Origin of the sequence: Roseovarius indicus (assembly GCF_008728195.1) — a bacterium.
In the GTDB taxonomy this organism is placed as follows: Bacteria; Pseudomonadota; Alphaproteobacteria; order Rhodobacterales; family Rhodobacteraceae; genus Roseovarius; species Roseovarius indicus.
In genome coordinates this window covers 226,868-341,535 of the sequence record NZ_CP031599.1, presented here as the reverse complement: position 1 = coordinate 341,535, position 114,668 = coordinate 226,868, and the positions used below count along the sequence as shown (strand labels likewise).

The 114,668-nt window shown below is 60.5% G+C and carries 98 protein-coding genes and 12 pseudogenes (2 of these 110 running past the window's edge); 57 read left to right on the top strand and 53 right to left on the bottom strand.

Going from position 1 to position 114,668, the window contains the following annotated elements:
• A protein-coding gene (locus tag RIdsm_RS27915; protein WP_007803482.1) for a hypothetical protein crosses the window boundary here: on the top strand, nt 1–531 show its 3' portion. It extends 312 nt beyond the left edge of the window; only the last 531 of its 843 coding nucleotides appear in the window; the start codon falls outside the window, past its left edge; the stop codon is at nt 529–531.
• A 240-nt stretch (nt 532–771) separates the two neighbouring features.
• Here RIdsm_RS27915 and RIdsm_RS27910 read toward each other — a convergent pair whose 3' ends face one another.
• Genes RIdsm_RS27910 through RIdsm_RS27900 form a run of 3 tightly spaced genes read right to left on the bottom strand, consistent with a single transcriptional unit; the run spans nt 772 to nt 9,782 of the window.
• Nucleotides 772–6,102, bottom strand: a complete 5,331-nt coding sequence (locus RIdsm_RS27910; RefSeq protein WP_057821027.1) for a sacsin N-terminal ATP-binding-like domain-containing protein — start codon at nt 6,100–6,102, stop codon at nt 772–774.
• Nucleotides 6,103–6,144: 42 nt separating this feature from the next.
• Complete coding sequence (locus RIdsm_RS30655) at nt 6,145–6,471, bottom strand: DUF4357 domain-containing protein (protein ID WP_057821029.1); 327 nt, start codon at nt 6,469–6,471, stop codon at nt 6,145–6,147.
• A gap of 17 nt (nt 6,472–6,488) precedes the next feature.
• Entirely contained in the window at nt 6,489–9,782 is a 3,294-nt protein-coding gene (locus RIdsm_RS27900; RefSeq protein WP_057821030.1) for a TM0106 family RecB-like putative nuclease, read from the bottom strand.
• A gap of 105 nt (nt 9,783–9,887) precedes the next feature.
• Between RIdsm_RS27900 and RIdsm_RS27895 the strand changes: the two genes are divergently transcribed.
• Both RIdsm_RS27895 and RIdsm_RS30285 read left to right on the top strand, forming a co-directional pair.
• Nucleotides 9,888–10,871, top strand: coding sequence for a helix-turn-helix transcriptional regulator (locus RIdsm_RS27895; protein WP_057821033.1), 984 nt, complete (start codon nt 9,888–9,890; stop codon nt 10,869–10,871).
• A 22-nt stretch (nt 10,872–10,893) separates the two neighbouring features.
• A complete protein-coding gene (locus RIdsm_RS30285; RefSeq protein WP_177228462.1) occupies nt 10,894–11,145 on the top strand; it encodes a hypothetical protein in 252 nt (83 codons plus the stop codon).
• On the opposite strand, the pseudogene RIdsm_RS27890 reads toward RIdsm_RS30285, so the two are convergent.
• Nucleotides 11,056–11,256 (bottom strand): annotated as a pseudogene (locus tag RIdsm_RS27890) (ISKra4 family transposase); the annotation flags it as partial. The gene RIdsm_RS30285 and the pseudogene RIdsm_RS27890 overlap by 90 nt on opposite strands.
• Nucleotides 11,257–11,370: 114 nt before the next feature.
• Between RIdsm_RS27890 and RIdsm_RS27885 the strand changes: the two are divergent.
• Nucleotides 11,371–12,726, top strand: coding sequence for an ISKra4 family transposase (locus RIdsm_RS27885; RefSeq protein WP_151175245.1), 1,356 nt, complete (start codon nt 11,371–11,373; stop codon nt 12,724–12,726).
• Nucleotides 12,727–12,752: 26 nt separating this feature from the next.
• Here the strand turns inward: RIdsm_RS27885 and RIdsm_RS27880 are convergent.
• Nucleotides 12,753–13,208 (bottom strand): annotated as a pseudogene (locus tag RIdsm_RS27880) (IS5 family transposase); the annotation flags it as partial.
• A 292-nt stretch (nt 13,209–13,500) separates the two neighbouring features.
• Between RIdsm_RS27880 and RIdsm_RS27875 the strand changes: the two are divergent.
• The 5 genes and pseudogenes from RIdsm_RS27875 to RIdsm_RS27855 all read left to right on the top strand — a co-directional run.
• A pseudogene (locus RIdsm_RS27875) lies at nt 13,501–13,653 on the top strand (integrase core domain-containing protein); the annotation flags it as partial.
• Nucleotides 13,654–13,828: 175 nt separating this feature from the next.
• The gene (gene tnpA / locus RIdsm_RS27870) at nt 13,829–14,236 is read left to right on the top strand and encodes an IS66-like element accessory protein TnpA (RefSeq protein WP_074940863.1); all 408 of its coding nucleotides are present in this window, start codon (nt 13,829–13,831) and stop codon (nt 14,234–14,236) included.
• 62 nt (nt 14,237–14,298) lie between these two features.
• Nucleotides 14,299–14,556 carry an IS66 family insertion sequence element accessory protein TnpB gene (gene tnpB, locus RIdsm_RS27865; RefSeq protein ID WP_338049635.1) on the top strand — a complete coding sequence of 86 codons (258 nt, stop codon included), beginning with the start codon at nt 14,299–14,301 and terminating at the stop codon, nt 14,554–14,556.
• A gap of 357 nt (nt 14,557–14,913) precedes the next feature.
• Entirely contained in the window at nt 14,914–17,001 is a 2,088-nt protein-coding gene (locus RIdsm_RS27860) for a recombinase family protein (RefSeq protein WP_201455621.1), read from the top strand.
• Between the two features lie 123 nt (nt 17,002–17,124).
• Nucleotides 17,125–17,805, top strand: a pseudogene (locus tag RIdsm_RS27855) (transposase domain-containing protein); the annotation flags it as partial.
• 100 nt (nt 17,806–17,905) lie between these two features.
• On the opposite strand, the gene istB reads toward RIdsm_RS27855, so the two are convergent.
• Both istB and istA read right to left on the bottom strand, forming a co-directional pair.
• Nucleotides 17,906–18,676: an IS21-like element helper ATPase IstB gene (gene istB, locus RIdsm_RS27850; protein ID WP_151175226.1), complete on the bottom strand. Its 771-nt coding sequence runs from the start codon at nt 18,674–18,676 to the stop codon at nt 17,906–17,908.
• A gap of 12 nt (nt 18,677–18,688) precedes the next feature.
• Nucleotides 18,689–20,219 (bottom strand): annotated as a pseudogene (gene istA / locus RIdsm_RS27845) (IS21 family transposase).
• A 166-nt stretch (nt 20,220–20,385) separates the two neighbouring features.
• Between istA and tnpC the strand changes: the two are divergent.
• Both tnpC and RIdsm_RS30950 read left to right on the top strand, forming a co-directional pair.
• Nucleotides 20,386–21,336: pseudogene (tnpC, locus tag RIdsm_RS27840) on the top strand (IS66 family transposase); the annotation flags it as partial.
• Nucleotides 21,333–21,743: a hypothetical protein gene (locus RIdsm_RS30950; RefSeq protein ID WP_236553420.1), complete on the top strand. Its 411-nt coding sequence runs from the start codon at nt 21,333–21,335 to the stop codon at nt 21,741–21,743. The pseudogene tnpC and the gene RIdsm_RS30950, both read left to right, overlap by 4 nt.
• On the opposite strand, the gene RIdsm_RS27830 is transcribed toward RIdsm_RS30950, so the two are convergent.
• From RIdsm_RS27830 to RIdsm_RS27790, 9 genes are all read right to left on the bottom strand, one after another.
• Nucleotides 21,679–22,845 (bottom strand): acyl-CoA dehydrogenase family protein, encoded by a 1,167-nt coding sequence (locus tag RIdsm_RS27830; protein ID WP_057821760.1) that lies wholly within the window; start codon nt 22,843–22,845, stop codon nt 21,679–21,681. The genes RIdsm_RS30950 and RIdsm_RS27830 overlap by 65 nt on opposite strands.
• Before the next feature lie 25 nt (nt 22,846–22,870).
• Complete coding sequence (locus RIdsm_RS27825) at nt 22,871–24,181, bottom strand: TRAP transporter large permease (RefSeq protein ID WP_057821762.1); 1,311 nt, start codon at nt 24,179–24,181, stop codon at nt 22,871–22,873.
• Between the two features lie 19 nt (nt 24,182–24,200).
• Nucleotides 24,201–24,761, bottom strand: a complete 561-nt coding sequence (locus RIdsm_RS27820; RefSeq protein WP_057821764.1) for a TRAP transporter small permease — start codon at nt 24,759–24,761, stop codon at nt 24,201–24,203.
• Entirely contained in the window at nt 24,758–26,767 is a 2,010-nt protein-coding gene (locus tag RIdsm_RS27815; RefSeq protein WP_236553421.1) for an acetate--CoA ligase family protein, read from the bottom strand. Before RIdsm_RS27815 ends, RIdsm_RS27820 begins: the two co-directional genes overlap by 4 nt.
• A gap of 134 nt (nt 26,768–26,901) precedes the next feature.
• Nucleotides 26,902–27,273: a MaoC family dehydratase gene (locus RIdsm_RS27810; RefSeq protein WP_057821767.1), complete on the bottom strand. Its 372-nt coding sequence runs from the start codon at nt 27,271–27,273 to the stop codon at nt 26,902–26,904.
• Between the two features lie 18 nt (nt 27,274–27,291).
• Nucleotides 27,292–27,675 carry a MaoC family dehydratase gene (locus RIdsm_RS27805; protein ID WP_143100582.1) on the bottom strand — a complete coding sequence of 128 codons (384 nt, stop codon included), beginning with the start codon at nt 27,673–27,675 and terminating at the stop codon, nt 27,292–27,294.
• A gap of 2 nt (nt 27,676–27,677) precedes the next feature.
• Complete coding sequence (locus RIdsm_RS27800) at nt 27,678–28,067, bottom strand: Zn-ribbon domain-containing OB-fold protein (RefSeq protein WP_057796945.1); 390 nt, start codon at nt 28,065–28,067, stop codon at nt 27,678–27,680.
• Nucleotides 28,068–28,070: 3 nt separating this feature from the next.
• Entirely contained in the window at nt 28,071–29,219 is a 1,149-nt protein-coding gene (locus tag RIdsm_RS27795; protein ID WP_057821772.1) for a thiolase family protein, read from the bottom strand.
• Nucleotides 29,216–30,067, bottom strand: coding sequence for an enoyl-CoA hydratase/isomerase family protein (locus tag RIdsm_RS27790; protein WP_082647572.1), 852 nt, complete (start codon nt 30,065–30,067; stop codon nt 29,216–29,218). The genes RIdsm_RS27795 and RIdsm_RS27790 overlap by 4 nt, the downstream gene beginning before the upstream one ends.
• Before the next feature lie 257 nt (nt 30,068–30,324).
• Here RIdsm_RS27790 and RIdsm_RS27785 point away from each other — a divergent pair, with 257 nt between their 5' ends.
• Nucleotides 30,325–31,968, top strand: coding sequence for an AMP-binding protein (locus RIdsm_RS27785; protein WP_057821774.1), 1,644 nt, complete (start codon nt 30,325–30,327; stop codon nt 31,966–31,968).
• A 24-nt stretch (nt 31,969–31,992) separates the two neighbouring features.
• Here the strand turns inward: RIdsm_RS27785 and RIdsm_RS27780 are convergent, their stop codons facing one another.
• The 4 genes from RIdsm_RS27780 to RIdsm_RS27765 all read right to left on the bottom strand — a co-directional run bounded on the left by RIdsm_RS27780 (nt 31,993) and on the right by RIdsm_RS27765 (nt 36,691).
• Entirely contained in the window at nt 31,993–32,682 is a 690-nt protein-coding gene (locus tag RIdsm_RS27780; RefSeq protein ID WP_057821776.1) for a TetR/AcrR family transcriptional regulator, read from the bottom strand.
• A 123-nt stretch (nt 32,683–32,805) separates the two neighbouring features.
• Nucleotides 32,806–33,960, bottom strand: a complete 1,155-nt coding sequence (locus RIdsm_RS27775) for an acyl-CoA dehydrogenase family protein (RefSeq protein WP_057821778.1) — start codon at nt 33,958–33,960, stop codon at nt 32,806–32,808.
• A 19-nt stretch (nt 33,961–33,979) separates the two neighbouring features.
• On the bottom strand, nt 33,980–35,479 hold the full coding sequence (locus RIdsm_RS27770) for an enoyl-CoA hydratase/isomerase family protein (protein WP_057821780.1): 1,500 nt from the start codon (nt 35,477–35,479) through the stop codon (nt 33,980–33,982).
• Nucleotides 35,480–35,545: 66 nt separating this feature from the next.
• Nucleotides 35,546–36,691, bottom strand: coding sequence for a C4-dicarboxylate TRAP transporter substrate-binding protein (locus RIdsm_RS27765; RefSeq protein WP_057821783.1), 1,146 nt, complete (start codon nt 36,689–36,691; stop codon nt 35,546–35,548).
• A 332-nt stretch (nt 36,692–37,023) separates the two neighbouring features.
• Between RIdsm_RS27765 and RIdsm_RS27760 the strand changes: the two genes are divergently transcribed.
• Nucleotides 37,024–38,706: a flavin-containing monooxygenase gene (locus RIdsm_RS27760; protein WP_236553422.1), complete on the top strand. Its 1,683-nt coding sequence runs from the start codon at nt 37,024–37,026 to the stop codon at nt 38,704–38,706.
• A 113-nt stretch (nt 38,707–38,819) separates the two neighbouring features.
• On the top strand, nt 38,820–39,644 hold the full coding sequence (locus tag RIdsm_RS27755; protein ID WP_151175218.1) for an IS5 family transposase: 825 nt from the start codon (nt 38,820–38,822) through the stop codon (nt 39,642–39,644).
• Between the two features lie 215 nt (nt 39,645–39,859).
• On the opposite strand, the gene RIdsm_RS27750 is transcribed toward RIdsm_RS27755, so the two are convergent.
• The 12 genes and pseudogenes from RIdsm_RS27750 to RIdsm_RS27695 all read right to left on the bottom strand — a co-directional run bounded on the left by RIdsm_RS27750 (nt 39,860) and on the right by RIdsm_RS27695 (nt 52,098).
• The gene (locus RIdsm_RS27750) at nt 39,860–40,582 is read right to left on the bottom strand and encodes an ABC transporter ATP-binding protein (protein ID WP_082647426.1); all 723 of its coding nucleotides are present in this window, start codon (nt 40,580–40,582) and stop codon (nt 39,860–39,862) included.
• Nucleotides 40,579–41,331, bottom strand: a complete 753-nt coding sequence (locus RIdsm_RS27745) for an ABC transporter ATP-binding protein (RefSeq protein WP_057795829.1) — start codon at nt 41,329–41,331, stop codon at nt 40,579–40,581. The genes RIdsm_RS27750 and RIdsm_RS27745 overlap by 4 nt, the downstream gene beginning before the upstream one ends.
• Nucleotides 41,328–42,257: a branched-chain amino acid ABC transporter permease gene (locus RIdsm_RS27740; protein ID WP_057795832.1), complete on the bottom strand. Its 930-nt coding sequence runs from the start codon at nt 42,255–42,257 to the stop codon at nt 41,328–41,330. The genes RIdsm_RS27745 and RIdsm_RS27740 overlap by 4 nt, the downstream gene beginning before the upstream one ends.
• Complete coding sequence (locus tag RIdsm_RS27735) at nt 42,247–43,128, bottom strand: branched-chain amino acid ABC transporter permease (RefSeq protein ID WP_057817273.1); 882 nt, start codon at nt 43,126–43,128, stop codon at nt 42,247–42,249. Before RIdsm_RS27735 ends, RIdsm_RS27740 begins: the two co-directional genes overlap by 11 nt.
• Before the next feature lie 55 nt (nt 43,129–43,183).
• A complete protein-coding gene (locus RIdsm_RS27730; protein WP_057817271.1) occupies nt 43,184–44,380 on the bottom strand; it encodes an ABC transporter substrate-binding protein in 1,197 nt (398 codons plus the stop codon).
• Nucleotides 44,381–44,431: 51 nt separating this feature from the next.
• On the bottom strand, nt 44,432–45,205 hold the full coding sequence (locus RIdsm_RS27725) for an SDR family NAD(P)-dependent oxidoreductase (protein WP_074940508.1): 774 nt from the start codon (nt 45,203–45,205) through the stop codon (nt 44,432–44,434).
• Nucleotides 45,202–46,743, bottom strand: a complete 1,542-nt coding sequence (locus RIdsm_RS27720) for a class I adenylate-forming enzyme family protein (protein ID WP_057817267.1) — start codon at nt 46,741–46,743, stop codon at nt 45,202–45,204. Before RIdsm_RS27720 ends, RIdsm_RS27725 begins: the two co-directional genes overlap by 4 nt.
• 1,036 nt (nt 46,744–47,779) lie before the next feature.
• Nucleotides 47,780–48,175, bottom strand: a pseudogene (locus RIdsm_RS27715) (IS66 family transposase); the annotation flags it as partial.
• A gap of 85 nt (nt 48,176–48,260) precedes the next feature.
• Nucleotides 48,261–48,656, bottom strand: a complete 396-nt coding sequence (locus tag RIdsm_RS27710; protein ID WP_074940510.1) for a transposase — start codon at nt 48,654–48,656, stop codon at nt 48,261–48,263.
• A gap of 293 nt (nt 48,657–48,949) precedes the next feature.
• Complete coding sequence (locus RIdsm_RS27705; RefSeq protein WP_236553336.1) at nt 48,950–50,431, bottom strand: DHA2 family efflux MFS transporter permease subunit; 1,482 nt, start codon at nt 50,429–50,431, stop codon at nt 48,950–48,952.
• 55 nt (nt 50,432–50,486) lie between these two features.
• The gene (locus RIdsm_RS27700) at nt 50,487–51,641 is read right to left on the bottom strand and encodes an HlyD family secretion protein (RefSeq protein ID WP_057817257.1); all 1,155 of its coding nucleotides are present in this window, start codon (nt 51,639–51,641) and stop codon (nt 50,487–50,489) included.
• Between the two features lies 1 nt (nt 51,642).
• Entirely contained in the window at nt 51,643–52,098 is a 456-nt protein-coding gene (locus RIdsm_RS27695) for a MarR family transcriptional regulator (protein WP_082647425.1), read from the bottom strand.
• Nucleotides 52,099–52,194: 96 nt separating this feature from the next.
• On the opposite strand from RIdsm_RS27695, the gene RIdsm_RS27690 reads away from it, so the two are divergent.
• Nucleotides 52,195–52,653 (top strand): universal stress protein, encoded by a 459-nt coding sequence (locus RIdsm_RS27690; RefSeq protein ID WP_057817255.1) that lies wholly within the window; start codon nt 52,195–52,197, stop codon nt 52,651–52,653.
• 31 nt (nt 52,654–52,684) lie between these two features.
• Here RIdsm_RS27690 and RIdsm_RS27685 read toward each other — a convergent pair whose 3' ends face one another.
• Nucleotides 52,685–53,788, bottom strand: coding sequence for an ABC transporter permease (locus tag RIdsm_RS27685; RefSeq protein WP_057817253.1), 1,104 nt, complete (start codon nt 53,786–53,788; stop codon nt 52,685–52,687).
• A 34-nt stretch (nt 53,789–53,822) separates the two neighbouring features.
• Between RIdsm_RS27685 and RIdsm_RS27680 the strand changes: the two are divergent.
• The 15 genes and pseudogenes from RIdsm_RS27680 to RIdsm_RS27605 form a co-directional block, all read left to right on the top strand.
• Nucleotides 53,823–54,188: pseudogene (locus RIdsm_RS27680) on the top strand (efflux RND transporter permease subunit); the annotation flags it as partial.
• Nucleotides 54,189–54,475: 287 nt separating this feature from the next.
• Nucleotides 54,476–55,600: an acyl-CoA dehydrogenase family protein gene (locus RIdsm_RS27670; protein ID WP_057817250.1), complete on the top strand. Its 1,125-nt coding sequence runs from the start codon at nt 54,476–54,478 to the stop codon at nt 55,598–55,600.
• Between the two features lie 105 nt (nt 55,601–55,705).
• Nucleotides 55,706–56,560, top strand: a complete 855-nt coding sequence (locus RIdsm_RS27665) for an SDR family oxidoreductase (protein WP_057817248.1) — start codon at nt 55,706–55,708, stop codon at nt 56,558–56,560.
• A gap of 37 nt (nt 56,561–56,597) precedes the next feature.
• Nucleotides 56,598–57,404 carry an ABC transporter ATP-binding protein gene (locus RIdsm_RS27660; RefSeq protein ID WP_057817246.1) on the top strand — a complete coding sequence of 269 codons (807 nt, stop codon included), beginning with the start codon at nt 56,598–56,600 and terminating at the stop codon, nt 57,402–57,404.
• Nucleotides 57,397–59,316, top strand: a complete 1,920-nt coding sequence (locus RIdsm_RS27655) for an AMP-dependent synthetase/ligase (RefSeq protein ID WP_057817244.1) — start codon at nt 57,397–57,399, stop codon at nt 59,314–59,316. The genes RIdsm_RS27660 and RIdsm_RS27655 overlap by 8 nt, the downstream gene beginning before the upstream one ends.
• A complete protein-coding gene (locus RIdsm_RS27650; RefSeq protein WP_057817242.1) occupies nt 59,317–60,204 on the top strand; it encodes a branched-chain amino acid ABC transporter permease in 888 nt (295 codons plus the stop codon).
• 3 nt (nt 60,205–60,207) lie between these two features.
• Nucleotides 60,208–61,281, top strand: coding sequence for a branched-chain amino acid ABC transporter permease (locus RIdsm_RS27645; RefSeq protein WP_057817240.1), 1,074 nt, complete (start codon nt 60,208–60,210; stop codon nt 61,279–61,281).
• A gap of 12 nt (nt 61,282–61,293) precedes the next feature.
• Nucleotides 61,294–62,106 (top strand): ABC transporter ATP-binding protein, encoded by an 813-nt coding sequence (locus tag RIdsm_RS27640; protein ID WP_057817300.1) that lies wholly within the window; start codon nt 61,294–61,296, stop codon nt 62,104–62,106.
• Between the two features lie 33 nt (nt 62,107–62,139).
• Nucleotides 62,140–63,378: an ABC transporter substrate-binding protein gene (locus RIdsm_RS27635; RefSeq protein ID WP_057817238.1), complete on the top strand. Its 1,239-nt coding sequence runs from the start codon at nt 62,140–62,142 to the stop codon at nt 63,376–63,378.
• Nucleotides 63,379–63,455: 77 nt separating this feature from the next.
• A complete protein-coding gene (locus RIdsm_RS27630; protein ID WP_057817236.1) occupies nt 63,456–64,706 on the top strand; it encodes an ABC transporter substrate-binding protein in 1,251 nt (416 codons plus the stop codon).
• An 89-nt stretch (nt 64,707–64,795) separates the two neighbouring features.
• A complete protein-coding gene (locus tag RIdsm_RS27625; RefSeq protein WP_057817234.1) occupies nt 64,796–65,572 on the top strand; it encodes an enoyl-CoA hydratase/isomerase family protein in 777 nt (258 codons plus the stop codon).
• Nucleotides 65,572–66,366 carry an enoyl-CoA hydratase/isomerase family protein gene (locus tag RIdsm_RS27620; RefSeq protein ID WP_244955863.1) on the top strand — a complete coding sequence of 265 codons (795 nt, stop codon included), beginning with the start codon at nt 65,572–65,574 and terminating at the stop codon, nt 66,364–66,366. The genes RIdsm_RS27625 and RIdsm_RS27620 overlap by 1 nt, the downstream gene beginning before the upstream one ends.
• A 41-nt stretch (nt 66,367–66,407) precedes the next feature.
• Nucleotides 66,408–67,166 (top strand): electron transfer flavoprotein subunit beta/FixA family protein, encoded by a 759-nt coding sequence (locus tag RIdsm_RS27615; RefSeq protein ID WP_057817231.1) that lies wholly within the window; start codon nt 66,408–66,410, stop codon nt 67,164–67,166.
• Complete coding sequence (locus tag RIdsm_RS27610; RefSeq protein ID WP_057817229.1) at nt 67,166–68,092, top strand: electron transfer flavoprotein subunit alpha/FixB family protein; 927 nt, start codon at nt 67,166–67,168, stop codon at nt 68,090–68,092. The genes RIdsm_RS27615 and RIdsm_RS27610 overlap by 1 nt, the downstream gene beginning before the upstream one ends.
• A 220-nt stretch (nt 68,093–68,312) precedes the next feature.
• The gene (locus RIdsm_RS27605; protein ID WP_082647424.1) at nt 68,313–69,470 is read left to right on the top strand and encodes an acyl-CoA dehydrogenase family protein; all 1,158 of its coding nucleotides are present in this window, start codon (nt 68,313–68,315) and stop codon (nt 69,468–69,470) included.
• A 21-nt stretch (nt 69,471–69,491) separates the two neighbouring features.
• Here RIdsm_RS27605 and RIdsm_RS27600 read toward each other — a convergent pair whose 3' ends face one another.
• Together RIdsm_RS27600 and RIdsm_RS27595 are read right to left on the bottom strand one after the other, a co-directional pair.
• Nucleotides 69,492–70,658 (bottom strand): CaiB/BaiF CoA transferase family protein, encoded by a 1,167-nt coding sequence (locus RIdsm_RS27600; RefSeq protein ID WP_057817227.1) that lies wholly within the window; start codon nt 70,656–70,658, stop codon nt 69,492–69,494.
• Between the two features lie 33 nt (nt 70,659–70,691).
• Nucleotides 70,692–71,837 (bottom strand): CaiB/BaiF CoA transferase family protein, encoded by a 1,146-nt coding sequence (locus RIdsm_RS27595; protein WP_057817225.1) that lies wholly within the window; start codon nt 71,835–71,837, stop codon nt 70,692–70,694.
• Nucleotides 71,838–71,940: 103 nt separating this feature from the next.
• Here RIdsm_RS27595 and RIdsm_RS27590 point away from each other — a divergent pair, with 103 nt between their 5' ends.
• The 10 genes from RIdsm_RS27590 to RIdsm_RS27545 all read left to right on the top strand — a co-directional run bounded on the left by RIdsm_RS27590 (nt 71,941) and on the right by RIdsm_RS27545 (nt 81,058).
• Nucleotides 71,941–72,318, top strand: coding sequence for a Zn-ribbon domain-containing OB-fold protein (locus tag RIdsm_RS27590; RefSeq protein WP_057817223.1), 378 nt, complete (start codon nt 71,941–71,943; stop codon nt 72,316–72,318).
• 3 nt (nt 72,319–72,321) lie between these two features.
• Complete coding sequence (locus RIdsm_RS27585; protein WP_057817220.1) at nt 72,322–73,473, top strand: thiolase; 1,152 nt, start codon at nt 72,322–72,324, stop codon at nt 73,471–73,473.
• Between the two features lie 23 nt (nt 73,474–73,496).
• The gene (locus RIdsm_RS27580) at nt 73,497–74,354 is read left to right on the top strand and encodes a MaoC/PaaZ C-terminal domain-containing protein (RefSeq protein WP_177228438.1); all 858 of its coding nucleotides are present in this window, start codon (nt 73,497–73,499) and stop codon (nt 74,352–74,354) included.
• A gap of 10 nt (nt 74,355–74,364) precedes the next feature.
• Nucleotides 74,365–75,501 carry a CaiB/BaiF CoA transferase family protein gene (locus RIdsm_RS27575; protein WP_057817217.1) on the top strand — a complete coding sequence of 379 codons (1,137 nt, stop codon included), beginning with the start codon at nt 74,365–74,367 and terminating at the stop codon, nt 75,499–75,501.
• A gap of 63 nt (nt 75,502–75,564) precedes the next feature.
• Nucleotides 75,565–76,284: a transglutaminase-like domain-containing protein gene (locus tag RIdsm_RS27570; RefSeq protein WP_057817215.1), complete on the top strand. Its 720-nt coding sequence runs from the start codon at nt 75,565–75,567 to the stop codon at nt 76,282–76,284.
• Complete coding sequence (locus RIdsm_RS27565; protein WP_057817214.1) at nt 76,281–76,730, top strand: MaoC family dehydratase; 450 nt, start codon at nt 76,281–76,283, stop codon at nt 76,728–76,730. Before RIdsm_RS27570 ends, RIdsm_RS27565 begins: the two co-directional genes overlap by 4 nt.
• Nucleotides 76,717–77,841 carry an acyl-CoA dehydrogenase family protein gene (locus RIdsm_RS27560; RefSeq protein ID WP_057817211.1) on the top strand — a complete coding sequence of 375 codons (1,125 nt, stop codon included), beginning with the start codon at nt 76,717–76,719 and terminating at the stop codon, nt 77,839–77,841. The genes RIdsm_RS27565 and RIdsm_RS27560 overlap by 14 nt, the downstream gene beginning before the upstream one ends.
• Nucleotides 77,838–78,989, top strand: coding sequence for an acyl-CoA dehydrogenase family protein (locus RIdsm_RS27555; RefSeq protein WP_057817209.1), 1,152 nt, complete (start codon nt 77,838–77,840; stop codon nt 78,987–78,989). Before RIdsm_RS27560 ends, RIdsm_RS27555 begins: the two co-directional genes overlap by 4 nt.
• 35 nt (nt 78,990–79,024) lie before the next feature.
• Nucleotides 79,025–79,834 (top strand): enoyl-CoA hydratase/isomerase family protein, encoded by an 810-nt coding sequence (locus RIdsm_RS27550; RefSeq protein WP_057817207.1) that lies wholly within the window; start codon nt 79,025–79,027, stop codon nt 79,832–79,834.
• A gap of 27 nt (nt 79,835–79,861) precedes the next feature.
• Complete coding sequence (locus tag RIdsm_RS27545; RefSeq protein WP_236553333.1) at nt 79,862–81,058, top strand: phenylacetate--CoA ligase family protein; 1,197 nt, start codon at nt 79,862–79,864, stop codon at nt 81,056–81,058.
• A gap of 71 nt (nt 81,059–81,129) precedes the next feature.
• Here RIdsm_RS27545 and RIdsm_RS27540 read toward each other — a convergent pair whose 3' ends face one another.
• On the bottom strand, nt 81,130–82,095 hold the full coding sequence (locus tag RIdsm_RS27540; RefSeq protein WP_057817202.1) for an NAD(P)H-dependent flavin oxidoreductase: 966 nt from the start codon (nt 82,093–82,095) through the stop codon (nt 81,130–81,132).
• Between the two features lie 255 nt (nt 82,096–82,350).
• On the opposite strand from RIdsm_RS27540, the pseudogene RIdsm_RS30650 reads away from it, so the two are divergent.
• From RIdsm_RS30650 to RIdsm_RS27500, 10 genes and pseudogenes are all read left to right on the top strand, one after another.
• Nucleotides 82,351–82,440 (top strand): annotated as a pseudogene (locus RIdsm_RS30650) (enoyl-CoA hydratase/isomerase family protein); the annotation flags it as partial.
• 97 nt (nt 82,441–82,537) lie between these two features.
• Complete coding sequence (locus tag RIdsm_RS27530; protein ID WP_082647423.1) at nt 82,538–83,422, top strand: CaiB/BaiF CoA transferase family protein; 885 nt, start codon at nt 82,538–82,540, stop codon at nt 83,420–83,422.
• Nucleotide 83,423: 1 nt separating this feature from the next.
• Complete coding sequence (locus RIdsm_RS30645) at nt 83,424–83,738, top strand: acyl-CoA dehydrogenase family protein (protein ID WP_236553325.1); 315 nt, start codon at nt 83,424–83,426, stop codon at nt 83,736–83,738.
• 21 nt (nt 83,739–83,759) lie between these two features.
• Entirely contained in the window at nt 83,760–84,602 is an 843-nt protein-coding gene (locus RIdsm_RS27525) for an acyl-CoA dehydrogenase family protein (protein WP_236553324.1), read from the top strand.
• Nucleotides 84,603–84,607: 5 nt separating this feature from the next.
• Nucleotides 84,608–85,197 (top strand): annotated as a pseudogene (locus tag RIdsm_RS30945) (acyl-CoA dehydrogenase family protein); the annotation flags it as partial.
• A gap of 12 nt (nt 85,198–85,209) precedes the next feature.
• The gene (locus RIdsm_RS30940) at nt 85,210–85,761 is read left to right on the top strand and encodes an acyl-CoA dehydrogenase family protein (RefSeq protein ID WP_420854143.1); all 552 of its coding nucleotides are present in this window, start codon (nt 85,210–85,212) and stop codon (nt 85,759–85,761) included.
• A gap of 28 nt (nt 85,762–85,789) precedes the next feature.
• Nucleotides 85,790–86,566 (top strand): enoyl-CoA hydratase/isomerase family protein, encoded by a 777-nt coding sequence (locus tag RIdsm_RS27515; RefSeq protein WP_057817196.1) that lies wholly within the window; start codon nt 85,790–85,792, stop codon nt 86,564–86,566.
• 72 nt (nt 86,567–86,638) lie between these two features.
• Nucleotides 86,639–87,130 (top strand): TRAP transporter small permease, encoded by a 492-nt coding sequence (locus RIdsm_RS27510; protein WP_236553322.1) that lies wholly within the window; start codon nt 86,639–86,641, stop codon nt 87,128–87,130.
• 10 nt (nt 87,131–87,140) lie between these two features.
• Nucleotides 87,141–88,452: pseudogene (locus RIdsm_RS27505) on the top strand (TRAP transporter large permease).
• 57 nt (nt 88,453–88,509) lie between these two features.
• Nucleotides 88,510–89,643, top strand: a pseudogene (locus RIdsm_RS27500) (C4-dicarboxylate TRAP transporter substrate-binding protein).
• 70 nt (nt 89,644–89,713) lie between these two features.
• Here the strand turns inward: RIdsm_RS27500 and RIdsm_RS27495 are convergent.
• The 8 genes from RIdsm_RS27495 to RIdsm_RS27460 form a co-directional block, all read right to left on the bottom strand.
• Entirely contained in the window at nt 89,714–90,859 is a 1,146-nt protein-coding gene (locus tag RIdsm_RS27495; RefSeq protein ID WP_057817194.1) for a thiolase, read from the bottom strand.
• The gene (locus RIdsm_RS27490; RefSeq protein ID WP_057817193.1) at nt 90,856–91,251 is read right to left on the bottom strand and encodes a Zn-ribbon domain-containing OB-fold protein; all 396 of its coding nucleotides are present in this window, start codon (nt 91,249–91,251) and stop codon (nt 90,856–90,858) included. The genes RIdsm_RS27495 and RIdsm_RS27490 overlap by 4 nt, the downstream gene beginning before the upstream one ends.
• Before the next feature lies 1 nt (nt 91,252).
• Nucleotides 91,253–92,029 (bottom strand): SDR family NAD(P)-dependent oxidoreductase, encoded by a 777-nt coding sequence (locus tag RIdsm_RS27485; protein WP_057817191.1) that lies wholly within the window; start codon nt 92,027–92,029, stop codon nt 91,253–91,255.
• A 33-nt stretch (nt 92,030–92,062) separates the two neighbouring features.
• Nucleotides 92,063–92,503 (bottom strand): PaaI family thioesterase, encoded by a 441-nt coding sequence (locus RIdsm_RS27480; protein WP_057817190.1) that lies wholly within the window; start codon nt 92,501–92,503, stop codon nt 92,063–92,065.
• Between the two features lies 1 nt (nt 92,504).
• A complete protein-coding gene (locus RIdsm_RS27475; protein ID WP_236553318.1) occupies nt 92,505–94,331 on the bottom strand; it encodes a TRAP transporter permease in 1,827 nt (608 codons plus the stop codon).
• Nucleotides 94,332–94,503: 172 nt separating this feature from the next.
• Nucleotides 94,504–95,652 carry a TAXI family TRAP transporter solute-binding subunit gene (locus tag RIdsm_RS27470; RefSeq protein ID WP_057817186.1) on the bottom strand — a complete coding sequence of 383 codons (1,149 nt, stop codon included), beginning with the start codon at nt 95,650–95,652 and terminating at the stop codon, nt 94,504–94,506.
• Nucleotides 95,653–95,698: 46 nt separating this feature from the next.
• On the bottom strand, nt 95,699–96,925 hold the full coding sequence (locus tag RIdsm_RS27465; RefSeq protein ID WP_057817184.1) for an acyl-CoA dehydrogenase family protein: 1,227 nt from the start codon (nt 96,923–96,925) through the stop codon (nt 95,699–95,701).
• A 28-nt stretch (nt 96,926–96,953) separates the two neighbouring features.
• Entirely contained in the window at nt 96,954–98,216 is a 1,263-nt protein-coding gene (locus tag RIdsm_RS27460) for an acyl-CoA dehydrogenase family protein (protein WP_236553316.1), read from the bottom strand.
• A gap of 173 nt (nt 98,217–98,389) precedes the next feature.
• Here RIdsm_RS27460 and RIdsm_RS27455 point away from each other — a divergent pair, with 173 nt between their 5' ends.
• Together RIdsm_RS27455 and RIdsm_RS27450 are read left to right on the top strand one after the other, a co-directional pair.
• Nucleotides 98,390–98,872 (top strand): MaoC family dehydratase, encoded by a 483-nt coding sequence (locus tag RIdsm_RS27455; RefSeq protein ID WP_057817180.1) that lies wholly within the window; start codon nt 98,390–98,392, stop codon nt 98,870–98,872.
• A gap of 99 nt (nt 98,873–98,971) precedes the next feature.
• Nucleotides 98,972–99,790, top strand: a complete 819-nt coding sequence (locus tag RIdsm_RS27450) for an IclR family transcriptional regulator (RefSeq protein ID WP_057817178.1) — start codon at nt 98,972–98,974, stop codon at nt 99,788–99,790.
• Between the two features lie 32 nt (nt 99,791–99,822).
• Here RIdsm_RS27450 and RIdsm_RS27445 read toward each other — a convergent pair whose 3' ends face one another.
• The 3 genes from RIdsm_RS27445 to RIdsm_RS27435 are packed head-to-tail and all read right to left on the bottom strand — an operon-like array spanning nt 99,823 to nt 103,534.
• Nucleotides 99,823–100,971 (bottom strand): acyl-CoA dehydrogenase family protein, encoded by a 1,149-nt coding sequence (locus tag RIdsm_RS27445; RefSeq protein ID WP_057817176.1) that lies wholly within the window; start codon nt 100,969–100,971, stop codon nt 99,823–99,825.
• On the bottom strand, nt 100,968–102,026 hold the full coding sequence (locus RIdsm_RS27440) for an acyl-CoA dehydrogenase family protein (protein ID WP_057817174.1): 1,059 nt from the start codon (nt 102,024–102,026) through the stop codon (nt 100,968–100,970). The genes RIdsm_RS27445 and RIdsm_RS27440 overlap by 4 nt, the downstream gene beginning before the upstream one ends.
• Nucleotides 102,026–103,534 (bottom strand): MmgE/PrpD family protein, encoded by a 1,509-nt coding sequence (locus tag RIdsm_RS27435; protein WP_236553307.1) that lies wholly within the window; start codon nt 103,532–103,534, stop codon nt 102,026–102,028. Before RIdsm_RS27435 ends, RIdsm_RS27440 begins: the two co-directional genes overlap by 1 nt.
• A gap of 484 nt (nt 103,535–104,018) precedes the next feature.
• On the opposite strand from RIdsm_RS27435, the gene RIdsm_RS27430 reads away from it, so the two are divergent.
• From RIdsm_RS27430 to RIdsm_RS27410, 5 genes are all read left to right on the top strand, one after another.
• Complete coding sequence (locus tag RIdsm_RS27430; RefSeq protein ID WP_236553301.1) at nt 104,019–105,383, top strand: hypothetical protein; 1,365 nt, start codon at nt 104,019–104,021, stop codon at nt 105,381–105,383.
• 164 nt (nt 105,384–105,547) lie between these two features.
• A complete protein-coding gene (locus tag RIdsm_RS27425) occupies nt 105,548–106,486 on the top strand; it encodes a CoA transferase subunit A (RefSeq protein WP_057817167.1) in 939 nt (312 codons plus the stop codon).
• A complete protein-coding gene (locus tag RIdsm_RS27420; RefSeq protein ID WP_057817165.1) occupies nt 106,483–107,250 on the top strand; it encodes a CoA-transferase in 768 nt (255 codons plus the stop codon). The genes RIdsm_RS27425 and RIdsm_RS27420 overlap by 4 nt, the downstream gene beginning before the upstream one ends.
• Before the next feature lie 45 nt (nt 107,251–107,295).
• Nucleotides 107,296–108,267, top strand: coding sequence for a TAXI family TRAP transporter solute-binding subunit (locus RIdsm_RS27415; protein WP_057817163.1), 972 nt, complete (start codon nt 107,296–107,298; stop codon nt 108,265–108,267).
• Nucleotides 108,268–108,356: 89 nt separating this feature from the next.
• Nucleotides 108,357–110,300, top strand: coding sequence for a TRAP transporter permease (locus RIdsm_RS27410; protein ID WP_236553295.1), 1,944 nt, complete (start codon nt 108,357–108,359; stop codon nt 110,298–110,300).
• Between the two features lie 83 nt (nt 110,301–110,383).
• Here RIdsm_RS27410 and RIdsm_RS27405 read toward each other — a convergent pair whose 3' ends face one another.
• The 6 genes in view from RIdsm_RS27405 to RIdsm_RS27380 are tightly spaced (at most 48 nt apart) and all read right to left on the bottom strand, a layout consistent with a single transcriptional unit that may run on beyond the window.
• Nucleotides 110,384–110,788: a Zn-ribbon domain-containing OB-fold protein gene (locus RIdsm_RS27405; RefSeq protein WP_057817159.1), complete on the bottom strand. Its 405-nt coding sequence runs from the start codon at nt 110,786–110,788 to the stop codon at nt 110,384–110,386.
• 4 nt (nt 110,789–110,792) lie between these two features.
• Nucleotides 110,793–111,965, bottom strand: coding sequence for an acetyl-CoA acetyltransferase (locus tag RIdsm_RS27400; RefSeq protein ID WP_057817157.1), 1,173 nt, complete (start codon nt 111,963–111,965; stop codon nt 110,793–110,795).
• 48 nt (nt 111,966–112,013) lie between these two features.
• Nucleotides 112,014–113,156, bottom strand: coding sequence for an acyl-CoA dehydrogenase family protein (locus RIdsm_RS27395; protein ID WP_057796800.1), 1,143 nt, complete (start codon nt 113,154–113,156; stop codon nt 112,014–112,016).
• Nucleotides 113,153–113,653 (bottom strand): MaoC/PaaZ C-terminal domain-containing protein, encoded by a 501-nt coding sequence (locus RIdsm_RS27390; protein ID WP_236553291.1) that lies wholly within the window; start codon nt 113,651–113,653, stop codon nt 113,153–113,155. The genes RIdsm_RS27395 and RIdsm_RS27390 overlap by 4 nt, the downstream gene beginning before the upstream one ends.
• On the bottom strand, nt 113,650–114,321 hold the full coding sequence (locus RIdsm_RS27385; RefSeq protein ID WP_057817155.1) for an acetate--CoA ligase family protein: 672 nt from the start codon (nt 114,319–114,321) through the stop codon (nt 113,650–113,652). The genes RIdsm_RS27390 and RIdsm_RS27385 overlap by 4 nt, the downstream gene beginning before the upstream one ends.
• Nucleotides 114,318–114,668, bottom strand: partial view of an acetate--CoA ligase family protein gene (locus RIdsm_RS27380; RefSeq protein ID WP_057817153.1) — the 3' end only. It continues 1,041 nt past the right edge of the window; the window shows 351 of its 1,392 coding nt (coding positions 1,042–1,392); its start codon lies beyond the right edge, outside the window; it ends in the stop codon at nt 114,318–114,320. Before RIdsm_RS27380 ends, RIdsm_RS27385 begins: the two co-directional genes overlap by 4 nt.

The window sequence follows — 114,668 nt, the reverse complement described above, 5'->3', positions numbered from 1 at the left end:
GATCTCGTGTCAGGTGAAGGTGACACATCACTATCTAGAGATAATAATAACAAAACTATCTTCGCAGGACTGATCGACATCACAGCGAGTTCGAATGTTTTTCAGACCAGTTGGGCAGAGCTCATCAAAGCAGCGAAGGCCACGTTGCCCTGCTGGAACGTCGACACCCAGGTCATTTGGGACCGCTTCCTCGCCTTCAATCGGTCCCGAGGCAACGGCAGGGTGCCGGCCGGCTTCCTGCTTGGCTTCATGCGCCGATGGCGGAATTCGTCGGGGACTCGGCCTCGTCCCGAGGTGAAACCATCGCAGAAGCGGGTAGCAGACCCCAAAGAGCGCGAATTGCTGAGACAGATGCAAGCCGCCCCGACTGCGAACCGCCAGTTCCACGCGTCCGACCTGTGTCGTTTGATCGGTCACGCTGCCTACGAAGCGCGCGTACTGGATGTAATCCGCAAGTTTGGGTGCCAGAGGTTTTCAGCAACCTTGGCGGTGCACGGACGAGCGGTGTTAGCAGGGGAAATTTCCAGGTAGGTTCGCTTGCCAAGCTTTGGAGCCGAGAAACACGGCGCGATTCAATATCCGATAGTGAAGTTTATGTTAAATAACATGCGATATCGACCTCTTCACACTATTTTCTCAGCCATACCTGCCGAGTAGCGGAAGCGTAAAACAAATCGCTGCGATCCTCCATCGAACTGAGGAAACGGTCCATATGCAACCAACTCCCTGAACGGACGGGACTGGCGCCGAACCTTCTCTGCTTCTAACAATTTACCGGCGCTCAAAGCGCAGTCTAAGCGAGCCGCGTCCAACTACGGAGAACTGAGCCTGTGTTTCCTTATCCATCGGGTTGGGCAGTTCGAAAACGCACCAGTTTTCGGGCGAGAAAACATGGGGAACATATAGGATGCGATATCGTCTGCGGCCGGTTCGGGAGGCGGAGCTAGCGACGCGGAGTTCGTTGGACGTCAGTTCGAATTCGCAGCCATCCTCCAAAGTGGACTTCACCTCAAACATCCAGTCGACCGACGGTGTCTGTACGAGAAAATCGTAACCGGCTGAATCGTCACCTTCGCCGCCGCCAAAGAACTTCGTTCTATTCTCCGATACCCACGAGCTTTCATCGACGGCGTCGGGAAACCGTTGCTTTAGGTACTGAAAGGCCAACCATTCACTGGCGACACCCATTGCGACCTTCTGCGTTTCTGTCAGTCGGGCGGTGCGCTGCCCTCGTTTGCCTCCCCCGCCGTTGTCGCAATCGGCGTCCGATCTCGACGCCCCATCAAATGGCACCAACCTGGTTCGCTGACGACTCCGTGCGAACCAGCTGTCGTCGTTTGCCATCGCGGCCTCGGCAATGTTCTGCATGGTTGCGGCAAATGAGGGATCGCCTGAATCAAGGTCTTGCCCGGCAAATTGGATGATCCGCTTTCGACGGTCACGTTCTTGTTGCTCTCTAACCTTCCGTTCTTGCTCTTCGCGTACAGCGCTTTCGTCCAGCCCGAGGCTTTCTGGATCAATACTTGCAGGCATTTCATCAGGCCAGATGCCGGCGCGCTCGCAGAGTGCTGCGACACGGTCCGAGTTGACCGCATCGAAGTCAAGCAGGCCTGCATTCTCGACCAAGCGCACGACCTCCTGTGCCTCTCCTCTTTCCCAGACCTCCGGAAGATCTCTATGGTTCTTGCGGCACCACGCCCCTATTACGGGTTTGGCTTCGCCCGCAAAGGCGCGAACCACTTTGCGGTTCTCGCTGATCGTCTTCTCGAAGGGCGGAAGTTCATATTGCGGCAGCATCCCCACCGCCGCGGCAAATGATGTCTCCACATGCTCGACGACCATCTGTCGGTCGAGCGTCTCAAAGTCGACGACCCAAGTTGGGTCAAACGGGATGAATTTCAGTTCGCGTCTTGAAAGGTAGGTCGAAAGGTCTTTACCGAGCCGATAGTCATCTAAATGCAGCCGCCGTAGTCGTTCCCTTAATATGGGCGCCATCTCACGCAAATAGGCTTCGAAGGTGGCTCGTAATTCCACGTCACTTGATAGGGCCTCCTCCCCGAGCGACAGGAGCACTCGGTTGAACTGTCCGTAGTTAAGGTCAAGCGCTGTCGCGATTGACCGCCGATCAGGATTATCCTCACACGCGGCGAGCAGGTCGGCGACAGCGGGAGACTTCGGTGAAAGATGTGCCTCCAACCAAACCCGAAGCTTAAATTCAGCGCCTTGATCCTTGGCGGCATCGGCAAGGTCCCGAGCAAGATCGACATTTTCAAAGTATGCGACGACCGGAATGACCAAGTGAAGAACGTGTGCTAAGTCAGTTCGCATCCCAGCACGCATGTCTTCGATTATCGTAACATCACATCCAAGCGCAGAAGCGAGTTCGATTTCGGTAGGTCGTTCAAGAGAGCCATCAGTGTGTCCCGGCGCAAGCCGAAGAAGGGCCAACTCGAGAGATCGAAGTCTAGCGTCGATAAGTTTGGAGAGCTCGGCCGCAAGGCCCTTTGCCAGTCGAGGCCAGTCAATCGTGATACCGTCCGTCAGAATGAGCGTCGGATTAGCTTCATCTCGATAGGCATACCACTGCATCTGGCTGCCGTTCGCCACTTCCTGGCCAGCCACTGTCAGAGAAATCGATCTGCACCTCCGAACTCTGATCGACCGAATTCGACTGTCGAGTGTCGTTTGGAGGATACCTCGCTCTAGATTCTCGCCGATCATTTCGTTGGCAATAACTGCAATTTCAGGAAGCCAATCCAGGCCCATTGACACGAGATACTCGTCTTCGACCGAGGGTACGAAAACCGAGCCGTCCACCAGCAATCGAACTGAGTCACGATCCAGTTTCTCCGCAGAGTAAGCCTCAATCTGCGCTAAGCTCTTTTCGATGACCCCAAGGTCTACTTCACCGAGCTCAAGTACCGACATGCCTGCAGCGGAAAGCGCCCGCGCCTCAAAGCCTTGCGCGTTTTCGACAAGGATCACTTTGATCTGGGCCCCTTCGTCGGCTTCGATCCGGATCAAGTTTCCATGACAATGAACCGCAAGCGGGAGATTGGGTGGCAATTCGGCGTGGCTTTCGGCGTGTTCTCCCCAAGCCCGACTGTATTGCCGTCGAAAAGTTGCGATATCTCCAGACTGAAGTTTCTCGCTGCAGTTTGCCAAGGCAACTAGGCGAAGCGCGGCTGTTTCGGGGCTGGCCCAATCGAGAAGCCCGAGTCCCTCGCCAAATGCAATCTTGGCGACTTCGTCCCGATCAACGAGCACCCTCGCGTCGTCCGAGAGACGCGGCATAAATGCTGGGACTCCCGGTCTCTTTGTTCTCGACGCCCAGCATTGGCCCGGTGACAAGAACATGCGCTCTCCGCGCATCTCTCCCTGCAGCCACTCCTCGGACCGCAAGAAGGCACCCAAAGGCGTAACGATGCGGCGCTCATCCCAATCACGTTCCGACCGACGATAGCGCCCGACCCTAGCGAAAAAGAATTTGCTGCGATGACGGGCGATATGGTGGACAAGCAATTCATAGAACGCCTCGCGCAGGTGGTCTGGAAACTGACCGTAGTCACTCTGTCCCGGCAGTCGCCAGAACTCGCCCTTAAGCGTATAGTCTTCAGTGTATGGATGATTAAAGGAGGTGTGCTGAGCTAAGTTTGCCCACTCTTTGGAAAGCCCTCGGTCGGCATCTCCGTTTCCCAGAAGATTGTCCCAGTGGTACGCGGGCGACCCTTTTTTCTTAACCCCGGACGCTAATTCTTTCAGACCATCGCTCACGCCCAAGAGATCCAGAAAAGTACCCCATTTTCGGTTGCCTTCTGCAATCGGCAAAACCCACTCTTTAGGTGGTTTGAGAAGCTGGTTTCTCGAGCGCCGGCAGTCCAGTGAGTACTCAGAAGCTTCGCTCAGGAAGGCTTCCAGGCGCTTTCCAATTTCAGTCCATGTACCTGAGAAAACGGCCTTATCAGCAGGCGCCCATCCCCCGATTGTAGGCACGTGCAAGTCGGCATCTTTAACTGCGGATTCCGCAGTCTTTCCCGCTGCATCCCAGACACGAAACGCCCAATCGAGAGCGTCCATCCGCCTATTTTCGCTAGGTGTCTTGCCCAGGGCTTTACCCAAACCGGAAAGCGCTTCTACCGGATCGAACGGCCGAACAAGTCCAGCATCAGATAGAGCTTTCAGGGTTTCGTCGGACAGAGGGACCTTCTCATCAAAAAAGCGATAGCCCCTGGTGAGGGAGGATGGCGGAAGAGGAACGTCCCCCTTCTTACGTTTGCCGATTTCACTCGCGCCGCGAACGTAGAGACCGCGCCGATCGCCCTCCTCATGCCCACCGGCCGAGCGCAGTTTCCCTGCCCGGTCGAGGAGAACCTCAGTACCATCGAGGCGATCTAGGTTCACACCAGAAGCCTCACAGAGCGCGACCAGATCCTTGTAGAATTTCGCCCACGTAAGCGGCTTTGCGGACCGCTCGATCAGAGATCTCGCATAGATTTCCGCCCAATCCGGGATCTCATCAGGCGACGGCAGGCGAGAATACTGCCAGCCATAGCGGCCCCAGCAGCGACCCGCCATTTCGCGAAGACGCTCAAGGCGCTCGCTATCCAAGTCGCTCGAAGTTAGGTTTATGCCGATATGCTTCACAATCTCGCGCGGTTTCAGCAACGCGAAATTGACCTCGGGCCAGATGGTAACGTCATTGATCGTTGACCACCTTTCGCCGTCCTTGGTCGGAATGATTGGAACAAGGCGAAGGTCCTTTAATTGCAAATCCGCAGCCCGGATCGCGCCATCCAGTTTCTTTGCGGCACTTCCGGTCCACGCGATCAGATCAAAGACACTCCGACCGGGAACATCTAGTTGCTCATGTACGGCGGCGAGAGCCCCGGAAAGGCAGGTCTCTGCAACAGCCTCCATTAGGATACTGTTAAGCGGAAGATCCAACTCGGTATTGCGTCGGTCGATGTCTGCAAAAAACGGGGCGTCAATGTGCCCCACGAGGGGCGATCCAGCTTCGCTTGCCATTGGTAAAAAGTTGTAAAGTTGTCCGTTCAAAACGGCTGCGGTGGATATCCCTACCGCAACCGAAACAGATGGTTGTCCCTTCCAGTCCAACCAACGCTTCAAAGCGGGGGCTCGGTCGATGCTTTCCCTAACGGCATCAAGGACCCGTTCCTTGTCGACCTCCTGCTGTACCAGGAGGAAGCGACGCCGCTCTCCAAAGTCAATCTCGGAGATCCTAGGGCTCCCTGGGCGCCCCCCCTCCCGCAGAGTTTTCTGGCGTCTGGTCAGGCGACGGCTACCTGTTCTTTTACCATCGATTTCAACGTCTATGCGGACTTCCGCGATACGATCGAGAAAAAGGAGAAGCGGATGTTCGAAGTTTGCGATCTCGTCAACTTGTTTTCCCACCAGAGCCACCGCTGACGAGGATCGCAGAGGAGCAACTACAACCGTCGCAAAACCGGCAGACGCGAAGCGTTCGACCTCGGGAGGGATTTCATCTAGCGGCTGCGGTACCAGGTATCGAGGGATTGTCTGCGAGATCCGATCCGCTTCATCTTCCCGAACCTCTTGATCGAGCAGCTCGGAAAGAATGATGTCACGTATCTCACCTGGTTGAGAAAATCGGAAACAGAACCCATCGAACGATTTAGTCGTCCGTTCCTGCGATCGTGAGTAGATACGTACATCGTCAGTGATCGCCTCAATACTGCGAAAGCCGAGTCCCTTGTTGCCAATCCCCTCGCCGATCTCTTTTCCGCTGGTCGCCAGGTTCATGATGGCATTCACATCACGCTCTTTGAAGCCACGCCCTCGGTTGGCAACATAAAGGTAACCTTCGGTTTCCGATATTTTGACGAACCTGATCGTGATCGCACCGTCTTCACCAATTTCGTGAGCATCGTGCGCATTCTGGATGAGTTCAAAAAGTACTCGGTCACCGTATTCAGTCCCAATGACTTCTCCGAGATTCTTCAGGCTTTCATAGGTCGAGAGCTCCTTCCGATGCGCATCGAGTGCATTCGAAAGAGCATTTCGGGCCTTGATCTTCAGAGCTTCGGAAAGGCTGTGGGACGCTACATCGGTGGATAGGTTCAATTAGTTGGCCTCATCTTTCAACGCAATGAATGGAAACATAATTCAGGGAAGTTCCTTGAGAGTTTTCCCGTCCTTGCTGCAGCGCCAAGTCTGAGGTCCGCTACAATTTCCGTCCTTGACCACGCCGCCAGCCATGCTCGCGCTTGGAAATAGGTGATCGCGTGAAAAGCGATACAAGTCTGGGTCACTGTCGGGGACGAGGATTCCCTGGCGAACCAGACGGTCACGCTCCTCGCGATCCCGTTTCACGCTAGCGGAGCCATCGCGCATCGCCGTCGAGTCTTTGCGGACAAGGAACCCGTCACCTTCGGGCCGACCATAAGCTTGAGCCTTCTGCGGACGCATTACAAACCAATCGTTCTCGCTCATGCATTTCCTCTTTCGTTCTATTTGATCAATGGCAGAGCACACAGCGTATTTACCAGCCGCATTTGCTCAACTGTGTTACACTTCGCCTCACGCAACCGCGGGGCTCCAAATGCCAATGCGAGTCCCTTGGCGCGTGACACCGCGACATTGATGCGGTTCAGCGAAAACAGAAACTCCATTCCGCGCGAGGTTTCTTCAGCGGAAGATGCGGTCATGGAAACCAGGCAAACCGGTGCTTCTTGTCCCTGAAACTTGTCCACGGTTCCAACGCGGACACCCAATGGAAGGGCATCCCTGAGAGCGTTTACCTGTGCGTTATACGGGGCGACAACGATGATGTCCGTCTCGCGCATTGACCGCGTGCTGCCGTCCTTCTCCGTCCAGCTTCCACCAAGTAACTCAGTGACGATTTTTTCGATTGCCGCGACTTCTTCCTGTGCGATCTGGGCATTTCCCTCGTGCAGGACAGGCACCCAGAAAGCTCCGGCTTCGGGGAGCGCAGTGCCTGTCACGCCCTGATTGGCCGTATCAGGATGACTGCTCAGTCGGCCTTCATACACCTGCTCCGAGACAAACCGGCAGACGTCAGGGTGCATTCGCCGGGATGTGGGAAGGAAGATGCCCCGGTCGGCTGGAACCGTCGCATGCTCCCCCAACATCCAGTCCAGGCACGACAGGTTCGCAGGCTCGGGATGTGCCCCCTGGATGACCTGCGGCAACTGGCGTGGGTCGCCCACAAGGACGATGTTTCGCGCGGCACGACCCATGGCGGCCATGTTTGCGAGTCCAACCTGGCCGGCCTCGTCGACGAAAAGCCAATCAAACGCCTGCACATTTTCGTCGCGCGAGAAGAACCACGCGGTGCCGCCCACGACATGGGCATCGGTCAGCGCAGGGTCGTCGTTTGACTGCGCGCGGGTGATCCCGAAAAATCCATCGGGATACCCATCCTCACCGCCGCCGACCTTGTGCGCCAGTTCGGCGTTTTCCAACGTGATGTCGGGATCGTCATCCTCGAGGGCAAGAAGACAGCCCATCAGAACATTGCGGATCGCCTCGTGACTGTTCGAAGCGACTCCGACTCGGAACCCTTGGCGGACAAGGGACAGGATCGCGCGGGCGCTCACGTAGGTCTTACCAGTACCGGGTGGTCCCTGGATCGGCAGGACCGTTCCATCCATGTCATTCACCACGGCAATAGTGCCTGCTACGGGATCTGCCCCGCCCAGAAGATCACCCGTTGCACCAGAACGCAGACGCGGTGCAGCGCGCGACAGCAGGTCATCTACGGCCGTATACCGGCGCGCGCCACACTGATCGGCGATCACGTCACGCAAAGCAGCGGCAATTACGCCCGTCTGGATCGGCCAGTCCGGATGCAGCGTCAGCCGGCCCGCCAGTAGGTCGGCCTTGCCCGGACCTGCTTTGACCGTGATCTCACGTGCCCGCCGATCCATGGACTCGATCCCGACCGTTGTCGGGGGACTGTCGAACACCGGAACCGTCGCCTTCTTACCGCTCCGCAGTTTCGTTTCCTGTTCAGGATAGGTGTATCGGCGCGCGAAGGATCGCTTGACGGGTTCGACAGGACCCAAAGCTTCAAGCCCGCCAAGTGCATCGAGATCATCGAGCAGATCATCTTCGTCCTTCGTAGCGCTATCGAATACGGCCCATTGCGCGGGCTTTACCTCGCGGCTGTGAAAGACGCCGAGGTTGAACAGCAGATCCTGCCGCGCCGCGGGCAAGCATGATGCTCCCAGCAGGTTGCGCAGAGCTTGCGTGTCGGCGTCCTCTTCGACTTCTTTATCGCCTGCATCCGGGGCGAGTGTCGGCCAAGGGCCGACAGGCCGGATGCCAACCAGCCAGTCGCGCAGTTCCTCAGTCGAGATACAGTCGACGCGGTTGTAATCCTCGATCTCGTCCAGAATCTGCTGGTCCTGCGTTTCGCGCCAGCGCTCATAGGCCACGACCGAGCCACCCGCTGTCTTGACCTCACCGTCGCGCTTGCGGTCGTAGAAAGCCTCCATCGATTTGATGGAATAGTTCGGTTCCGATCCGATCAGCCCGCCGCGCACGACGGCGAACAGATCCACAAAGCGGCGTTCCCTCAACAAACGGTCGAGAAAGGCCTCTCCGATCCCATATTTGGTGGTCAGGCGTTTCAGCGCTGTGATCTCGTAGGGCGCGTAGTGATAGATGCGCGCATTTGGATACGCCGCAATCCGCGTACGAAAGAACGCCAGCAAGTCGGACAATGCCCGCGCTTCGGCATCGTGGTCATGGGCCCAGAACGCCTTGAACTGTTCGTCGAACCAGATGCCATGCAGATATTCTAGGCCGCCCTCGTAGTGCGGATCGCCTTCAATGTCATAGAACAGGTCGCCCGGCTGTGGTTCCGGCAAGAGGTCGAAGCCCTTGCTGGGCTCGGGTGCCCGTAGTTCGAAATCGGGTTCCCCGGTTTTGCGGGCTTGCTGCAGGCGGGCCTGAGTGACCAAACGGGCCTGCGTGTTTTCGGCCATTCCGCGCACTGGGTGATCCAGCGTCGAGAGAGCCTCCAATGTGTCAACGCCCGCGGCTTCCAGTTTCTTTACCTGACCACGACTGATGTTGGCGACATTGAACAAGCTGTCTTCGGCGTGCCAGACGCTGTTGCAATGTTCGGCCCAGCGGCACAGACCGCAATCAGCACATGGCACCGGGCGTGTCGGCTGCGGATCGGCGACGAAAGCTTCCAGCCGTTCGCGCGCCATCCGTGCATAGGCCGCGTAGTCTGCCAGGCGCAGCGTCGCGCGGGTGCCGTCGCCCAATTCGACATGCGCAAACTCGGGCACCACCCCCTGAATTTCCGCCAACAGATCGGAATACAGAACCAGCTGAAGCACATGTTTGGGATCGGCCCGACGTTTCAGTTTGGTGTCGGCCACCTCGTAGCTGAACGGTCCGAGCGCTGAGGGGGTCTCAACACGCTCCAGGAAGTCGGACCAGCCGCCCCAGTTCCCCGACAGAAACGCGCCCTGAAACACCACATCCGGACCAGCGGCGAGCGCCGCGCGCGTGGCTTCGGCGTTTTCGCCAAGTTTGCCGCGCTCGATTTCCATGACCGTGCGCCCGGCCTCCTTGAGATGTGCAAGGTGCGCCGCCTCATGCGCATCGCCCTGCTTTTGCAACAGTGCTGCGTCCTCGGTGTCGTCTCCCGGCGCCGGGCCCGTTCCGCGCATATTTGCCAGATCAAGGGTGGTCGCATGTGCGCAGCCTGTGAAGCGCATGAGATCCGTTGCGGACAAGAATATGCGACCGTCGAGATCCCTCATGGCTACTCCATTACCTATGCAAATCAATCTCCAAGGGAATCACCTCGACAGACCGCTAGGTCATCAATACCGTGCGAGGGTGTCAATTTCTGGCATGGAGATCAAATGTCTTTTGCAAAAGCGCAGGATTTGCTTCGCCTTGCCCAGATGGCGGCTTCTCGCCGAGGTGGCGTCAGCCTCGAGGACATCTGCGCCGAGTTCGATGTGTCGCACCGCACCGCTCAACGGATGACTGAGGCTCTCGAAGCAACTTTCGTGAACGTTTCGACCGCAGACGATGCGGAAAGACGGCGTTACTGGCGGATGGACGCACCCTTGCCAGACCGACTGCAGCCCCGGCAGGAAACGGCGATCGAGGCGTTGGAAATCGCGGCACGTACCGCGCGCGATGAAGGGCGAATACGGCACTCACGCGCTCTGGAGGATCTCCGTGACGGGCTGCTGGCGCGATTGAATCCGAGGGACGCGCTTCGGTCAGAAGCCGATGCAGAGGCAGTGCTGGCTGGATTGGGACAAGTCACGCGCCCAGGCCCTACCGTCACACTGAAGCCTGCCGTGACGGATGCTGTCATCGAAGCGCTCCGCGGTCCCTTCAGGCTGCGCGTCTGCTATGGCGCTCAGGGCGCTGCACCGCGTGTGATCGAGCCACACGGTATACTGCTGGGGCACCGCAGCTATCTCGTCGCGCGCCAACCCTCGCGTGGAGAAGGCATTCTGAATTTCCGCATGGATCGGATTCATGAGGCGGAGGTTCTGAACGAGAGCTTTCAGCTGGCCTGGGGTTTCTCCTTAGTGACCTATGCCGCTCAGGCGTTTGGTGTCTATCAGGACCCCGAACAATATGGCGAAGTCGTGTGGCGCTTCACACCTGAAGCCGCAGAGCGTGCCGCCGAATTCCGTTTCCACCCGACGCAAGTTGTGGAACCTCAGGACGATGGCAGCCTGATCGTCAGGTTCACGGCAGCGGGTTGGCTGGAAATGGCATGGCACCTCTATCAATGGGGCGACAAGGTAGACGTATTGGCGCCAGCAGGATTGCGCGAATTGATTGCGGGCCACCAGAGGTCGGATTTCGACGCTCTACCATGACGATACCGAACAGGAATAAGCTATGAACAACGGTCTTGGTCATGCAGCCTTGAAAGCAAAGCAACGCGCCATTCGCGAAGGCTTCCCCGAAACCATGGGACTGCGCGCCCATCGCGCCATCAGTTGGATCGGTGTCGCGTTGCCCTTTAATCTGAGACGCGAGGGAGTGGGCAAAACTTGGGGGTCAGGCTGCTGCTCTGCGGTATGCGCCAGTCAATTGCCCATCAAGAACGGCGGCCCGCACGATGGCAACGTGATGCGCGCCCTTGGGTGACCATCTCATGCGTCGGCGTTTTCCCATGCGTGTGTTGCCGATGTCGTCCACGCAGCCTTCAGCACGGGACGAGGAGATCGGAAGATCATTGCGATATCGCCGCCCAAAGTTGGTGTCGCGTAGCCCTTTATTGTGAGATGAGAAATCCAACGAAATCAACGGCGGGAGTGGGCAAAACCTGGGGGTGTCTGTGTATGTTGGTGGTTCATTGAGAGGGGAACTGCCATGGACGTGCGGATTATAGTCGAGACGACCTTTGAGAACGGAACCACAAAGAGGCATCCTCTCGGCCGTTTGTCCCGCCCGTTTCGACGCACGCAGCCTGAGGGGTTCGGGTTGTTACTCGAAGATGCGAAGACGATCCTGGGGCAATTACAGAATGCGATCCTGCTCGACCAGATCGAGGAAGTTTCCGAAGCCAGCAGAATATGTCCTGACTGCGACGAGGTCCGAGCCATACATGATTATCGGCCTCGGGTGCTCGACACCCTCTTCGGCAGGTTCCAGGTCAAGGCGCCGCGCATTCGTCGCTGCGCCTGCGATACAAAATCCGACGACGTCCTGGGCGGACCGCTTTCGCCACTCGCTCATTTTTTTCCGGACCGGTCGACTCCGGAACTGCAACGCCTTCAGGCCGAACTTGGGGCACGGCATTCCTTCCGGGAAGCGGCACGAATCCTGGAAACCTTCCTGCCTTGCGCGAAGCAGGTGAATACATCGGTGCGCAATCGTCTGGGCAAAGTCTCCCGGGAGATCTGCGACAGCGAGCAGACTCAGCCTGTAATTCCTTCGGCCGCCGAAGAGGCGTCTGCGTTGACGGTTTTCCTGGACGGTGCGCATATCCGATGCCGACCGGAATACCAGAAGCGACACCTCGATGTTGTGGTTGGCAAGATCGAAAGCCACGACAAGTGCCGCCGCTTCGGCCTTGTTCAGCAGGCAGTCCTGTCACCTGCCAGCCAGCTTCGCCAGGACTTGAGGGCTCTCGGTTGGGATCACAAACAAACCGTCACGGTGATTTCGGACGGGGAACCCGCCCTGCCGAACCTCGTGCGCGTCGCCGTCGGTGGAAAGGTTCGCCACATTCTCGACTGGTGGCATATCTCGATGCGCATTCAGCACGTTGAGAACGCCGTAAAGGGCCTGCTGCAGAGCAGGGGCTTCTCCGGCATTCCAGTGCTGTTCAAACGTCCCGCCGAAACGCTGCGATGGTACCTTTGGCATGGAAAAGTTCTAACGGCCACGACCAGTCTCCAATGGTTGATGGTCGATTGCACGCGGCTGGCTACAGATGACCGCGTGGCGACTGATGCGGCCCGGCGAGTGCAAGCCCGGTGCCGCGATCTGTACTCATACCTTGCAAACAACATGGACAGCCTGACCGACTATGGTCGGCGGTACCGCGCGGGTCTTCCGATTTCTTCGTCCCGGGCAGAGGGCTGCGTGGACGACATCGGGAACACCCGCATGGGCAAGCGCCGCCGCATGAGATGGTCGCCCAAGGGAGCCCACCGCGTGGCCGTTGTCCGCGCCGCGGTTCTCGACGGTCGGCTAACCGGCGCGTACCAAAGAGCCGCGTGACCCCCAGGTTTTGCCCACTCCCGGTGGCCACAGGTGTCGGTCATGATGTGGCGCTTGCGGCCCTTGATCCGCTTACCGGCATCATAGCCGCTAACCCCGCCGTTTTCAGTGGTTTTCACGCTCTGGCTGTCGATCACACCGGCTGTAGGCGCGCTGGTCCGGCCTTCTGCCCGCCGCGCTGTCGCAACCAGCGTACGGTTGATTTCAGCAAGCAGACCGTTGTTACGCCAACCGTAGAAATAATAACGCACGGTCGAAACAGGCGGAAAATCCTTCGGTAAAAGCGACCATGCGCACCCCGATGCAGCAACATATTGGATTGCGTCCCAGACAAGGCGAAGTTCGACCTCCCGTGGCCTGCCAAGCGGGTTAGCGCCGGGCAGGAGTGGTGCAACAATCTCCCATTCCTCATCTGTTACATCACTTGCATATCGTGGTGCGGTGCGTTCATATCGGTTGCGGGTGAGTTCAGTCCAGGCCATTTCGAGCTCCGTTCAGTTGTGCAACCGAACAGAATCATAACCTGCTGAATTCACCCAACTCATTTCCGATCAGGCTCTTAGAGTTTTCGCGCGGAGTGTATTTATCAGGTCCGATTACTCAGCATCCGTCGCGCCAATTGGGCACGTGCCGTTCGTCCAAGACAAAGACTCTCACAGCCTCCGCGAGCGGGATGCCGAGCACAGTGTAGCCGTGCAGGACAGCTATGCGGGCCTAGAGCACGGCAACGTGGCGGTCGAAGTCTTTTGCCCTGAGCCGCTGGCCCCGCAGTTTGGCGAAATCTTCTACAGCCTGCGTGAGGCACAAATCCTGATCGAACAATGGAGGAAACACTACAACACGAAGCGACCACACAGTGCTCTGGGCTACCGCCCACCGGCCCCGGAAACCATCGTCCAGATGGACCAAAGGCCAATCATGCACTAACAATCAAATTGGACCACTCAGGCGGGGCTGATCAAAGGCACTCAGCATTGGGATGGAAAAGCCCGGTCGCCTTCGAACGAAAAGTGGCCTAAACGAGCACCTGGGGCGGCACGAAAGTAAGCCTCCGGCGGCGGCCGCCTGATATCGGGATAGATCCGATGGTAAGTCCGACCTTATGTCCGACTTTATCAACCGCCCTCAAATCGAAGTTCTTTCCGCTGCCGATGGTGATCGCCGCAGGTATTGGTCAGACGATGATAAACTGCGCATAGTGGAGGAAAGCTTTATCGGCCATCGCCAGGCGGCAGCCACTGCGCGGCGGCATGGCATTTGCCGGTCGCTGCTGACCACCTGGCGACGGCAGTATCGAAACGGTGAGCTTGGCTCTTCTCGCCCGGTATCGTTCGCGCCGGTGACCGTGACGAAGGGAGTTCCCGCATCTCAGGCAAATCCGGTTGATCCCTGTCCGCCTCCGGACTGTCAGGTTGAGATAACCCTGCCGAATGGGCGCCGGCTCATCGTGCCGGTGGGCGTGGAGCCCGAAGCGCTTGCCCGGATTCTGACCGTGGTGGACCGGCAATGATCGCGTTTCCGGCGGGGGTGAAGGTTTGGATTGCGGGCGGCGTCACTGATATGAGGCGGGGCATGAACACGCTGGCGCTACAGGTGCAGGAGGGTCTCGGGCGCGATCCGCATGCCGGGGAGATCTTCTGCTTCCGGGGCCGAAAGGGCGATCTGGTCAAGATCCTGTGGCATGATGGCGTGGGCATGTCGCTTTATCTGAAGCGCCTGGAGGCGGGCAAGTTCATCTGGCCGGTGAGCCGGTCTGGCGAGGCGGTGCAGATCTCGGCGGCGCAGTTGGGCTATCTTCACGAAGGTGTTTCTGGATACCCCCGTCGGTGATGCTGACGAATCTTTTCCCGAGAACGTTCAGGTTCTTGATCCGCGACACCCGCTCTATGGGCGCTCGTTCCAGGTTTTGGGCCGATCAAGCTTTCGCAGGGGGAGTTCTTCCCCCTTCTACGAGGTTGCATATCGCGACGGGGTTACACTGAATGTGCCCGTGGCGGCGACCGAGCCACTCGCCTTGCCGCGCGCTCCCACAAAATTGAGCGTTGAAGCTTTGTTTGATCTACTAAATGTGGTAGATATAGAGCATCATGAGCACGGCACCCGAAGATCTTTGGACGACACTGCCGGTGACGCTAAGGCGCCAGATCATCGGCGATATCGCCGTGGTTCTGGCGGAGGTCTTTCGTGATGTCCGAGTTGATTCAGCCGATACATCTGAAGCGCAAGGCAGTTGTCTACATCCGGCAGTCGACGCCCCATCAGGTCGTGAGCAACCAGGAAAGCCTGCGGCTCCAATACGCGCTACGTCAGCGCGCCCGCGACCTCGGATGGCATGAAGCCGATATTGACGTGATCGACGCCGATCTTGGTCTGAGCGGCGCGTCCGCAGCGCATCGCAGCGGGTTCCAAGAACTTGTCGGTCGGGTTGTGCTCAGCGAAGTGGGGATCATCCTGTCCATCGATGTCACACGCCTCGCGCGCAACTGCTCCGACTGGTATCCTCTTCTCGACATCTGCGGGCTGCGGGGGTGTTTGATCGCCGATCGCGATGGTGTCTATGATCCCGGCAGCGCCAACGGGCGCCTGCTGCTTGGCCTCAAGGGAACCATATCCGAACTGGAGCTGCATACGATCCGCAGCCGCCTGACGGCCGGCCTCATCGCCAAGGCGCAGCGCGGGGAACTCGCCCTCACTTTGCCGGTCGGCCTCGTGCGGGACCCCAGCGGCGTGGTGCTGAAAGACCCCGATACGGCTGTTCAGGGCCGGCTTGGCCTTGTGTTTGAGCTCTTCGTGAAGCTGCGCAGCATCGCCAAGGTCATGCGCACGCTGAATGCGCGTGGCCTCGATCTGCCACGCAGGGACCGGCACGGCGAGCTGCACTGGGCACGCGCGACGGTTTCCGCGGTCGCTGCGATCCTGAAGAATCCCGCTTACGCAGGTGCTTTCGTCTATGGCCGAACCCGCATGAGGGACCCGACCCCGGACGGTCGGGCTCCGGGAAAGGCGAAAGTGGCGAGACCTCTCGAAGAGTGGCGTATCGTCGTGAAGGACCGGTATCCGGCCTATATCGATTGGCCGACCTATGAGAAGATCCGCAGTATTGTAAGCGACAATCGGGCCGAATACATGCGCACTAAGACAAGAGGCATACCCCGCGACGGCGAGCTTCTATTGCAAGGCATAGCGTGGTGTGGGCGATGTGGGCACAAAATGTACGCCAGGTACAAGGGCGGCGGGGAATATGTCTGCAACCACTTGCGCACCCACTCCGGTTTGCCGACTTGCCAGCATATCCGCGCCAAAGCGGTGGACGCCGCTGTTGCGGACGCCTTCCTGTCCGCGCTGGCCCCTGCGGAACTCGATGCCCTATCGCGCGCCCGCCGGGCTCAGAGCCAAGTCGACAGCGCCTTGCGTGCTAACGCCGAACGCGAAGTTGAGCGCAAACGCTATGCAGCGGCCCTGACACAGCGACAGTACAATCGCGTCGATCCCGACAACCGTCTTGTCGCCGCCGAACTTGAGCGCCGCTGGGAAAGCGCGCTGATGGAGGTTCGAGCGGCGGAGGCGGCGCTGGCCGAGCAGTCCGAACAACAGCCGACCGCGCATATGGCAATGGGCAAGGCTTTCACTGGCAAGGTGGTGGCCCTGGCGGGTCGTCTGCCGAAAATCTGGGCGGATTCCGCCACCACGGACACGCATCGAAAGGCGCTACTGCGCTGCCTGGTGGACAAGGTGGTGCTCGACCGGACGCCCGAGAGCGCGCTGGTCCGCATCGTGTGGCGCGGCGGCGCGGTGACCGATCTTGATGTCAAGTTGCGGGTCACTGCGATCGCGAAACTCGCACGGGGCGCCGAAATGCGGGCGCGCCTGCTCGAACTGGCCAAGGCTGGCGTGCCCGACGAGGAAATTGCCCACATTCTCACCAGCGAGGGGCTCCGCTCGGCAAACTCTGCCGACAAGGTTCTACCCGTTACCGTGCAGCGCATCCGGCTGGCCGAAGGCATCAGGACGCCTCCTTCGTGCAGGCGGTGGAGCCACGATCCTGGCTACCTGAGCACAAAGGCTCTTGCGACCAAGCTGGAGATCCCGGTCAACTGGCTCTATGTGCAGATCAGGAAAAAGCGTTTGCTAATCGACCCTCAACCAACCGGTGCATATCTGTTTCCCGACACGTCACTCGTGCTGGACGGCGTGCGGAACCTTCGAAATCACATCGTCAATGAACTGGATTTGAGAATCTGTCAGCATGACGACAGGGGGTATCAACATGGATGATCGCTGGAGGGCATTGACTGGCGCAATCCGCGCTGGACACAACGCCCTGCAAAGGCTGGATAAATCGCGCTGGTCGGCCTGTTTTTATTGGTGTCTTACGTGCCTGAGTGGTAGACATCCGCCATGTCGAACGCCGCTTCTGAACTGGTTAGATTACGCGCTGCCCTGGCTGCCGCCGAGGCCCGTGCGGAGGTTGCAGAAAGCGAGTTGGCACAGACCCGGGCAGTCGTGTCCTGCTCGGAGGCGATGATCCAGGAGCTCAAGCTCGAGATCGCCAAACTGCGCCGTGACAAATACGGCATCTCGTCGGAGCGGCGCGCCCGGCTGATCGATCAGTTGGAATTGCAGCTTGAGGAGTTGGAGACGGCGGCAACCGAAGATGTCCTGACCGCCGGTGAGGCGGTTGAAAAGGCCAGCACGGTGCGCGCCTTCACGCGCCGCCATCCTGTGCGCAAACCCTTTCCCGATCACCTGCCGCGCGAGCGGGTTGTTGTCGAGGCCCCTACCGCCTGCACCTGCTGTGGCTCGGAAGATGTCACCGAGACGCTGGAGGTGATCCCGCGGCGCTGGAAGGTGATCCAGACCGTGCGTGAGAAGTTCACCTGCCGGGCCTGTGAAAAGATCAGCCAGCCGCCAGCCCCGTTCCATGCGATCCCGCGTGGATGGGCCGGGCCAAGCCTGATCGCCATGCTCGTCTTCGAGAAATATGGACAGCACCAGCCTTTGAACCGGCAGGCCGAACGCTTCGTCCGTGAAGGCGTTGATCTGAGCCTGTCGACCCTGGCAGACCTGGTCGGGTGCGCATTCCGGGCTTCGCGGACAGCCATTCCAACGGCACGCGGACAGTCATTCCGGGGTGCGCGGACAAAGTTCGCGCGGGATGCTGAGCGTTTGATTTGACATCTCAGGTGTCGGTTTGTTCGTCAACGGTTTTGGTCGCGGGGGCATCGCGGGTCTTGCGCATCGACGGGCCATCGAGAGGCAATCTGTGCGCATTGTGGATCAGGCGATCCAGGATAGCGTCCGCGAAAGTCGGTTCGTCGATGATGTTGTGCCAGGCATCGACCGGCAGCTGGCTTGTGACCAGCGTTGCGCCGGACCCGTATCGATCCTCGATGATTTCCATCATATCCCGGCGCTGTGGCGCGGTCATGCGTTCCGGCCCCCAGTCGTCGAGAATGAGCAAGTCCGCTTTGACAAGCTGGCGGAACATGCGTGGGAAGCGTCCATCGTCATGCGCCAGTTGCAGTTCCGAAAACAGCCTCGGCAGGCGCTTGTAGATCACGGTGGCGTTGTCGCGGCAGGCTCTTTGTCCCAAGGCGCAGGCCAACCAAGTTTTGCCGACCCCACAGGGGCCGGTGATCAGCAGGTTGCGCTTTTCCTTGATCCATCGGCCAGCGGCGAGCTGTTGGAACAAAGCCTTGTCGAGGCGGCGCGCGGCGCGGAAATCGACATCTTCGACGCAAGCGCCACCGTGACGAAGCTTGGCGGCGCGCAGCCGGGACTGGAACCGCTTGGTCGTGCGGTTCGCCACCTCCCGGTCGATCAGGAGGCCGAGCCATTCGGCATGGCCCATGTCGGCGGCGCTGTCCTGGGATTGCAGTTCGGTGAAAGCGTCCGCCATGCCGTCCAGCTTGAGCTGGCGCAGCAGGTCGTGGGTTGGATGATCAAGCATGTGTATCCTTTCTCAGTGGAAATAATCGGCGCCGCGAATGTTGGGGTGGGTGATCGCCGGTTCCTCTGCGGGCCGATCCGGGGCCCGGCGATATCTCTTGTTCTTCAGGATGGATTGCAGGGGAGCCGTAGGAATGGGCGCCGATGGTGAGCGCGTAATTTGCGGCCGCTTCAAACTCGGTTGCCGCGTATCCCTTGGACAACCGCAGGATGCCCAGGCAGGCGCGGAACCCCTGCACGGGGTGTTTGCGTTCGCGCATGATGACCTCGACGAGGGATGCCGTGTTGGGGCCGACCTTGGACGCCCACCGGCACAGGCGCTCCGGGGTCCAATCGGCATAGGCTCGGTGATTGGACGGCATGTGATCCATCACCGTAGTGTGCTTGCGGTTGCCCGATGTCCGGACATGCGAGGCAACGCGCTGATCTTTATGGAATATCTCGATAGTCCGACTGGTGATGCGCGCCCAGACCTCGGCCTTCAGCAGGGTGTGGGGCACCGAGTAATAATGCCGGTCGATCTCGACGTGGTAGTCGAGCCCCACCTTGCGGCAGCGCCATTCCGCGAACTCGTATGGCTCCAGCGGAAGCGGCTGGAGGGCGTGGCGTTCGATCTGTTCGAACAGCTCCCGGCGGCTGGCCCCGAGATGACGGGTGCGCCGGTTGTTGAAGCGCTCCAGAAGCTCCCGGATCGCCGCGTTCAACTCCGCCAACGAGGAAAAGCGCCGGTTCCGCAGCCGCGCATGGATCCACCTCTGCGCGAGCTGCACGGCCACCTCGACTGTGGCCTTGTCGCGAGGCTTGCGCGGGCGGGCCGGGATGATGGCGGTGTCGTAATGTGCCGCCATGTCGGCGTAGCTGCGATTGATTTGTGGATCGTGGAAGCAGGCCTTGGTGACCCCGGATTTGAGATTGTCCGAGACCACCGTCGTGGGCACGCCGCCCAAGAATGCGAAGGTTCGCGTGTGACTGCCGATCCAGTCGGACAGGCCTTGTGTCCAGGTGGCTTCGGCATAGGTCAGGTTCGACGCGCCGAGGGCTGCGACAAAGAACTCGGCCTGGCGCACCTCACCAGTCTCGGGGTCCACTATCTCGAAGGTTTGCCCGGCGTAGTCCACGTAAAGCGCTTCGCCCGCCACATGATGCTGGCGCATCACCGGGGCCAGCCTGCCCTCCCAGCGGCGGTAAAGCTCGCAAAAACGGCTGTAGCCATAGCCCTTGGGATGCGCCTCCCGGTATTCCTCCCAGAGCAGCGACAGGGTCACTCCGGGCCTGCGCAACTCGCTATGCACATGCGCCCAGTCCGGCTTCGGGTAGGTGGTAGCTGCATCTGGCGGTGGGACCGGGAACAACAACGCTTCCAGCGCAGCATCCGTCAGATCATCCGGCAGCGGCCAGGACAAACCCGCCCGCGCCGCCCGGCCGACATACTCGCTGACCGACGTACGGCCGACGCCGATGCTGTCGCCAACCTCCCGGGTCGTCAGGCCGCTTGCGCGCAGCCTCAAGGCTTCTCTGATCTTCCTCATCGGCAATCTCGCCATTGGGTCCCTCCCGCTCTCAAAAGAGCGAAAGGCTACCCGCCACGTGATTGCTCAGCACCCCGCCAAAGGGCTCCGCGATCTTGTCCGCGAACCCCGGAATCTTGTCCGCGCTAAATCGGAATGCTTGTCCGCGTCAGATTGGAATCCTTGTCCGCGCTACCCCGGTGCGCGCATGGTCGGGCACGCGACTGTCGCCTTGCAGCCGATCCATGCCCTGATCGAGACCCACGTGCGTGCCGCTCACCGCCTGCATGGCGACGATACGACCGTGCCGCTTCTGGCCCGGGGCGGTGCGAAGAAGGCCCGGCTCTGGACCTATGTGCGCGATGATCGGCCCTGGAATGGTGGCGCACCGCCGGCGGCCGTCTTCCACTTCTCCCGTGATCGTTCGGCAACCAATCCCAATCAGCACCTCGCCGGATGGCAAGGCGTGCTGCAAGCCGACGCCTATGGTGGATATAACGATCTCTATCGCGTCGACCGTGATGCAGGGCCCGTGACCAGCGCCCTGTGCTGGGCGCATGCGCGCCGGAAGTTCTTCGAACTGGCGGATATTGCCGGAAACGTCCGCAAGGGCAAACCCGCCCACCAGATCTCGCCGGTCGCTCTGGACGCGGTGAAACGGATCGACGCCATCTTCGACATCGAGCGCGAAATCAACGGGCTGGATGCCGAGGCCCGCCTTGTCGCCCGCCAGAATCTGTCACGGCCCTTGGTCGACAACCTCCATGACTGGCTGCAGGAAGAGCGCACGAAACTGTCCCGCCACAACAAGGTGGCCAAGGCGATCAACTACATGTTCGAGAAAGATGGGCGTTGGCAGGCCTTCACGGCCTTCCTCGATGATGGACGGATCTGCCTGACCAACAATGCGGCCGAACGCGCCCTGCGCGGCGTAGCCCTGGGCCGAAAGTCGTGGCTCTTTGCCGGATCCGAGCGCGGCGGTGAGCGTGCCGCCGCCATGTATACCCTGATCGTCACGGCCAAAATGAACGACATCGACCCACAGGCCTGGCTTGCCGATGCCCTCGCCCGACTGCCCGAAATGCCCGTCTCGCGCATCCATGAACTTCTACCGTGGAACTGGAAAACCCGGCCCCTTGCTGAGGCGGCATGATCATGCCGCTCAACAAGGTGCATTCCGTCAAGACCATCGACCGCGTTGCTGCTGAGCTCGAAGAAACCGTCGATCGGATCTTCGACCTCGCCGTTGATATGGAAACCGAAGATGGCGTGATCTGGGTCTACGGTCCCGGCGACGACACCGTCATCGCATTCACACCGTTCGGTATCGAAAACCTGCGAGAGCTTCATCGAAATGGACCGGCACAGCGCGCGCTGACCGCGTGCGGCCCACGCCGGATGCTTACGCACGAAAACGCGACACGTCCAATATTCCGGTCATTGGTAAAGGTGCCTCCCAGATGGATGCTTTTCCAACCTCGACATCGGTGGGGCTTCAGTACGACTTGGGCAGGCCCAACACGCGCTCGGCGATATAGCACATCACCAGTTCCCGGCTGACCGGTGCCAGGCGCGGGATCATGACCTCTCGCAGGTAGCGTTCGACGTCGAACTCCTTGGCATAGCCATAGCCGCCATGGGTCATGACAGCGCATTCGCAGGCCCGGTAACCGGCTTCTGCACCGAGGTACTTTGCGCTGTTGGCCTCGGCTCCACAAGACTCGCCCGCGTCATAAAGCGTTGCTGCCTTCAGCATCATCAGGTTCGCCGCTTCCAACTCCATCCAGCATTTCGCCAATGGGTGCTGGATACCCTGATTCTTGCCGATGGGACGGTCGAAGACGACCCGTTCCTTGGCATATTCGGTGGCCCTCGACAAAGAGATCCGACCAAGGCCCACTGCCTCTGCGGCCACCAGAATTCTCTCGGGGTTCAGCCCGTCGAGAAGATAGTAAAAGCCCTTACCTTCCTCGCCGATCCTGTCCTCTTCGGGGACTTTCAGTCCGTCGATGAATATCTGGCAGGACTCTACCGCGTTTCGACCCAGTTTCGGGATTTTCCGGGTTCTGACGTAATCGGGGTCCATGCGCGTGTAAAACAGGCTCAACCCGTCGATGGGCCGTTTGCAGTCTTCGATCGGCTTGGTCCGGGCGATAACCAGCATCCGTTGGGCCATGCTTGCTGCTGTGGGCCAGACCTTTTCGCCGGTCATCACATAATGGTCGCCATTGCGTACAGCGCGCGTCTGCAACCTGCTGGTATCCAGCCCGGAATTCGGTTCCGTAATTGCAAAGCAGGCTCTTTCCTCGCCCTTGATGAGCGGGGTCAGCATCCGCTTCTTCTGCTCTTCCGTGCCATGCACGACGATCGCATTCGGGGCGAACACATAGGAATGGATGGTCGAAGCCCCGGTAAAGCCCGCGCCGGATTCCACAATCGCCTGCATCACCAGCGCCGCTTCGGTGATGCCAAGCCCGGCACCGCCATACTCGGTCGGGAGGGTCAGTCCGACCCAGCCTCCGTTTACCATCTCGCGATAGAATTCTTCGGGATAGCGTTCGTTCGCGTCGCAGTCACGCCAATAGGCGAGATCGAATTTCGCGCAGACCTTGCCGATTGCGTCCCGCAGTTCCTTTTGTTCGGCATTCAATACGAAATCCATGTTCGCTCCTTCAAGTTCTGATTTGTCATTGCATGAGACCTGGCAGCCATAGCGTCAGCGCCGGAAAGGCGATCAACAGTGCAACCACCAGAACGTCGGTCGCTACAAACCATGCGATCCCTCGAAAGATGACATCGGTGGGAACCGCGCGGCCAACCACGCTCTTGATAACAAAGACGTTCAACCCGACGGGCGGCGTTATCAGCCCCATTTCCAGATATTTCGCCAGCAGGATCCCGACCCAGATAAGACTGATATCCATTGTCTCGAACAGCGGCAAAAGCACCGGCAGCGTGAGCAGCATGATGCCAAGAACCTCAAGAAACATGCCCAGCACCAGATACAAGAGAAAGACCACGATCATCAGCCCGACCGGGCCCAATTTCATATCCGCGACAATCTGCGAGATATGTGCAGGAAGCTGCGTCAGAGCGAGGAAACTGGCAAAGAAGGTGGCGCTCATCGCGATGATGAGAATGGCAGCCGAGCTCACGATCGTGTCGGCTATCGCGCGTTTCGCTACCGTCCAGGACAGGTTGCCTTTCGCGGCTGCGATCACAATTGACAGCAACGCCCCTACTGCGCCCGCCTCGGTGGCCGTGAAAATGCCACCAAAAAGGCCGCCGAAGACGCAGCCAATCAACAGAATGATCGGCCAGATGTCGCGCAGGCCTGTATTGCTGAGTTCGGCAAGTTCTTTCTCGGTGGGACGCGGTGCCAACTCCGGGTTCGCAGCTACCCGCAGCATCACCATCACTGCAAAGGCGATGGCTGTAAGCAGGCCAGGAATGATTGCTCCAATAAACAATGCCCCGATCGGCACCTGGGCGAATATCCCGAACAGAAGTAGGATCAAGCTGGGTGGGATCATCGACCCCAGCGTACCGGCTGCCGCGATCACCCCTGTGGCCAATCCGGGCTGGTACCCCGCCCGAAGCATCTCGGGCACCGCAATCCGACCCATGGCGGCGGCGCATGCCAGGCTCGATCCGGTGACGGCGGAAAACATGCTGGCACCGCCAATCGACGCAATGGCCAGCCCGCCTGGCAGCCGCATGAGTAAACTCGCCCGGGCGAAGTTGAACAGCTCCGTCGTCATCTGCGTGTAATACGCAACAAAGCCCATGAGCAGGAACATCGGGATCGGGCTGAGGCTGGAATGGGTGGAGAAATCGAAGGTAACAGCGGTCAGCGTCGCGGTGGCGATCTGATAGCCGTAGGCCATCCAGATACCGCCAAAGGACACGCTCAGCAGCGCGATCGCAATCGGCATTCGCAGCAGCACGAGAATCACAATGACTGCGAGGGACCCTCCGGCAATTTCCAAGTCGGTCATGAAGGGACTCCCAAGTTCATCAAGGCTTCACGCGACCGGAGAAATACCCCACCGCCCGTGCTGCCATCGCAAGAGCAAAAAGAAAGGTTCCGATGGGCATCAGAAACCTGCCCGGCCACGTATAGAACCGCGTTGCGCCCGAAAGGTATTCTCGGATTCGCATCTTCTCCAAGGCCAGTTCCCAGGACTGCCACGCCAGCAAAAGGAAGATCGCGGTGCCCAGGACCATGAAGACGCCCATCTTGATCTGCTGAACCCTGACCGGCAGGAATTGCGACACGACTTCAACCGAAATGTGCCGATCCAACGCCGCGATATACGCTAAGGGAAGAAAGATCGTGCCGCTGAGAAACCAGTGGCTGGTCATCAATTCGGCGTTCTTGATGGCACCATCAAAGAGCGTGCGGATGGTGACGTCACCTACTGTTACAAGCATCATAGCGATCAGCAGGATGGCCGCACCAACGGCAAGTATCCGTGCGGGCAGGATCAGTGCGTTGTCGAAGAGGTCGGACATGCCGGTGAGGGGAGGGGGCACCTCTTCCGCGGAGAGACCTATCAGATCTTTTTGTGGTGTCATGGCGCGTCTCCCACGCGGGTTTCCGGTGATCTTGAGACCAGCGCATCAAGCGCGACGAAGCGTCCTGTGCGGTCCGCGACAAGGGGGTTGATTTCAATTTCGCTGAGCGTTTCGTCGTGCATATAAAGATCGCACAATTCCTTGACGATGCGGGCCAGTCCGGCAATGTCGCAGGGCTGCGCACCTCGGAACCCTTCCAGCAAAGGTGCTGCGCGCAATGAACGGATCATATCCTCGATCTCTGAGGCGGTGAGCGGAAGGAAAGCGCGGGTAACATCGGGTTCCAGTTCGACCGTGACCCCGCCACGTCCAAGCACGAGCATCGGTCCAAAGACCGGATCACACCGCAGGCCGACAATGAACTCATGATCGAAGGAAATCATTTCCTCGACCAGCACGCCATCGACCGGGATTCCGCGGGCCGTTGCGAACTTGATCATGCCGCGCGCGGACTCGGCGGCTTCGTCGACGTTTTGGAGGCCAAGCGCGATGCCGCCGCTACCGCTCTTGTGGAGCATTGCCGGGCTTTGCAGTTTCACAACCAGAGGCCCGGACAACTCCCCCCCGACCTCCATCAGGTTGCCGGGGTCGGTCGCAAAGACGCCGACGGGCCGTTCGAGCGAGGTTGCACTGCACAGCAAATCCTTGCTGCGATGTTCCACCCCAAAGGGGCCTTCAGGCCGCCCGCCCTGAATGATCGGGGGTGCTTCGGCTGGCGTCGGGCCGTTCCAGCCAGCGCTCATACGGAACTGTGTGGCGAGCGCGCGGGCGGCATATCCGATTTCGCCGTAGACGGGGATGCCCCGTTCGCGCACCTGCCGCACAGTTTCTTCGGGGGCTGCCTGCCACGTCAGCGCGCAGGGCATGTCGCGCGGCAGTTCGCTGACCAGCGCATCGGCCAATTCCTCGGCAATCTGGCCGAGCCCGCCCATGAACAACAGCAGACCATCGTATCCCGTGTCATCGCTGATGATGCGAAGAACTTCGCGCAGCATCGTTTTGTGCATCACGATCTGTGCGGTCAGGTCGATCGGGTTCTGCGGCGTCGCAAAGCCGGGCAGTATCTTGGCCAGGCGTTCCTTAGTCTCTGGGCTGAAATCGGGAACGTCGAGCCCTTCGGCCACCGAAGCGTCTGTCATCAGCACACCGGCACCGCCAGATACCGAGATTACCGCCACTCGCTGTCCGGCCGAACGAGGCTGCGTCAGAAGTATCTCGGCCTGATTTGCCATGTCTGTCAGGCTGCCACTGCGCCAGATGTTATACTGCCTGAATACCGCATCGTAGGCTTCGTCCTCACCCGCCAGCGCGCCGGTGTGCGAAGCGGCGGCAGTGGCACCCTGACGGCTACTGCCGGACTTCAGCACCAGAACAGGCTTGCGCCGCTCAAAGGCCTTTCGTGCGGCGGCGCGAAATGCGGCTCCATCACGTATCCCTTCGATGTAGAGCCCGATCACTTCGGTTTCATCGTCTTCGGAAAAGTAGTCCAGGCAGGCGGCAAGGTCGACGTCTGCCTCATTTCCAGTGGAAATCCATGCACTTACGCCAAGGCCGGCCTTCATCGTCATATCGAGCCAGTACGTGCCCAATGCACCGCTCTGGGTGGCAAAGCCGTAATTGCCTCCGGGCAGGCGTCGACCGCCCATGACGACCGTCGAGGACGCCAGCATATTGTGGTTGCCGTTCATGATGCCCAGACAGTTCGGCCCGATCATCGGAACGCCAGCGTCCTGCACGATTTGGGAGATTTCGGCTTGTCTTTCCGTGCCTTCGGATCCGGTTTCGGAAAACCCCGAAGCGAAGACTATGAAACCCCCGACGCCGCAATCACACCCCATTCGTAACTGGTCTGGCACGTCTTCGGCTGGCACCGCCAGGATCACCAGATCAACCGTCTCTCCAATCGCATCGACAGATGGATGGCAGTCTAGACCTTGGATCTGTTCCCGGCCAGGATTCACCGGATAAATCTTACCGGGGAAATCGTTGTGAAGCAGCGCATTCACCACGCGGCCCCCTGGTTTTCGCAGGTCTTCAGAGGCCCCGACCACTGCCACGCTGCGCGCGTTCAGAACTCGGCGCAGCTTTTCTGAGGCCGACTGGTCTGCCGTGCGGCCCTCATCGGACCCGCCTTGGTACCTCATTGCGATACCGTGGCTGTTCCGGCGATGACCGGTTCGTCCTTTTGGTTCCGAACCCAGACGTCATAGGTCCCGGGCGCATCCTCGCGTTCGACCCCGCCTCCGGTCACAATGTCGTTTTCACGCACGGGGCGGACAAAGCGGACATCTATACGGGTCCCGGCAATGGCATCGTTTCCCAGCGTCTGGCGCAGTGATCGCCAGATCATGTTCAGCGACATCGTTCCATGGGCGATGATGCCCTTCATTTCGGTCTTTTCGGCGAATTCCCGATCCACATGAATGGGATTATAGTCGTTGGTAAGGTCAGCGTAGGCCATGATTGTCGGCATATCGACATTCAGGCTGACGAGTTCCAGCTGTTTTGGCATCTCGGTCCCTTTCTACGCTCAGGCTGCCACGAGGGTCGTCATGACGCCGGTGAAGACAACATCGCCTTCGTCGCCACGCGTGGTATAGGTCGTTTCGACCCACTTCCGCCCCTTGCGGATTTCTTTCTTGGTACACTCGACATCGGTGGTCAAAGTTTCGCTTACTTTTGGCATCCGGCGCAGATCGAACACCTGACTTCCGTGAACGTTGCCTTTCGGACGCGGCGTGATGCAGGCCATATAGCACTGGATCTGGATCATCGCGATCATGCCTGGCGGCATCAGGTCGCCGTTGTCATCGTCGGGATAGACGGAAAGCCATTTGTCGATCTGGTCGCGATCCACTGTAAAGCTATCGCTACCGTATTTTTTCCCAACCTCGAAGTGGTCGTAATTGAACATATTCACCCCCGGATTTCTACTTGCGGGATTGTCTGGTCGCCTCGTTTCTCGTACAAGACACGCACTTTTGTGCCGATCTCGGCCTCGCCGCCACGCACATTCGCCATGAAACGGAATCCTTCATCCATGTCGACGAGTGCGACCTGAAAAGGAGAGTCCTCCTTGAATGCCACGCTTGGCCCCCGATGGACGGTTGTTACGCTGTGAATGACGCCCTTACCGTCGGATACCTCCCAGCTGAGATCAGTGCTTTGGCAATTGGAGCAGACGGCGCGCGGATAGAACTGCGGTTTGCTGCAGCTGTTACAGCGCTGGAACCGGAATTCCTCTGCGGCGCAGCCCTCCCAAAAATGGGCGGAATCCGCATTCGGACGTGGTATTGGTTTCTCCATCTGTCAGGCCCTTCCCAAAACGATAGAACAGTGGGCGGACAGAATGCCGCCATCACCATGAACAAAGGCGAGTTCCGCCCCATCAACCTGCCGACCCTTGGCGCTCCCTCGCAACTGCTCGACCGCTTCGACAACATGGAACATGCCGCCTGCGGCGCCCGAGTGTCCGTAGGACAGAAGCCCGCCGTGGGTATTACAGGGCAGCTTGCCCCCGATCTTCAAATCGCCTGCGGCGGCAGCCGCGCCTGCTTCGCCCCGCTCAAAGAACCCCATGGATTCCAGTTCGGCGAGAAGCGTAATTGTAAAGCTGTCATAGATTTCAACCACATCGATGTCGGATTGCTTGAGACCAGCCCGGCCCAATGCATCCGCGGCGGAGTTCTTGCAGCCATAATCGGTCAGAGAGGGTGCAGCGACGATGTATTCATGCGTGTGGCCCTGCCCGGAACCAAGTACATCAATGCGGGGCTGTTTGAGATTAGCCGCTGCATCGGCGGCACTGACCACGACTGCGGCACCGCCATCTGATATCAGGCAGCAATCGAGCAGGTGCAATGGCGTGGCGATGAAACGTGAACTCATCACGTCGTCCACCGTGATCGGTGCCTTCATATGCGCCTTGGGATTGAGTGCGGCGTGTTCCCGCATGGTTACCGCAATCGCGGCGAGCTGTTCCGACGTGACACCGAATTCTGACATGTAGCGCTGCGCCACAAGGGCGTAGGCGGCTGGAATGGTCATCCCGTAGGGTTGTTCGTACTGCTGGTTGCCGACCTCGGCCAAAGCCTGAACAGCGTTGCCGCGCATCCCGCTCAGGCGGTTGTCGCCGGTTACAACCAGAACATGGCGGCAGTATCCTGCTTCGACCAGTGCCGCAGCCTGCATCACCAGCATACAGGCTGTGACACCGCCCATCGAAACAGCCGAAGCATAGGCCGGCTCCATGCCGACATATTCGGCAAACACCGAGGCCAGCATCAGATGCGGTTCAGTGAAGGAATAGGCGCAAAGCAACCCGTCGATGTCGGACACTACCAGCCCCGCGTCGTCCAGCGCGCCAAGCCCTGCTTCGGTATGGAGTGACATGCAGGTCGCACCTTCAAGCTGTCCGACTTTGGTGCTGTAGGACCCTGTAATAGCGGCTTTCTTCATGTCGTGGACTCTTCCTTGTTCATGCGTTCCCAGTCGAATAGGGCGGGCTTCTTGTCGAGGAATCGCTGGACCGCCTCCTTGTGGTAGGCGCTGTCCATGCACAGGGCCTGAGCCATCGCTTCAAGCTCAGCCATCGCGCGCTGATCCAGATTGAAGGATTGGTTCAAAACGTTCTTTGCCAATCCGATTGCCAGGGTCGAAGCGTTGCAAAACCGGCGGGCAAGTGAGAATGCCGCATCCTGAAGTTGGTCCGGCGCATGGATACTATGGACGATCCCCATTTCCTTGGCTTCGTCAGGGCGCAGTGTTCGACCGGAAAACACCAAATCCTTGGCGCGCTGCAAGCCCACAAGACGCGGCAGCAGAAACATGCCCGCAAGATCAGGAACCAGCCCGATACGGCCAAAAACCTGACAAAAACTTGCGGTGTCGCTGGCCAGGATAAAATCGGCCGTAAGTGCGAGATTCATCCCGCCTCCGAATGCCGGGCCATCCACCGCCGCTATTACGGGTTTTTCCATGTTCACCAGACTGGGGAGCCATAGGTGGAGGTCGGAAATACGTTTGTAGGATTGGGCCGAATTGCGTTTTTCCTTAAGCCCTTGCAGGTCCCCGCCCGCGCAGAAGACACCGCCCGCACCAGTCAGGATCATTGCCCGGACACGATCGTCATCGCGGATTTCGCCGACCACATCAGCGAGTTCCTCACGCATCCGGACATCCAGAGCATTGCGTGCACCGGGACGGTTCAAGGTGACGATGGCGACCTCTTCGCTCAACTCATACGTCAATGTGGTTAGGTCGCGCTGCAATTCGGTAGCGGCCCCTTTGGGGCTGTCCTTGCTCATGCGAATGTTCTCCTCCCAGCACGCAAATGCAATTCGCAGGTTTATACCCCGCAGTATATCTGCGGTCTAGTTAGTAGAAGCATTTTTTGCCTGTCAAGATAAAAACAGGAAAATGGCAAAAATCGCGGAGTTCTGGGGGGCCGTATTGCATTCTGTTGATGTGTATACTACCATTGGGTATTCTAAACCTACTAATATTTGCGCAGGCTGTGCACTTCTACGCTCACAGAACAGCCTGACGGGGAAGGAATAGCGCCATGCAGGATATTGCAAACCTTACATTGGGCGATCTTCTGCGCCGTACAGCAACCGAAATGCCCGAAGCTGAATTCCTGGTGACCGAGAGCGAGCGAATTACCTTCGCCCGCTTCGACCAGGAAGTTGATCGTGTTGCCGACGGCCTGCTTGCTGCCGGCCTTGAAAAGGGCGACCATGTCGCGCTTTGGCTGACGAACAGCCCCGATTGGGTCAGAATGCTCTTCGCGGCGGCCCGGATCGGGATGGTCGTGATCCCGATCAATACCAGATACAAGTCGGGCGAGCTGGAATATATCCTGCGCCAATCAGATGCCCGTGCGCTGTTGATGATGGACACTTGCTGGGGCATCGACTATCCGGCATTGCTGTCCACTTTGGTTCCCGATCTAGCGAGCCAGACACCCGGAGACATTCATGCCGAGGCCTTGCCGAATCTGCGGGTGATCTTCTCCATCGATGACACAGTGATTCCTGGAGCGATCTCGATGGCTTCGCTTTTGAACACCCCGGCAAACACCGAGCGTGTTCGCGCCGCTTCCGAGGCGGTTGTTCCCGAGGATACGGCTCTCATTTGCTACACATCAGGGACAACAGGGCGGCCCAAGGGCGCGATGCATTCTCACGTGGTCAGTCGCCAATCCATGAACGTTGCGCGTATCATGGGCATGAAAACTGGAGATGCGCTGCTTGCCCACATGCCATTCTATCATGTTGCAGGGCTGTTTATGGCTGTACTTCCTGCGGTTATCCACGGGATGAGCCTCATTGTGATGCGCGACTGGAGCGCTGATCGCGCGCTCAACCTCATCGAGGTTGAGAAGGTGGCGCACTTCGGCGGGATCCCGACGCACTATCTCGACTGCTTCGACGCGCAAACGAAACGACCGCGCGATCTGAGCACTGTGCGGGCGGCATGGATCGGTGGCGCCGCAGTCAGTCCCGAAGTGGTCCGCCGCGGTCGCGAGGTGTTTTCGACCCCGCATATCCTGGCGTCCTACGGAATGACGGAGAACACGATTTCAACCACTTTCACCCGCTACGACGACCCACCCGAAATCGCCGAGCAAAACACCGGCAGGCTGAGCGGTGACTACGAGGCAAGGATTGTTGACCCGGGCACCGGCGCAGAGCAGGGACCGGGCGAGATCGGCGAACTGCAGGTGCGTGGCCATATCGTCACCATGGGGTATTACAAGAACGACGAGGCAACCAGCGAGGCGATAACGTCTGACGGCTGGTTCCGCACCGGCGATTTGGGCACCTTCGACGAACGCGGCTTTCTGAAGATTACGGGGCGCATCAAGGAGATGTTCATCGTAGGGGGGTCGAACACCTACCCGGCCGAAATCGAGGCCCATCTCGAAACCCATCCCGCAATCCGTCAGGCGTTGGTGGTGGGTGTCTCCCACGCGCGGCTTGGGCAGGTGGGATATGCCTTCATTCGCAAAACGGACGTGGATAGCGGGCTTGACGAGGAGTCGGTGATCGCCCATTGCCTGGGCATCATCGCCGATTACAAGGTACCGAGGTATGTGTGCTTCGCGGATAATTTCCCACTGACGCAAAGCGGCAAAATTCAACGGCACGTACTTGTTGCGCAAGCGGAAAAGGATGTTGAGGCCAGATCCTCCGCCTCCGCTTGATCCTGCCCGATGCCGGACGCTTTGTTAAACAGCCTGGTCGGACCGACGCCGGGCATCGACCATATTCAGCGTAAGATCAGCGAAGAGCAGGGATATCTCCTCAAGGGTGAGCCGCCCCTCTGGCCGATACCAGTTGAATATCCAACAAACCATTCCGCTAATCGCAAGAACTGTTACCGGCACGTCGGCTATGCGGAAATCTCCGGTTTCCACACCTTTGCGCAAAAGCGCGCCAAGACGTTCGTCAAACTCCTTGCGTCGTTCGGTGACATAATCGCGCACATCTGGCGAAAGGTTCAGTTCCTCCCGAAAGAACACGGAAACGTAGTTCTGATTGGTGCTTTGAACCCATACGAAGCGCCGGACAAACTTGTAAAGTGTGTCTGCAGGAGAAAGATCTTCTGAAAAAACCTCGTCCATGACGACGTGCGGCAGGTCGATCGTAGCAATGCAGATCTGTTCCAGGATATCCTGCTTGTTCTTCATGTAATAGTATATGAAAGGCTTTGTCACGCCAATCATCTTGGCCAATTCGCTGACGGAAGCTCCGCTATACCCCTTCTGGCTAAAAAGTTCGGCCGCGACGCCCAGTATGCGTTCACGGCGATAGAGATGCAGTTCCTCGCGGACCGAACCTCTGCTGCTATTGCCCTTTGCATCAGGTCCAGATGGAAGCTTAGTGCGTTCGTCAAGGTCCGCTACCTTAAGCTTCATAATCGAAGGAATGTTTCGTCTCGGCTTTTGCACCCCTGCATTGCCTCCGTTGTGTCGACCTGTCGTCAATATCCTCTACATCTCTACATCTCGAAAGGTAACCCGAAAATTCTGGTTTGCGCTTCAGTCGCAGGGGAGACCGAGTTGCTTGGCGATCGCACGCAGCTGGATTTCGAAACTTCCGACCGTCACTGGCGCCACGAGCGCATCGAGCGCCATGCGCATGACGGGCAATTCCTCGGTAAGTCCCCATCCCCCGCCGATGTGCAATGCCGACTGGGTGACACGAACAACAGCTTGGGTCACAAACAGCTTTGCGCAGGACACCTGCTGGATCAAATCCGCGATGGGACAACCGCTGTCCCACCTGTCGGCAGCCTGGTAGGTAAGGAGCCGTGCCGCTTCGATATCGGTCTGGTTCTGCGCCAGCTTGAAGGCGATGGACTGGTTGGCACCAATCGGGCGTCCGAACTGGTGGCGCGTCTTGGCATAATCCAGCGCCCAATCTTGCGCGTGCTGCATGTGTCCCGACCAACGCGCGGAGACAAGGATGCGCTCGCGATTGAATCCCATCATGATCTGGCGGAATCCGGCCGGAACCCGCCGGGCCTCTGGCACGCGAACGTGGTCGAGGTGCACCCGGTAGGTGGGGGCGGGGCGGTTGGCATAAGTGGGGATGCGCGACACTTCCACGCCGGGGCTCCGACGGTCCACCGCAAAGAAACTCATGCCGTCGCGACCGCGCGCCGGATCGGTCTGCGCCAGCAACACCAGAACGTCGGATTCGCCGGCCAATGTGATGAACGACTTGATTCCGTCCAGCTTCCAATCATCTCCGTCCCGTCGCGCTGCGGTCTTTACATTCTGGACATCGTTGCCAGCATCCGGTTCGGTCACTGCAATGGCCAAAATCTTGTCGCCCTCAATCGAGGCGCGTGCCAGTTCCTTCTGTTCGGCTGTGCCAAAGTCATGCAGGATTCCGCCAGCAACTCCCTGAATGATCAAAGCATTCGGAAGGCCCGGATTAATGCGCGCACATTCCTCGATGCAAATCGCCTCCTCGTGCACCCCAAGGCCCGCGCCGCCCACTTCCGCCGGCGCAGCGATTCCGATGAGACCGGCGTTTGCGGCAGCGGTGAAGAATGCGCGGGAAAACTGGCTTTCACGGTCTGCCTCCTCCCAGATAGGCGCAATCTCCCTTTCGGCGAAACGTCGGCATGTGTCGCGGAACATCACGCGGTCCACTGTTTCGGCAGGGCGGCGGCGCTTTTCTGTCATCTGCTCTTCCTCGTTCTACTCAATTCTGTTTGGCTTTGGATGAGAGGCGCGCCCTATGGTGCTCGATCGCCTCGTCCACACCGGGGGCAGCAAAGTTGTGGTGCATCATGCTGCCGGCGAGTTTCATCTGTTCCCCGAATGGAAGGGCACCGGCCTTTTCTGTGAATTCGCGTCCCAGCGCGAGTGAGGCGCGAATGTCAATGTACTCGCCCAGCCTTTCCTCGGCCATTTCCCGGAATCCATCCTTTGGCAGCACTTCCGTAACCAGTCCCAGCCTGAACGCTTCCTCGGCTCCCAATGCGCGTCCGGTGGCGCAAAGCTGCCATGCCAGAGCGCTTGATATCCGTCGCGTTAGCGCGGCGTGCAGCAGGAAGGGATACATCCGGAATTGAATCTCGGGATAGCTGACGGACAGGTCCTCCCGTGCGATGACAACATCGCTGAGGCAAGGGAAAATGGTGCCCCCGCCCTTGGCGTAGCCATGAAGCACGGTGATGATCAGTGCCGGACAAGTTTCCATCGCCTCCGAGAGGGCGAGGATCACCTCCTCCTGGCGCTCAAGGCCCTCGCGCCCACCCCGCAGTTCGGAGATGTCAGCCCCTGCCGAAAAACCACGATCACCGACAGCATCGATGATCAGGGCGTTCTCGCCGGGGGCACCGCCGATGTCGCGCACGATGTCCGTGATCTGCTCCATCATGTCGGCAGACAGGGCATTCGACTTATCCAGGCGGTCGATCGTGATGCGCGTTACGTTGCCGTCGTTCCGGATTTTGAGATCGGACATTTTGCTTCCTTCAGGGGTAAACAGGGATTGCCCTGTCGGTCGCGGCAGAGCAGAATCATGGAAAGGGGCGCGCTCGAAAGCGTGGTTCAGTGCCAGCTTTCCAACGGCGAAACCGTCGCCTGCAGCGTCTGCGAGACGGATGGCAACGTCCCGAGCTGCAGATTCGAGCTTATCGGTTGAGACAATCTGGTTCACGAGACCGAGCGAAAGGGCTTCGTCTGGTTTCATGCGGCGCGCGGTGAGGATAAGATTTCGCGCAGCAGCCAGCCCGATACGGCGCGGCAGAAGGTAAAGCGAGGCCATGTCCGGAATAACGCCAATCCGCCCGAAGACCTGACAGAACCAGGCACGCGGCGTGCAGATGATTGCATCACCCGCCATCGCCAGGCTGAACCCCGCACCCGCACAGGGACCATCCGCGGCAACAACTACGGGTTTCGGGAAATCTACAAAGTCAGCAAACCAAGAGTGCAGGCCCTGAATGCGGCGCCGTGTGGCAATTGCCCGGTCCGTGCCCTCTTGAAGGCTTTTCAAATCGCCCCCGGCGCAAAACGCACTGCCTCGTCCGGTGAGCACCAGTGCGCGGACCTTCGGATCGTCCCGGCCTTGCGCGATCGCTTCGGCGAGTTCCGCGCGCATCCCGAGGCTGAGGGCATTGCGCTGTGCAGGCGCGTTCAGCGCAATCAGCAGAATGCCGTCGGCCTCTTCGGTTTGGATATGCCTGTATGCCATGGGTTTCCGGGATCTGGTGTTGGCTGGGCGCCGCCGGTATGGCGACGCCTCCTTGTCGCGGTTGTCTCAGAGGCCGTAGCTTGACACATCAAGATCAGAATAGGCGTCTTCACGCAGGCGCTCGCCCATTTTCTCGGGGTCGCGCCCGGTTTCCTCGGCGATGCCTTTCCATTTCTCGATTAGGGCAAGGAATTCATCGCGGATCTTTTCGGGGTCTTCGATCTGGTATTGCTCACGGGCGCTCCGATAGATCGTCTCCAAATCCCCCTCCAGGAACTCTGACATCGAGGCCACAAGCTCTTCGCCCGGCTCGATCACTTCGATGCCGTTCGCCACCGCCTCTTCCAATGCAGCTTCGGACTCCTTGAGGTAGGCTCCGGTGATGCGCATCATCGCGACTGCCGCCGAACCGAGAACCGCACGACGCTGCTGCTCTGTCAGATTGGCCCAACTTTCAGCTGAAAATACGTAGGGTGACGAGACGCGATGCATCGCTACGGGAAGGGTGATCACGCTTTTGGCGACATCGCCAAGCGAATGTGTCTGAAGAATCGCTGCAGGATTGAGCGTGATGTCAACCGCGCCGCGGTTCATCATCTCATAGACTTCCGAGCCGCCCACGTTAATCGGCGACAACTTGAAATGGTTGGCCCAACGCGAGTTGAAGTCACCGCCGGGGATACGTACCCGCTTGCCCGCCAGATCCTCTGAGGTGCGATAGACCTCGCGGTTGACGAGATTGAGCGGTGCGGCGGTATAGGAACCGGTAAAGGTGATGCCAGCTGCCTTGAATTCCTCCTGGCAGCGCTGGCATTTGGTCATAACGTATTCGTTAAATGCTCCGGCTACGACAAGAGTGTCACCGGTAGGGGCCGCGAGGTCGTTGAGATATTGCACCACAGGAAACTCAGCGGGATGATACGTCAAGATCACCATCCCGGCATCGACTGCACCCGCCTGCAGGCCGCCAAGTGTTGCCTGAGCGCTGAGTGGCGTGCCGCCAGTAAACAGCTTGAAATCAAGCTCGCCGTCGGTGGCCTGCTTGACTTCCTCGATAAACGGCAAAGTGCCATCCTTGACAACCACGTGCTTGGGAAGCACGTATTGGTTCAATGTCAGCGTTTCGGCCGTCGCGACACCAGCAGTCATCGCGCCTGCAACAAGCAGCGCAGAGGTGGTCAAGGCTGAGGCCTTTAAGGTCTTGATAAACAATTTCGCTCCTCCTTTAGGCCTGAGATGAGTTCAGCTCAGGCACTGTTAGCCAGCTGTGATCTCCTTCGATTTCCTTCCCGAAAGTCACAACCAGACCATACGGTATAATTAAATTCCAAGTCAATGGGATTAGGATGCCCAGTGGTCCAGCAAGGCTCGAAAAGGCCAGTTTGATCCCGGAAACTGTGGATAATGAGCTATAATGGTGCCATATATTACGAGTAGAGCATGCCTTGACAGTATCGGCGATCAGAATTAGTACCTCATGGTATGAAAAAAATCCTGCGTAAATAGCCGCGTTTGCGACACAGCTGGATCCCAGAGCCGACTGAATGGAGATTTTGATGCCAAAAGATCAGCCGCGACCCCCAGCAAGCCAGGCCGGGCAGTCGCCGCAGAACAACAGCGCGCCCCCCAAACGGGCCGATGTTCTGGTTATTGGTGCGGGTGTTTGCGGGATATACACGCTTTACCGTATGCGCAAACTGGGCTTTGAAACTGTCGTTCTGGAAGCTGGCGACGCCCCCGGCGGCACCTGGTTCTGGAACCGCTACCCTGGTTGCCGCTTCGATTCAGAAAGCTATAGCTACGGTTATTCATTCTCACCTGAACTCCTTCAGGAATGGGACTGGAAAGAACATTTTGCGCCGCAGCCGGAAACGCTCTCTTACCTCAATTACGTCATCGAAAAATTCGATCTGCTGCGCCACATGGTGTTTGGCTGCCGGGTTTCTGATGCGATCTTTGATGAGGCCGAGGACGAGTGGGTGGTGCATACCGAGAACGGTCAAGTCTACCGCAGTACCTATCTTCTGACCGCTGTCGGGATGCTCTCTGCGCCTACCTTGCCCCGCATCGAGGGACGGGAAACCTTTGGCGGAGAGGCGTTTCATACCTATGATTGGCCGCAGGAGAAGACTGATTTCAGTGGCGAGCGCGTCGGTGTAATCGGGACGGGCGCAACGGGTGTACAGATCGTTCCCGTAATCGCCGAGCAGGCCAAGGAGCTTTATGTGTTCCAGCGGCGTCCGAACTGGTGCGCTCCGCTGCACAACTCGCCGATTACTCCCGAAGAGATGGCCGACATCAAGACGCGCTATGACGAGATTTTCGACAAATGCCGCAAGACTCCCGGTGGGTTTCTGCATGGTCCCGACCGCCGGAAGTTCAATGAAGTCCCAGAAGTGGAACGTCTTGCCTTCTGGGAACAACTTTACGCCTCACCCGGATTCGGGGTCTGGGTGGGGAACTTTGCAGAGGTCCTGATGGACCATGAGGTTAACGCCGAATACACCGCCTTTATCGCCAATAAAATCCGCCAGACTGTGAAAGACCCAAAGGTCGCCGAAAAGCTGATACCGACGGATCACGGATTTGGAACCAGACGTGTGCCGCTTGAAACTGGCTATTTCGAGGCCTTTAACCGGGACAATGTCCATCTGGTGGATGTAAAGGAATCGCCGATAGAACGGATTACCCCAATTGGGGTCCGTACTACAGCGCAGGAATACAAGCTCGACAGCTTGATCTATGCGACCGGCTTTGATGCAATTACGGGGGCGTTTGACCGGATAAACATCGTTGGTCGGAACGGTGAAAGCCTGCGTGATCAGTGGAGCGACGGACCGCTTACATATCTTGGCATTCAATCGCACGGGTTTCCCAATCTTTTTACGCTGGCAGGTCCCCAAGGCGGCTCAGTGGCCACCAATTTTCCGCGCGGGATCGAAGATATCGTCGACTGGGTTTCAGAGTTTTTGGTGATGCTGCGCGACAAGGGAGTTCAGCGTGTCGAACCGCAGCAGGAAGCGGTCGAAGACTGGCAGAAAGAAGTGCGTGATCTGTATCAGATGACGCTGTTTCACACCGCAAAGTCCTGGTTCACCGGATACAACTCGAACATCGAAGGACGCGATGGTATCCGTTACCTTATCTATAATGGCGGTTCGCCCCGGTATCGCCGTCGCTTGGAGGAAGTTGCCAACGCGGGTTACGCAGGTTTCGATTTGAAATAGGCTGAAGTGGTCCCGGAAAACGGGACAGTCAGCTAAGAGCCTGATCGGAAATGAGTTGGGTGAATTCAGCAGGTTATGATTCTGTTCGGTTGCACAACTGAACGGAGCTCGAAATGGCCTGGACTGAACTCACCCGCAACCGATATGAACGCACCGCACCACGATATGCAAGTGATGTAACAGATGAGGAATGGGAGATTGTTGCACCACTCCTGCCCGGCGCTAACCCGCTTGGCAGGCCACGGGAGGTCGAACTTCGCCTTGTCTGGGACGCAATCCAATATGTTGCTGCATCGGGGTGCGCATGGTCGCTTTTACCGAAGGATTTTCCGCCTGTTTCGACCGTGCGTTATTATTTCTACGGTTGGCGTAACAACGGTCTGCTTGCTGAAATCAACCGTACGCTGGTTGCGACAGCGCGGCGGGCAGAAGGCCGGACCAGCGCGCCTACAGCCGGTGTGATCGACAGCCAGAGCGTGAAAACCACTGAAAACGGCGGGGTTAGCGGCTATGATGCCGGTAAGCGGATCAAGGGCCGCAAGCGCCACATCATGACCGACACCTGTGGCCACCTGATCGCGCTGCGCGTTCATGCCGCCAGCATTCAGGATCGTGACGGTGCGCCTGAAGTGTTCCGTCAACTGGCCCGGGAGGCTCCGAAACTGCGTCATGTGTTTGCGGACGGTGGATATGCCGGTCCAAAGCTGCGCGACGCTCTGACCGGCATCGGCCGCTGGGTCATTCAGATCGTGAAACGCTCGGACACGACCGTTGGGTTCGAGGTCTTGCCCCGAAGATGGGTGGTCGAGCGCACCTTCGCTTGGCTCGGCAAATGCCGCCGCCTGGCAAAGGATTGGGAGAAAACCATCGAGAGTGCCGAAGCCTGGATTATCATCGCGCATATCAGGCGCATGACAAGGCTACTCGCAAGGGCTTGAAAAGCCTCACTCCATTTTGAATCGGACTCTAAGAGGTTACGATGTGCCAGAAACCCTCTCTTATCAAATCGCCCTAAACTGCCCCATTGGCGCTGACGTTAGACACCTACCATGTCGACCACCAGGTTTTGCCCACTCCTATGCGCGCGTAATCTTCGACCCAAAGCGCCAGCGAAGACGAGCGCGACGGGCCGCTGCTTCCAGCAGCGCCTCGCTCAAAGGCCGAGATAGGCCTCGCGCACCTGATCGTTGTGCTTTAGCTCTTTTCCGCTGCCGCTGAGTACGATGCGCCCGTTCTCAATGACGTAGGCTCGAGTGGCGAGTTCCAGAGCAATATGCGCGTTCTGTTCTACCAGCAGGACCTCGACACCGTTGCGAGAAATCGTCTCGATGATGTCACAGATGGTGTTAACGACAGCCGGAGCGAGACCGATCGTCGGCTCGTCGAGCAGCACGAGACGAGGCGATGCCATCAATGCGCGCCCGACGGCCAGCATCTGCTGCTGCCCCCCGCTGAGGTCGCTTGCGGGCGCGTTCAGCCGGTCGCGCAGCGCGGGAAAGTGTCCGAGCACGGTTTCGAAATCCGCCGGGATTGCCGACCGGTCGTCGCGGCTATAGGCGCCTGTCATCAGGTTGTCGCGCACGCTCATCTGACCGAACAGACGGCGCCCTTCGGGAACCAGCGTCACGCCTGCCTGCACCATCTCGGCCGGCGTCCTCCCGCCGACGTCCTGGCCAAAGAGGTGAACGCTTCCGCGGTCGGGAACAAGCAATCCGGCGATTGCCTTCATCAGCGTCGTCTTGCCTGCGCCGTTGGAGCCGACGATCGTCGTGATGGCTCCACGCTCGATTTCGAGCGAAACATCCAGCAAGGCCGGCACGCCATGGTAGCTGACGCACAGCCCGTCGACGGATAGAATTTCGGTGTCAGCAGTCATCGTCCGCGCCCCAAATAAGCCTCAATCACCGCCTCATCGCGACTGACCGCTTCCGGCGAACCCTCGGCCAGGAGGCGACCGTAGTTGAGCACAATCACCCGGTCGCAGGCGCGCATGACCGCCCGCACGTTGTGCTCGACAAGCAGGATGGTCAGACCATGCGTCGTGCGGAGTTTCTCGAAGAGTTCCAACGCCGCACCAACTTCGGCGCCCTGCAACCCGGTTAGCGGCTCGTCGAGGCACAGGATTTGCGGCTCGGCGGCGAGGGCGATCGCAATGCTCAACATTCGCTGCAGGCCATGCGGCAGGTTGCCGGCAATTATTTGCAGATGGTCGGCCAGACCGGTCATCGATGCGACTTCGCGCACCTTTTCCATGCGCTTTTCATGCGCAAGCCGCTGGTGAAAGGTTCCGATGAGGATGTTGTCGACAACGCTCATTTCGCTGAGCAGGCTGTGGTGCTGAAAAGTGCGCACAAGGCCGAGACGGCTTATCGTCTTGGTGCTCGCGCCGGTCACGTCGCGCCCCTTCAAAAAGAGACGGCCACCGCTCGGTCGCAGAAAGCCGCTGATCAGGTTGAAGGTTGTGCTCTTGCCGGCGCCGTTCGGGCCGATAAGACCGAGGATCTCGCCTTGGCGCAGTTCGAAGGTGAAGTCGCTGACGGCTGTCAGGCCGCCAAAGCGTCGCTCCAGATGCTCTGCGCGCAGGATCACGTCGCCACCCGCGGGCGTGCTCGTCGCCGCGTTCATCGTGCGCTCCTTGTGACAAGTCCGCGCGCGCGTTCGGCCAGACCGACCAGACCGCCCGGAAAGACGCGAAGCGTCATCACGATGACCGCGCCGTAAAAGATGTTCTCCCACGCGGAGATACCGGCGACCCATTGGCCCACGAGGGTCAGCACCGCCGCCCCGAGGATGGGCCCGAAGGGGTGTCCCTCGCCGCCGATCTTGACGTAGGCCAGCGCGAGGACGGCCACGAAATAGGCGAAGTCGGACGGCGCGATGACAGTGTTTGCATAGGCGTGGATCCCGCCGGCCAACCCGACCGCCGCAGATGCGATTACGACGCACAAGACCTTCAGGAAGACAACATTCAGACCGACCGAACGAGGAATCGCGTCGTTGTTCTCGATCGCCTTGAACAGCCGACCGAGATCGCTGCGTTCAAACCCGTAGAGGGCGAACAGCGTTGCAGCCAGAAGCGCGATAGCGAGCGCGGGATAATAGGCGTCGATCGCCATCGGGGGGAACATGCCGACAAGGCCGGAATTGCCCCCGATCACGTTGGTTTGCGTGTATATCAGGCGGATGACCTCTGTCACCGCGAACGAGACCAGCAAGAAGTATGGCCCTTTGGTGCGTAGCGTGACCCAGCCGAACAGCGCGCTCAGCACGGCCGCCATCAGCGGCGCAAGCAGAAGCGTCAGCCAGAACGGCCAACCCAGCAGCACTGCCGTCGTCGCCGTGGTGTAAGCGCCGATGCCGAAAAAAGCCGCTGTCGCGATATTGAGTTCGCCGATCTGCAACACGAAACGCAAGGCCGAGGCGAGCACCGCATTCGTCAGGATCCAGACGAGAAGCGAGGCGTAATAGCCATTCGTCGCCAGCAAGGCAAACAACACGGAACTTATGGCAAGGGCCACGCAGACCCATACCCCGAACGATTTATTCCACATTTCCGAGAATTCCCTGGGGACGTACGAGCAAGAAGCCGATGACCAGAATGAACATGGCCAGGGTCGCGGTCGACGGGTCGAAAAAGTACCCGCCCACACTCTCGACCATTGCGATGAAAAGCCCGCCGGTGATGGCGCCGGTGACAGAGCCGAGACCGCCGATGATTATGATGATGAAAGCCTTGATCAGGAACTCATCGCCACTGACCGGAGTCACGGCGTTGATAGGCGCCATCAGAACGCCGGCACAGGCGGCAAGCGCGGCGCCGATCAGGAAACCGTATAGAGCGACACGACGATACGGAATGCCCTGTAGCATCGCCGCCTCCTGATCCATCGCCACGGCGCGCAAGGCAAGCCCGAGCCGCGTCCGTTCGATGAGAAGATAAAGTCCGCCGGTCACCACGGCGGCGACAATCACCAGCGCCAGCCGCTGTGCCGTCAGGGTGGCGCCGAAGACGTTGACGGTGCCGGGCAGGACCTGCGGTACGGAACGCGGCGCGCCGCCGTAGATCGCAAGATAGGCCCCGTTGAGTATCAGAAGCAGTCCGATGGACAGGATGAAGGACCCGTTGAGATCCTTCAGCACATGCTGAAAGCCGATACTGTAGACCAGTGCACCGATACTGAGGACGACAGCGATCGCCGCGAAGGCCGCCAGAAGGTAGCCAGCCCAAAGCGGCACCCCAAGCTCGACGGTGGCAAAGGGCACCATCGATGTCACGATCAGGGCCGCAGCAGTGAAAAAGGCACCATGCGCGAAATTCACGATCTTCATGACCCCGAAGATCAGCGTCAGCCCGAGGGCGAACAGCACATAGACCGCGCCGATTTGCAGGGTATTGGCGAGTAGTTGGACAAACAGTTCCATGACACCTCATCCGTGGCACCGCAGGCGGCGACAATCGCCTGCGGCAATGACCTTTTCAGTCGTTGCTCAACGCCTCGAGTTCGGCGGGATTGCTCCGCGTCAACTCGACTGCCTTGCCGTCCACCACCTGAGTGACGATCACCGGGATGAGCATCTGCTGCGGATAATCGTAGACATCCGCACCACCGAAGCCGGACGGGCCATACGACGAGTCAAAGCGCACCGAAGGAAGCACGTCCTTGATCTTCTCCGGATCGACGCTGTCGGCCTCTTGCATCGCGGCGCGCAGTGCCAGGATCGCGTCGTAGGACGAAATGGTGATACCATTCAGCGGCTCGCCAAGCGCCTCGCGGGCCCCGGCGTTCAGCTTTTTCTGCACTTCGGTCGCCGAGTCGCTGCTGAAGTCCGCCGATGCGCCGAGATAGGCACCTTCGGCCGCGTCCCCTGCCACCGCCATCAAGGCTTCGACAGAGGTACCGGCGGTCATGACCTTCACGCCTTCCCATCCCAGCACGTCAAGCTCTTTCAGGATCGATCCGACGTCGGTCGGCGGCGCGGCCGAGAAATCAACGAGACCCGGATCGAGCGATGCGATCTTGGTGGCAATCGGCTGGAACTCGGTGGTGCCGCGTTCGTACCAGTCGCTTGCCAACATCTCGACCCCGAGGCTCTTCCAGGTCTCTACCGCCACCGGCTCTAGTTCCTGCCCGGTGGCATCGTTCGGACTGACGAGAACCGCGGTCTCGAGGTCCGGGTGCTGTTCCTTGATGAAGCTGTAGAACGGCTCCAGAATTTCGAACGGCGTGTTCATCTGGGTAAAGGTATAGGGAAACTGCGGCCCCTTCACACTCTTGCCCCAGGCGGTATTGAACAGGATGACGCCATTGCGTTCGGTCAGGGCCTGCATCGCGCGGACCGGCGCGGTGCCGATGCTGCCGGCGATGAATTTGACGCCATCCCGGTTCAACATCGTCTGGGCATTGCGCGCACCTTCGGTGGCGCTGTACTTGTTGTCGTAGGTCACGACCTCGAAATTGTATGTCTTGCCGTCCACCGTGACGCCGCCGTCTTCGTTGACGTGTTCAACCGCTTGCTCGGCCGCCCATTCCATACCGAGGCCCCAGGTGGCAGCCGAGCCCGACATGGGCGCCGAAATACCGAGTTTCAGGGTCTCCTGCGCCGCGCCTGCCTGGGCAAGCAACAGCATGAGGGTCACCGCCCCGAGCGGGCGGGTCCATTTGCCAATGTTCATTCTATATCTCCTCCGTTGGTTAGATCGTTGTTCCAGGCTCATGCGGGCGGCCTAGAGAATTGCGACAATCCCTCCGGCCACCGGCAAGAGCACGCCGGTCAGATAGTCGGCATCCGGCCCGACCAGGAACGAGACCGCGCCGGCGATGTCTTCGGGCCGACCGAGCCGCTTCAAGAGTGTGCGCGACGTGTAGGTCTCGATCATTTCGCGCGGCGCGTTGTCCATGACCGACGTTTGGATCAGGCCGGGCACCACGGCGTTGACCCGCACCGCCGGCGCCAGTTCAGCGGCGAGCGAGCGCGTCAATGACGCGACGGCGGCCTTGGCTGCGGCGTATTCCGGCTGATCGCCGTCGCCGGCATAGGTGACGGAAGAGACGTTGACGATGGCGCCCCGGCCGGTCTGCGCCATATCAGGCGCGACTGCATTCACCATCCAGAACAGCGGCTTGAGGTTAAGCTCGAAGGTCGAATCGAAACGCTCCTCACTCATCCCGACCAGCGGCTCCATCAAGGCGCCGCCGCGGATCCCGCCGACGACGTTTACAAGGATATCGAGAGCGCCCAAGGCGTCCTTGAAGTCGGCAACCGCCGCGTTTACTTCCTCGTGCCGGCGCGCGTCGGTGCGTACCGCATGCAGGGCCGTGTCGGGATATTGTTCGGCAATCGCCTCACGCACGGCGGCAAGCCGGTTGCCGGAGATGTCGATGAGCGCAAGGCTGGCCCCATCCGCAGCAAGCCGCGTTGCAATGGCCTGACCCATCGGCCCGCCTGCGCCGGTGACCAAAGCCACCCGTCCGGCAAGCGGTTTTTCAGAAGAACTCATGGCGTTACCTCCGTCAGGCGCCCTTCGCCAAGCCAGACGCGCAGCGTGCGTTTCAGAATTTTGCCGGTGGGGCCATGGGGCATTTCTGCGACCGTGAACCAGCGGCGCGGGACCTTGTAAGCTGCAAGGTTCTCGCGGCAGAAAGCGATCAGCGCGGCGGGGTCAAGCGACCGGTCGGCGCGGGGAATGAGAACGGCAGCAGGGATTTCGCCCTTCACGTCGTCGGGCACGCCGATCACCGCACATACGCCGACATCCGGATGGCTGAACAATAGATCTTCCACCTCAATGGGATAGATGTTGTAGCCGCCGGCGATGATCACGTCCTTCTTGCGGTCGACGATGAACAGATAGCCGTCCTCGTCGACGTAGCCGATGTCGCCACTGAGCCAGCCGTCTTCGGAAAAGCTGGCCACGGTCGTCTCTTCGTCGTCCCAGTAGCCGGCGCCGACAATTTCGCCTGAGATACGCACCTCGCCGGTTTCGCCGGTGGGGACCGGCGCACCGTCCTCGTCCACGATCGCAATGCGCGCATTGCCGAGTGGAACGCCGGCAGAGCCGCGCTTGCGCACGCCGACAAGCGGCTGGGCGGTGGCTCCGCCGGAAACCTCGGTCGCCCCGTAGAGCTCAAGTATCGGCACCCCGGTCGTCTTTTCGAACTCCGCCAGAATCTCCGGTGAAACCGGGGCCCCGGCAGCGACCGCAAGCCGCATTGAGGACAGGTCGTGCCGATCGGGATTGAACTCACGCAGCATGTACAGGAACATCGTCGGCGCGCCGGCCATATAGGTCACCCGGTGCCGAGTGATCGCGTCGAGCACTTTTTGGGTATCCCAGCGCTCCAGCATGACAACGCGGGCGCCATTGTAGACAGCGCCGTTCACCATGACCGTGGCACCGAAATTGTTGAACACGGGCAGCGCACAAAGGAACACCTCTCGGTCCCAACTGAAACCGGCGTGAACCGCCATGTCCCGCAGCGTCGTGGTGATGCTGCGCTGGGTCTGCACCGCCCCCTTGGGCGCGCCGGTGGTCCCAGAGGTGAAGAAGAGCGCCGCCGGATCCTCCGGGCGCAGCGGCAGTGGTGGGCACTGCACGCTGGCTGGAGCGAGGTCGAGCGGAACGGTGCCGGCAACCGCATCTCCGCTGGCGAGGATCGTCACCTTGTGCGCAACGTCCTTGCAGGCACATACGGCCTCGGCTGCTGTGTCCGTATCCACCAACATCACGCGCATCTGCGTCCGCTCCAGAAGCGGGCGAAGCTCTTGCGCGCGATTCATGCTTGAGATCGGCGCGGCGATGGCGCCGATCTTCTGGCAGGCGAAATAGCCCGCGCTGAGAAACGGACAACTCGGCAGGTAGAGCCCTACGGCGTCGCCCCGTGCGACGCCATGCGCCAACAATACATTGGCCAGCCGACCGGAAAGCGCGTCGAATTCTCCGAACGTGGTCTCGCCATCGTCGTTGATCAGAAAGGGTCGATCGCGAAGCAGGGTAGCCGCCGTTTCCAGACAATATGTCAGCGATGTAGCCGTCATTCCCCCGCCTTCCAATCCGGACCGGGCAGCGTCTGCCCAGCACAACAACCCTCAGAAAACAAGGGAATCCTAGCTGACCGATCATACAGGCACAAGGAATTTCTAATGCTTGTTCGTTTTTGGTTTTTTGGACGGTCTTCCTAGGATGATGAGGGAACCGCACAAGGGGGGGCCATCGCCGCAAGGGCGTGACGGTCTTCTCCCTACGCCTTCGCTATATGTTTGAACTTTGTGAGGTTTTGGAGGGAACCGTCGATAAGGCGTCGCCATTGGAGAGTTCTTCGTCGATCTCCAGCTGCACTATACTCTGAGCACCCTCGGCATCCGACGAAACGCAATGGAAACGGGTCACAGGTGTCACTTTCGGAACACCGGATGGCAGAGTTTGCCGGACGTCGGGACTATGCCCTCCGCCACGGATTCCAGTTGATTTGACCTGTTCCGAAAGGCCGGGAACTGTTCCTCGACTGCGGAAAACCGGATACATCGGTCTAGGCGGTGACACGGGCGAGGTGACGCCGGGGCGCAGCCGGTCGGGCCGGGGCTTTCTCGAAGGCAGCCCTTCGGGTGCGGAGGCCTCGGCATTGAACCGGGATGAGGGGGCCGGTTGAGGGGGCGGGGAATCTGCTTGCGGTCCGCAAAGCGTGCGGGCTGTGGTCGTCGACGCGCGTGTCCCCGTCCTTTACGCCGGTCGCAGGGCGGGTGCCGCGTGTTTCCGTGTCCGGAGCAATGCCAGCGCTGGGGATGCTCTGTTTCCAGATTTTCGACACCGCCGCCGCCATTCGGGCGGCATCGCAGCGCGAACCGTGGTCAGGGACAAGGATGAAATCTATCATGTCCGGCATCCGGGGCAGGGAGCCCGCGTAGGTGGCAAGCATCGTCGTCCTCGCGGGGCCTGTCCGGCGTCAAAGCTTCAGCGCCTGCGCGAGCGCGTGGTAGGAAGAGAGTACCGCAAAGTGTGGGGCAGTTGCCTTTCGGGTTTAACGGTGGCAGAGAGCCTGGCAATTCGCTCGATGGCGCCCCTCGCGATGATCTATCCATCGCGCTCGAAGCCGTCCACGAACTTGCGGCGGACATGGACCATGCAGGCTTGTTCCTTGGCGAGGCCTTCGCCGAACAGGCTGTTGAAGCCGGTGAATCCGTCGGCATGCACGGTGCCCTTTTGGCCCTGAAGATGGGCGGAGGGCTGCTCCCCCTACCGATCCACGCTGAACTGATACCACGCACAGGGCGGCGCCTGTCCGCACCATGGCCTCTCGTAGCGGACGTAACTCCAGAGCCGCGCGGTATGGGCCTTGCCTGTCTTCGCGCCGGTCTGCATCTTGACCGGGGTGTCGTCGGCAAACACGACGGGTCCGGCGCGCACCAGCTTGCCGATATGCTCGTCCAACGGTTCCTGCAACGCGGTTGAACGCCCGACCCAGTCGGTGAGCAATCCCCATCGGGCTGATCCCTAAAAGGCGGGCTTTCAGTTGGTAGAGTTGTGGAACGGCTGACATCCAAAATCCTTGGCAGTGTCACGCGCAAAGTTCAACTGCCCCACACTCTGCGGTAATCTCCCTTTTGCCCTGGGGTTGAGAAAGGGCGATGATACGGTCATGCCTCAGCCACTGACCCGCAGCCTCGGGTAGAATGGACAGCGGCACAAAGGCAGGCTCCATCGGCAATCCATGAAGCGCGCCCATCACGTGACCTGGCAGAGCCAGCCGACCTTGCCGTGCATGGTGACGCCAATCCGAAAGATGATGCGGAAGAATATCATAGCGCGCGGCTACATCCACTACCCGGATACCGGGCTGCAGGCTTCCAGCCACGATCCGCGCTTTCACATCATCCGGCCAATGCCGCTTGCCGCGCCCCCGAGGATCCACGACCTCGCACCGCCCCATGAACCCGTCACCACCCTCCGCCATGTGATACCTCCATATGCTGACGCAGACCTTCTCGCAGGCGCGTCACGCGTCAGAAACATGTCAAATCAATGGGCCGGAATCGCCGCATACGGAGAGCTTATCGGGGCATCACCAGGTGAGAGCAGCGATGTGACAGCATATCGTGCCGCGCTCCCTGCTGACAACATGATGGTGGCAGTATGGTGACGGGGGGTTTGGTGACGAGACGGCACAACCAGCCTGGCACAACTCTCGCCGATAGAAAGCCTGGGAAGTGCCACAGACCCGGTCGCTTCGCCAGGCGACAATGCTGTCTAGGTAGCAGAGGAAGCGACGCGCCACATGAACCAGGTCGGGATCAGCGCGAGCAGGAATATGCCGCATACGATAAGGAAGCCGTCCTGGAAGGCCGCGTTCGAGGACTGAATCATCACGGTCCGACCCAGGAAAGATGCCGCGGCGGGCATGAGCTGGGTGTCGGGCAGTCCCGCAGCGTGCATGAGGCCTGCAACCTCGCGCAAGAGTTCCATCGTCGTGGCGTTGTCGCTGGTCTGGGTCGCGGCAAAGGCATCCGCGTGCATGATCGTGCGCCGCTCGATAAACACGGTCAGAAGGTTCACCCCGAAGGCGCCGCCAAGTTGCCGGATAAAGTTGGATGCGCCCGAGCCCTGGCCGAGAAGGTGCGGTGGCAGAACCTTCAGCGCGCCCGACGAAATAGCGGGAAACACGAGACCCAGCCCCACGCGCGAAAGGACCGTCCACCAGGCGAGCGTCCAGAAGGCCGTATGGACATTTGCGGCCACCATTAGCCAAGAGGATCCGGCAAAGACCGCCATGCCGAGGGCGATCATGATCGGAGCAGGCACCTTGTCGGACAATCGTCCCGCGATGGGAAAGACCAGCAGCATCGCAAAGCCCGAGGGCATCAGAAGAAGGCCAGCCTGCGTCGGCGTCATCCCCTGGATCTGCTGCACGAAGACCGGAAGCAGATAGGTAGAGCCGAACAGCCCCGCCCCCATGATGAAGGCCACGACCGAGGCCGAGGAGAAGGCGAAATTCGCAAAAAGCCGCATATCGAGCATCGGCTTGGCAGTATTCATCTCCCAGGCGACGAAGCCGATGGCCGAAGCAACGGAAATCGTGAAACCCGCCAGGATGATGTTGGACTCCCATCCAAGCCGCTGCGCGTTCGACAGCGTGCTGAGCAGTATGGCCAGAAAGACCGACAGGATCGCCACTCCGACAAAGTCGAAGGCCGGAATCGGTCCGCTTTCTTCGCGGCTGGGCAGGAACAGGTTTGACATCAGAATGGCGAGGCCGGCGAAGGGCAGGCCCAGGTAGAAGACGAAGCGCCAATCGAAAGCGTCCATGAGCAAGCCGCCAATCCAGGGTCCCAGAGCCGGAGCCAGGACGACGCCAACGCCATAGATCCCCATGGCGGCGCCGCGTTTATCGGGCGGAAAGACCTTGAACAGCATGATCATGGCCAGAGGCTGGACGATGCCTGCCGCCGCCCCCTGCACCACGCGGGCCAGTGTCAGTATGGTCTCGTTCGGCGCAAGGCCCCCAAGGACCGAACCCGCAAGAAACACGCTCATCGCGGCGTTCATCGTCAGCCGCGTCCCGAAGGCGCGGTTGGTCCAGTCGGCCAGCAGCATCGTGGCCGTCATGGCTGCCAGAAAGCCGGTCGAGATCCATTGTGCTTGCACCGCGCTCATGCCGAAAGCGCCCATCACCGCCGGGATGGCGACGTTGACGATCGTTGTGGACAGAACGACCGAAATGGTCGCGACCATGATCGTGCCGGTTGCGAGCCACTTGTAGGCGGGGCCGTAACGCTCGAAATACCGGTCAATCTGTGACATCGATATAGACCTCGACCATCATTCCGGGCCTGAGTTCTGTACCGGCGGCGTCGATCGACACACGGATTGGCAGACGCTGGGTCACTTTGGTGAAATTGCCCGACGGGTTGGGGCTGGGCAGAAGCGCAAGCTGGCTGGTGGCCACCCCGCCCATCCCGATCACCTCGCCCTCGAAGGTCCGGCCCGGAAAGGCGTCGACGGTGATGCTTGCCCGCGACCCGACGTGAATTTTGCCGAAGTCGGTCTCCTTGACATTTGCGTCGATCCAGACGTCATCCGGCGCGTGATACATCGCGATGCGCGTGCCCGATGTCACATATTCGCCGACATCGACAAAGGTCCCATCAACGATGCCGTCGAACTGGGCCGTGATCGTGCGATGCGCGAGGTCGATTTCCTTCAGGCTGCGGTCGGCCTCGATGCCGGCACGTCCGGCCAGAACGGACGCAATCTGGGACTCCAGCACATTCATCTGCTCGCCGTCGGCCTCGACGATCGCCAGGCTGGCGCGCGCGTTTTCGATTGCCGCGAAAGCAGCACGCTCCTGCTGGGCGGCGGTGTCCAGTGCCGCCTGGGACTCGTCGAGGGCTTGTTGCGACGTGATGTTCTGCTCGGCAAGCCTGATCGCCCTCTCGTGACGGGTCCTGGCGTTCGTCAATACGGCGAGCGATGCCTCATGGTTTGCATCTGCGGCAGCTATCCCGCTCAGGGCCGCGTCCCGCCGTGCAGAGAGCTGCTTTTCGAGTAGCACCTTGCGTGCCCGAAGCTCGGCCAGCTGCGCATCGGTTGCGGCAAGTCTCGACAGGACGGCATCAAGCTGCGGCTGCGCAGATGTGCGGTCGATTGCGGCGACAAGATCGCCTTTTGCGACAGTGTCCCCCACCAGAACCGGCATCGCCGTCACCCGTCCGGCGACCTCGCTGGATACGGTGACGACCTTGGCCGCGATCCGGGCATCGTTGATATGCACCTGCGTGAACCGCGCGGCTAGCCACGGGGCGGCCAGCCAGACGGCAACGGCAACCAGCGCGCCGATCACGATCAGTCTGGTCCATCTTGTGCGGCTGCGCCTTCGCGGGGGCACCGGCTTGTCCGGGGCAGCCTCGTCCGCAACGGCTGCGCCCGCCTTTATGTCATCCATTTTAACCATCGCTCAAAATCTCCAATCTGTCCGCGATGCGGCTCAGTACTTTTGTTGCGATACGCAAATCCTGCCGGGAAATTCCTTCAAGAATTTCTGCCCGGCTGGCTGCCGAGATCTCTTCCATCCTGACGATGAGAGGGCTCGCAGCCTCGGTCAGGTGGAGCGTCTTGGCTCGCCTGTCCCTGGCCGAAGGTCGGCGTTCGACCAAACCTGCGCCTTCGAGCCCGTCCAGCAGGCGGACCAGCGTCGCCGCTTCGATCCCCAGGGTGCGCGCCAGTTCGACCTGCGTCACCTCTTCGTTGCGCGATAGTTCGAACAGCACGCTCCACCTTGCCTGGGACAGGTCGAGATCGCGAAACCGGAGGTCAAGATACCGCCTCCACATGCGTGCTGCCGCCGCCATGGAACGTGCGAAAGCCTCCAGAGGCTCGGTCTTGTCGAAATCGGACTGCATCGTTTTAGCTTTTCATTAGCTTGCCAATAGTTGCAGAACTAATTATTATGATATCACTTATCTTGCAAGTGCTATTCCTGTCCCGGAGACGTGCCGATGTACGCCAAGATCCTGCTATGTTACGACGGCTCGCGCGAAGGGCGACTGGCACTGCGCGAGGGAGCGCGGCTGGCGCAGATCACAGGTGCTGATGCGATCCTTCTGGCGGTGGTCGAGACGGGCGCGGGCAACGCGCTGGCGCAGGGCGCGGATGCGGGCGCGCTTGCCCACCAGCAAGCCGATTTCGAGGAGATCCTCGACGAAGGCCATCAAAGACTTTCCGCCTTGGGGCTGGCACCCAAGGTCCGCATGGAGTTTGGCGATCCCGTCGCGAAAATTACCCAAGTTGCGACCGAAATTGGGGCCGATCTGGTCGTCGTCGGGCATCACCAGCAAGGCATCTGGACGCGCTGGATGAGCCGGTCGGTCGCGGCCGGGTTGGGGGACTCGCTAAAATGTAGCCTTCTTCTCGCACAAAAACTCGTTGAGGATTCAGAGCTTTTCGGCAACGGCTGAAGAGGTATGGCCAGGAAGCGGCTACGCCGTGCTACCGCAGGAAGCTGCGGAATCGTCGCAAGGCAAAGGCGAACATCGCCAATCCGATCACCACCAGCGCCAGCAGTTGCGGCCAGACCACCGCCAGCCCCGCGCCACGAAACAACACCGCCTGCGCAAGCGCGATGAAATGGGTGTTGGGCGCCGCCAGCATGACGTATTGCACCACCTCTGGCATTGATTCCCGCAGGGTCATCCCACCCGACAGGATTTCCAGCGGCAGCAGCACCAGAAGCAGTAGCATGGCGAATTGCGGCATCGAACCCGAGATCGTTGCCAGGAGAATTCCCAGCGACGTGGTGGCGAACAGGTGCAGAGCCGCGCCCACCAGGAACAGCGTCACTGATCCTGCCACCGGCACTCTCAGAACCCCCTGCACCATGAAGGTCAGCGACGGCCCTGCCGCCACCAGCACCACGCCGCCCATGCTGAGCACCTTGCTGGTCATGATCTCGACCGCGCTGACCGGCATGACCAGCAGGTGCTCGACCGTGCCATGCTCACGCTCCCGGATCAGCGCGGCCCCCGACAGGATGATCGACAACATGGTCACGGCGCTGATCACCGCCGTCAGAGCGCCGAACCAGCCCGGTTCCATTGCCGGATTGAAACGGGCGCGCAACGCAAGATCGACCGGCGCCACGGCCTCCTGCCCGGTCCAGCCGGCGATATCCTGATCGACGATCGCCTGGACATAGCCCGCGCCGGTGAAGGCCTGACTGATCCGTGTCGCATCGACGTTGAGCTGCAACTCGGGGCGTGCGCCCGCCACGAGGTCTCTCTGGAAATCTGGTGGAGTGACCAGTGAGAACGTATCGATGCCGACATCCATGCGCGCATCCATCTCGGCCATGTCGATCTGATCGGGTGTCACGAAATAGGGCGGCAGAAACGCATCCGCAATCCGCCGGGACAGGGGCGAGGCATCCTCATCCACGATGCCGATCTTGGCGCGGTTCAGCGGCTCGGGCATCGCGGTTGCGTGGGAGTAGATGTCAAGGGTGAAGGCATAGAACACCAGCGCCAGCAGGAGCGGATCGCGCAACAGCCCGCGAAGCTCTTTGACCGCAAGGGAGAGCACATGCCGGGGTCGCATCGCTCAGGCCTCCTGCTTGCGCACGAATAACGCCCCGAGCGTAACCACGGCACTTCTCGGGTTCCTGTCCCTCTCGGGGATGTTGATGAAGAACGCGATTGTTCTGGTCGAAGAGATCGACCAACAGCGCGCCGATGGAGTGCCCGAATATAAAGCAATCGTTGATGGCTCGGTCAGCCGTTTGCGCCCAGTGGTCCTTGCCGCCGGGACAACGATTTTCGGAATGATCCCGCTTTTGCCTGATGCATTCTTTGCGTCTATGGCGGTCACAATCATGGGTGGCCTCGCGTTCGCTTCGGGCCTGACGCTGATCGCAATGCCGGTGCTGTATGCGCTGTTCTTCCGGATCAAAACGCCGAAGAAAGACGGCGCTCCTGCAGGTGCCACAGCACCGACCTGAGCTCCGACCCTTGGGCGGCACCCACGCGCGCCGTCAACCTGTGGCGCGCGCATTGTCCCACAAGACGACAGAGCGCGAACGGTCCGTGTGTCTCGCCTTATGTCAGGCCGGAACCCGATGAAGCCTAATGTCCCTCATCTCAGCGCTACGCCCGGTCAACTTCGTTGGCTGGGACGACCGCCTGGCGCTGGCAGCCAAAGCATTCTGCGTGAACTTGGTTTGGACGGTGAGCGGATCACTGCCTTGTTTGAGGCTGGGCTCGTAGTATTGGAAGGAGGGGGTGCGCTATGACATCTCGATTGACCGCCGACCAACAAGAGATTCGCGACCAGATTCTGCGGATTTGCGCAAGGTTCGACGACGACTATTGGCTGGATCGGGATCGCAACGGTGGTTTTCCCCATGAACTGCACAGGGCAATGGCCGATGGCGGCTGGCTGGGTATCGCCATGCCAGAAGCTGTCGGCGGCGCTGGTCTGGGGATCACCGAGGCGACCATAATGATGCAGGCAATCGCCGAGTCGGGGGCCGGCGCAAGCGGAGCCTCGGCCATCCACATGAACATTTTCGGGCTCAACCCGGTGGTGAAGTTTGGGACCGATGAGCAGCGCGCGCGTATGCTTGGCTCGATGATCGCAGGCGATGAAAAGGCCTGTTTCGCCGTGACCGAACCGGCGACCGGGTTAGACACCACAAAGCTGACGACCATGGCATTGCGGCAGGGGGACAGATATGTCGAGCACGGACAAGAAGTCTGGATTTCTACCGCGCAGGTGGCGGACAAGATGTTGCTTCTGGCCAGAACAACGCGGCTAGAGAATGTGAGCAGCCCGACCGAAGGGCTGAGCCTGTTCTATACTGACCTAAACCGTGATTTCGTTGATGTGCGAGAGATCGAAAAGATGGGGCGAAAGGCTGTCGATTCGAATGAAGTCTTCATCGATGGGTTACCGATTCCGGCTGAGGACCTGATCGGGGAGGAGGGCAAAGGCTTTAGGCAAATTCTGCACGGGTTGAATCCCGAACGCATTCTGGTGGCTGGCGAATGTATTGGTATTGCGCGCAACGCACTGGTTCGCGCGGCGCATTATGCAAGCGAACGTGTGATTTTTGACCGCCCGATCGGCCAAAACCAGGGTGTTCAGCATCCGCTTGCCCGGGCATGGGCGCGGGTGGAATCTGCCAATCTCATGGTGATGCACGCCGCCGCCCTTTACGATGCGGGAAAGCTCTGCGGCGTCGAGGCGACCGAAGCCGCGCAAATTACATTTGGCGGATTCGGATACGCCAAGGAATATAACGTGGAGCGGTTAGTGCGGGAAGCTCTGCTTTTCCGCATCGTACCGGTGACACCGCAGATGCTTTTGTTGTTCATAGCAGAAAAAGCCCGCGGACTTCCAAAGACTTACTGATTGGAGATAACGGGCGGGGCTGGTGGGAAAAGGTGTCTTGACCAATTTTCTAACACGCGTTAGATTGTCGGCAGCTGCCCCTTAAGGGGAATGGGAGGAGGCGTCATGCATAAGACGCAGTTCGGGTCTTCGATGGAAGACCTGTCGAAACGTGCAACCGTTTACGCGAGCGATTTATTCAGCGGCAAAACCGTTGTGGCGACCGGCGCTGGAGGCGGATTGGGGCTGGCAATTGCGACCCTGTTCGCGAGGCTCGGGGCCAATCTGGCGATCAATGGACGCAACGAAGAGAAACTGGCTTTGGCGAGGGAGTTCCTCGAAAGTTTCGGGGGTAAAGTTTTCGCTGTGCCAATGACCATCCGGGAGCCTGAGCAGGTCGAGGATTTTGTCGCCAAGACGAACCAGGAATTCGGGGCGGTTGACGTTCTTGTGAACAATGCTGGGGGTCAGTTTCCGCAAGCTGCGTTGGATTTCAGTCCAAAGGGCTGGAATGCGGTCATAGACACCAACCTCAACGGCACCTGGTGGATGATGCAATCCACGGCGCGCCACTGGGTTGCCAACAAGCAATCGGGCTCCATCATCAACATTGTGGCGGATATCTGGCGCGGTATGCCCGGCATCGCGCATACCTGCGCGGCCCGGGCAGGGGTTATTTACCTGTCCAAGTCCGTTGCGGTAGAGTGGGCCCCGCATGATATCCGAGTGAACTGCGTGGCACCGGGTTGCTGCGAAAGCAACGGTTTCGGGAACTATTCCGAGGAGGGCGCGGCGACCTTTCAGGACGCCAACCCGATGCGGCACGCCGGCGACGAATGGGATGTCGCAGAAGGTGTGGTATATATGGCGGCCAGTTCCGGGAAATTCGTGACCGGGGAAGTTCTGAACATCGACGGCGGGCAACAGATGTGGGGGGACCCCTGGCCGACAGGACGACCGGACTACTTCCGGATTTCCTGACAAAAGCGACGAACCTAGCGGGGACAACAGGATCCAGATGAAGACGCAAAGAACAACAGATGTCGGTACCGGTGATGGGGCAATACTGGAGTGCCGCGGGATTGAACGGCGGTTTGGCGGTATCGTCGCTGTCACAGGTGTGGATCTCGTCATTCAACCTAAGGAAATATTCGGCCTTGTCGGTCCCAATGGCAGCGGCAAGACGACGCTTACCAATGCGATCACCGGGTTCTACCCTCCGAATGTCGGCACTGTCCGGCTGGCGGGAAACGAAATCACGGGCACGGCGCCGCACAAGGTTGCAAAGCTCGGGGTCGCCCGAACCTTTCAGAACCTCGCCCTGTTCAACGGGATGAGCGTTCTGGACAACATCCTCCTCGGGCGACACATTCACATGAAGCAGGGCGTCTTGCGCACGGCGCTTTATTGGTGGATCGCGCAGCGCGAAGAACTCGAGAACCGCAAGATCGTTGAAGAGGTGATCGAGTTTCTACAGCTTGAAAGCATCCGGCACGAGATGGTCGATGGACTTCCGATCGGGCTGAAAAAGCGGGTCGAACTTGCGCGCGCGCTGGTTGCAGAACCGAAGATGCTGATTCTCGATGAGCCTATGGCGGGCATGAACCAGGAAGAAAAGGGGTATATGTCCCGCTTCATTCTGGACGCGCGGGCCGAACGCGGCGTCAGCGTCCTTCTGATCGAGCACCACATGGATGTCATCATCGGCATTTGCGACCGCATGCTGGCACTGAACTACGGCGAAATGATCGCCAGCGGCGTTCCGAAGGAAGTCGTAAGGGATCCCAGGGTGATCGAAGCATACGTTGGAGGGTCGCATGGCTGAGGGGGTAACATTGCAGAATACCGCCAACGAGACATTCGGAAAACTGTTGGCGCGGAACGCGTCAATCCATGGGTCGAGTATCGCGATTCGCGAGAAAGAGCGCGGAATCTGGAAAGAAAGCACCTGGGCCGAGTATGTGGAAGAGGTTCTGGCCTGCGCGGCCGGTCTTCGGAAGTTCGGTGTAAAGCCGGGCAAGGCCGTGCTCATTCTGGGCGACAACCGTGCGCGGCTATACCAGGGCATGCTTGCGGTTTCGCTGCTCGGGGCCTACGCGATGCCGGCCTATCCGGGGGCGACGCTTGAAGAGCTTCAGCATTTCCTTGGCGAAGTCGAGATTTTTGCAGCCATCGCGGAGGATCAGGAGCAGGTCGACAAGATCCTCGAGGTGCGGAAAGCGGGCGCGCGCGGCATCGCTCATGTCATCTACGATGAAACGCGCGGGCTCGGGTTCTATGAGGACGACGGTCTCATGTCATGGGATCACTTGATCGAAGTCGGCCGACACGATCTCAACGAAGATCCGCACCGTCGAGAGGAACTGCTGAACAAGGCAAAACCCGACGATCCTGCCATTTTCCTGCATTCGTCAGGAACGACCGGCAAGCCGAAAGGGGTCGTTCTGAGCCAGAGGAACGTACTCGCGGCGGCCAGGAACGGCCATGAGGCAGGCGCATTCGACGAGAACGAGGAAATCCTGGCCTATCTGCCGATGGCCTGGGTCGGCGATTACGCCATTACGGTCGCTGCGGCGCTGTTGTACCGGTTCACCGTGAACGTGCCGGAGCGGCAAGACACGGTCGTGCGGGATATGCGTGAAATTGCCCCGACTTTCTACCTGGCAGCACCCAGAAGCTGGGACCAGATGCTGACGACGATCCAGGTCGGCATGGAGGATTCAACCCCGGTGAAGAAGTGGCTGTACCACTTCTTCATGGATCGGGCCACGGCCGCCGAGACCCGTAAACTGAACGGCAAGAGCGGCGGCCTGTTGGAGCCGGTGGGCAGATTGCTGGGCGAGGCGATCGTCTTCGGCCCGATCAAGGACCAGTTCGGTATGAGCCGCCTGAAGAATGCGTTCACCGGCGGCGAGGCGATCGGCGAAGACACTTTCGTCTTCTACCGAGCCCTGGGCATCAAGCTGCGCCAGTTCTACGGACAGACCGAGATCAGCGCGATCAGCGCGATGCAGGCACCGAACGAGGTGCGCCTGCACACCGTTGGCAAGCCCGCGCCCGGCGTCGAGGTCAAGATCCATGAAAGCGGTGAGATCCTGTTGCGTTCCGAGAGCGTGTTTGCCGGCTATTTCAAAAAGCCGGAAGCAAGTGCCGAATCCCTCGAGGGCGCGTGGCTGCATACCGGCGACGCCGGCTATCTGGAGGAAAACGGCCAGCTTGTGGTGTTGGGACGTATCTCCGAGGTCATGCATACCGCCGGGGGTGAACGCTATGTTCCGAACTATATCGAGAACCGGCTGAAGTTCAGCCCGTATATCAAGGATGCCGCTGTAGTCGGCGCGGGACGGGACGAGCTGACAGCGATGGTCTGCGTGGATTTCGAAGCCGTCGGCCACTGGGCCGAGGTGAACGGAGTGCCCTACGTATCCTATTCCGATCTGTCCCAGCGCGACGAGGTTGCCGCGCTGTTGCACGAGGCTTTCCTGCGGGTGAACAAGGCCCTGACCGAGCCGCTGCAACTCAAGCGTTTTGTCAGCATGCCGAAGGAATTCGACCCGGACGATGGCGAGATCACGCGCACTCGAAAACTGCGTCGCAAGGTCGTCGAGGAACGCTATACCGATGTTATCGCGGCGCTCTACGACGGTTCAAAAGAGGTCCATGTAAGCGCTCAGGTGACTTACGAGACCGGGGAAGTCGGGAAGGTCGAAAGAAGCCTTCCCATCAGGGAGGTATAAATGGATTGGGTCTTTTTAACAGAGCTTGCGATCAACGGTGCCTTGACGGGGCTGCTATATTCGCTTTTCGCCATCGGCCTCGTGCTAATTTACAAGGCCTCCTCGGTGCCCAATCTGGCGCAAGGCGGGTTGACGATGGTCGGGGCCTATGTGGTTCTTGCTCTGGCGCGCGACCTGGGTCTGCCGCTATGGCTCGCCATCCCGCTTGCCGCGGTGATCATGTTTGGTCTGGGATTTGCCATTGAGCGTGTTGCTCTGCGCCGTCTTGCTGGCCGACCGGTTGTCATGATCCTGATGATGACACTGGGGCTGGACATTTTCCTGCGCGGCATGACGCTCGCGATCTGGGGCGGGACGTCCCGATCCATGGAGTTGGGCGTCAGTTATGAACCCTTGTTCCTCGGTGACATTTTCATCAGTCGTATTCACCTTGTCGGTGCCGGGGTCGCGATCGGTCTTTTTGTTGCCTTCATGCTGTTTTTCCGCAGCCGGACCGGTATCAAGCTGCGGGCAATCGCGGACGACTACATGGCTTCCTGGTCGGTCGGGATTTCGGTTGAGCGCGGCGTCGGATTGTCCTGGTCGTTGGCGTCGGTCGTCGCCGTGGCAGCCGGGGTCATTTGGGGCGAGATCCAGGGTGTCGACCAGGCGCTGTCGCTGCTGCTTCTCAAAGGTTTGACGGTTGCCGTTCTCGGTGGCCTCGACAGTATTCTGGGTGCGGTGGTCGCCGGCATTATCCTCGGTGTCGTGGAAAATGTCGGCGCTGATTTCCTCGATCCGCTTGTCGGGGGCGGAAGCCGTGAGCTTATCGTCGCCGCTGTGCTCATCCTTACGGTCATGATCCGCCCGCACGGCTTGTTTGGTCGTCACGACATCGAGAGGGTATAAGGCATGTTTTACAGACTTTCTGGCGTCCATCACGCCAACTACGTTTCGGATAGCCGAATCTTCAAGGTACCTGCTGACAGGAATCTGGCTGCATTCATCTTCCTGATCGGCATTGTCGCGCCATTCATCATACCCTCGCTTTATCTGAACAGTTACATGCTTCCGTGGCTGATCTGGACAGCGGCCGCGCTTGGACTGAACCTGGTGACAGGTTGGGCGGGGCAGCTTCACCTCGGCTATGCTGCGGTCATGGCTGTCGGAGCCTATTCGGCGATCCATGCCGCGCGTTTCGGGGTGCCGTGGGAATTCGCCCTTATCATCGGCGGATTGACGTCATCTGTGATCGGCAGCCTGTTTGCTTTTGCCGCCTTGCGTGTCAAGGGCCTCTACCTCGCTCTCACTACTCTCGCTATGCAATTCGTGATGGACTGGGTTCTGACCCACTCTCCGGCGATCTCGGGGGGCTCACACGCGTCGCTCCAGTCACCGACCTTGGCGCTGCTCGGGCAAGAGATTACCACTGATACTGGCTACTACTATGTTGCCTTCGGATGGTGCGTGCTGGTGACGATTTTTATGCTTAATCTCAAGCGGACTGGACTCGGTCGGGCCTTGGTCGCTGTCCGGGAAAAAGACTTTGCGGCCGCGATCCTGGGTGTGAACAGTTTCTACTACAAAATCCTGGCATTTGCGACTTCGTCTTTCATCGCGGGCGTCAGCGGTGCGTTGCTTGTTGCCACCTTTTTCTTTCTCGCCGCGCCCGAGCAATTCTCGGTTGCGGTTTCGATCCAGGTTCTTGCGATGGTGATCGTTGGCGGTCTTGGCAGCATCATCGGATCCTATTTTGGTGTTGCCCTGATCCTTCTTGTTCCCGGTCTGGTGAATGGTCTCGTCGCCACGCTGAGTGAATGGATTGGCGTGCAGATCGATGTTGAAACACTCGCTCACATCCCGAACGCAGTCTATGGCGCACTGATCGTCATTATCCTTCTGATCGAACCGCTTGGTTTGGGAAAACTCTACGGCAACATCAGAGACTATCTGATGGTCTGGCCCTTCGATCAGCTCAGGAAGTGAAGAGGAATGACGATGCAACAAGAGGTCGAAGCCCAGCCCATACTGTCGATGAACAGTGTCGAGGTGCTGTATGATAACGTGATGCTGGCAATAAAGGGTGTCTCGATCCAGGTGCCAAAGGGCGAGATGATCGCGCTTCTGGGATCCAACGGCGCGGGGAAAAGCACGACGCTGAAAGCGATCAGCGGTCTGCTGAAAGCCGAACGCGGACGGGTCAGTCGGGGGGAGATCAAGTTCGAAGGTACCGACATTACCGAGATGCTCGCGCAAAAGCGTGTGGAAATGGGTATTTGCCACGTCATCGAAGGACGGCGCGTCTTTGAACATCTGACCCCGGACGAAAATCTGACGGCAGCCGCACCGGTGGGCATGTCCCGCTCGGACCTGGATGGGGAAAAAGAGAAGATATACAATTATTTCCCCCGCCTTGCCGAGCGACGCAATTCGCTCTCGGGCTATCTGTCCGGCGGTGAACAGCAGATGCTGGCCATTGGCCGCGCGCTGGTGACCCAGCCGAGCCTGCTGATGCTGGATGAGCCGAGCCTTGGACTTGCTCCGTATCTGGTGGCCGAGATTTTCGGCATCCTCAAAAAGATCAACCAAGAGGAGGGAATGTCGGTTCTTCTCGTGGAACAGAATGCTCTGGCAGCCCTGGAGATCGTTTCGGAAGGCTATCTGATCGAAAACGGCCGCGTCGTCATGAACGGGACGGCCGAAGCGCTCAAGTCCAACTCCGACATCCAGGAATTCTATCTTGGCGGCGGTGAAGGCACCGACTTTCACAACGTCAAGCATTACAGTCGGCGCAAGCGCTGGCTGAGCTGAGACACTAGACCAATTTCGTTCAGGGAGAATACGATGAAACAACTTACCAAGGCACTGGCCGTAGTTTCGCTGGTGGGGGGACTGATCACCGGGCCGCAGGCGTCGGCCGAGCCCTTCAAGGTGGGGGTCTGCTATGACCTCAGCAAGGCTTACACATTTGCCACGCCCCAGGTCTCTCAGGCCGCGATGGATCTGGCAAAGCTGATAAACATGCAGGGCGGTATCGGTGGCGAGCCGGTTGAAGTCATCGTGCGCGACCATGCCAACGAACCGCAACGCGGAATCGAATGCTATACCCGGCTCACCCGCGAGGGGGTCTTTGTCTTCGATACGCTGTCCACACCGGTGTCTCTGGCGATCCTGCCGCGCGCGATGCAAGACGAACGCATTCTCATGCAGTCGCTTGTCGGTCGCGGCGATGCCGTGGATGGCACCGTTTTCGAATGGGTCTATCCGGCCGGTCCGACCTACTGGGGGCAGGCCGCCAACAACATTGCCTATATCAAGCAGGTGCACGACGGCGATCTGTCGGACGTCAAGGTCGGCTACATCTATTTCGACTACCCGTTCGGGCAGGAGCCGATCGAAATTCTCCAGAAGTTATCGGAACAGGAGGGTTTCGAGCTTCTGCTCTATCCCGTTCCGCTGCCGGGCAGCGATCAGTCGGGCGCCTGGTCGAAAATGCGCCGCGACAAGCCCGATCACGTGATCTCGTGGATGCTCGGCGGCGCGCATGTCGTTGCCTCGAAAGAGATGCAGCGCAACCGCATTCCGATGGAGAAGTACATTTCGGTCAACTGGCTGAACGAGGTGGATATCGCCAATATCGGTGCAGAGGCGGCCGCCGGGCTGAAGCGCGGCACCAATGTCGTGGGCGGGCAGGATATCGCCTTGCGGACGGAAATCATAAGTGAACTCTACGATAACGGCGAAGGCTCGGGTCCGCTGGTCAATACCCAGGACGTTTACTACAACACCGGGCTGGCGATGTACTCGATCATCTTCGAGGCAGCGCGACGGGCGGCAGAGTCGGAAGGCCTTCCGATCACGGCGCAGTCCTACAAGTCGGGTCTGGAGTCGCTTGAAAACTATGACGCCAATGGGCTGATGGCACCGATTACCGTGACAGCGGAGGATCACGGCGGCGGTGGCAAGACCCGTATCGAGATGTGGGACGGAGAAACCTGGGTGCCGCAAACCGACTGGATCGCGGAATACAGCGATGTCGTTTGGGAAGTGGTCAAGGAAAGTTCATCCAAATACAAAGAGTGATGGGCAGTTAGCCAATGGGGCGGCGCCGCGCCCGCAAACGATAAAGTCGCCCACCAATCAATCAACAGGAGATAACAATGCAGATCAGACAGTATATCAAGGCAGTGGCCCTTACCACCGTATTGGCGACCGGGGCGACAGTCGCGGCCGCCCAGGACAAGGAACCGATCCGCTTCGGGCTTTGCTTTGACCTCAGCAAATCGTACACCTTCGTGACGCCTCAGGTGGCGCAGGCCGCGCAAGACCTTGCGATGTACACCAACGACAACGGTGGCATCGAGGGCCATCCGGTCGAGATCATCGTGCGCGACCACGGCAACGAACCCCAGCGTGGTGTGGAATGCTATGAGCAGCTCAAGCGGGACGGGGTGTTTATATTCAACTTCCTGTCCACGCCGGTTTCAAACGCGGCCCTGCCCCGCGTCATGAAGGATGGCAACATCCTGATGCAATCGTTCGTTGGACGCGGCGACGCAGTGGATGGTGAAGTGTTCGAGTGGGTTTTCCCGGTAGGCCCAACCTATTGGCAGCAGGCTGCCAACGATGTGGCTTTCATCAAGGAGCAGATGGGCGGAGATCTCGCGAGCGCGAAGATCGGCTTCATCTATCTGGACTATCCCTTCGGCCAGGAGCCGATCGAGATCCTGAAAACGCTCTCCGAGAAAGAGGGTTTCGAGTTGGAACTCTATCCGGTTGCGCTGCCAGGTTCGGACCAGTCCGGTGCATGGAGCAAGATTCGACGCGACAAGCCTGACTATGTGATCAGCTGGCTGCTGGCCGGCGGGCATGTGGTTGCCTCCAAGGAAATGCGTCGCAATCGCTTCCCGATCGACCGTTACCTGACATCGAACTGGCTGAACGAGGTCGACATCGCCAACATCGGCACAGAGGAGGCCAAAGGTATTCTTCGTGGAACCAACGTCGCAGGTGGCCAGGAAGTGCCGATCGTCAAGACGATGCTGGAAACCTATTATGCCAACGGCGAGGGCAGTGGCCCAGAAAGCCTGGTTCGGGACGTGTATTACAATACCGGCTTGGCAATCTATTCCGTCGGGGTCGAGGCCGCGCGCATTGCGATTGCCGAGAATGGCTGGCCGCTCACGCCGGAAAGCATGAAGACCGGCTATGAATTGCTTTCCGGCTTTGACGCCAACGGCCTCATGGCGCCGGTCACGCTAACTGCGGAAGACCACGGTGGCGGCGGCAAGACCCGCATCGAACAGTGGGACGGCGAGGCCTGGGTTCCGCTGACCGACTGGAGCGCCGACTATCTCGACGTGGTGTGGGAGGTGATCGAGGAAAGCTCCGAAAAGTTTTCTGTTGAATGACCTTGCGCTCCCCCGCGGCCTCACGTCGCGGGGGAGCCTCAAACCTGGCATTCGCGTCAGGTTTTTCCCAATAAAACCAGGCGGACATCATGAACCCTATTGACCTGAAGATTGAAGACGGCATCGCGACCGTCAGCATCAACCGACCCGAACGGAAAAACGCACTTTCCGTGGCCGCAACGAACGGGCTGACGGATGCCTGGGAAAAGATCGAGGTGGACGACAGCGTTCGTGTGGCCATTCTGACTTCGGCCGATTGCGGCGTGTTCTGTGCCGGGCTGGATCTCAAGGAAGCCACCCAGATCGCGCGGGACGAGGGTGTCGATATCCTGTCCAAGATGCGCGACCCGTTTCACGAAACCATGCGCGCCTGCAAGAAGCCCATCATCGCGGCCATGACCGGATCCCTGATGGCCGGCGGCATGATGCTGACGCTTAACTGCGATCTTCGTGTCGGCCTCAAGGGCACCAAGGTCGGCATTACCGAAGTCAAGATCGGGCGCGGGTCGCCTTGGGCGGCTCCGGCGCTGTCGATGCTGCCGCAACCCATCCTCATGGAAATCGTTTTGACTGGCGATCTGATGCCGATCGAACGATTGCACGATTACGGGTTTACCAATTACCTAGAAGACTCCCCGGACGCCGTGCGGGAGCGGGCGCATGAGCTTGCCAAGCGTATTGCCGGGGCGGCACCGCTTTCCGTTGTGGCAGCAAAAGGCAGCGTTCGGGCCACGATGGATCTCGGCTGCGCTGATGGTCTGGAAGAGGGAAAGCGCCTGCATGAGGTCGTCTATGCCAGCAATGACGCGATCGAAGGCCCCAAGGCTTTTGCGGAAAAGCGCGCGCCGGACTGGACCGGAACCTGATGGATGTCGAGATGACCGAACTTATTTGCCTTGAGAGGGATGGTCCAATTGGCATCCTGCGCTTTCTTCAGCCGGGGAAGCGCAACCCATACAGCATTGCGTTCGTCAAGGAACTGGTGACGCTCCTGCAAGAAGCCGACCAAGACGATACGATCCGCGCTGTCATCATGACCGGTGGCGAACATTTCAGCAGCGGCGGGGATCTGGTCGGCTTCCAGTCCGAGGTCGCCAGGGGGGCCAGGGCTACGTCCGAAATGGTCGACAAGGTTCATGATGGCGGACGTGCGGCCTATCTGTTTCGCAAACCTCTGATTTCCGCGGTATGCGGCGTGGCTTTTGGCGCGGGTCTAAGCCTGGCCTTGTCGGCGGACATTGTCGTTGCCGCCGAAGATGCCCGGCTGTGCGAAGTTTTTGTGCGCGTCGGTGGCTGTCCGGATACGGGTTCAAGCTGGCTGCTTCAGCAACGCGCCGGCGCGGGGGTGGCGCGGATGCTCGTTCTTACCGGTCGTGAGATCGACGGGCGAACCGCCAAGGACCTGCGCGTCGTGGAAGAGTGCGTTTCGGCCGAGCACGTCGAGGCGCGGGCGCTTGAGATCGCCCGGGAAATCGCCCCGCATCCGATGTTCGGCGTACAGACTGCAAAGCGTGTGATGCGCAGCTCCGCAGAGTGTGGCTATCTGGACGCGCTGGACATCGAGCGTGATGCCCAAAGCGTCCTGCTGTGCGCGCATGATTTTCCAGAAGCCATGAAAGCGTTTTCGGAAAAGCGAAAACCCGAATTCAAGGACCGCTGAGGCGGTCGATACCACATCGAGAATACAAGGAGACCGATGTTATGAAGGTACTTGTGCCGGTCAAGCGCGTGATCGACTACAACGTGAAGGTTCGCGTCAAAGCGGACGGATCGGGTGTCGATCTCGCCAACGTCAAGATGTCGATGAACCCGTTCGACGAAATCGCCGTCGAAGAGGCGATCCGCCTGAAAGAGGCCGGCAAGGCCGAAGAGGTGGTCGCGGTATCCATCGGCGTCAAGCAGGCGCAGGAAACCCTGCGCACCGCACTGGCCATGGGCGCCGACCGCGCCATCCTGGTCGTTGCAGCGGATGACGTACACCAGGATATCGAGCCGCTGGCAGTGGCCAAGATCCTTGCCAAGGTCGTGGAAGAAGAACAGCCCGGTCTGGTTCTCTGCGGCAAGCAGGCGATCGACAACGACATGAACGCCACCGGCCAGATGCTGTCGGCGATCCTGGGTTGGAGCCAGGCGACCTTTGCCTCGGAAGTGGGCATCGACGGCGACAGCGCCGTCGTCACCCGCGAGGTCGATGGCGGCCTGCAGACCATCAAGGTTAAGATGCCGACCGTCGTTTCCGTCGACCTGCGCCTGAACGAACCGCGCTATGCGTCGCTGCCCAACATCATGAAGGCCAAGAAAAAGCCGCTGGATGAAAAGACCGCCGCCGATTACGGCGTCGACGTCACCCCGCGCCTGACCGTGGTCAAGATGTCCGAGCCGGCCGAACGCGCCGCCGGTGAAATGGTTGGCTCGGTCGACGAGCTGGTTGTGAAACTCAAGGAAAAGGGGGCGGTGTGATGGCTGTTCTTCTTCTTGCCGAAGTCAACAATGGTGAACTGTCGATGGACGCGACCGCAAAGGCGGTCACCGCGTCCAAGGCCCTGGGCGACGTGACGGTTCTGTGCGCCGGCGCATCCGCCGCCGACGCCGCGAAAGAAGCCGCGACAATCGACGGCGCGGCCAAGGTACTGGTCGCCGAAGACCCCGCGCTGGGTCATCGCCTTGCGGAATCGACCGCGGACCTGATCGTGTCGCTGGCAGGCGACTACGATCATATCGTGGCGCCCGCCACCACCGACGCCAAGAACGTGCTGCCCCGCGTGGCCGCGCTGCTGGACGTGATGATGCTGACCGACGTCTCGGGCGTGGTCGATGCCGATACGTTCGAGCGCCCGATCTATGCAGGTAACGCGATCCAGACGGTGAAATCGGGCGACGCGAAAAAGGTCGTGTCCTTCCGCACCGCCAGCTTCGACGCGGCCGGCACCGGTGGCTCCGCCGCCGTGGAAACCATGGGCGGAGCCACCGCCTCGGGCCTGTCGGAATGGGTCGAAGACAAGGTCGCCGAAAGCGACCGGCCCGAGCTGACCTCGGCCGGCGTGGTCGTGTCGGGTGGCCGTGGCGTCGGATCGGAAGATGATTTCGCGCTGATCGAAAAACTGGCCGACAAACTGGGCGCCGCCGTCGGCGCATCACGCGCCGCCGTCGACTCGGGCTTTGCGCCGAACGACTGGCAGGTTGGTCAGACCGGCAAGGTGGTTGCGCCTGACCTCTATATTGCCGTCGGCATTTCGGGTGCGATCCAGCACCTTGCGGGCATGAAGGACAGCAAGATCATCGTCGCGATCAACAAGGACGAAGAGGCCCCGATCTTCCAGGTGGCCGATTATGGCCTCGTCGCCGACCTGTTCGAAGCCGTGCCCGAGCTGATCGAAAAGCTTTAAGGGCACACGGCACGACCGGTTAAAACGCATCAAAGGCCCGCCGAACCTCTGGCGGGCCTTTTACACGAGCCGAATGGGCGGCGCGTGGATTGGATAAACCCGGATTCGTACGGTTTGAAGCCTTGTGACGCTCCGTCATAACAGCGCCGGTTCGTTGTCAAGAAATTTAACGCTTGTTTGATTTTTGCTCAATGCAAGTATGACTCGATAGGAACAATAAATGTCTCTGATCAAGAATTCCCCCAGCTGGGTAGTGGATGAACACAAGATGTTCGCCGATAGTACACGCAGGCTTTTCGATACAGAGATGGCTCCGTACATTGAAAAATGGGCGGAGCAGGGCATTGTTGACCGCGACTTCTGGAAAACAGTCGGTCGACAGGGTGTCATGGGCGGCTCGATTGCCGAAGAATATGGCGGGTTCGGTGGCGGCATCGGGTTCGACGCGATTACCGTTTACGAGCAAGGGCGCACCGGTGATACGGGTTGGGGCTATGGGATCCAGTCTATCGTAATCCATTACCTCAACGCATATGGCAGCGAAGAACAGAAGAAAAAGTGGTTGCCCAAGTTGGTCAGCGGTGACCATGTCGCGGCCATCGCGATGACCGAGCCGGGAACGGGCTCTGACCTCCAGAACGTCCAGACCTATGCGGAAAAGGATGGCAACCACTACAAGATCAACGGATCGAAGATCTTCATCACCAACGGGCACACGGCGGATCTGGTTGTGATCGTGGCAAAGACCGACCGCAACGCCGGCGCCAGGGGCGTTTCGTTGATCGTTCTGGAAACCGAGGGCGCCGAGGGCTTTCGCCGGGGACGGAACCTGAAGAAACTGGGCATGAAAGGTTCGGATACGGCTGAGCTGTTCTTCGAGGATGTGCGCGTACCTACGGCGAACCTGCTTGGTCCGGAAGAGGGACAGGGGTTCTACCAGCTGATGAAGCAGCTGCCTTGGGAGCGGCTGATGATCGGCATTACCGCGCTCGGTTTTATTGATTTTGCGATCGATGAAACTGTGAAATATGTTCAGGATCGCGAGGCATTTGGAAGCCGGATCATGGATTTTCAGAATACACGCTTCAAACTGGCGGAATGCAAAACCAAGGCCGAATTGCTGCGTTCCTTCGTCAATGACGGGCTCGCGCGTCTTGAAGCGGGCGAACTTGATGCGGCCACGGCTTCGATGGCGAAATGGTGGGGCAGCCAGACGCAGAATGAGGTCATGCATGAATGCCTGCAACTGCATGGCGGCTACGGCTTCATGATGGAGTTCCCGATCGCGCGGCTGTACGCTGACAGTCGGGTGCAGATGATCTATGGCGGCACCAACGAAATCATGAAGGAACTGATAGCACGTTCGATGGACGTCTGATCCGTCCGGTGCCGGGTGGGGTTATTCCCCGTCCGGCCCCAGAATTTCGTCGCTGTGTTCCCCAAGTCGCGGGGCCGGGCGATGATCATGTCGCGCGGGGGTCGCCGAAAAGCGAACCGGGGGGCGTGTCGTCCAGATCGCACCTTCGGTTGGGTGATCAATCCGTTGAAAGAACCCGGTTGCGGCAAGATGGGGATCGTTCGGCAAATCCGACAGGTTGCGCACCGGCATGGCGGGTATGTCGGCCTGCTCCATAAGGTCAAGCCAGTCATCCGTGGTCCGGGTCAGCGCAATCTGCGCCACCATATCGTATACCGCGCCGATGTTGCGGCTTCGGGCATCCATGTCAGTGACCCAGACATGGTCGATCATGTCGTCGCGCCCAACCGTCTTGAAGAACCGCGCCCATTGCACGTTGGTGTAGGGCAGAATGGTGATATAGCCATCTGCCGTCTGAACCGGACGCCTGTGCGGAACCAGCATGCGGGCATAGCCGAAATCCTGCGGACTCTCCTCGAAGGTGGCGCCATCCATGTGTTCGGCCAGCAGGAAGGCGGCCAGCGTCTCAAACATCGGAACTTCGACATGCTGGGCCTGTCCCGTACGCTCGCGGTGGAACAGGGCGCCCATCACGGCATAGGCGGCGGTCACGCCGCCAAGCTTGTCGGCCAGAATCGTCGGGGCATAAGCGGGCGGTGCCTCGGGGTCGCGCAAGGTTGCCAGGCTGGCCAATCCCGACACCGACTGGACAGAATCGTCGAATGCAGGCTTGGCGGCATAGGGTCCGTCCTGCCCGAAACCGGTGGCGGATACCGTGATCAAGTTCGGGTTTTCTTGGCGTAGAGTTTCGGGATCCAAAGACAATCTGGCCAGCGCCGCAGGCCGAATGCTCGAAATCATCACATCGGCATCGATGAGCAGTTTGCGCATCTGATCGCGACCGGTTTGCGTTTTGAGGTCCAGTACGACACTGCGCTTGTTGCGGTTGGCCCCCAGAAAAGCGGCACCCATCAGCTTGTTGCGCGATGGCTGGACCTGTCGAAGAAGATCGCCCTCGGGGCCTTCCACCTTGATCACATCGGCCCCCAGATCGCCCAGCATCTGTGTTGCCAAAGGTCCGAAAACCACAGAAGTCAGATCGACGATCTTCACGCCATGAAGGATCGCCGGTTTGTTCTCAGCGGTCATTTGGTTGTCCACCCTTTTAGTTGTCCACCGTTTTCATGAGAGGGGCCCGAATTCGGCGCGAATGGCTTCACCTTCCGCATCGAAGGCCGGGCAGGGGCCCAGTGCCGTTTCGCCGAGGCTGCGCCGGATCGGGGGTGTCGGGACGTTGATCTCGCCCGAGGGTGTGCCTATCAAGGATCGGTCAAGCTGCGGGTGATCGGACAGGGCCGCCACGTCGTTCACCGCGCCGGAGGCTATGCCCGCAGCGTCAAGGCGCTTCAGGATCTCGGTGCGATCATGCGAGGCGAATACGGTCTTGATGAGAACTTCGAGCGCGGGTTTGTTTTCAATTCGCGACGTGTTGTCATGGAACCGGGGGTCGGTTGCCAAAGCCGCATCGCCCAGTATGTGTTCACAGAACCGTTGCCATTCGCCGCTGTGCTGAACGGTAATGACGACAAGCTGACCGTCCTTGCATTCATAGGCCCCGTACGGGCAGATGACCGTGTGGTTCAGTCCGACACGAGGTGTCGGCTTGCCAAGGTAATCGTGATACAGCAGCGGAACCGACATCCAGTCGGCCATCACATCAAACATTGCCACGGAAACGCCGCTGCCCTTGCCGGTGCGATCACGCCCGACAAGTGCTTCGCATATTCCGGCATGGGCTGTCATACCGGTGGCGATATCGCAGACCGACACGCCCACCCGTCCTGGTCCGTCAGGTGTACCGGTCACTGATGCCAGACCGCTCTCGCATTGCACCAGAAGGTCATAGGCCTTGGCGTTGCGCATCGGGCCGTCTTCGCCATATCCGGTGATGTCGCAGGTCACGAGACGCGGGAATCTCTCTCGCAGACTCGCTGAATCGAGCCCGAGCTTGGCCAGCGCGCCCGGCAGCAGGTTTTGAATGAACACATCTGCGTTTTCCAGCATCCTGAGCAGGATTTCACGGTCTTCGTCGGCCTTAATGTCCAAGGCGACCGATTCTTTGCCTCGGTTCAGCCATGTGAAATAGGCGCTTTCACCGTTGGCGGCGGTATCGTAGGCGCGGGCGAAATCGCCTGCGCCCTTGCGTTCGATCTTGATCACGCGCGCGCCGGCGTCGGCCAGCCGCGAGGAGCAAAAAGGCGCGGCGACTGCCTGTTCCAGCGCAACGACGAGTTTGCCGGAAAGGGGGGCTAAGTCTGAACCTGACATGAGTTTCTCTCAATTGATCCTGAAAGGTTGACTAAATCTAACAATTGTTAGAAACATTATCAATACGCTTAACAAAGACTGGATCGCTTGAAGGAGAACACCTATGCAGGATGCCAAAGGACCAGACCAGCTTTTCCAACGCGCGCTGGCAGAAGGCGAGATCCTGCTGCCCGAGTGCGACGACTGCGGGGCCTATCACTTTTTCCCGCGAGTCCTGTGTCCACATTGTCATGGCGCCGCGATTTCGTGGAAGCAGGCCACCGGCAAGGGACGGGTTTACACCACAACCGTCGTGCGCCGCAGCGCTGACCGCGGCGGCGACTACAACGTGTGCATGGTCGAGCTTCAAGAAGGCGTTCGGATGATGAGCCGGGTCGAAGGCATTGCCCCGGGTGAGGTCGCCATCGACATGGCTGTAACCGCTTTCGTGGGCGAGGCCGAGGGCGCTCCGGCCGTGCTTTTCAAGCCGTCGGAGGTATAAGTCATGACCACAGAACTTCGGGGGAAATCCGCCATCGTGGGAACCGGTCATGCCGGTTTCGGAGAAGCCCATGGCCTGACGGCCTATGATGTCATGGCGCAATCCGCGCTTGCGGCGCTTGGCGATGCCGGGCTGAAACTGTCCGACGTCGACGGGCTGTTCTGCACCATGATGGAAGACAGCATGCCGGCGCTTATGGCGGCTGAATACCTGGGCATCCAGCCCCGTTTCATCGATGGCACGATGTCGGGCGGTTCGTCCTTCGTAAACTACCTGACGTCTGCGACCATGGCGCTGGACGCCGGTCTGTGTGATGTCGCGCTGATTGTTTATGGCTCCAACCAGCGCACCGCATCGGGCAGACTGGTGACCGCTTCACGTCCGCCGGCCTACGAGGCGCCGTATAATCCGCGCTATCCGATCTCGGCCTATGCGATGGCGGCGGCGCGGCACATGCATGAATATGGCACCACCCGCGAACAGCTGGCCGACGTGGCCGTTGCCGCGCGGGCCTGGGCGCAGCGCAACCCCGAAGCGTTCGAGCGCGGCCCGCTTACCCGCGAGGACGTGTTGGGTGCGCGCATGGTGGGCGATCCATTGACCGTGCGCGACTGTTGTCTTGTCACCGACGGTGGCGGCGCGATCGTAATGGTCCGCGCGGACCGCGCCCGGGATTTCCCGAAGGCGCCTGTCTATGTGCTGGGCAGTGCTGCGGCAAGCTCGCACCGGCAGATTTCGCAGATGAAGGATTTCACCGTGACCGCAGCCCGCGACTCGGGCGCGCGCGCCTTTGCGGCGGCCGGCGTGACCCCTGCGGACATCCAGGCGGTCGAGCTCTATGATGCCTTCACCATCAACACGATTTTGTTTCTCGAAGATCTTGGGTTCTGCGCGAAGGGCGAGGGAGGGGCCTTTGTCGAGGGCGGACGCATCGCGCCTGGCGGCGTCTTGCCGGTGAACACGAATGGCGGCGGCCTGTCCTGTGTGCACCCCGGGATGTACGGCATCTTCACAGTGATCGAGGCTGCCCGTCAGATCCGTGGCGATGCGCCGGGCATTCAGTTGAAGGATATTGATCTGGCGCTGGCGCATGGCAACGGCGGTGTGCTGTCCAGTCAGGTCACGGCCATACTTGGATCGCAAAACACGCTCTGACGGCAACTAAGGGAGGAAAATAAATGCCATTGGATTTCGATGCACTGTTGAACTGGGACTTTGAGGAAATCGAACAGACGCTGACCGAGCGGGATACCATCCTATATGCACTCGGCCTTGGGTTCGGCGAGGATCCGACCGACAAAAAGGAGCTGGCCTATGTCTATGAGGACGGGCTCAAGGCAGTTCCGTCGATGGCGGTCATTTTGGGGTATCCCGGCTTCTGGCTGCGCGATCCCAAGACCGGCGTAAACTGGCAAAAAGTGCTGCACGGAGAACAGTGGCTCGACATCTACAAGCCACTGCCGACACATGGCCGGATTGTCGGCCGCAGCAAGATCGACTTCATCGCCGACAAGGGCGAGGGCAAGGGAGCCGTCATTTACCAAAGCCGTGATATTATCGACGCGGACAGCGGTGAAAAGCTGGCGCGCGTGGCGATGTCGGCTTTCTGTCGCGGTGATGGGGGGTTTGGCGGTGAAAACCAAGCGGGTCCGGCACCCGCAGTGCTGCCTGATCGGGCGCCTGATCATGTATGTGATATCGATACCCTGCCGCGCCAAGCCCTTATTTATCGTCTCAGCGGTGATTTCAATCCGCTTCATGCTGACCCGGATGTTGCCCGTTCTGTCGGGTTCGACCGCCCGATCCTGCATGGTCTGGCGACCTATGGGCTGGCGGCCCGGGCGATTCTAAAGACGTTGCTTGACTATGATTCTGCCCGGCTTGTCGGTCTGGATGTTCGGTTCTCGGCGCCGGTCTATCCCGGCGAAACCGTGCGGTTCGAAATCTGGGAAGAGGACGGCGAGGCCCGGTTTCGAGCATCTATTCCGGCACGCGACGTGGTTGTTCTGAACAACGGCGCGGCGCGCTTCGCCTGAGGCAGTGAAGATGGCTCAACCGCTCAAGGATATCCTGGTGCTGGATTTCAGCACACTTCTTCCCGGTCCGATGGCGACGCTCATGCTGTCCGAGGCCGGCGCCGAAGTGATCAAGTTCGAGCGTCCCGGAGTCGGCGAGGACGCGCGCCAAACCGAGCCCAAGATCGACGGAGAGAGCATCGGATTTGCCGTGTTGAACCACGGCAAGCGATCGGTGGCCATCGACCTCAAGTCAAGGGGCGCAGTGGAACGTCTGCGCCCCTTGATCGAGAGGGCCGATGTTCTGGTAGAGCAGTTCCGTCCCGGCGTGATGGACCGGCTGGGGCTTGGTTATGAAGCGGTGCGAAAGATCAATCCCGGTCTCATCTATTGTTCGATCACCGGCTATGGCCAGACCGGACCAAAGGCCAGCGCCGCCGGCCACGATCTCAACTACGTCGGTGATGCGGGTATCCTGTCGCTCAGTCGCGGACCGGATGACCAGCCAACTGCCCCGTTCGGGCTGGTCGCCGATATCGGAGGCGGAACCTATCCTGCGGTGATGAATATCCTGCTGGCCCTGATTGCGCGGCAGGCAAGCGGGCAGGGGACGCATCTGGATATCGCAATGGCCGAGGGGGCGTTCGCCTTTGCCTATTGGGCCCATGCCGAAGGTGTGATTGCCGGGCGGAACATCGAAAGCGGTGGCAGCCGTCTGACGGGTGGCCTGGCCCGGTATCGGCTTTATTCGGCTGCGGACGGGCGTCAGATCGCCGTCGGCGCGTTGGAAGAAAAGTTCTGGCAGTCGTTCTGCGATGTCATTGGTTTGCCGGTGGCCCTTCGCGATGACTGGTCCGATCCCAATGCCTGTGCCGCGGAGGTTGCAGGTCGTCTGAGGGAACACCCCTCGACCCATTGGGAGCCTCTGCTGGCTGCGGCCGATTGCTGCTGTTCGGTCGTGAAAACGCCCGCCGAGGCGGCGCGCGACCCGCATTTCAAAGCGCGTGACGTGTTCGGACGGGCCGTAAAAATCTCCGACCGGAACGCGCCTGCTTTGCCGCTGCCAATTGCGCCGGAGTTCCGTTCTTCGGGAAATTCGGTCGGAGTTGCAGCCACTCTGGGCGAAGACAATACGCGTTATGGCGTGGACCAACCAAAGACAGAGTAAATCCCGTTGACGGGCAGGTTTTGAATTGGTAATCTAACATTTGTTAGAAAAAGGAAGGGGCCAATGGACAAGTCTGACGATGACCTGCCGACTGAAGCTGAGCGTTATGTCATGCCATCGCGCTTTGTGGAAAGCGATAGCTTGGAAGTGCAGGGTTTCGTGACATCGGCTTTGCGTGATCTTCCTGTGGACGCAACCAATCGAGACAAGGCGATTCGCCTGTTCGAAACGGTTCGCGACGATATTCGCTATGATCCCTATTGTTTTGCGCTGGATGAGGACTCTTACCGTGCCAGCCGTATCGCTGGGGCGGAAGCGGCGTTTTGCGTTCCCAAGGCAATTCTGCTGGCGGCTTGTCTGCGTGCTGTGGGTATCCCCGCCGCTCTTGGGTTCGCGGATGTGCGCAACCACCTGAATACACCCAAGTTGCAGGAATTGATGGAGACCGATCTCTTTATCTACCACGGCTATGTTCAGTTGTGGTTGGGGAATGAGGCCTACAAGGTGACACCTGCATTCAACATGGAACTGTGTGAAAGATTCGGGGTCAAACCTCTGGTCTTCGACGGATATCACGACGCGCTCTTTCACGAGTTCGACGAACAGAATCACCGTCACATGGAATATGTGAACGACCGTGGGCTCTATTTCGACGCGCCGATGGGTGAGTTTCTGACGACGTTCAAGGAAACCTATCCGAAGCTGGAAGAATTCAACCGCATCCGGATATCCAAGGATGCGAGCGGATACGATGACGGTTTCGCAAAGGAGGGTGCCTCTTGAGGTATCTGGAAGACTTCTCGCCGGGCCAAGTCTATCGCTTTCGCAGCGCTCCGATGAGCGCGGATTCAATAAAGGCGTTTGCCGAGGAATGGGATCCGCAGCGGCTGCACACCGACGAAGACTATGCAACCGCCATACATGGCAGCCTGATCGCCTCGGGCTTTCAGACGATGCTGGAAGTGTTCAGGCCGATCATGGCTGAGATGATGGTCGATGTCGCCAATATCGGTGGCATGGGCTTTGAAAATCTGCGCTGGCTGCGGCCGGTGCGTCCGAACGAACCCCTTGATGTCGAACTGACGGTCAACGCGGTCACGCCGTCAAAGAGCAAGCCCGACAGAGGTGTTTTGCACTATACGCTCAGCGCCAAAAACCCTGAGGGCGAGGTCGTTTTTTCGACCGACACCCCCATGATGATCCTACGAAAGCAAAATGACACAGACTGATATCCTTTCCAGCGAACAAGAAGACCTTCGCCTGTTGCGCGAGAGCGCGCGCACGTTGTTTGAACGGGCGGGCGGAAGTGACAGAGCCCGAAAACTTCGTGATGCCGGGGGCGGTTTCGATGCGGAGATGGTCCGGGAACTCGCCGAGGCCGGTGTTTTCGGGGTGGCGGTGCCTGAAGATCAGGGCGGGCTTGGCATGGGCCTGGCCGCCGGGGGTGTCATCGCCGAGGAAGTCGGCCGTGTGATTGCACCGGAACCGGTCGTGTTGACAATCGGTCTGAGTCTTGGCCTTCTGCGCCGCCTTTGTCCGGATCATCCGAAGATGGCACAGCTCATCGGCGGCGAAATTTCTCTGGCGGTTGCCTGGCAGGAACGCGGTCCGGGCGGGGCGCCCGCCGATGCGACCTGCCGATACGCGGACGGTAAGCTGACCGGTGGCAAGGCCTGGGTCGTCGGTGCGACCGGATCGCAAGGGTTCCTCGTCGTGGCCGAACAAGATGAGGGGCCGGTTCTGGTCTTGACCGAGGCGGACGCGGACGGCCTTGTTATTGACAAGCGGACGCAGGCCGACGGCAGCTCCTCGGGCGAGCTTTCTTTTTCGGGAACGCCAGCTGCGGAACTTGCCCGCGGCGATGCGGTTCAAGCCGCGCTTGAGGAGGCTGTCGTCGATACCACGGCGCTTGCCGCAGCCGAGCTTGTCGGCCTGAGCGGTCGCGCCATTGAGATCACGCTCGACTACATCAAGACGCGCGAGCAGTTCGACAAGCCGATCGGATCATTCCAGGTCATCCAGCACCGTGCCGTCGACCTTAACGTTATGTGCGAGGTCGCGCAGGCCGGAGTGCGGGCGGCGCTTGCGCAGATGGACAGCGAAACCGATCCGAAGGTTCGGACCCCTATTGCCAGCCGCGCCAAGGCGCGCGCCGTCACGGCCGCCAAGAAAATCACCCGCGACGCGATCCAGTTGCATGGCGCAGTCGGATACACGGATGAGTTCGATATCGGGCTCTACCTGAACCGGGCGTTGGTGCTGTCGGCCTGGTTGGGCGACGATACCTATCACAGGCGGATTTGGTTCGAGGCACGCGAAGCAGAGGGGGCAGCACAATGACCGACTGGAATGCAATGAGCGATGCGGAATTCCGCAAAGAAGTGCGCCAGTTCTTCGAAGCGGAATATCCCGAGGAGCTGCGTCATCTGCCGCACCGCCCGAAGTTCGCCGAGATCGAACATTGGCACCGCAAGCTTCACGCCAAGGGCTGGGTCGCACCAGCCTGGCCCGCTGAATTCGGCGGTATGGGCCTGAACGCTGCCAAGCTGCTGATCTTTTATGAAGAGCAGCAGCGCTGGGGCGTCAATCGCGGCCGCGACATGGGCGTGCAGATGGTCGGGCCGCTGATCATCAAATTCGGCACCCGGGAACAAAAAGATTACTGGCTGCCGCGTATCCTGAGTTGCGAAGACATCTGGTGCCAGGGATACTCGGAACCCGGCGCCGGGTCCGATCTGGCGAACCTGCGAACACGCGCAGAGATTGACGGGGACGACTTTGTCATCAACGGACAGAAGATCTGGACCACGATGGCGCATGACGCTACGCACATTTTCATGCTGGTGCGCACCGATCCGGATGCACCCAAGAAACAACAAGGCATCAGTTTCCTGCTCGCTCCGATGGATCAGCCCGGAGTCGATGTGCGCACCATCACGACCCTGTCGGGCGAGACCGAGTTTTGCGAGGTCTTCTTTGACAATGCTCGGACGCCCCGCGAGAACCTTGTCGGCGAGCTGAACAAGGGTTGGACGATGGCCAAGGCTCTCTTGAGCTTCGAACGCATTTTCATCGGTTCGCCAAGTCTGGCCCAGAACGCTCTGGGACAGCTTGAAAGCTTTGCCCGTGGCCGTGGCGCGTTTGACGATCCGGTGTTCCGTGACCGCTTTGCCCAGGCGGCACTGGATGTGGAAGATCATGCCGCGCTTTATGCCCGTTTTGCAGATCAGCTCAAACGTGGCGAGACGCTGGGTGCGGATGTCTCCATGCTGAAGATCTGGGTGACTGAATGCTTCCAGCGCATCACCGAACTGATGATCGAAGCAGCCGGTCCCGATGGCGGCACAATCGGCCCGCTTCAGGTTGGCAATGTTAGCGTCGACGTTTTGTCGAGCTTCTACAAGGCGAGGCCGACGACGATCTATGGCGGCTCGAACGAAATCCAGCGCAACATCCTGTCTAAAGCAGTACTTGGACTGCCGGGTTGAAGCAACAATCAAGACATCGAAGAGGGAAAAAGAATATGTCTGACCGTTACGCGAAATATGACAAGTTGAAGTTTGACTACCCGGCGGATCGCGTCCTGCGCATCACTTTTGATCGGCCCGAGACGTTTAACTCGGTCGATGCCGAAACTCACACCCAGATGACGGATATGTGGATCGACATCGACCGCGACCAGGATATCAACTCGGTGATCGTGACCGGCGCGGGCAAGGCGTTCTCGGCCGGAGGCGATTTCAGCCTGATCGAAAACATGATCGGCAATTCGCACGAGATCATGAAGACGTGGAAAGAAGCCAAGGACCTCGTCTACAATATCGTCAACTGCAACAAGCCGATCATTTCCGCGATCAACGGCCCTGCGGCCGGGGCGGGCCTTGTGGTTGCCATTCTCGCCGACATCTCGATCGCCGGGAAGAAAGCCAAGATTGTCGATGGCCACCCGCGGCTGGGTGTTGCCGCTGGCGATGTCGCGGCGATCATCTGGCCGCTGCTGACCTCGATGGCCAAGGCGAAGTACTATCTGATGACCTGCAAACCGGTGTCGGGCGAAGAGGCCGAGCGCATCGGCCTTGTGTCAATGTGCGTCGAAGATGACGAGCTGCAGCAGATCGCCTTGGACACGGCCGTCGAACTGGCCAACGGGTCGCAAAGCGCGATCCGCTGGACCAAGTATTCGCTGAACAACTGGTTGCGTCAGGCCGGTCCGATCTTCGATGCCTCGACCGCGCTGGAAATGCTTGGCTTCATGAGCGAGGACGTCAAAGAAGGTGTGCTGTCGCACCGCGAGAAGCGCGCACCGAACTTCCGCAAGGACTGCCCGCTCTAAAGTCTGATCGGACGAGGAGGCATGGACATGTCTGAAGATATTTATCGAGATATAGCTCAAGCCTATGCCGATGCGGCCAAAATGGCATCTGGTCTCAAATCGCGGTTTACGGCTGCCGGATTCGATCCGGCAGCCGTCACATCGTTGGCGGACCTGTCGCGGCTGCCAGTGATGAAGAAGGAAGAGCTTCTGAAGATCCAGCGTGATAACCCGCCTTTTGGCGGGTTCCTCGCCTCTGGTCTGAAGGATGTCGGGCGGATCTACGTGTCCCCCGGCCCGATCTTCGAACCGGCACTTTCGGGCGGTGTCGGCCACGGCCTTGACCTGCTGTTCAAGGCGGCCGGGATGGGGCCGGGGGATATCATCCTGAACACCTGGATGTATCATCTGGTGCCGGCAGGCTTGCTGTTCGACGAAGCGGCACAGTCCGTCGGGGCCACGGTGATCCCCAGCGGTGTCGGCAATACCGAGCTTCAGGCCCAGATCATCGTTGAAACCGGTGTGACTTCAATCTGCGCCTCGACCGCGTTTTTCCTGACGCTGGCGGACAAGGTGATTGAAACCTATGGCCGGGATGCCTGGACGGTGAAAACCGCCTTCCTCGGCGGTGAGATGGGCGACTGGATGGCCAAGCGCCGCCGGATGGAGGCCGAATATGGCGTGTCCACCTGGGCCGCCTATGCCACCGCCGATCTGGGCCTTGTCGCCTATGAGGATGGCGGCGAAGGCTATCTGGTTCATCCCGACCGCGTGGTGCAGATCTGCGATCCGATCAGTGGCGAGCAGGTAGCCCATGGCGAACCGGGCGAGGTTGTCGTGACCGCGCGCGATGCCAGTTGGCCGATGATCCGGTTCGGCACCGGCGACAGCGCCTTTGCTCTGGAAAGCAATGAAGATGGCAGTGTCGGCCGCATTTCTGCGTTGCAGGGCCGGGTCGGCGCGGCGGTCAAAGTGCGCGAGATCTTCGTCTATCCCCGCGTGATCGAAGAAGTCGTGATCGTGACGCCAGGCGCAAAGGCCGCGCAGGCCGTGGTGACGCGCGAAAGTGACCGTGACATGATCCGGCTTTCGCTTGTGCTGGAAGACGGCGCCGACGCCTCAGCTGCGGAAACAGCCGCAGCTGAGGCCTTCAAATTGCATGCCAGGATCCGTGCCGACGCGGTGAGCGTTGTTGCGGAACTGCCCGAGAATGCAGAACTGATCATCAACCAAAAAGACGGCTGAGATCGCTTCTCAGTCATCTGCGATAGTGGCAGGATCAGATGGGCGGCTGGGCAACTTGCCGCCCTTTTTCGTCAGGCGCAGAGCCCATCTTTGGCGGCATGGTATTCCCGGACGAGACGGTCAACATAGTCCGCTGTCGTCGTCACCGCGCCGACCGCACCGATCCCCTGACCGCTGCCCCAAATGTCGCGCCAAGCCTTCGGGCGGATGTCGCCGGTGGCCAAATTCAATTTGTTGCCGTCACCGGTCAGGTTGTCAGGATCAAGCCCAACCGCCCGGACCGACGGTTTGAGATAATTGGCGTTCACGCCGCTGAAATGGCTGGTGTAGAGAATGTCGTCCGCGCCGCTGTCAACGATCATCTGCTTGTAATCCTCGGAGGCGACGGCTTCGGTTGTCGCGATGAAGGGCGACCCGATATAAGCAAAGTCGGCGCCTATGGCCTGCGCGCCCAGTACGGAGCTTCCGGTGGCGATGGATCCCGACAGGGCCAGCGGACCGTCGAACCATTCGCGGATCTCCTGAACCAGCGCAAAGGGCGACAGGGCACCCGCATGGCCACCCGCCCCGGCGCAGACCGCGATCAGTCCGTCAGCCCCCTTGTCGATGGCCTTCCTGGCAAACCGGTTGTTGATCACGTCGTGCAGCACGGTGCCGCCGCAATCATGTGCCGCCTGGTTCACGTCTTCGCGTGCGCCCATCGAAGTGATCCAGACTGGCACCTTCCAACGGGCACATATCTCGACGTCGCGTTCGACCCGATCATTCGAGCGGTGCACGATCTGGTTGACCGCAAAGGGCGCGGCGGGCCGGTCGGGATTGGCCTGATTATGTGCGTCGAGCTCTTCGGTGATGCGTTTGAGCCAGGCTTCAAGCAGGGGGGGCTCGCCGTCTTTTTCGCGTGCGTTCAGGGCGGGAAAACTGCCGATCACGCCGGCTTTGCATTGGGCGATGACAAGGTCGGGCCCGGATACCAGGAACATTGGAGAGCAGATCACGGGCAGGCGCAGATGGCCGAGAAGAGTGTCGGAATACATGGTTTCGGTCTCTTTGCCGGTTCATCAGGACGTTGCGCGGAGCCGCCGCCAGCGCATCTCTGGCCAGATCGAAACACCGCGGCCCTGAGACCGCAACGGAAAAAACGGGCGGCATCCATTTAACACAAGTCTGTTTTCCGGCGCTGGCCTGTAGCTTGTTGGCACAACCCGCCTTTAGCGTGTTCCCAGGAGATCCATTTCCGGGAGGAGGAAGCGGTGCCCTTGCTTTACAAATGCTCAGAGGGTGTCGGTCGGATGACGTTCGACTTCCCCGAGAAGAAGAATGCGCTCGACCAGGCCGCGCGCAAGGAGATGGAGCGCATCGTCACGGAAGTGCGCGATGACGACCGTGTCCGCGCGCTGCTGATCACCGGAACCGGTGGCGCGTTTTGCGCGGGCGGATACCGCCGACGTGTTGATCGAGAATTCCCGGCCCGGTACGATGGAAAAACTGGGTATCGGGTGGGAGACGCTCTCGGCTCGCAATCCGCGCCTGGTCATGGGGTCGGGCAAGGGCTACGCCGCCGATTCCGTTTACCGCGATGCACCGGCGATGGATTTCCCCATTCAGGCGCTGACCGGGCTGATGTCGGTAACCGGGTTTCCTGATGGCTCGCCGATGAAATGCGGCGCGGCGATCACCGATTTTCTCGGCGGCGTCCACCTGTTTGGCGGGATCATGGCGGCGCTGCATGCACGCGGCACGACCGGGCGCGGCGACTTCGTTCAAATTGCCATGCAGGACGTGACGCATCACGCGCTGGCGTCCAATATCTCCAGCTTCCTGTTGGCACCTGACGGGTTTGCCGACCGTGCCGGCAACAGCCAGGCGGTGCTCAAGGTCGCGCCCTACGATCTGTTTCCGGCGCGGGACGGGCAGGTGGCGATCATGTGCCTTAATGATCGCCACTGGCAGCAATTGAGCCGCGCGATGGGGCGCGCCGATCTGGCCGAGGATCTCGAACTGGCCGAGGGCCCCGCGCGCTGTGCGCGGCGTGCCGAGGTCGATGGCTGGGTCTCGGAATGGACCACGCAGCATAGTCGTGCTGAGATTTTCGAGGCTTTGAGCGACGCCAGTGTGCCGGGCGCGCCGGTGCGCACCCTGGCCGAGGTGGTTTCGGACGATGACATGCGCACCCGCGGGCATGATCCACGATCTTCCGCATCCGGATCTGGGCACGGTCCCTGTGCCCGGGTTGCCAATGAAATTTGCACGTCACAACCACGTGCCCCCATACCCGCCCCGGCAGCGGGTGCCGATACGGCACGCGTACTGGGCGCATTTCGCCAGGCCGGGCTTTCCACACTCTCAGAGGACAAAAACTGACATGTTCAAGCTCGATCCGGAACTGGAAGATTTTCGCTCGGAGGCCCGCAAGCTGGCCGAACGGGAATTCGCCCCAAAGGCCGCCTATTGGGAAGACAAAGAGGAATTTCCCGCCGCCAACCGCGACAAGCTGGCCGAGCTTGGCTATCTGGGCATGTTCATCCCCGAGGAATACGGCGGCTCCGGCGCGCCGGTGGTGCAGGGCACCGTCTTTCTGGAGGAAATGGCGCGGGTCTGTTTCAACACCGCGCTGGTCTCGCAGCTTTACCTGAACGGTCCGTCGCGGGCGATCAGCGTTCTGGGCAACGACGAATAGAAAAAGCGGTTTCTGCCGGACATGGCGGCGGGCAGGAAATTCATCGCCATCGCCATCAGTGAACCCGAGGCGGGGTCCGCGGTCACCGATCTGCGCACCACGGCCACCAAGGATGGCGACGGCTGGGTGCTGAACGGCAACAAGTGCTGGTCCACCGGCGCCCATGTGGCCGATTACGCGCTGGTCTTCTGCCGGTTCGGCAAGGCCAGCGGGGCAAGGGGGATCGGCGCTTTCGTTGTCGATCTGAAGAAACCCGGCGCGCGGATCGGCCACATATCGCTGAAAATGGGCGGTCGGGGCCTGACCGAGGCCGAGATCATCCTTGAAAACTACAAGGCCGGCCCCGAGGACGTGCTGGTTGAGGGGGATCCCGAAAGCTCGCGCTCCTTCGCGCTGCTGATGAGCAGTTTCGGCCCCGAGCGTGTGGGCAATGCGGCGATGTGCGTGGGGCTGGCGCAAGGTGCCTTCGAGGCGGCCAAGGAATATTCGGAGATCCGCCATCAGTTTGGCCGCCCGATCAACGAATTTCAGGGCCTCCAATGGAAGATCGCCGACATGGCGACACAGATCCATGCGGCACGGCTGATGGTCTATCGCGCCGCCACCAACCCCGCGCCGAACGGCTTTCCCGACCCGATGGATGCAACCATGGCCAAGCTCTACGCCAACGAAATGGCGCAACGGGTCACGAACGAGGCGCTGCAGATCCACGGCCACAACGGCTATACGCGTGAATACCCGCTGGAACGCATGGTGCGTGACGCGCGCGGCTTCGCGCTTGGCGGTGGCACCGTTGAGATCCTGCGCAACACCATTGCCGCCATGGTCTATGGCCACAGTTTCAACCAACGGCGGGGAGGGTAGGGCGCATGCATCCTTCAATGCTGACCGAGGAGCAGATCGCGCTGAAGGACTCGGCGCGCAAGCTGGCGCTGGGTGAATTTCGCGACCGGGCCGCGCGCTGGGACCGGGAGGGCATCTATCCCGATGAAAACCACCATCGCCTGAGCGAACTTGGCTATCTGGGCATGACCATCCCCGGCGAATATGGGGGGGGGATGCCTCGCTGGTCGATTGCTATCTGGTGATCGAGGAACTGGCGAAGGTGGATTTCAACACCGCGCTGATTGTCCATGATCAGAACGTCTCGCCCCGGATCATCGCCACCTGCGGCAGCGAAGAGCTGAAGCGCGCCTTCCTGCCGCGCTTCGCGGCGGGCGAGATCGAATGCGCGATTTCCTGGACCGAGCCCGAGGCAGGCTCGGACGCCACGGCAGTGACGACCTCGTTGCGGCGGGACGGCAATGACTTTGTGCTGAACGGCGGCAAGATATTTACCACCTTCGGCGACCGGGCCGATTACCTTCTGGTCTATGCGCGGTTCTGCGACAGCAAGGGGGCGCGGGGCATTGGCACGGTTCTGGTGGAACGTGACAGCCCCGGCGTGACGGTGCACATCCTCGAACAGAAGATGGGGGCGCGCGGCTGCAACGAATGCGAGATCCACTTTGACGACGTGCGAGTGCCGGCGGAGAACATCGTGACCGAGGGTCTGGCCGAGAATTCTAGCGGCTTTGTCCGTCCGCTGGGTGTCTATAACGGCACCCGCGTCGGCATGGGGGTTCTGGCGCTTGGCGTGGCCGAAGGTGCGTTCGACCTGGCCTGCGACTACATGAAAACGCGCCGCCAGTTCGGCAAGGCGCTGTCCGACATGCAGGGCCTGCAATGGATGATGTCGGACATGAAAGTGCAGATCGAGGCTGCCCGGTCGCTGTGCTACACCGCGCTGTCGCTGATCGACCGGGGCCAGCCCGATCCGACCCTGTCATCGATTGCCAAGGTCCAGGCCACCGAGATGGCACAGCGCGTAACCCACGACGCGATGCAGATGTTCGGCGGCTACGGTTATTTCGGCTCGTTGCCGCTGGAGCGGATGGTGCGGGACGTGCGGATGCTGACGATCACCGGAGGCACGACTCAGATCCACAAGAACGGGATCGCACGGGCGCTGTTTGCCGACTGACAGATTATTGCTGAGGGGAGGGACGGTCATGGAAAGTGACATCACAGTTGAACGCAAGGACGGTCTGGCCGTCGTGTCGCTGAACCGGCCGGACAAGCTGAACGCGCTGACCATTGAAATGCGGGTCGAGCTCATGGAGAGCTTCCGCCAGATGCACACCGACCCCGAGATCCGGGCGGTGCTGCTGAGAGCCGAGGGCCGTGCCTTTTGTGCGGGCGCGGATATTTCGACCATGGGCAAGGACGATGTCTGGGGCGACCGTGCGCGTCTGCACCGGGCGCACCAGATGATCCTGTCGATCTACAACTGTGAAAAGCCGGTGGTGGTGGCGGTGCGCGGTCCCGCGGTGGGGATCGGGCTGAGCATGGCCCTGGCCTGCGACGTCCTGCTGCTTTCCGAGACAGCGAAACTTGGTCAGGTCTTTCGCAAGATTGGCCTGGCCCCGGATGGCGGCGCGGCGTTCTTTCTTCAGAATCTGATCGGGCGACAGCGGGCGACAGATCTTGCCTTCTCTGCCCGGCTGGTGCCGGCGCAAGAGGCGCTGAGCCTGGGGCTGGCGAGCCAGGTGCATCCGGACGACGCGCTCGATGACGCCGCGGCGGACTATGCGGCAGACCTGGCGGCAGGCCCGACTTTTGCGCTGGCCGGAGCCAAGCGGCTGATGCGCGCCGCGCTGCAACCTTCGCTTGAGAGCTTTCTTGAAACCGAAGCCATCATCCAGGGACAAATCATCAAGAGCGCAGACCACGCCGAAGGCATCGAAGCCTTCCTGAGCAAGAGACAACCGGTATTTCGAGGGGCATAGCCGTAGGGCCCGCGACCTGACCATGACAGGAAAGAAACATCGATGTAATCAGTAATTGCCCGACTTGGATGGGTGTCGCGGATCATCACCTATGCCGCGACGGCTCTGGCGGCCCTGATGATGGTCCATGTCACGCTCGACGTCATCCTGAGCCAGTTCATCGCAGAGCCACTGCCGGGAACGGTGGATTACGTGTCCTACTATTACATGGTCGGGTTGGTCTTTCTGCCGCTTCCCTTCGTCGAATATACCAACGAGCACATCAAGGTCGACCTGATCCACGATATGCTCCCGACAGGGGCGAGGACCGCTTTCGACATGCTGGCTCTGGCACTGTCTGCGGTGTTCTACGGGCTGCTCACCTGGCAAACCTGGATAGACGCTGTCGAGAAATATCTTATCGGGGAGAAATCCATGGGCATGGCCGCGCTTACCGTCTGGCCCGGCCGCTTCTTTCTGCCCCTTGGAGCGGGGCTGATGGTGCTGCTCTTGCTGGCGAAGCTGACCCAAAGGCCATTCACCGACGCTGGCATGGCTGGTCCCAATCACGACATGTACGAATAGGAGCGGGACGGTGAGCTTTTTCCAGATCGGCCTTTGCGGCATCGTTTTCGTCATCCTGCTGGTTTTGCTGCGCGTTCCGATCGCGGTGGCCTTGGGCATCGTGTCCTTCTTCGGGTTCTGGGCCATGCTGGGCAGCGGCGCGGCCTTCGGCCTGCTGACCGCCGTGCCATATGACTTCGCCGCGCACTGGACGCTGAGGTCGATCCCGATGTTTCTGTTGATGGGCTACGTCTGTTACCAGACCGACATCACGCGCGGGATCTTCAAGGCCGCCCGGGTCTGGCTGTCGTTCCTGCCCGGGGGGCTGGCAGTCGCCAGCGTGGGCGGCGCAGCGCTGTTTTCGGCCGCGGCGGGCTCCAGCTTGGCCTGCGCCGCGGCGATGGGGCGGATCGCGGTGCCGGAAATGCTGAAGCGCGACTACGATCCCGGGCTGAGTACCGCCGTGGTTGCCGCGGCCGGCACCATGGGCTCACTCATCCCGCCGAGCATCCTTCTGATCATCTATGGCATTTTTGCCGAGGTTGCGATCAGCAAGCTGTTTCTGGCTGCGATCGTGCCGGGCGTGCTGACAATGCTGGGGTACTGGGCCGTGATCATCATTCGTGCGCGGATCAACCCCGCACTTGCGCCGCCCGCCGCTCGACGAAAGTGCCATCTGGTCCGAACGGCTGGAGGCCCTGAGCGAAACATGGCCTGTGATCTTGCTGGTGCTGGGTGTTTTTGGCGGTCTGTTCACCGGGATATTCACACCGACACAGGCTGGCGCTGTCGGAGCGGCCTTGTCCTTCGTGATTGCGGCGGCGCGCGGCACTTTGAACTGGAAAGTTTCGAAAATCGCGCTGATGGACACTGCAAAAATGACCGCGGCGATTTTTATCATTGCGGTTGGTGCCAATCTGTTTTCCCGGTTTCTGGCAATCAGCGGTATCCCCGAAGCGATGTCAGACCTGGTGATCGACCTGGGGGTGAGCTATGTAATGCTGGTTTTCGGCACGGCGGTGCTTTTTTGCCTGTTGGGCATGATTCTAGATCCGCTGGGCATCCTGCTGCTGACGCTACCCGTTCTCCTGTCGATTTTTGAGGCGAACCATATCAGCCTGATCTGGTTTGGCGTCCTTGCAACCAAACTGGTCGAGATGGCGCTGATTACGCCGCCGGTGGGGCTCAACGTCTTCGTGATCAAGGGTATAGTCGGAGACGCGGTTCCGATTTCGCTGATTTTCAAAGGCGTCATGTGGTTCTTGGCCGCGGATGTGGTGGTCCTGATCATCATGGTCGCGTTCCCCGAACTGATCATGTTCCTGCCGGAGCTTGGAAGTTGAAACTGCCGTGATGAACCCCGCGCGACAGCGGGACTTTGACAAAGAGGAGGAGACCACATGAGACTGACGAAAATCCTGACGATACTGGCGACGGGTGCCGTACTCTCGGCCACGCCCGCCCTGGCCGAAAAACGGGTGACGGTAAGCAACTGGACCTCGCCCAATCACGCGACATCGCGCGGTCATGCCGCCTTTGCCGATATGACCGAGGCCGAATTTCAAGATGCCTTCGACTTCAAGCTGTTTGCCGGCGGTGCCCTGCTCGGTGCCAAGCCGACGTTGTCTGGCCCGCGCGACGGCGTGGCCGATGTGGGCCTGCTGGCGCTGACCTATTTCCGCTCGGAAATGCCTTATGCGCAGCTCGTCGCCGATATGGCGCTTCTGGGCGAGGATCATTACGCGATGCTCGGTGCGACCAGCGAATTTGTCATGCTGCATTGTCAGCCCTGCAAGGACGAATTCGCCGCGAACGGCATGGTGGCCCTTAGCGGGATCAGCACCGCGCCCTACGTGTTGCTGACGACCCAGCCGATTGTGACCATCGAGGATATGCAGGGCGTCAAGCTGCGCACCGGCGGCTCGGTCTGGGATCGCTGGGCAACCCGCCTTGGGGCCGAGCCCGTCAACGTGCCAACGAGCTAGATGTATGATACGATGAGCCACGGCGTCGTCACCGCCGCGGTGCAACCGGTGGGGGCGCTCAAGGGGCATAGCCTGATTGAAGTTGCCAAGCACCTGACGGAGCTGCCGCTGGGCACCTATCATTCCGGGTCGATCTTTGCCCTCAGCCCGATTTTCTGGAAGTCCCTCTCAAGTGAACAACGGACACAATTCACCAAGAATATCCCCGACGCCGTGGCGCAGACGGCGGTCAATTACGAAACCGATGATCTGGATGTGCTGAAAGAGGCCGCTGACCTTGGACTGACGGTTCACGAACCTTCGCCCGAGTTTCTTCAGGATCTGGTCGATTTTCGCACCGCAGACCTTGAAGAGATCGCCCGCATCTCCCGCGAGGAGCGCGGCATCGAAGATCCCGAGCCGCTGATCGCGACCTACCGCGAGCTGATCGAGAAATGGCATGGTCTGGTGAAGACGCTGCATCCGATTCGCGACAATCCGAAGCCCTTTGCCGATCTCCTGCGCCAGGAAATCTACTCCAAGATCGACCTGGACACCTACCCGAACTGAGTCACCTCAGGCAGAAACGCAAAGCGGCCCTCTGTAAGGAGGGCCGCTTTCGTCTTGTCCGATGGCCTGGTCAGAGCGTGGCTTCGGTGCCCAGGATGTTCGTCACCTGGCTGGACAGGACACCGCCGTTGCCGTGGGCCAGGGCCAGCTTTGCGCCGTCGATCTGGCGGTCTCCGGCTTCGCCGCGCAGCTGCCGCACCGCTTCGACCAGCGTGAAGATGCCGTACATGCCGGGATGCACGCAGGACAGCCCGCCGCCGTTGGTGTTGACCGGCAGATGACCGCCGGGCGCGATGCCGCCACTTTCGACGAAGGGGCCGCCCTCGCCTTTCCTGCAAAAGCCCAGATCCTCAAGGAACAGGATCACGTTGATGGTGAAGGCATCGTAAAGCTCCACCACGTCGATATCCGACGGGCGCGCGCCCGCCATTTCCATGGCCGCCGCACCCGACTGCGCGGCCCCGGTCACAGTCAGGTCCGGCATTTCGGAAATGTCGCGGTGGGTGGTGCCTTCGCCGCCCCCCAGCAGATAAACCGGTGGCCTGGGGTGATCCTTCGCCGTCTCGGCCCGCCGCATCACCAGCGCGGCGCCACCGTCGGTGACAAGGCAGCAGTCGCGTACCCGTAGCGGATCCGAGACCAGCCGCGAGGCAATGACATCCTCGCGCGTCAGCGGATCGCGAACGAACGCTTCGGGGTTCTTTTGCGCCCAGGCGCGGGCGGCCACCGCCACGTCGGCCAGTTGTTCCCGCGTGGTGCCGAATTGGGTCATGTGACGGTCCGCGGCAAGCGCGTAGGACGACAGCGGGAATATCGGCCGGTAGGGGGCCTCGTAGGTTGGCGGGCCGAGCGCGGTCATCAGCTTGCCCGAGGCGGTGCGCTGGTTCGACCCGTAGGCGATCAGCACCGTGTCGGCGAGCCGCAACTCCAGCAGCATCGCGGCCCAGAGCGTGTGCGACAGAAACGACGAGCCGCCCATGCGGTTGTTCATGGTGAACCTGGGGTTCAGCCCCAGTTCCTGCGCCAGCGTCAGCCCCGACAGCATGTCCAGCGGCTGGCAGGTTGCGATGGCGTCGACGTCGCAAAGCGAGACCCCGGCATCGGCCAGCGCGTCATGTACGGCTTCGACGGTGATCTCCATCGCGCTCTTGCCATGGGCCTCGCCACAGCCGGCCAGCGCCGCTCCGACAATGGCGGCTTTTCCCCGCAAACTCATCCTGCACCTCCTTCGGGCCGGAACACGACAGCGGATTGACCGTCCGCGCCTTCGCCGATCGACGCGATTACCCTTAGCCCGGCGGCAATTTCGTCATGCGCGATGCCGTCAACGCGCGACATCATTCGAACACCTTCTTCGAGGTCCACCAGCACCACGTTATAATCGCCGCCGCGTTCGGGCTTTCGGCGCACAACTGTCCGCGCATAGATCGTAGCCTTGCCCGAGGGCGTAACCCATTCAAGGTCTGCGCTGCCGCAGGCTGGGCAGATCACGCGCGGATGAAAGACATGCGTGCCGCAGCTGCCGCATTTCTGAATCTCGAAGACGCCCTCGGCCAGCTTGGCGGCAAAGACGGCGTCGGGCCCCGGACCCTTTTCCATGCCTGTCATCTCAGAACCCGATGTGGTAGCCGCCGTTCACGCTCAGGTGCTGGCCGGTGATGTAGGCTGCCGCGTTGGACAACAGGAAACAGACCGGCTGCGCCACTTCTTCAGGGGTGCTCATACGGCCCATCGGGATCTGTGCCATGTATTTGTCGGCAAACTTGTCCGATCGGATCGTTTCAGTCATCGGTGTTTCGACCATTCCGAAACAGACCGAGTTGACGTTGATCCCGTAGCGGCCCCATTCGCGCGCGGCGCTCATCGTCAAGCCGAGCACGCCGGACTTGGCGGCGCCATAGTTGATCTGCCCGATGGTGCCGCGGCGGCCGGCATCGGAGGAGACGTTGACGATGGCGCGGCGTGCGGAGCTGTCCGGGTCCTTCTGGGCCTGATCCCTGTAGTAGGTGCCCACAGCCTGAAGGCAGGCGAAGACACCGGTGAGATTGACGTCGATGACCTGCTGCCATGTGGCGCGGTCCATCTTGTGGATCATCGCGGCGCGCACGATGCCGGCGTTATTCACCAGCCCGTTGATGTCCCCGAATTCGTCAAGGCTGAACTTCACCAGTTTCTCGGGAAAGTCCGGGTCGGCCACGTTCCCGACGAGGGCGCGGGCATTGCCGCCGATCTTCTCGGTGGTTTCCTTGACGCCGTCTTCGTTGAGATCGTTCACGACGACCCTGGCACCCAGATCGGCCGCCAGTTCCGCCACGCCGCGACCGATCCCCTGTCCGGCGCCGGTGACGATCACTACCTGATTTTCCAATGACATCGGGTTGATCATTTCTATCTCCTTACTACGTTCATTGGTTGAAGATCAGTTTCCGCCGCTCGGCTCGGGTTGGCCCGAGGGCGGTGTGACCCGCTTTATCACGGCATCTCCATGTGCCAGACGACGCCCGTCCTGATTGACGACCTCGCCCTGCACGAAGATCAGTTTGCGCCCACCACCGACAATGCGCGCGCGTGCCGTCAGCACGTCGCCCTCGACCGCCGGGCCGACAAAGCTGGTGGTGAGAGAGAGCGTCAGACAGCGATGACCGGGACGGCCTTCGCCCGCAAAAGCCGCGCAGAAGGTGACCGCGTTGTCCAGCATGGTTGCGAAAACCCCGCCATGGACCGCGAAGGCGCCATTCAGGTGGTCATGGGTGATCGTCAATTGCAATTCCGCCATGTCATCGGACCAGGAAATGAATCGGACGCCCAGCAAGGCGTTGAACGGGGCGGGAACCTCGGGTTTGCCATTCTGTGCGCTCATTTCAGGTGGCCTTTCGGTTGCGCGAGAACGTCACGATGACCGCCGCCAGCGCCGTCACCGCTATACCGACGCCCACCGCCGCAGCGATCGGAATTGCCAGCATCGCGGTCGAGGGAAGGGCGAAGGCCAGACCGGCAATCCCGAGCAGAAGCCGCGCAATCGTGCCCGTGGGACCGGGTTCGATACGGCCGACGCCCAGCAGGTATCCCTGCAATCCGGCGCAGATCAGCAGAACGCCGATACCCGCGCGCAGGATTGTCAGGGCACTGTCGACGAACCCTGCCTGGAGGGTGTACGCAGGATCGAGGACGAAGAAGAAGGGCACGATATAGATGATGGTGCCCAGCTTCATCGCCTCATAGGCCGCAGCGAAGGGCCGGGCTTGGGCAATCGCCGCCGCGGCGAAAGCCGCCAGCGCTACGGGTGGGGTGATGTAGCTCAGCATACTCCAGTAGAGGATGAACAGATGCACGCCGATCGGGTCGAGCCCGCCGGCGATCAGGGCCGGGGCCAGAGACACCGCGAGGATGACATAGGCGGCCGTCACCGTCATGCCCATCCCGAGGATGAAACTGGTCAGGGCGCCGAGAAGCAGCAGCAGGAAGGTGTTGCCGCCCGCGATGAAAAGCAGATCATTGGAGATCGTGCCGGACATGCCGGTCACCGCCAGTCCGCCGACAATCAGCCCGACCGCCGCGAGGATCGCCACCAGTTCGACAAACAGCCGCCCCGTCGCCGCCAGGAAGTTCATCAGCTCCTGCCGGCCCCAGCGCGATTTCGACAGCAACTGGTTCAGAACGATCAGCAGCGCGGTCGCATAGAACGGGGCGATTGCCTCGCGCTTGAGATAAAGCAGCATCCAGATGAGAAGCCCGAAGACGGCGAGAAAATACCAGCCCTCGCGCAGTACATTTCCGAATCTGGGAAGATCGGCGCGGGGCACGCCCTTCAGCCCGTTGCGTGCCGAGTAGGCGTCGATCTGGGCGAAGAGACCGAAAAAATAGAGCAGCGAGGGCAGCACTGCCGTAACCACGATGTTGGTGTAGTCCGTCAGCAGAAAGCTCGCCATGACAAACGCCGTGGCCCCCATGATCGGAGGCATCAGCACCGCACCGGTCGAGGCCGCCGCCTCGATCCCGGCGGCATAGCTGGGCCGGAAGCCCACCTTTTTCATGGCCGGAATGGTGATAGACCCGGTGGTAAGCACATTGGTGATGACGCTGCCGCTCATGGATCCGGTCAGCGCACTGGTCAGGACGCCGACCTTGGCAGGGCCGCCCCGCACATGCCCGAGCGCGGCAAAGGCGAGGTCGATAAAGAACGGCCCCGCACCGGTGTGCTGCATCGCAACCCCGAAGATCATGAAGCCGACAACAAGGTTGACGAAACTGCGCATCGGGATGCCCAGAACGCTTTCGCCGCTCATGGCGTGGAAGATCGCCGTCTCAATCGGCGGGCGCTGGAATCCCTGGATCGGTCCCGGCGCATAATTGGCGATCATAGGATAGATGGAAAACATCAGGATGACGACAAAGAGCGTCCAGCCGCCGGTGCGCCGCGCCGCCACGAGCAGCAGAAACCAGAAGGCGAAGCTGGCAATCACGGCATGGGTGGGGGCCGCGAAATCCCAGCCTTTGTTCACCACGCTGCGCCCGTAATAGACGAAGAATGCGCAAGTTATCAACGCGAGGAGGGCAAGAAAATAATCCCACCATCGCGTTGACCCGTGCGGGTTTGTCTTGCTGCATGGAAAGACAAGGTAGACGAGCGGTAACGTCAGCAACAGCATCACGTAGAGGTAATGAATCTCCAGCAGTCGGACGTTCATGAAGAACCCGAGATTGAAGATATGATTGGCCGACGCTCCAGACAAAAGAAGGGCCGACGCCGCAAGCATCAAACGCAGACCAGTCGGCTGGTTGCTCGTGCCTATCGGCTGTACCGTCGTGGCCTGCGGTTGCTGTGGCATACCTGTTCCCGACTTGTGCGATTGTGGAAAGTCAGCGGAAGTAGACTTCGTGGCCTGCTGCCTCAAGCGCCTCGGCGCGTGCCTTCATCCAGGCGGCGGCAAACTCTTCCTCACCCTCGGGAGCGCCTTCGACAAAACCGCTCCACGCTTCGGAGAGCACCCTTTGCCGGTCCAGCAACTTGTCCTGGTTCTCCTGGTGCTCCGGGGTCCACATGCCCTTTTCCTTGAAGTAGGCGACGCTTCCATCGCTCCACGGCATCACCCAACTAAGGATCTGGCGATCGATTGCATAGGCATTGGCACCGGGGGCCGCGTCCTTGAATTCGTCAAAACCGGCGTCAAGCGCGGCGACGATGTTGCGCACCTCGGTGGCATCCTGATCGGCTTCGGTGACGAGGATCGGATAGGGGTATTGCGCCATGGGCAGCGGTGCCTTGGGGTCGATCCCCGGCCCGACCGACACCATGTACGGCGTCACGTAAGGCGTTATTTTGGTATAGCGGGCCCAGGCTTCGGTATCCTCGGCGGGGGTTTCAAGCCACTTGATACCCCGCGGGCTGGACTCGATCTGGTAGTTCACAGTGGTGGTTGTCAGCGCAAAGGCCGCATCGACGCGATCCTCAAGGATGCCCTTGAGAGAATTCACATAGCCCGAGAATTCAACGGCTTCGACATTGTCCCATGTCAGATCCGCAAAAGCCAGCAAACCCTCCATGTTGACGTCGATCGCGGGCGAACTGGTGGCGCGGCCGACTCGTTTGCCCTTGAGGTCGGTAATCGTCTCAATGCCGGCATCGGCGGCGACAACCACGCCCAGGCCATAGTCGCCGACAGCCTGAATAACCGCCCGGATCGGCTGCGGCCCCCATTTCGGCGCAGCAAACAGGAACACGCCCTCGCCGGCGAAATAGGAGGCGATTCCGCACAGGCAGTAATCCACCGTGCCATTCTTGAGAGGCGTCATCCGCGAGACATCGTTGCGCCCCGGAAGCACTCGGATCGTCGTTCCAAATCGGTTGCGCATCATGTTGCCGATGGCGATGGAATGTGCGTGGCCGGCTGATCCCGTGTCATAGGCCGACCAGGTGATGATGTCGGGCAGTTCGATGTTCTGTGCGCCGACCGGTGCGGCCATCGCCAGACACCCGACAGCCGCGACGCTTGTCCATCTGAAGTTCATGGTAGTCTCCTCCTTGTTGGTTATTCGGGCTCAGTCGGCATTTTGCCTAAAGTTCCGAGAACGGCACGTTCTTGTCGACGCGTATTTCCGGCGGAAGTCCAAGAATGCGCTCGCCGATGATCGTGCGCTGGATCTCGTCGGACCCGCCGGCGATGCGGTTGCCCGGCGCCGTAAGATACTCGTTGCGCCAGCGCGCGGTATCGTCGCCGGCGGCCGCCGACACGCCCGCCGCAGTCCCTGCCAGTTCCATCCCGAAGGCGCCCATCTCCTGCCGCAGCTTGCCCAGCAGCAGCTTTCCGATCGAGCCTTCCTCCCCCGGTGCCTCGCCGCGCGAAAGCGACGTCATGACCCGGTAGGACGTGAATTCGAGTCCGCGTTGCCGCGCGATGAAATCAGCGACCCGCGCGCGCACTTCGCCGTCCTCGATGGCCGGGCGCCCGTTGCGTTCGACGCGGGCGGCAAGGTCGATCAGCTCCTCGGCGCGCGCGCCGCCGCTGGCGCGACCGACCGAGATGCTGAACCGTTCGTTCATCAGCGTCGTCAGCGCCACCTTCCAGCCTTCGGATTCGCCGCCCAGACGGGCGCTGTCCGGCACGCGCAGGTCGTCGATGAATACCTCGTTGAAGCTGGCCCCGCCCGAGATCTGGCGGATCGGGCGCGTTTCGATGGCCGGGTCGGACATGTCCACGAGGAACATGGTCATCCCCTTGTGTTTGGGCACCGACGGGTCGGTGCGTGCCAGAAGGATGCCGTGGCTGGAATAATGCGCCCCCGAGGTCCAGACTTTCTGGCCGGAAATCACCCAGTCGCCGCCATCGCGCCGCGCGCGGGTCCGTATGCCGGCCAGGTCAGAGCCGGCGGCGGGTTCGGAAAACAACTGGCACCAGATGTCCTCGCCGGTCAGGGCGCGCGGCAGAACCGCGGTTTTCTGATCCTCCGTGCCGTGGATCATGACCGTCGGCCCGACCAGCCCGATGCCGATCAGGAAGGCGTTGGGCGGAACGGCATAGCGCCCTTCCTCCTGGTTCCAGATCACCTGTTCGATCGGCGTGGCGTCGCGGCCCCCGAAGGCGCGCGGCCAGGTCAGTCCGGCCCAGCCCGCTTCGGCCTTGCGGGCCTGCCAGTCCCGCGCTCGCGCGACCTCGTCGGCGTCGCGGGCCATGAAGTGATCCTGAGCCTTCTCGCTGCCGTCCCTCAGGGTTGCGTTGGCGTCCAGCCATTCCCGCGCTTTTGCGCGAAAGGCGGCTTCTTCTGGGCTGTCGCTAAAATCCATGTGTCCGATTTCCCTGTCAGCTTCCCTTTCAGTTTGCGACCCTTGGGGCGCCGGCCAAATGCCCAAGCAGCCGTTCGCGCCACATGGCGGCCGGGCCGAGTTCTGCCTTCAACTGCCAGCCGCGCCGCAGGAAAAGATGCGGGTCGGCGGCCCATGTGAATCCGATTCCGCCATGAAGCTGGATCGATTCTTCGGTGGCGAATTGTACGGCATCGAGCGCCGTGAGGCGCGCGACGGCGGCGGCTTCAGGCAGTCGACCGCTGCCGCTCGCCAGCGCCCAGGCGCCGAAGAAGGCGTTGGATCGCGCCAGTTCGATCTTGGCGAACATGTCCGCGAGCCGGTGCTTGACCGCCTGAAAGCCGCCGATCGGACGCCCGAATGCGTGCCGCTCGCCGGCATAGGCGGTGGTCAGGGCAAGCACGCGCTCGGCAAGGCCGATCTGTTCGAAGGCGGCCAGCACCGCGGCGCCGTCCAGAAGACGCTTGATCGCCGCGGGGTCCGAGCCGGGCAGAAGTTCGACCGGCGTGTTGTCAAAAACGATCTCGGCCGCCGGGCGCGTGCGGTCGACCGGGTCGAGCGCACGCGTCGTCACACCCGACGCGGAGAGATCCGCGAGATAGAGACGCGGCGTGCCCTCTTCATCGGTCGCAGCGACAAGAGCGTGGGTCGCCTCGGCGCCGAAGGTGACCGGCGTTTTCTGTCCCGAAAGGCGATCCTGCGTCACTTTCGCCGATACGGTGTCAGGTGCGAGACCCCCGCCTTCGGCAAGCGCTGTCGCTATGATCGTGCGGCCTTCGGCGATGCCGGGCAGAAGCGATTTGCACTGGTCGTCCGTCCCGGCGGACTGAAGGGCCGGAACCGCCATACACAGGACCGGGATGCAAGGTACGGCGGCCAGACAGCGGCCGATTTCTTCGGCAAGGATGGCCAGTTCCACCGCGCCCACCCCCGAGCCACCCTCTTCTTCCGAAATGGCGAGGCCAAGCCAGCCGCCTTCGGCCAGTGCGGACCAGGTTGCCGTATCGAACCCTTCCCCGCTGTCGAGGCGGTTGTGCGCGACCTCCAGGGTGGCGTGATCGCCAAGCATCCGGGCCAGGGTTTCGCGTATGGTATCCTGCTCCTCGGTAAAACCGAAATTCATGCCTGAATAACTCCTTGCGGTTGTGGATGCCGAGTGCTTGTTGGCCGACGTTAGGTTGGCGGCCGGGCCCGACCAAACACTAACGGCCGGCGGTCGCACAAAACCACATATGTGCAATGTCGCATTGAGAACGGCGAAAAAGACCGACAAGCCGGATTCATCATGAATGTGCTTGATTCATGTCAGACCCGAAAAAATGGTCGCTTCGATTGATTGGCCTGGCTCTTGCACCTTAACCTTCCGAGAGCGGGGAATGTTCAGGTTGCGGGACTGGCGTGGCCGAGCCTTCGCAGAAGACGGGACTTAACAAGGGAACGAGCGGCATGGAAACTGTGGGCCTTGGATTTTGTTATGAAGATTTGCCGGTGGGGCGCAAGTTTCGGACCATCGGCCGCACCGTGACCGAAACAGACATCACGAATTTCGTCAGTGTCACCGGCATGCTCGAAGTGCTGTTCATCAACAGCGACTTCCGCGAAAAGGAATCCAACATGCCGGGCTTCGCCGCCCCCGGCTCCCTGGTCTATTGCTTCATGGAGGGTCTGCTGACCCAGTCCACGATGCAACACACGGGCTTTGCCTTTCTGGAAATGGAGCTGAAGGTTCTGGGACCCACGTTCGCGGGCGACACGATCCATTGCGAGGTCGAGGTGACCGAGTCGCGCCGCTCGAAAAGCCGGCCGAACCGCGGCCTGGTCCGGACCCGGAACAGGGTATTCAAACAGACCGGAGAGCAGGTGCTGGAATACACACCCCTGCGGATGATCAAGGCACGCACGACGGACAAAGAGCCGGGAGAGGCGTAAACCCGTCTCCGATACGATGCGGGAGTACGCCCCTGGCCGGAAATGGCTGGACTGCCGCCCCGGTTTTGCTAGCAACCGGGCGAAACGGGAGACGCAGATATGAAAACCGCGCAATCTGACGGAATTGGATCTGCCGGGCGTAAATCGGATGGGCCACGGTCGCTGAACCGCATCCTTGCGCTCTTCGATCTGGTGGCGCAAAGCGACCGGCGCATGACGCTCTCTGAACTCAGCGGCGCGCTAAATTGCCCCAAGAGCAGTTTGCTGGTGCTGCTGCGCCCTCTCACGGAAAAAGGTTACCTGATGCGCGAGAAGGACACCTATCTTCTCGGGCCGAGGATTTTTCAGTTCGCGCAGTCCATCCTGACCAACCACCCGTTCGAGTCGATCCTGCGCGGTGTGATGAGCGAGGTTGTCAAGCAGACGGGCGAGACGGTTCTCTATGCCGTCCGGGATGGTGATCGCGTTGTCTATTCATCGGTCATCGAAAGCGAGCAGCCCGTTCGGTACGTTGCCCAGACGGGTGTCGATCGGCCCCTTTTCTGTTCGGCATCGGGTCTTGTCATGCTGGCCTATGACACGCCCGAGAAGCTTGACGCGTATTTCGAACGGACGGAACTGACGCCGCTTACCGGCAATTCGATCACCGACGAAAATGCATTGCGGCGCATGATTTCAGAGATTCGCAAAACCGGCTACGCCAGAACGGTCGGCACCGCGCATGTAGACGCCGCAGGCTTCGGTGTGCCCGTGTTTCGGGCCGATGGGAGCCTGGCAGGAGCCCTGGTGATCGGCGCCCCTCTGGAACGCGCAGAGAGGAACCGGAAGCTTTGCGTCACAGCGGCCAAAGCGAGCGCCCAACAACTTTCGTTGGCGCTAGGCTATCGTCCAGGTCGGACCGGGATGGGCCTGAATTAGACGCGCCCCGCTCCGGCTGGCCGAGCCCCCCGTTACCTCAGTCCCAGTCCGCGCGCGATGATGCCGCGCAGGATCTCGCGGGTGCCCCCCCGGAGCGAGAACGACGGTACCGCGAGTTCCGTATAGGCCAGCACTGCTGCATAGCTGTCGCGTCCTCCGGGCACGGCCGGGCGGGACAAGAGGCTGCGGGCCAGGCGCGGAATGTCCTGTTCATAGAGCGCACCGAGATCCTTGACGATGGCGGCCTGAAGCGCTGGGTTCTTGCCCTCGTTCAGCATCCCGGCCACCGACCGCGACATTTGCCGCAGCACCATCAGATGTGCGGACAGGCGGCCGATCTCGGCCTGTTGCGCCTCGGTGGCGTCTTTGCGCAGCAAACGGATAAGTTCTTCGATCAGGGCGAAGGACGACAGGAACCGTTCCGGTCCGCTGCGTTCGAAGGCCAGTTCGCTCATGACCTGCGACCACCCCTCGCCCTGTTCGCCCAGAAGCGCATCGGATGGCAGGAAGGTGTTGTCGAAGACAACCTGGTTGAAATGATGTTCGCCGCCCAGGTCGATGATCGGGCTGATCTGGATGTTCTCGGTGGCCTTGAGATCGATCAGAAACTGGCTCATCCCGCCGTGGCGGTCGTCGCTCTTGCCAGTGCGGCAGAACAGGATCATGTAATCGGCCACATGCGCATAGGTCGTCCAGACCTTTGTGCCGTTGACGCGGAAACCGCCCTCGACCTCGGTGGCGACGGTGCGCGTGGCCGCAAGGTCCGAGCCGGAATCCGGTTCGCTCATCCCGATGCAGAAACAGAGCTCGCCCGCGGCGATGCGCGGCACGATCGCGCGTTTCTGATCTTCGGTGCCCTTGGCAAGTATCAGCGGGCCGCTCTGACGATCGGCGATCCAGTGCGAAATTACCGGCGCACCGGCAGCCAGCAGTTCTTCGGACACGACATAGCGTTCCAGTGCGCTGCGCGCGTGACCGCCGTATTCTTTGGGAAAAGTCATGCCGACCCAGCCGCGCTGCGCCAGCTTGCGTGAAAAGTCACGGCTGAACCCATTCCACGACTCGGCGCGTTTTTCGGGCGGGAAATCGGCCAACTCTTCGGCTAGAAATCCACGGACCTCTTGCCGCAGATCGTCATAGTCGGCGCCGGGCGGGGGTGAAGGAAACGCGGTGAGTGTCATGCCGTTGCGCCTTGTGCTGTGCTGTCAGTGATGAAATGCCAGAAGGTGTCGTGGGGGCTCGACAGTGCGGCCCGTCCCAGTTCCTGTGTCCAGTCCAGTTCGGTGCCGAACTCGTCGCGCCAGCTCCAGATCCGTTTGGTGAAATGGTGCAGCGCATGTTCCTCGGTATAGCCGATGGCCCCATGAACCTGATGAGCCAGCGCACCGACCGTTTCCACAGCTTCTCCGGCGCGGCTTTTGGCGGCGGCAACGGTCAGCGCAAAGGCGGCTGTGTCATAGCTGTCGGCCGCCATTTCGGCGGCAGTGCGCGAAGCGGCGGTTTCTCCGGCCATCGTTGCGAGGTATTGCTGAATCGCCTGAAACTTGCCGATCGGCCGTCCGAACTGGACCCGGTCGTTGGCGTATTCGACACTCATCTTCAGGATGGTTTCCATCGCACCGGCGGTGGCCAGGCTGCGGACAAGCGCACCCAGCCCGCGCATCCCGCCCATCGACCCGGGCAAGGCGGTGGCATTGGCCCCGGGCAGGTCGAGATCGACCGCGACATCGTCGCGCGGCATCCCGGCAAGATCCTGCGCCGGGGTGACGGTCAGATCCTTCACCGGAAGGGACAATACGTGATCGGCGCCATCCAGCGCGGCAATGGTCACGATCCGGTCCGCCCAGCGGGCAAAAGGCACCAGCGTCAGGTGTCCGCTTGCATGCACGGCACCGCCGCGCCGTTCCAGTTGCAGCACCTCGCCCTCAGCAATGGTCAGCCTGCCGCCGGACAGGGCCAGACCCGCGCGCGCCAGAACCGCATTTGCGATCAGGGTTTCGGCGAGCGGCAGGGGCAGGCCATGCGCCCCGGCAATGCGCACAAGCCCGAGCGCCTCGGCGGCGGGCACGCCGAAGCCGCCGGCCTCTTCGGGCACCAGCGCCATGTGCAACCCGGCCTCTTCGATCCGCGTCCAGAGGGCCTCGGGGCATTGTCCGGCGGCGGCGTCCTCGCGCAGGCCGTGGCTGACATGGTCGCGGAAAAGCCGCTCTGCCATGTCGAAGATCATCGACTCCATCAGGTGGTCCTTTCAGACAGTGCTTGGTTGGCGGTTGAAGTACCGTGTTCTGGTGTGTTGTGACGGGCGTGAAGTGATTGGCCGTCGGTTTCAATCGAAGCGCGCAGCGGCGGCAGATGCAGCCGTGTGCGCAGATCCTGACGAAACGCACCGGCGGCGGGCGGCGTGCCACCGTCCCGGCGGTATTTCTCAAGACAATCGGCGATCTTGTCACCGATCTCGGCTGGCGTCGCCGGGTCCGAGGGCGATCCGGGATGTGCCGCGACCGAGGTTTCGGCCAGGGTTTCGTTGCCTCTGCGCAGGCGGACATGGACCGCCCCATGGTCCACGCCGACGCGATCCTGCCCCGCGTCCGGTTCGGTTTCGATGGTCACCATGTCCATCAAGCGACGGATCTCGGCCCGGTGGGGGCTGTCGCCCTCGAAATCCGCGAGTCCGACCTGACCCTGATGCAGGGCGGCGCACAGGGTATAGGCGGCACAGAACTTGGCTTCCATTCCGTCCTTGGGATTGGTGACATGCAGGGGCACCATGACGCCCTTGGGCACTGTCATTTCGATCACCGAGTCCCCGGGCACCGCGTCGCCGCCGCGTTCGGTGTATAGATGCCGCCCTGCGGCAATCATCCTGTGCGTGAGATAGCAGCACGGATAAAGCTTGCGCGACAAGCTGCCCAGATCGATCTTTGGCACCACTTCCGCAGGGTCGGTCGCAAGCCCGTCCGGACCGGCATAAAGATCGAAGAAGCCGCGCCGCGAAAAGATGTCGGGGGCGCCGGTGATCCCGGCTTCGGCCATGCGGGCGGCGCGCACTCCGACAAGGGCGGCGTTGCCGGCCTGGATCGGTTTTGCCATCGCGCCGAAATTGATCTGCAATCCGCCGGCCAGCGACGCGGCCAGCGACAGGGCGTTTCCGATGGCCTCGTCGTCAAGGTCAAGCTGATGCGCGACCGCTGCCGCCGCGGCCACGGCCCCGATCGTCGATGTGGCATGCCAGCCCTTGTCGTAGTGACCAAAGCCCAGAACCTGTCCCAGCGCGACATTGACGGCCGTTCCCACAGCAAGCGCGGGGGCGACACGGGCGGCCGTCTCGGGCCGCGCGTCTGCCATGGCCAGCAGCGCCGGCACGAAGATCACACTGGGGTGCGTGACGCTGAGCGTGTGGACATCGTCGAAGTCCAGCGCGTGACCGGCCACGGCGTTGAGGAACGCGGCCCGCGCTACGCCGCCCTTTCCGACTGCGCCCGCCGGCGCGGCCGCTCCGTCCCCGTCAAGTGCCGCCAGTCGGCGGACCACCGGCTCATGCCACCCGCCATAGATGACGGCCACCGTATCCTCCACGCAAAGCGCGGCCTGCTCTGCATTTGCCGCGTCCAGCCGATGTGGCACGGCGATGAACCGCGTCAGACGGCGGGTGAAATCACTGGTCATGTCCTGATCCTCTCTGGTATTGCACTTTGCCTCATGTCGGGAGGTGCTATCAATTCGGGTGACCACCTGTTTGCACATATGTGTTGAAGAAGGATATTGGCGTTGTGATTCCCGCTGATCTGCGGCAGCCTAGTTGCAAACCTTCATCTGAATCCCTTGGAGATCGGGCGCCGGGCGTGTCAGAAAAGCCGCGAGAAGAAGTGCGAGCGTGGCTGGGGTGCCGGTGTGAATGGTCTGGAAGGCAAGGGCGCGAACGCGACAAGGCATTGCACCACGCCGTTTCCGTCAGACTTTCGTTTCGCAAAGATTCGCGACCGAGGCCGTCGGCCGCGTCAGGCAGTCGCTCTCGCCGTTCCCGCGCTGGCGATATGAGCGCGTTGCGTGCCGCACGGGATGAACCCGGAATCGGCGACATCGTTGTCCGACCGGCGTGTCTGACGCGGTCGGATCTGCCGACGCTTTGCGGGCAGGCCACACGGCTTAGGAAAAGCGGGGGCAGATGTCGTTCATTGACGTTCTGAACCGGCCCGCCGTGCGCAACCCGATTGCCACTGTCTGTCTGATGATCTGTCTTGGCGGTGGCATCGCGCAGGGTGTCTTTCCCGCCAGCGGCGTGTCGATCGCGGCCGTGCCGTTTTTTGGCGTCTATCTCGTGATCGCGTTCCGCAACATTGCCCGCGTCGGATGGGTGCTGCTTTTCTTCTCGTTCGCGATTGCCGTTCTGGCGCTGGCCGATGGTATCGAAACGCGCATTTTCGCCGAGGCGGCGGGGCGTGTCGTTTTCCTGTCCGCGCTGCTGACGGCTGTCGCTTTCTTGCGCATCGCGGCCACGCAGGACCCGGTGGTAGAGGTCGCCGGAGAATACCTGACCCTGCAGCCGCCGACCCGCCGCTACGCCTCTCTGGGTGCAGGGGGCCACCTGTTCGGCGTGCTTCTTAACCTCGGCGGATTGGGCGTGATGCTGGAAGTCATCATGAAAGGGCTGGCGGCCCACCGCCATGAGATGGACGATTTCGTGTTCGAGGCGCGTAAGCGCAGGATGGTGAGCGCCTGTATGCGGGGGTTTTCCTCGATCGCGTTCTGGACGCCGTTCGGGATCGCCCTCAATCTGATGATCCTCACGATTCCGGGGCTCGAATGGGCGCATCTGGCCCCTTACGGGATCGCGCTGGCCGGGGTCCTTTTTCTTCTCGGATGGCTGTTCGACACGGTGGAATGGTGGCGCCCCCCCTCGGCGCGCGGACGTGCGCCGGCCCTGGCCGGAGATTTGCCGGGCTGGGCCCATTGGTCGGCCCTGATCGTTACCGGCCATGTCCTTGTGCTGGGGGGTGCCGTGGTGGCGCTGGACAGGGCGACTGAATACAGTTTCCAGACCGTCCTGATCACCATCGTTCCGATCTATGCGCTTTTCTGGTCGGGTCTGAGGCAGGGCATCGGAAGTTTTCGAGTCATGTCGCGCCGGTTCGTGACCCAGGCGCCGGGATTCGCAACCGAGATGAGCGTTATCGCTTCGGCGGGGTTCATCGGCCTCGTCGCGCTGGAAGTGGTCCCGGTCGAATGGATTGCCGACCACTTCGGCTGGATTGCCACGCGGCCTGTCCTGACCGTAGTGCTGTTGATCATTACGGTGTTCCTGACGGGTCTGCTGGGCGTGCACCCGATGATCTCGGTCGTCCTGCTGGCGGAAGTGGTCAACCGCATCGGTGTGGATGGTCTGTCGCCGCTCGCTCTGGGTCTTGCACTGGCTGGCGGCTGGAGCAGCATCATCTGCATGGGGCCTGCGATCACAGCCGTCGTTTATGCCTCTTCCATCGTCGGGGAACGGCCAACGACAATCGGTCTGCGCTGGAACGGGTTCTTCGGTCTCGTCAGCATCCTCGTGATCACTTTCATCGTTGGCGGCGGTGTTGCTACCGGGCTGCTCTGATTTCCTGATCCTGTCCCCGGCGCAGCCAATCGCACATATGTGTTCGATCATGCCTGTCACATGGCGGAGGGTGCTGGATTGCGTGCGTTCCAGTACAGTTGTTCTGCGCAAATTCCCCGGCGGTCTGCCAGGGATACAGAAGCATCGGAGCCACGACCCAAACGATGGACGGACAAACGAAACCCACGCGTCGCCGCAAGGTCATTGGGCTGCAGGACGCAGCGCGTCTGGCCCGGGACGCTTTGCAGGAACGTCCTGAATTATGCCTTGGCGGGCTGTTCAAGCAGGGCCGGCCGGTCGCATTGGTGCGCGGGTTGCTGGCTGCGGGCGCAAAGGACCTGCATGTCTATTCCTCGCCCGGCGCGGGCTATGACGTCGATCTGATGATCGCGACAGGCGCGGTCGAGCAGGTGTTCATTCCCGGCGTCACGCTGGAGAACCGGCTTTGCCCCAATTTCCGCAGCGCGGTTGAGGCAGGGCAGGTGACTGCCCACGCGCTTGACGCGTTGACCGTGGTGGGCGGGCTGATGGCCTCGGCCCATGGTGTTCCGTTTCAGCCGATCGACGCGTTGCGCGGGTCGGACGTGTTGAAGCACAATCCGCTGATCCGCGAAATCGACTGCCCCTTTTCGGGACGCCGCATCCACGCCGTCGGGCCGATCCGGCCCCGCGTCACGTTCCTGCACGCGCAAGAGGCCGACCGCTGGGGAAACCTGCGCCATCTCAGCACCATGGTCTATGCCGATCAGCTGATGGCGCGCGCCTCGGACATGGTCATTGCCAGCGTGGACAGGATCGTGCCGGACGAGGTGATCCTTGACGATCCGTCGCGGGTCACGGTGCCGTCCCACTATGTCGATGCCGTGGTCGAGGTGCCTTACGGCGCGCATCCCACCGCGAGCTTCCCCCATTACGCGATGGACGAGGATCATATCGACGCCTACGCCGATCTGGGCGACGCCGCCCGTACCGGCGACCGCGCAGGACTGGACGACTACATCGCGCGTCATGTGACGCGGCCGAAAAGCCAGGGTGACTATATTGAAGCGGTCGGCGGCGCCGAATATTTCGCCCGGCTCGAAGCGGAGACACGGAAGAAATGAGCGCGGCGGTTTCCCCCCTTGAGCAAATGGTTGTCGTGCTGGCCCGCGACCTGGCCGATGGCGAGCTGGGCGCGGCGGGTGCTGCTGCATTGGTCCCGATGGCGGCGATCGCTCTGGCGCGTGAACTGCACGCACCGAACCTGACAGTCGGCGGAGAGATGTTCTTCAATCCGCTGCCGGGGCATCTTTATCCGTCCATGCTGGATGACCGTGCCTTGGGCCGGTGTGAGGCCGCCGAAACCTTCATCGAGCTTTTCGGCCACAGTCATCACGGCCTGGACTTCTTCTTTCACAGCGGGTTGCAGCACGATTCCTACGGCAATATCAACCTGCATCACGTCGGTGGCACGCTCGACGCGCCCGGGATGCGCGGGCCGGGGGCGGCCAACCTGTCCTACTGCCACACCTCCACGCGATTCTATGTCTGCCCCACGGTTCATACTACGCGAAATTTTGTCGAGAAAGTGGACTTCATCACCATACCGGGCCACCTTTCCGGGCCCGAGGCGAAACGCGCCGCCGGCCTGAAAAAGGAAGGACCGCGGTTCGTGGTGACACCACGCGCTGTCATGGATTTCGACAAGACGACGCTGCGAATGCGACTGAAATCGGTGCATGCGGGAAATACGTCCGAAGAGGTCCAGCGTCATACGGGGTTCGATCTGGCGATCAGAGGCGAGGTGCCGCAAACGCGGCCACCAACGGAGGAAGAATTGCGCGTTCTGAGAGAGCGGATCGATACATCGGGGGCCCTGCGTGCTTAAGCGACCGGGCTGACGTTACTTTAAAGGCAAAAACGGGAGGATAAAATGATCAAACGCAAGTTGACCGGATACCGGGCGGCGGTGGGTGCTATCGCGGCCATGGGCGCGATGGCCCTTGGCGGCGCGGCATCTGCCAAGGATCTCACGATGGGCACGACCAGCCCGACGTCGAGCCATTTCACCATTTCGGTTGCGATGAGCAAGGCGATCGAGACCGGCATGGAAGGCTCCAATGTCAGCGTGATCGAAACCGGGGCCAGCGTGGACAATGTGCTGCGGCTGGCGCGCGACGAGATCGACCTTGGGCTTGCCACCACCGACATTCTGATCTCCGCCAGAAACGGGACCGGCAAGTTCGAAGGTAACGCAATCCCAGATACGGTTGCGCTTTATCCTTACAGCGCCTCGATCCTGCTGATCGCGGTCACCGAAGAGTCTGGTGTGACGACGCTGGACGAACTGGACGGAAAGAAGTTCAATCCCGGCATCCGCGGATCGGCGGCCGAGACGTTGACGACCGGTATCCTGTCCATGTTCGATATCAACGCGGACCTGGTGCATGGCGCCGTTGGCGACGCGGTGGAAGGCATCAAGAACCGCCAGATCATCGGTTATAGCAAATACGGTGCCGCAAACTCTGTCGATGCGACCCTGCATGAGCTGATGACAAGCACCGAGATGCGGTTGATCGGCTTCTCCGACGAGCAGGAGAAAGCGGCGACGGAAGCCATGGAGGGCGTCGGTTTCACAACCCTCCCCGCAGGGCTTATTCCGGGATCCGAGGAGATGCGGGTGCCTAAGCTCAACGTCTTCTTCCTGACCCGCACCGGCGTCATGGACGACGACACAGCCTATGACATCGCCCGCAGCATCCACCAGAACATGGGCCTGCTGGTCGAAGCCTGGCCGCAGCTTGCAGATTACGACATCGCCGCCGATGCCGTCGCCACAATCGAGACCGGTATACCCTATCATCCAGGTGCGGAACGTTACTGGAGAGAGGCGGCCGGAAGCTGATCGGAATCGCGGGCCGTCACGACGGCGGCCAAAGGCTGATCCAGACGGGGTGCTGCGGGCACCCCGCCGTTACCGCTCTCGGAGAGAACATGACGCAAACATCGACCGCAATACCCAATTGGGAACGGCGCGGAGGGCAGGCGCTTGGAGTATTGTTGGCGGCATTCGTCGCTCTGCATTTCTACAATGCCTTATTCGGGCAGTTCGAACCGCTGGTTCAGCGGCCGATCTTTATCGGTTTCGGTATCGGCGGCGCGTTCTTTCTTTATGCGGCACGCGCCTCGCGGACCGGTGCGCGAAGCGGGATTGAACGGGCTGTGGACATCATGCTGGGACTACTGGCGTTCGCGGTTTGCCTCTACGTGATCCTGAACCGGGATCGCTTTTCGGATATCATGGTGCGCTATGGGCCGATCGACAAGGCGGCAGGTCTGATAGCTGTCCTGCTGACCCTCGAGGCCGCGCGCCGGGTGATCGGATGGTTCCTGCCGCTGCTGGCCCTTTGCACCGTGATCTATTTCTATTTCGGCTATGACCTGATCGACGGCGCCTGGCGCCCGCCGCGCGTTTCGGCACGTACCGCTGTCGAGACATTTTACAGCTCGACCACCGGCCTGTTCGGCTACCTTGCGGATATCGGGGCACGGGTCATCGTGATCTATGTGCTTCTGGGGGCGCTCCTGCTGTCGACCGGGGCAACGGATGCTTTCATGAAAATGGCAACGTGGATCGCCGGTCGAACGTATGGCGGCCCGGCAAAGGTCTGTGCCCTGTCTTCGGCGATGTTCGGGACGGTGACCGGTTCGGCAGTGGCCAACGTCATGGCGACCGGCTCGATCACCATTCCCACGATGAAGCGGCTGCGCTATCCACCGGCCTTTGCCGGGGCGGTCGAGGCCGTTGCCTCCTCCGCCGGCCAGCTTACGCCGCCGGTGATGGGGGCAGCGGCCTTCATCATGGCTGAGTTCCTGAACATTCCCTATACCGACATTGTCGTTGCGGCGATCGGTCCGGCATTTCTCTACTACCTGGCGGTATGGTTTGGGGTGGATCTCTATGCGCGTCGCACAGGGTTACAACCGACACCGAGGAGCGAAATGCCCGAACCGGCGGAATTCCTCGCACCGGACAAGTCAATCCCCTTGTTTCTTCCCATCGCGGCGATGGTCTACTTCCTGTTCAACGGCTACACGCCGAGCTTTGCAGGTGCCGGTGCTATTATCATACTGGTTTTGGCCTGTATGGTGGTGCGCCCGTTCGCGCGTGACGGAAGAGGGCAGGGCGTGCTGGCCTCTTGGGCCAAGCTGGCGCGCGACCTCTATGAGGGGATGATCGAAGCAGGGCGGGCGTTGGTGATGATCGCCGCGCTGCTAGCCTGCGCCGCCATCGTCGTCAAGGTTCTGACGGCGACGGGTGCCGGGGTCAAAGTCTCGAACCTGTTGTTCTCTGTGTCCGGTCAGGGGCTGATCTTGGCCCTTTTGCTAGCGGCGGTGCTGGCGATCTTGCTGGGTATGGACGTGCCGACGACGGCCTCCTATGTGCTGGCTGCGGCGATCGCCGCGCCGAGTCTCGTACGGCTTGGCCTGCCCGAACTGACGGCTCATCTTTTCGTCTTCTACTATGCGATCCTATCGGCCATCACGCCACCGGTCTGTGCCAGTGTCTATGCCGCCGCCGCCCTGGCAGGGGCCAATTTCTGGCGGGTGGCGGGTCGCGCGCTGATGTTGGCCGGAGCGATCTATGTGGTGCCGTTTCTCTTTGTGTTCCGGCCGGGTATACTGGCCCAGGGCGGCACGGTGCAAATCCTACTGGATATGGGCGTGGCCTGCGCCGCGGTTTTTGCCGTCAGCGTCGGCACAAGCGGCTGGTTTCGTGGAAAGGTGCCGGTCATCGGCCGGTTGCTGTTCCTGTCGGCTGCCGGCTTGCTGTTTTACGCCGCGCCTGCGGCCGACATCGTTGGTGGGCTGGCGCTGGCCGGGCTCTTAGCGTGGCGGTTTTTGCGCGGAGCACCGCAGCCCGGCCGCGCCGGGTGACCTCCGAAAAGCGAAGAGCCACCGCAGACAACCTCTGCGACGGCTCTTCCACATTCGACGCCGAAGTGGCGGTGCCTCTGGCCTCAGGTCATTTTGAAGTAGGGAAAAGTCACTTCGTCGGTTGCCTTGACGAACGTCACTTCCACCTTGGCCCCGATATGAACCTTCGCGGGGTCGCCGGTCTGGATCCGGCTCATCATCCGGGGGCCTTCCTCCAGCTCGATCAATGCCACGATATATGGCACGTCATCCGCGAAAGCCGGCCCTGCCGGACGGCGCGCGATGGTGAAGGTATGCACCCTGCCGCGTCCGCTCACGGTGTTGAAGCGCAGATTGTCGGAATGGCAATACGGGCAAATAGAGCGGGGATAGAAATGATGTTTGCCGCAATCGCCGCAAAGCGGGATGTCGAGGCGGCCCTCGCGCGCGGCCTCCCAATAGGGGGCGCTGTCATGGTCGATCACCGGAAGCGGTTTTTCAATGCTCATCGTCTTAGCCCTTCTGCAAAATCACGGTCGCACCAGAGGAAAGCGTACCCCCGGTACCATGCACCAGGGCGGTCTCGGCGCCCTTGACCTGGCGTTCGCCGCCTTCGCCGCGAAGCTGCCGGACGGCCTCGATCAGCAGGAACATCCCGTACATGCCCGGATGCAGCGCCGAAAGACCGCCGCCATTGGTGTTCATCGGAAAGGCGCCGCCCGGCGCCGTGCGTTGGCCAGAGACAAAATCGCCGCCTTCGCCGATCTTGCAGAAACCCAGCGCCTCCAGCGTCAGCAGGACGGTGATGGTGAAACTGTCATAGACCTCGACCACGTCGATGTCGGAATGGCTTACCCCGGCCATTTTCATCGCCGTTTCGCCGGCCTTCTGCGCGGGCAGCAGGCGGGCGAGGTCGGGCATCTCGCCGATAGCCCAATGGGTGTGCGCTTCGCCATAGCCCTTGACCGCGACGGGTTTGGTCTTGAGGTCCCTGGCGCGTTCGGCGGTGGTCATCACGATGGCGCCCGCGCCGTCGGTGACAAGGCAGCAATCGAGAAGATGCAGCGGTTCCGAGATCATCGTGCTGGACAGGACGTCGTCGACGGTGAGCGGATCGCGCCGAGTCGCGGCGGGGTTCAGCTGTGCCCATTTCCGGGTGGCGACGGCAATTTCGGCCAGGTTCTCGGAGGTGGTGCCGTATTCGTGCATGTGACGCTGCGCCGCCATCGCGTAGCCACCCACAGGCGTCGGCATCCCGTAGGGTGTTTCGTGCTGCATGGACAGGACCGAAGGACGTCCGCCCAGATTGCGGCTGCGCAGGGATTTCTGGTCGGAACTGTAGACGATCAGGGCAACCTCGCAATAGCCCTCGCGCAGCGCCATCGCGGCGTGGGCGACATGCGCTTCGAAGGCCGAGCCGCCGATATTGGTGCCATCGACATAGGTCGGCATTATATTGAGATATTCGCCCAGCGTTACCGTGGCGAGCTGTCCCGGCCCCGGCACGCCCCACATGCCGGCGGTCAAAAGACCGTCGACATCATCAAGCGTCAGGCCGGCTTCATCGACGGCGGCCTTCGCCACCAGGGCGGCATGGCCCAGAACCGAGGCCTTGGTGACGAATTTCCCGTCCTCGATTGGCGCGTCGGCAAGGCCGACGATCACCGGATCGCGTCCGTTCTTCATATGTATTTTCCCTTTGTTGTGCGGTGGTGTCCCAAAGCGGGCCCGAGGTCAGTTCGGGCGCATGGTCTTGGCGATCAGCGTGCGCTGTATCTGCGAGGTTCCGCCACCGATGGTGCTTTGCATCCCTTCACGGAAATAGCGTTCCATGTCCGAGTCGGGCAGCATGGAATGCCCGCCGAGGATCTGCATGCCGTTACGGGTGACGGTTTGCAGGGTCTCGGAGGCAAAGAGTTTCGCCATCGACACTTCGCGCGTGCAGGGCGTCTTGGCCGCGGCCAGGCTGGCAGCGCGATAGACCAGAAGCCGCGCGGCGTCGACCTGGGTCTGCATGTCGGCCAGCATGTGGCGGATCACCTGAAAGTCGAAGATCGGCTTGTCGAACTGGATCCGTTCATGCGCGTAGCGCAGGGCATCGTCCACCGCTGTCTGGGCATTGCCGACATAGGCCGCGGCCACGGCGACACGTTCCAGTTCCAGATGGTCGGTGATGATCGACCAGCCTTCATTCTCGGTGCCCAGCAGCGCATCGGAAGGCAGTTTCACGTCGTCCACGAAAATCTCGGTGGTTCCTGTTGCGCGCCGCGCCAGGGTCGGCAGCTTGCGGATGTCCAGACCCTCGGTGTCGTTGGGGATCAGGAAGACCGACAGCCCCTTGTGCTTTGGCGCGTCGGGGTCGGTGCGGGTCAGCATGGCGAGGATCGCATTGTCGGCCTTTGCGCCCGAGCACCAGAGCTTTTGCCCCTTGACCACCCAGCCGTTGCCGTCGCGCCGCGCGCGGGTCTTGGTCGAAGCCGCGTCCGACCCGGCGCCGGGTTCGGAAATCGAGATCGAGAAGCGGATGTCGCCATCCAGGAACGGCTGGATGTACCGCTCTTTCTGTTCGGGCGTGCCGAATTTCTCGATATTCATTGCGGTGAAGGTGGCGACCATCAGGCCGGTGGAAAAGTCGAAGCCGTATTTTGCCAGCCCCTCGCACATCAGCGCATAATCCATGATGTCGCCGCCCAGCCCGCCGCTCTCTTCCGAGAACAGGATGCCGAGCCAGCCCTGCTTGGCCACCTTTTCATAGGCCTCATAGGGGTATTCGCGTTCGAGATCGCATTTGCGGATATAGTCGCGGCCGATCTCCTCGTCGATGAAACGCTCGACGGTCGCGCGCCACATCTCCTGCTCGGGGGTCAGGAAGTTCATGCGCTCTCTCCTTGTGTGGTGTCGTGCGCGGCCCGGATTTTGGGCGGTTCTCCGGGGCGATCGAGACGGGTCTTTCGGATTAGCAGGCTGAACTCGCAGCGCATCACCGTTTCGTCCCGCTGGTTGATGCCTTCCAGCTTGCTGGTCACGACACCATGCTTTTCGTCATGATCCTTCAGATTGACGATTTCCGCGCGGGCCCAGAGGGTGTCGTTGATGAAGGTCGGTCGCAGAAAGCGCAGCTTGTCGCAGCCGTAGAAGGCAGCGAGCACGGAGCTGTCGAAGGGGATCATCGCGTTGACGATGGAAAACACGAGGCTGCCCTGAACAAGGCGCTGGCCGTATATCGCCTCCTTGGCATGCTCGATGTTGGAATGCAGTTCGAGCCAGTTCCCGGTGAGCATGCAGAAATTGACGACATCGGTTTCCGTCATCGTCCGCCCGCTCGAAACGCCGGTCTGGCCCAGTGACAACTCTCCGAAAGGGTGACGTATCACGTTAAATTCTCCTGTTCATTCGCCTTGGGTGCCAACACGATCAAGGCATCGGCAGCAGCCAATCCTTTCCCGTCCGCCCGAACCATCACAGGGTTGATTTCAATTTCCGAGATCAGATCGGCGTTCTCGGCGAAGAAAACAGATATGCGTGAAATCAGGTCCGCCAGGGCCCCCTTGTCGGCGGGTTCCGCGCCGCGCAGCCCCGCCAGCAACCTGGCACCCGGGCCCGAATCCACCATCGCCTCGGCGGTTTGCGGCCCTGCGGGTGCAAGCCGGATTTCGGCCGCGTCTATCAGTTCCACCAGAATTCCGCCGGGGCCGGCCAGAACGATCGGGCCAAAGGTGTCGTCGCGTTTGCAACCGATGATCCATTCGGCCACGGACCCTTCTTCCATTTCCTCGATCAGCGCCGTGCCGCCCACAAACCGTTCCGCCATTTCGGCGGCGGCCTGTTTCGCCTCTTGAGGCGAGAGACCCAGTCGGACGAGACCATGATCGGACTTGTGCGGGTAGTCGTCGTGACACAGCTTGGCGACACAGCGCCCCTCGGCGGGATCGCGTTTCGGCACCGGTATACCGATCTGTTGCAGCAGGTCCTTCGCGTCGGCCTCGTGGACCACTTTACGCCCGGCGCGCTGCCAGTTTTCCAGTGTTTCCCTCGGGGTCATGCCACTTCTCCTGTCGTAGCCGCCAGCGCCGAAAGGCCCGAGGCCGCCCGCGCGGGCGAATCATAAACCGGGACAGCCCGTTCGCGCAGCGCCTCGCCCGAGGCATTGCTGCGCGCCGAGCCTGTCCAGACAATCAGGATCGGCTTGCCGGTGCTGTCGAACGCCTCGGCCAAAGCCTCGATGAACTGTTGATCCGGCACAAATGTGATAATTGCGATGGCGATATCCACGCCCGGATCGGCCGCTACGGCCTCCAGGCAACGGCCCACATAGGTGGGATTCGCCAGAACGACGCCGGTCAGATCGACCGGATTCGACACCGAGCCGTAGAACGGCACATAACGCGA

Excerpts from the sequence above, each read along its gene's own strand:
- RIdsm_RS27485 (WP_057817191.1), bottom strand. The coding sequence starts at position 92,029 with ATGATCAACCCGATGTCATTGGAAAATCAGGTAGTGATCGTCACCGGC.
- RIdsm_RS27770 (WP_057821780.1), bottom strand. The coding sequence starts at position 35,479 with ATGGCATACAGGCATATCCAAACCGAAGAGGCCGACGGCATTCTGCTG.
- RIdsm_RS27590 (WP_057817223.1), top strand. The coding sequence starts at position 71,941 with ATGCAGGATGCCAAAGGACCAGACCAGCTTTTCCAACGCGCGCTGGCA.
- RIdsm_RS27825 (WP_057821762.1), bottom strand. The coding sequence starts at position 24,181 with ATGACCGACTTGGAAATTGCCGGAGGGTCCCTCGCAGTCATTGTGATT.
- RIdsm_RS27415 (WP_057817163.1), top strand. The coding sequence starts at position 107,296 with ATGATCAAACGCAAGTTGACCGGATACCGGGCGGCGGTGGGTGCTATC.
- RIdsm_RS30655 (WP_057821029.1), bottom strand. The coding sequence starts at position 6,471 with ATGAGCGAGAACGATTGGTTTGTAATGCGTCCGCAGAAGGCTCAAGCT.
- RIdsm_RS27775 (WP_057821778.1), bottom strand. The coding sequence starts at position 33,960 with ATGACAGAAAAGCGCCGCCGCCCTGCCGAAACAGTGGACCGCGTGATG.
- RIdsm_RS27525 (WP_236553324.1), top strand. The coding sequence starts at position 83,760 with ATGGCGGCGGGCAGGAAATTCATCGCCATCGCCATCAGTGAACCCGAG.
- RIdsm_RS27695 (WP_082647425.1), bottom strand. The coding sequence starts at position 52,098 with ATGCAGTCCGATTTCGACAAGACCGAGCCTCTGGAGGCTTTCGCACGT.
- RIdsm_RS27465 (WP_057817184.1), bottom strand. The coding sequence starts at position 96,925 with ATGGATTTTAGCGACAGCCCAGAAGAAGCCGCCTTTCGCGCAAAAGCG.
- RIdsm_RS27440 (WP_057817174.1), bottom strand. The coding sequence starts at position 102,026 with ATGGAGTCGATGATCTTCGACATGGCAGAGCGGCTTTTCCGCGACCAT.
- RIdsm_RS27740 (WP_057795832.1), bottom strand. The coding sequence starts at position 42,257 with ATGTGGAATAAATCGTTCGGGGTATGGGTCTGCGTGGCCCTTGCCATA.
- RIdsm_RS27495 (WP_057817194.1), bottom strand. The coding sequence starts at position 90,859 with ATGAGTTTGCGGGGAAAAGCCGCCATTGTCGGAGCGGCGCTGGCCGGC.
- RIdsm_RS27455 (WP_057817180.1), top strand. The coding sequence starts at position 98,390 with ATGGAAACTGTGGGCCTTGGATTTTGTTATGAAGATTTGCCGGTGGGG.
- RIdsm_RS27670 (WP_057817250.1), top strand. The coding sequence starts at position 54,476 with ATGACATCTCGATTGACCGCCGACCAACAAGAGATTCGCGACCAGATT.
- RIdsm_RS27445 (WP_057817176.1), bottom strand. The coding sequence starts at position 100,971 with ATGACACTCACCGCGTTTCCTTCACCCCCGCCCGGCGCCGACTATGAC.
- RIdsm_RS27655 (WP_057817244.1), top strand. The coding sequence starts at position 57,397 with ATGGCTGAGGGGGTAACATTGCAGAATACCGCCAACGAGACATTCGGA.
- RIdsm_RS27805 (WP_143100582.1), bottom strand. The coding sequence starts at position 27,675 with ATGTTCAATTACGACCACTTCGAGGTTGGGAAAAAATACGGTAGCGAT.
- RIdsm_RS27830 (WP_057821760.1), bottom strand. The coding sequence starts at position 22,845 with ATGGATTTCGTATTGAATGCCGAACAAAAGGAACTGCGGGACGCAATC.
- RIdsm_RS30950 (WP_236553420.1), top strand. The coding sequence starts at position 21,333 with ATGATCATGCCGCTCAACAAGGTGCATTCCGTCAAGACCATCGACCGC.
- RIdsm_RS27630 (WP_057817236.1), top strand. The coding sequence starts at position 63,456 with ATGCAGATCAGACAGTATATCAAGGCAGTGGCCCTTACCACCGTATTG.
- RIdsm_RS27885 (WP_151175245.1), top strand. The coding sequence starts at position 11,371 with ATGGACGTGCGGATTATAGTCGAGACGACCTTTGAGAACGGAACCACA.
- RIdsm_RS27635 (WP_057817238.1), top strand. The coding sequence starts at position 62,140 with ATGAAACAACTTACCAAGGCACTGGCCGTAGTTTCGCTGGTGGGGGGA.
- RIdsm_RS27555 (WP_057817209.1), top strand. The coding sequence starts at position 77,838 with ATGACCGACTGGAATGCAATGAGCGATGCGGAATTCCGCAAAGAAGTG.
- RIdsm_RS30645 (WP_236553325.1), top strand. The coding sequence starts at position 83,424 with ATGTTCAAGCTCGATCCGGAACTGGAAGATTTTCGCTCGGAGGCCCGC.
- RIdsm_RS27705 (WP_236553336.1), bottom strand. The coding sequence starts at position 50,431 with ATGGTCGCGACCATTTCGGTCGTTCTGTCCACAACGATCGTCAACGTC.
- RIdsm_RS27755 (WP_151175218.1), top strand. The coding sequence starts at position 38,820 with ATGGCCTGGACTGAACTCACCCGCAACCGATATGAACGCACCGCACCA.
- RIdsm_RS27430 (WP_236553301.1), top strand. The coding sequence starts at position 104,019 with ATGATCTGTCTTGGCGGTGGCATCGCGCAGGGTGTCTTTCCCGCCAGC.
- RIdsm_RS27575 (WP_057817217.1), top strand. The coding sequence starts at position 74,365 with ATGGCTCAACCGCTCAAGGATATCCTGGTGCTGGATTTCAGCACACTT.
- RIdsm_RS27395 (WP_057796800.1), bottom strand. The coding sequence starts at position 113,156 with ATGAACTTCCTGACCCCCGAGCAGGAGATGTGGCGCGCGACCGTCGAG.
- RIdsm_RS27475 (WP_236553318.1), bottom strand. The coding sequence starts at position 94,331 with ATGAACGTCCGACTGCTGGAGATTCATTACCTCTACGTGATGCTGTTG.
- RIdsm_RS27585 (WP_057817220.1), top strand. The coding sequence starts at position 72,322 with ATGACCACAGAACTTCGGGGGAAATCCGCCATCGTGGGAACCGGTCAT.
- RIdsm_RS27435 (WP_236553307.1), bottom strand. The coding sequence starts at position 103,534 with ATGTGCAAACAGGTGGTCACCCGAATTGATAGCACCTCCCGACATGAG.
- RIdsm_RS27625 (WP_057817234.1), top strand. The coding sequence starts at position 64,796 with ATGAACCCTATTGACCTGAAGATTGAAGACGGCATCGCGACCGTCAGC.
- RIdsm_RS27895 (WP_057821033.1), top strand. The coding sequence starts at position 9,888 with ATGTCTTTTGCAAAAGCGCAGGATTTGCTTCGCCTTGCCCAGATGGCG.
- RIdsm_RS27800 (WP_057796945.1), bottom strand. The coding sequence starts at position 28,067 with ATGGAGAAACCAATACCACGTCCGAATGCGGATTCCGCCCATTTTTGG.
- RIdsm_RS27710 (WP_074940510.1), bottom strand. The coding sequence starts at position 48,656 with ATGGCGGAGGGTGGTGACGGGTTCATGGGGCGGTGCGAGGTCGTGGAT.
- RIdsm_RS27820 (WP_057821764.1), bottom strand. The coding sequence starts at position 24,761 with ATGACACCACAAAAAGATCTGATAGGTCTCTCCGCGGAAGAGGTGCCC.
- RIdsm_RS27550 (WP_057817207.1), top strand. The coding sequence starts at position 79,025 with ATGTCTGACCGTTACGCGAAATATGACAAGTTGAAGTTTGACTACCCG.
- RIdsm_RS27650 (WP_057817242.1), top strand. The coding sequence starts at position 59,317 with ATGGATTGGGTCTTTTTAACAGAGCTTGCGATCAACGGTGCCTTGACG.
- RIdsm_RS27735 (WP_057817273.1), bottom strand. The coding sequence starts at position 43,128 with ATGGAACTGTTTGTCCAACTACTCGCCAATACCCTGCAAATCGGCGCG.
- RIdsm_RS27605 (WP_082647424.1), top strand. The coding sequence starts at position 68,313 with ATGTCTCTGATCAAGAATTCCCCCAGCTGGGTAGTGGATGAACACAAG.
- RIdsm_RS27580 (WP_177228438.1), top strand. The coding sequence starts at position 73,497 with ATGCCATTGGATTTCGATGCACTGTTGAACTGGGACTTTGAGGAAATC.
- RIdsm_RS30940 (WP_420854143.1), top strand. The coding sequence starts at position 85,210 with ATGGGGGCGCGCGGCTGCAACGAATGCGAGATCCACTTTGACGACGTG.
- RIdsm_RS27665 (WP_057817248.1), top strand. The coding sequence starts at position 55,706 with ATGCATAAGACGCAGTTCGGGTCTTCGATGGAAGACCTGTCGAAACGT.
- RIdsm_RS27620 (WP_244955863.1), top strand. The coding sequence starts at position 65,572 with ATGGATGTCGAGATGACCGAACTTATTTGCCTTGAGAGGGATGGTCCA.
- RIdsm_RS27595 (WP_057817225.1), bottom strand. The coding sequence starts at position 71,837 with ATGTCAGGTTCAGACTTAGCCCCCCTTTCCGGCAAACTCGTCGTTGCG.
- RIdsm_RS30285 (WP_177228462.1), top strand. The coding sequence starts at position 10,894 with ATGAACAACGGTCTTGGTCATGCAGCCTTGAAAGCAAAGCAACGCGCC.
- RIdsm_RS27545 (WP_236553333.1), top strand. The coding sequence starts at position 79,862 with ATGTCTGAAGATATTTATCGAGATATAGCTCAAGCCTATGCCGATGCG.
- RIdsm_RS27660 (WP_057817246.1), top strand. The coding sequence starts at position 56,598 with ATGAAGACGCAAAGAACAACAGATGTCGGTACCGGTGATGGGGCAATA.
- RIdsm_RS27760 (WP_236553422.1), top strand. The coding sequence starts at position 37,024 with ATGGAGATTTTGATGCCAAAAGATCAGCCGCGACCCCCAGCAAGCCAG.
- RIdsm_RS27790 (WP_082647572.1), bottom strand. The coding sequence starts at position 30,067 with ATGAGCAAGGACAGCCCCAAAGGGGCCGCTACCGAATTGCAGCGCGAC.
- RIdsm_RS27470 (WP_057817186.1), bottom strand. The coding sequence starts at position 95,652 with ATGAACTTCAGATGGACAAGCGTCGCGGCTGTCGGGTGTCTGGCGATG.
- RIdsm_RS27860 (WP_201455621.1), top strand. The coding sequence starts at position 14,914 with ATGTCCGAGTTGATTCAGCCGATACATCTGAAGCGCAAGGCAGTTGTC.
- RIdsm_RS27420 (WP_057817165.1), top strand. The coding sequence starts at position 106,483 with ATGAGCGCGGCGGTTTCCCCCCTTGAGCAAATGGTTGTCGTGCTGGCC.
- RIdsm_RS27685 (WP_057817253.1), bottom strand. The coding sequence starts at position 53,788 with ATGCGACCCCGGCATGTGCTCTCCCTTGCGGTCAAAGAGCTTCGCGGG.
- RIdsm_RS27410 (WP_236553295.1), top strand. The coding sequence starts at position 108,357 with ATGACGCAAACATCGACCGCAATACCCAATTGGGAACGGCGCGGAGGG.
- RIdsm_RS27725 (WP_074940508.1), bottom strand. The coding sequence starts at position 45,205 with ATGAGTTCTTCTGAAAAACCGCTTGCCGGACGGGTGGCTTTGGTCACC.
- RIdsm_RS27425 (WP_057817167.1), top strand. The coding sequence starts at position 105,548 with ATGGACGGACAAACGAAACCCACGCGTCGCCGCAAGGTCATTGGGCTG.
- RIdsm_RS27400 (WP_057817157.1), bottom strand. The coding sequence starts at position 111,965 with ATGAAGAACGGACGCGATCCGGTGATCGTCGGCCTTGCCGACGCGCCA.
- RIdsm_RS27730 (WP_057817271.1), bottom strand. The coding sequence starts at position 44,380 with ATGAACATTGGCAAATGGACCCGCCCGCTCGGGGCGGTGACCCTCATG.
- RIdsm_RS27720 (WP_057817267.1), bottom strand. The coding sequence starts at position 46,743 with ATGACGGCTACATCGCTGACATATTGTCTGGAAACGGCGGCTACCCTG.
- RIdsm_RS27385 (WP_057817155.1), bottom strand. The coding sequence starts at position 114,321 with ATGACCCCGAGGGAAACACTGGAAAACTGGCAGCGCGCCGGGCGTAAA.
- tnpB (WP_338049635.1), top strand. The coding sequence starts at position 14,299 with ATGAACACGCTGGCGCTACAGGTGCAGGAGGGTCTCGGGCGCGATCCG.
- RIdsm_RS27745 (WP_057795829.1), bottom strand. The coding sequence starts at position 41,331 with ATGAACGCGGCGACGAGCACGCCCGCGGGTGGCGACGTGATCCTGCGC.
- RIdsm_RS27700 (WP_057817257.1), bottom strand. The coding sequence starts at position 51,641 with ATGGATGACATAAAGGCGGGCGCAGCCGTTGCGGACGAGGCTGCCCCG.
- RIdsm_RS27690 (WP_057817255.1), top strand. The coding sequence starts at position 52,195 with ATGTACGCCAAGATCCTGCTATGTTACGACGGCTCGCGCGAAGGGCGA.
- RIdsm_RS27515 (WP_057817196.1), top strand. The coding sequence starts at position 85,790 with ATGGAAAGTGACATCACAGTTGAACGCAAGGACGGTCTGGCCGTCGTG.
- RIdsm_RS27795 (WP_057821772.1), bottom strand. The coding sequence starts at position 29,219 with ATGAAGAAAGCCGCTATTACAGGGTCCTACAGCACCAAAGTCGGACAG.
- RIdsm_RS27490 (WP_057817193.1), bottom strand. The coding sequence starts at position 91,251 with ATGACAGGCATGGAAAAGGGTCCGGGGCCCGACGCCGTCTTTGCCGCC.
- RIdsm_RS27600 (WP_057817227.1), bottom strand. The coding sequence starts at position 70,658 with ATGACCGCTGAGAACAAACCGGCGATCCTTCATGGCGTGAAGATCGTC.
- RIdsm_RS27540 (WP_057817202.1), bottom strand. The coding sequence starts at position 82,095 with ATGTATTCCGACACTCTTCTCGGCCATCTGCGCCTGCCCGTGATCTGC.
- RIdsm_RS27810 (WP_057821767.1), bottom strand. The coding sequence starts at position 27,273 with ATGCCAAAACAGCTGGAACTCGTCAGCCTGAATGTCGATATGCCGACA.
- RIdsm_RS27610 (WP_057817229.1), top strand. The coding sequence starts at position 67,166 with ATGGCTGTTCTTCTTCTTGCCGAAGTCAACAATGGTGAACTGTCGATG.
- RIdsm_RS27640 (WP_057817300.1), top strand. The coding sequence starts at position 61,294 with ATGCAACAAGAGGTCGAAGCCCAGCCCATACTGTCGATGAACAGTGTC.
- RIdsm_RS27405 (WP_057817159.1), bottom strand. The coding sequence starts at position 110,788 with ATGAGCATTGAAAAACCGCTTCCGGTGATCGACCATGACAGCGCCCCC.
- RIdsm_RS27530 (WP_082647423.1), top strand. The coding sequence starts at position 82,538 with ATGGAAAAACTGGGTATCGGGTGGGAGACGCTCTCGGCTCGCAATCCG.
- RIdsm_RS27785 (WP_057821774.1), top strand. The coding sequence starts at position 30,325 with ATGCAGGATATTGCAAACCTTACATTGGGCGATCTTCTGCGCCGTACA.
- RIdsm_RS27780 (WP_057821776.1), bottom strand. The coding sequence starts at position 32,682 with ATGAAGCTTAAGGTAGCGGACCTTGACGAACGCACTAAGCTTCCATCT.
- istB (WP_151175226.1), bottom strand. The coding sequence starts at position 18,676 with ATGCTTGATCATCCAACCCACGACCTGCTGCGCCAGCTCAAGCTGGAC.
- RIdsm_RS27615 (WP_057817231.1), top strand. The coding sequence starts at position 66,408 with ATGAAGGTACTTGTGCCGGTCAAGCGCGTGATCGACTACAACGTGAAG.
- RIdsm_RS27900 (WP_057821030.1), bottom strand. The coding sequence starts at position 9,782 with ATGAGGGATCTCGACGGTCGCATATTCTTGTCCGCAACGGATCTCATG.
- RIdsm_RS27560 (WP_057817211.1), top strand. The coding sequence starts at position 76,717 with ATGACACAGACTGATATCCTTTCCAGCGAACAAGAAGACCTTCGCCTG.
- RIdsm_RS27645 (WP_057817240.1), top strand. The coding sequence starts at position 60,208 with ATGTTTTACAGACTTTCTGGCGTCCATCACGCCAACTACGTTTCGGAT.
- RIdsm_RS27750 (WP_082647426.1), bottom strand. The coding sequence starts at position 40,582 with ATGACTGCTGACACCGAAATTCTATCCGTCGACGGGCTGTGCGTCAGC.
- RIdsm_RS27450 (WP_057817178.1), top strand. The coding sequence starts at position 98,972 with ATGAAAACCGCGCAATCTGACGGAATTGGATCTGCCGGGCGTAAATCG.
- tnpA (WP_074940863.1), top strand. The coding sequence starts at position 13,829 with ATGTCCGACTTTATCAACCGCCCTCAAATCGAAGTTCTTTCCGCTGCC.
- RIdsm_RS27480 (WP_057817190.1), bottom strand. The coding sequence starts at position 92,503 with ATGAGCGCACAGAATGGCAAACCCGAGGTTCCCGCCCCGTTCAACGCC.
- RIdsm_RS27570 (WP_057817215.1), top strand. The coding sequence starts at position 75,565 with ATGGACAAGTCTGACGATGACCTGCCGACTGAAGCTGAGCGTTATGTC.